The organism is Flavobacterium calami, assembly GCF_038290035.1.
GTDB classification, from domain to species: domain Bacteria; phylum Bacteroidota; class Bacteroidia; order Flavobacteriales; family Flavobacteriaceae; genus Flavobacterium; species Flavobacterium calami.
The window spans coordinates 1-81,923 of record NZ_JBBYHS010000023.1; the positions used below are offsets into that span (position 1 = coordinate 1).

General features: G+C 34.8%; 68 protein-coding genes, 1 pseudogene and 2 riboswitches. Of the genes and pseudogenes, 52 read left to right on the forward strand and 17 right to left on the reverse strand.

Going from position 1 to position 81,923, the window contains the following annotated elements; translation table 11 throughout:
• The 4 genes from AAEO57_RS18410 to AAEO57_RS18425 form a co-directional block, all read left to right on the forward strand.
• On the forward strand, positions 1 to 1,019 hold a 1,019-nt coding region (locus tag AAEO57_RS18410), incomplete at its 5' end, for a phage baseplate assembly protein V (RefSeq protein WP_341694506.1).
• Between the two features lie 12 nt (positions 1,020 to 1,031).
• Positions 1,032 to 1,202 (forward strand): hypothetical protein, encoded by a 171-nt coding sequence (locus AAEO57_RS18415; protein ID WP_341694507.1) that lies wholly within the window; start codon positions 1,032 to 1,034, stop codon positions 1,200 to 1,202.
• A 3-nt stretch (positions 1,203 to 1,205) separates the two neighbouring features.
• Positions 1,206 to 2,603 carry a T6SS phospholipase effector Tle1-like catalytic domain-containing protein gene (locus AAEO57_RS18420; RefSeq protein ID WP_341694508.1) on the forward strand — a complete coding sequence of 466 codons (1,398 nt, stop codon included), beginning with the start codon at positions 1,206 to 1,208 and terminating at the stop codon, positions 2,601 to 2,603.
• 76 nt (positions 2,604 to 2,679) lie between these two features.
• Positions 2,680 to 3,699, forward strand: a complete 1,020-nt coding sequence (locus AAEO57_RS18425) for a DUF2931 family protein (RefSeq protein ID WP_341694509.1) — start codon at positions 2,680 to 2,682, stop codon at positions 3,697 to 3,699.
• 84 nt (positions 3,700 to 3,783) lie between these two features.
• Here AAEO57_RS18425 and AAEO57_RS20895 read toward each other — a convergent pair.
• Positions 3,784 to 3,921: pseudogene (locus AAEO57_RS20895) on the reverse strand (deoxynucleoside kinase); the annotation flags it as partial.
• Between the two features lie 132 nt (positions 3,922 to 4,053).
• Here AAEO57_RS20895 and AAEO57_RS18430 point away from each other — a divergent pair.
• From AAEO57_RS18430 to AAEO57_RS18445, 4 genes are read left to right on the forward strand one after another with little or no spacing between them, the layout of a single operon-like run.
• Positions 4,054 to 5,073 carry a DUF2931 family protein gene (locus AAEO57_RS18430; protein WP_341694510.1) on the forward strand — a complete coding sequence of 340 codons (1,020 nt, stop codon included), beginning with the start codon at positions 4,054 to 4,056 and terminating at the stop codon, positions 5,071 to 5,073.
• Positions 5,074 to 5,113: 40 nt separating this feature from the next.
• On the forward strand, positions 5,114 to 5,692 hold the full coding sequence (locus AAEO57_RS18435; protein ID WP_341694567.1) for a hypothetical protein: 579 nt from the start codon (positions 5,114 to 5,116) through the stop codon (positions 5,690 to 5,692).
• 3 nt (positions 5,693 to 5,695) lie between these two features.
• Positions 5,696 to 6,982 (forward strand): hypothetical protein, encoded by a 1,287-nt coding sequence (locus AAEO57_RS18440; RefSeq protein ID WP_341694511.1) that lies wholly within the window; start codon positions 5,696 to 5,698, stop codon positions 6,980 to 6,982.
• Positions 6,982 to 7,392, forward strand: a complete 411-nt coding sequence (locus AAEO57_RS18445; RefSeq protein ID WP_341694512.1) for a hypothetical protein — start codon at positions 6,982 to 6,984, stop codon at positions 7,390 to 7,392. Before AAEO57_RS18440 ends, AAEO57_RS18445 begins: the two co-directional genes overlap by 1 nt.
• A gap of 133 nt (positions 7,393 to 7,525) precedes the next feature.
• On the opposite strand, the gene AAEO57_RS18450 is transcribed toward AAEO57_RS18445, so the two are convergent.
• Both AAEO57_RS18450 and AAEO57_RS18455 read right to left on the reverse strand, forming a co-directional pair.
• The gene (locus AAEO57_RS18450) at positions 7,526 to 8,140 is read right to left on the reverse strand and encodes a deoxynucleoside kinase (protein ID WP_341694513.1); all 615 of its coding nucleotides are present in this window, start codon (positions 8,138 to 8,140) and stop codon (positions 7,526 to 7,528) included.
• Positions 8,140 to 8,955: a hypothetical protein gene (locus tag AAEO57_RS18455; protein WP_341694514.1), complete on the reverse strand. Its 816-nt coding sequence runs from the start codon at positions 8,953 to 8,955 to the stop codon at positions 8,140 to 8,142. The genes AAEO57_RS18450 and AAEO57_RS18455 overlap by 1 nt, the downstream gene beginning before the upstream one ends.
• A gap of 221 nt (positions 8,956 to 9,176) precedes the next feature.
• On the opposite strand from AAEO57_RS18455, the gene AAEO57_RS18460 reads away from it, so the two are divergent.
• The 3 genes from AAEO57_RS18460 (at position 9,177) to AAEO57_RS18470 (ending at position 14,512) form a co-directional block, all read left to right on the forward strand.
• The gene (locus tag AAEO57_RS18460; RefSeq protein WP_341694515.1) at positions 9,177 to 10,064 is read left to right on the forward strand and encodes a GLPGLI family protein; all 888 of its coding nucleotides are present in this window, start codon (positions 9,177 to 9,179) and stop codon (positions 10,062 to 10,064) included.
• Between the two features lie 72 nt (positions 10,065 to 10,136).
• Complete coding sequence (locus AAEO57_RS18465; protein ID WP_341694516.1) at positions 10,137 to 12,821, forward strand: carboxypeptidase-like regulatory domain-containing protein; 2,685 nt, start codon at positions 10,137 to 10,139, stop codon at positions 12,819 to 12,821.
• Positions 12,822 to 13,039: 218 nt separating this feature from the next.
• Positions 13,040 to 14,512, forward strand: coding sequence for a M28 family metallopeptidase (locus tag AAEO57_RS18470; protein ID WP_341694517.1), 1,473 nt, complete (start codon positions 13,040 to 13,042; stop codon positions 14,510 to 14,512).
• 117 nt (positions 14,513 to 14,629) lie between these two features.
• Here AAEO57_RS18470 and metK read toward each other — a convergent pair whose 3' ends face one another.
• Positions 14,630 to 15,880, reverse strand: a complete 1,251-nt coding sequence (gene metK, locus AAEO57_RS18475) for a methionine adenosyltransferase (protein WP_341694518.1) — start codon at positions 15,878 to 15,880, stop codon at positions 14,630 to 14,632.
• A gap of 746 nt (positions 15,881 to 16,626) precedes the next feature.
• Between metK and AAEO57_RS18480 the strand changes: the two genes are divergently transcribed.
• The 10 genes from AAEO57_RS18480 to AAEO57_RS18525 all read left to right on the forward strand — a co-directional run bounded on the left by AAEO57_RS18480 (position 16,627) and on the right by AAEO57_RS18525 (position 26,549).
• Complete coding sequence (locus tag AAEO57_RS18480; protein WP_341694519.1) at positions 16,627 to 16,797, forward strand: hypothetical protein; 171 nt, start codon at positions 16,627 to 16,629, stop codon at positions 16,795 to 16,797.
• A 63-nt stretch (positions 16,798 to 16,860) separates the two neighbouring features.
• On the forward strand, positions 16,861 to 18,168 hold the full coding sequence (locus AAEO57_RS18485) for an O-acetylhomoserine aminocarboxypropyltransferase/cysteine synthase family protein (RefSeq protein WP_341694520.1): 1,308 nt from the start codon (positions 16,861 to 16,863) through the stop codon (positions 18,166 to 18,168).
• A gap of 718 nt (positions 18,169 to 18,886) precedes the next feature.
• Positions 18,887 to 19,084 (forward strand): hypothetical protein, encoded by a 198-nt coding sequence (locus AAEO57_RS18490; RefSeq protein ID WP_341694521.1) that lies wholly within the window; start codon positions 18,887 to 18,889, stop codon positions 19,082 to 19,084.
• A 187-nt stretch (positions 19,085 to 19,271) separates the two neighbouring features.
• A riboswitch (SAM riboswitch) is annotated at positions 19,272 to 19,379 on the forward strand.
• 76 nt (positions 19,380 to 19,455) lie between these two features.
• Positions 19,456 to 20,418: an alpha/beta fold hydrolase gene (locus AAEO57_RS18495; RefSeq protein ID WP_341694522.1), complete on the forward strand. Its 963-nt coding sequence runs from the start codon at positions 19,456 to 19,458 to the stop codon at positions 20,416 to 20,418.
• 21 nt (positions 20,419 to 20,439) lie between these two features.
• A complete protein-coding gene (thrA, locus tag AAEO57_RS18500; protein WP_341694523.1) occupies positions 20,440 to 22,854 on the forward strand; it encodes a bifunctional aspartate kinase/homoserine dehydrogenase I in 2,415 nt (804 codons plus the stop codon).
• 122 nt (positions 22,855 to 22,976) lie between these two features.
• Positions 22,977 to 23,408, forward strand: coding sequence for an OsmC family protein (locus tag AAEO57_RS18505; protein WP_341694524.1), 432 nt, complete (start codon positions 22,977 to 22,979; stop codon positions 23,406 to 23,408).
• Between the two features lie 148 nt (positions 23,409 to 23,556).
• Complete coding sequence (locus AAEO57_RS18510) at positions 23,557 to 24,729, forward strand: trans-sulfuration enzyme family protein (RefSeq protein ID WP_341694525.1); 1,173 nt, start codon at positions 23,557 to 23,559, stop codon at positions 24,727 to 24,729.
• Between the two features lie 152 nt (positions 24,730 to 24,881).
• Entirely contained in the window at positions 24,882 to 25,394 is a 513-nt protein-coding gene (locus AAEO57_RS18515) for an RDD family protein (protein WP_341694526.1), read from the forward strand.
• Between the two features lie 20 nt (positions 25,395 to 25,414).
• On the forward strand, positions 25,415 to 25,930 hold the full coding sequence (locus AAEO57_RS18520; protein WP_341694527.1) for an alpha/beta hydrolase: 516 nt from the start codon (positions 25,415 to 25,417) through the stop codon (positions 25,928 to 25,930).
• A gap of 208 nt (positions 25,931 to 26,138) precedes the next feature.
• Complete coding sequence (locus tag AAEO57_RS18525; RefSeq protein ID WP_163392203.1) at positions 26,139 to 26,549, forward strand: RrF2 family transcriptional regulator; 411 nt, start codon at positions 26,139 to 26,141, stop codon at positions 26,547 to 26,549.
• A gap of 94 nt (positions 26,550 to 26,643) precedes the next feature.
• Here the strand turns inward: AAEO57_RS18525 and AAEO57_RS18530 are convergent, their stop codons facing one another.
• A complete protein-coding gene (locus tag AAEO57_RS18530; RefSeq protein ID WP_341694528.1) occupies positions 26,644 to 27,426 on the reverse strand; it encodes a sulfite exporter TauE/SafE family protein in 783 nt (260 codons plus the stop codon).
• 309 nt (positions 27,427 to 27,735) lie between these two features.
• Between AAEO57_RS18530 and AAEO57_RS18535 the strand changes: the two genes are divergently transcribed.
• The 17 genes from AAEO57_RS18535 (at position 27,736) to AAEO57_RS18615 (ending at position 47,764) form a co-directional block, all read left to right on the forward strand.
• Positions 27,736 to 28,638, forward strand: coding sequence for a sulfite exporter TauE/SafE family protein (locus AAEO57_RS18535; protein WP_341694529.1), 903 nt, complete (start codon positions 27,736 to 27,738; stop codon positions 28,636 to 28,638).
• A 24-nt stretch (positions 28,639 to 28,662) separates the two neighbouring features.
• Positions 28,663 to 29,373: a phosphoadenylyl-sulfate reductase gene (locus AAEO57_RS18540; protein ID WP_341694530.1), complete on the forward strand. Its 711-nt coding sequence runs from the start codon at positions 28,663 to 28,665 to the stop codon at positions 29,371 to 29,373.
• Positions 29,374 to 29,511: 138 nt separating this feature from the next.
• Entirely contained in the window at positions 29,512 to 30,411 is a 900-nt protein-coding gene (gene cysD, locus AAEO57_RS18545; protein ID WP_078227138.1) for a sulfate adenylyltransferase subunit CysD, read from the forward strand.
• Positions 30,412 to 30,552: 141 nt separating this feature from the next.
• Entirely contained in the window at positions 30,553 to 31,797 is a 1,245-nt protein-coding gene (locus tag AAEO57_RS18550; protein WP_341694531.1) for a sulfate adenylyltransferase subunit 1, read from the forward strand.
• A 138-nt stretch (positions 31,798 to 31,935) separates the two neighbouring features.
• Positions 31,936 to 34,026: a HEPN domain-containing protein gene (locus AAEO57_RS18555; protein ID WP_341694532.1), complete on the forward strand. Its 2,091-nt coding sequence runs from the start codon at positions 31,936 to 31,938 to the stop codon at positions 34,024 to 34,026.
• Positions 34,019 to 34,792 carry a uroporphyrinogen-III C-methyltransferase gene (gene cobA, locus AAEO57_RS18560; RefSeq protein ID WP_341694533.1) on the forward strand — a complete coding sequence of 258 codons (774 nt, stop codon included), beginning with the start codon at positions 34,019 to 34,021 and terminating at the stop codon, positions 34,790 to 34,792. The genes AAEO57_RS18555 and cobA overlap by 8 nt, the downstream gene beginning before the upstream one ends.
• A gap of 42 nt (positions 34,793 to 34,834) precedes the next feature.
• Positions 34,835 to 35,416 (forward strand): precorrin-2 dehydrogenase/sirohydrochlorin ferrochelatase family protein, encoded by a 582-nt coding sequence (locus AAEO57_RS18565; protein ID WP_341694534.1) that lies wholly within the window; start codon positions 34,835 to 34,837, stop codon positions 35,414 to 35,416.
• Positions 35,417 to 35,512: 96 nt separating this feature from the next.
• The gene (locus AAEO57_RS18570; protein WP_163392219.1) at positions 35,513 to 36,565 is read left to right on the forward strand and encodes an NAD(P)/FAD-dependent oxidoreductase; all 1,053 of its coding nucleotides are present in this window, start codon (positions 35,513 to 35,515) and stop codon (positions 36,563 to 36,565) included.
• 190 nt (positions 36,566 to 36,755) lie between these two features.
• Positions 36,756 to 36,890 carry a hypothetical protein gene (locus tag AAEO57_RS18575; RefSeq protein WP_341694535.1) on the forward strand — a complete coding sequence of 45 codons (135 nt, stop codon included), beginning with the start codon at positions 36,756 to 36,758 and terminating at the stop codon, positions 36,888 to 36,890.
• Positions 36,891 to 37,096: 206 nt separating this feature from the next.
• Positions 37,097 to 37,208, forward strand: a riboswitch (SAM riboswitch).
• Between the two features lie 331 nt (positions 37,209 to 37,539).
• Positions 37,540 to 38,544, forward strand: coding sequence for a homocysteine S-methyltransferase family protein (locus AAEO57_RS18580; RefSeq protein ID WP_341694536.1), 1,005 nt, complete (start codon positions 37,540 to 37,542; stop codon positions 38,542 to 38,544).
• Positions 38,545 to 38,552: 8 nt separating this feature from the next.
• The gene (locus AAEO57_RS18585; protein WP_341694537.1) at positions 38,553 to 38,975 is read left to right on the forward strand and encodes a hypothetical protein; all 423 of its coding nucleotides are present in this window, start codon (positions 38,553 to 38,555) and stop codon (positions 38,973 to 38,975) included.
• Between the two features lie 192 nt (positions 38,976 to 39,167).
• A complete protein-coding gene (locus AAEO57_RS18590; protein ID WP_341694538.1) occupies positions 39,168 to 40,166 on the forward strand; it encodes a PDDEXK nuclease domain-containing protein in 999 nt (332 codons plus the stop codon).
• A gap of 237 nt (positions 40,167 to 40,403) precedes the next feature.
• Positions 40,404 to 43,505 (forward strand): vitamin B12 dependent-methionine synthase activation domain-containing protein, encoded by a 3,102-nt coding sequence (locus tag AAEO57_RS18595; protein ID WP_341694539.1) that lies wholly within the window; start codon positions 40,404 to 40,406, stop codon positions 43,503 to 43,505.
• A 79-nt stretch (positions 43,506 to 43,584) separates the two neighbouring features.
• A complete protein-coding gene (metF, locus tag AAEO57_RS18600) occupies positions 43,585 to 44,541 on the forward strand; it encodes a methylenetetrahydrofolate reductase [NAD(P)H] (RefSeq protein WP_341694540.1) in 957 nt (318 codons plus the stop codon).
• Between the two features lie 209 nt (positions 44,542 to 44,750).
• Positions 44,751 to 45,404 carry a class I SAM-dependent methyltransferase gene (locus AAEO57_RS18605; RefSeq protein ID WP_341694541.1) on the forward strand — a complete coding sequence of 218 codons (654 nt, stop codon included), beginning with the start codon at positions 44,751 to 44,753 and terminating at the stop codon, positions 45,402 to 45,404.
• Between the two features lie 75 nt (positions 45,405 to 45,479).
• On the forward strand, positions 45,480 to 46,889 hold the full coding sequence (locus AAEO57_RS18610) for a pyridoxal phosphate-dependent decarboxylase family protein (RefSeq protein WP_341694542.1): 1,410 nt from the start codon (positions 45,480 to 45,482) through the stop codon (positions 46,887 to 46,889).
• Positions 46,890 to 46,909: 20 nt separating this feature from the next.
• Positions 46,910 to 47,764 (forward strand): alpha/beta hydrolase, encoded by an 855-nt coding sequence (locus AAEO57_RS18615; protein WP_341694543.1) that lies wholly within the window; start codon positions 46,910 to 46,912, stop codon positions 47,762 to 47,764.
• A gap of 67 nt (positions 47,765 to 47,831) precedes the next feature.
• Here AAEO57_RS18615 and gldA read toward each other — a convergent pair whose 3' ends face one another.
• Positions 47,832 to 48,728 carry a gliding motility-associated ABC transporter ATP-binding subunit GldA gene (gene gldA, locus AAEO57_RS18620; RefSeq protein ID WP_341694544.1) on the reverse strand — a complete coding sequence of 299 codons (897 nt, stop codon included), beginning with the start codon at positions 48,726 to 48,728 and terminating at the stop codon, positions 47,832 to 47,834.
• Between the two features lie 135 nt (positions 48,729 to 48,863).
• Between gldA and AAEO57_RS18625 the strand changes: the two genes are divergently transcribed.
• Positions 48,864 to 49,448, forward strand: a complete 585-nt coding sequence (locus tag AAEO57_RS18625) for an outer membrane beta-barrel protein (protein WP_341694545.1) — start codon at positions 48,864 to 48,866, stop codon at positions 49,446 to 49,448.
• 301 nt (positions 49,449 to 49,749) lie between these two features.
• On the opposite strand, the gene metE is transcribed toward AAEO57_RS18625, so the two are convergent.
• Positions 49,750 to 52,074 carry a 5-methyltetrahydropteroyltriglutamate--homocysteine S-methyltransferase gene (gene metE, locus AAEO57_RS18630; RefSeq protein WP_341694546.1) on the reverse strand — a complete coding sequence of 775 codons (2,325 nt, stop codon included), beginning with the start codon at positions 52,072 to 52,074 and terminating at the stop codon, positions 49,750 to 49,752.
• Between the two features lie 157 nt (positions 52,075 to 52,231).
• Here metE and AAEO57_RS18635 point away from each other — a divergent pair, with 157 nt between their 5' ends.
• From AAEO57_RS18635 to AAEO57_RS18645, 3 genes are all read left to right on the forward strand, one after another.
• Positions 52,232 to 52,693: an Lrp/AsnC family transcriptional regulator gene (locus AAEO57_RS18635; RefSeq protein ID WP_341694547.1), complete on the forward strand. Its 462-nt coding sequence runs from the start codon at positions 52,232 to 52,234 to the stop codon at positions 52,691 to 52,693.
• 133 nt (positions 52,694 to 52,826) lie between these two features.
• Complete coding sequence (locus AAEO57_RS18640) at positions 52,827 to 54,719, forward strand: NHL domain-containing protein (RefSeq protein WP_341694548.1); 1,893 nt, start codon at positions 52,827 to 52,829, stop codon at positions 54,717 to 54,719.
• Between the two features lie 99 nt (positions 54,720 to 54,818).
• Positions 54,819 to 56,165, forward strand: coding sequence for a deoxyguanosinetriphosphate triphosphohydrolase (locus tag AAEO57_RS18645; RefSeq protein ID WP_341694549.1), 1,347 nt, complete (start codon positions 54,819 to 54,821; stop codon positions 56,163 to 56,165).
• A gap of 4 nt (positions 56,166 to 56,169) precedes the next feature.
• On the opposite strand, the gene AAEO57_RS18650 is transcribed toward AAEO57_RS18645, so the two are convergent.
• From AAEO57_RS18650 to AAEO57_RS18660, 3 genes are read right to left on the reverse strand one after another with little or no spacing between them, the layout of a single operon-like run.
• On the reverse strand, positions 56,170 to 57,168 hold the full coding sequence (locus tag AAEO57_RS18650; protein ID WP_341694550.1) for a DUF3078 domain-containing protein: 999 nt from the start codon (positions 57,166 to 57,168) through the stop codon (positions 56,170 to 56,172).
• A gap of 33 nt (positions 57,169 to 57,201) precedes the next feature.
• Complete coding sequence (locus AAEO57_RS18655) at positions 57,202 to 58,992, reverse strand: 1-deoxy-D-xylulose-5-phosphate synthase (protein WP_341694551.1); 1,791 nt, start codon at positions 58,990 to 58,992, stop codon at positions 57,202 to 57,204.
• Positions 58,993 to 59,045: 53 nt separating this feature from the next.
• A complete protein-coding gene (locus AAEO57_RS18660) occupies positions 59,046 to 59,729 on the reverse strand; it encodes a hypothetical protein (protein ID WP_341694552.1) in 684 nt (227 codons plus the stop codon).
• 98 nt (positions 59,730 to 59,827) lie between these two features.
• On the opposite strand from AAEO57_RS18660, the gene AAEO57_RS18665 reads away from it, so the two are divergent.
• A complete protein-coding gene (locus tag AAEO57_RS18665; RefSeq protein WP_341694553.1) occupies positions 59,828 to 60,271 on the forward strand; it encodes a nucleoside deaminase in 444 nt (147 codons plus the stop codon).
• Here AAEO57_RS18665 and AAEO57_RS18670 read toward each other — a convergent pair whose 3' ends face one another.
• Entirely contained in the window at positions 60,272 to 60,805 is a 534-nt protein-coding gene (locus tag AAEO57_RS18670; protein ID WP_341694554.1) for a hypothetical protein, read from the reverse strand.
• A 206-nt stretch (positions 60,806 to 61,011) separates the two neighbouring features.
• Here AAEO57_RS18670 and AAEO57_RS18675 point away from each other — a divergent pair, with 206 nt between their 5' ends.
• Positions 61,012 to 66,696: an alpha-2-macroglobulin family protein gene (locus tag AAEO57_RS18675; RefSeq protein WP_341694555.1), complete on the forward strand. Its 5,685-nt coding sequence runs from the start codon at positions 61,012 to 61,014 to the stop codon at positions 66,694 to 66,696.
• A 222-nt stretch (positions 66,697 to 66,918) separates the two neighbouring features.
• Positions 66,919 to 69,294: a penicillin-binding protein 1C gene (gene pbpC, locus AAEO57_RS18680; RefSeq protein WP_341694556.1), complete on the forward strand. Its 2,376-nt coding sequence runs from the start codon at positions 66,919 to 66,921 to the stop codon at positions 69,292 to 69,294.
• A 112-nt stretch (positions 69,295 to 69,406) separates the two neighbouring features.
• On the opposite strand, the gene AAEO57_RS18685 is transcribed toward pbpC, so the two are convergent.
• Entirely contained in the window at positions 69,407 to 70,951 is a 1,545-nt protein-coding gene (locus tag AAEO57_RS18685; RefSeq protein ID WP_341694557.1) for an Rne/Rng family ribonuclease, read from the reverse strand.
• A 391-nt stretch (positions 70,952 to 71,342) separates the two neighbouring features.
• Positions 71,343 to 71,633 carry an HU family DNA-binding protein gene (locus AAEO57_RS18690; RefSeq protein WP_007805026.1) on the reverse strand — a complete coding sequence of 97 codons (291 nt, stop codon included), beginning with the start codon at positions 71,631 to 71,633 and terminating at the stop codon, positions 71,343 to 71,345.
• 140 nt (positions 71,634 to 71,773) lie between these two features.
• Here AAEO57_RS18690 and mutY point away from each other — a divergent pair, with 140 nt between their 5' ends.
• From mutY to gldD, 4 genes are read left to right on the forward strand one after another with little or no spacing between them, the layout of a single operon-like run.
• Positions 71,774 to 72,820, forward strand: coding sequence for an A/G-specific adenine glycosylase (gene mutY, locus AAEO57_RS18695; RefSeq protein WP_341694558.1), 1,047 nt, complete (start codon positions 71,774 to 71,776; stop codon positions 72,818 to 72,820).
• A 38-nt stretch (positions 72,821 to 72,858) separates the two neighbouring features.
• Positions 72,859 to 73,296 (forward strand): single-stranded DNA-binding protein, encoded by a 438-nt coding sequence (locus tag AAEO57_RS18700; protein WP_341694559.1) that lies wholly within the window; start codon positions 72,859 to 72,861, stop codon positions 73,294 to 73,296.
• 23 nt (positions 73,297 to 73,319) lie between these two features.
• Positions 73,320 to 74,612 (forward strand): gliding motility-associated protein GldE, encoded by a 1,293-nt coding sequence (locus AAEO57_RS18705; RefSeq protein WP_341694560.1) that lies wholly within the window; start codon positions 73,320 to 73,322, stop codon positions 74,610 to 74,612.
• A 1-nt stretch (position 74,613) separates the two neighbouring features.
• On the forward strand, positions 74,614 to 75,174 hold the full coding sequence (gene gldD / locus AAEO57_RS18710) for a gliding motility lipoprotein GldD (protein ID WP_341694561.1): 561 nt from the start codon (positions 74,614 to 74,616) through the stop codon (positions 75,172 to 75,174).
• Positions 75,175 to 75,236: 62 nt separating this feature from the next.
• Here gldD and AAEO57_RS18715 read toward each other — a convergent pair whose 3' ends face one another.
• Entirely contained in the window at positions 75,237 to 75,698 is a 462-nt protein-coding gene (locus tag AAEO57_RS18715) for a VOC family protein (protein WP_341694562.1), read from the reverse strand.
• 143 nt (positions 75,699 to 75,841) lie between these two features.
• Positions 75,842 to 76,222, reverse strand: coding sequence for a heavy-metal-associated domain-containing protein (locus AAEO57_RS18720; protein WP_341694563.1), 381 nt, complete (start codon positions 76,220 to 76,222; stop codon positions 75,842 to 75,844).
• A gap of 100 nt (positions 76,223 to 76,322) precedes the next feature.
• Here AAEO57_RS18720 and AAEO57_RS18725 point away from each other — a divergent pair, with 100 nt between their 5' ends.
• Positions 76,323 to 77,189, forward strand: coding sequence for a DMT family transporter (locus tag AAEO57_RS18725; protein ID WP_341694564.1), 867 nt, complete (start codon positions 76,323 to 76,325; stop codon positions 77,187 to 77,189).
• A 203-nt stretch (positions 77,190 to 77,392) separates the two neighbouring features.
• Here AAEO57_RS18725 and AAEO57_RS18730 read toward each other — a convergent pair whose 3' ends face one another.
• Together AAEO57_RS18730 and AAEO57_RS18735 are read right to left on the reverse strand one after the other, a co-directional pair.
• Positions 77,393 to 79,441: an insulinase family protein gene (locus tag AAEO57_RS18730; RefSeq protein WP_341694565.1), complete on the reverse strand. Its 2,049-nt coding sequence runs from the start codon at positions 79,439 to 79,441 to the stop codon at positions 77,393 to 77,395.
• 12 nt (positions 79,442 to 79,453) lie between these two features.
• Positions 79,454 to 80,776: a M16 family metallopeptidase gene (locus AAEO57_RS18735; RefSeq protein WP_341694566.1), complete on the reverse strand. Its 1,323-nt coding sequence runs from the start codon at positions 80,774 to 80,776 to the stop codon at positions 79,454 to 79,456.
• 274 nt (positions 80,777 to 81,050) lie between these two features.
• Here AAEO57_RS18735 and rplU point away from each other — a divergent pair, with 274 nt between their 5' ends.
• Together rplU and rpmA are read left to right on the forward strand one after the other, a co-directional pair.
• A complete protein-coding gene (gene rplU / locus AAEO57_RS18740) occupies positions 81,051 to 81,494 on the forward strand; it encodes a 50S ribosomal protein L21 (RefSeq protein WP_078227187.1) in 444 nt (147 codons plus the stop codon).
• A 24-nt stretch (positions 81,495 to 81,518) separates the two neighbouring features.
• Positions 81,519 to 81,779 carry a 50S ribosomal protein L27 gene (rpmA, locus tag AAEO57_RS18745; protein ID WP_025539465.1) on the forward strand — a complete coding sequence of 87 codons (261 nt, stop codon included), beginning with the start codon at positions 81,519 to 81,521 and terminating at the stop codon, positions 81,777 to 81,779.
• Positions 81,780 to 81,923: the final 144 nt, after the last annotated feature.

Genomic DNA, 81,923 nt, shown 5'->3' on the forward strand with positions numbered 1-81,923 from the left:
CTTATACCACGAATGCCCAAAGCAGTGAAGAAATCGAAGAAATGGTCAAACTGCAGACTGCAGGAAGTGACGCCAATAGTGTATATTACAGCGGAATGTCCTATTTTCCGTTAGGACTTGGGCAGGTTTTTAGCATCATAAACCAAACAGTTGAACACGAACTCATTGTGACAGAAGTATCACACCTTTCACAGGTACACGGAAATTATACGTGTCATTTCAAAGCGATTCCGGCAGATGTTGCAGCACCTCATTATATAGACGTAAATGTATTTGCCAAAGCAGAAACACAACCAGCGAAGGTAAAAGACAATAACGATCCGGAAGGATTAGGGCGTGTAAAAGTACAGTTCAACTGGGCAGGCGGAAACAATTCAAGTGAATGGCTACGAATGATACAGCCACACTCAGGTTCAGGAAAAGGATTTTACTTTATTCCGGAAATCGGTGAAGAGGTTTTAGTAGGTTTTGAAGGCGACAATGCACAGAATCCGTATGTTTTAGGAACACAATATAATGGAAGCGCTACCAGTGGTTATGCAGATGGTCAAAATAATGTAAAGGCAATTCACACGCGTTCAGGAATCAAATTTATTTTGAATGACGGTGAAGGAAGTATTTTGATTGAAGATCCAAGCGGTAATACCTGGAAAATGGATGGTCAGGGAAATATTGATGTTAATGCGCCAAAGAATTTGACTTTGAACGCTGGAGAAAATGTTAATATTACCGCTGGTAAAAATGTTTCTGTTAGTGCAGGCGAGGATGTTGATGTTGATGCAGGTAAAGATGTTTTACAAAGTGCAGGGAATGATATTACTATGAATGCAGGCGGAGATATTAATGAAAGCGGAGATAATAAAACTGAAATCATAGAAAAAGCATACATTAGAAGTTCACTAGAATCGACAAATCATGCTGAAGAAGTTACCATTTTTAGTACCAAAGAAAATATGCTTTTAGAAAGCACCAGTAAAACGGTAGAAATAAATAGTGTGGAAAAATCAAATTTCTTTTAATAAATAATATTTATGGCAATTAATAAAACAGCAAAGAATTTAAATATAAAAATAAAAAATACTCACACGAGTTTTTCAGGTACTATGCACGAAACCGCGGAAAAAATTGTAATAGTGGCAACAAAAGAAAATTTGACATTCATTTCAGGAAAAAAGATAAATATAAAAGGTAATAAATCTTAATAAATGAGTAATATAATATTTGGAAAACCAAGATTTGAACCACCAAAAGAAGATAATAAAGAAAGGAATGATGTTTATCTAGGTGTTTTCTTTGACGGAACCTCAAACAATAGAGAAAATATAGAAGGAAGGAGAAAGAATCCTGAATTAAAAAATACCTCTGCGTCAAATAAGGATGGGTCAAACACCAGTTATGGAAACGATCATTCTAATGTAGACAGATTGGAAAAAGCATATCCCAAAAATAAAGGAAACCATTATTATTCAGTTTATGTAGAAGGAATTGGAACTAAAAATCCGGATAAAAATGACGATGGTACACTTGATTATTACGGCGATTTTACCCGTGGTCAGGGATATGGTACTGGAGAAACAGGACTTTTTGAAAAAGTAGAAAAAGGATGTCAGGATATTGTAAGAAAATTAAAAAAAGAAAAAGAGAAAAATATAAGCACCTTGTATGTAGATATCTTTGGTTTTAGCCGAGGAGCTACAGCAGCCCGTATTTTTGTTAATGAATTGTATAAGGTAAAAAATCCCAGAGATAAAGACAGTTATAATCTGGGGAATTTAGGCAAAGCATTTAAGGAACTGAGCTATAAAGTAAAACCCTATCGAGTAAAAATACGATTTTTAGGATTATACGATACAGTCTCCTCTTACGGCAGTAATGTTTTTGATGATATTGATACTGACAAAGTACCACTACAAATTCCTATTGTTGGGTTTACCGTACATCTTACCGCAGAAGACGAATACCGTGAGAATTTCCCCCTTACCAATATTGCCAGTGCGGGAGCTAACAGCATTGAGCTTACACTTCCGGGATGTCACTCAGATATTGGAGGAGGATATAAAAATGGAGAAGAAATTGTAATACTTACAGAATCTGCTCCGATAATTGAAGCTGAAAAAAAACATGTGCTGGAGCAAGGATGGTTTCTGCCAGACCAGCTGAAAGAAAGACCTCCACTAGTTCCTTATTATTTAAAAGGCACAAGGACTCTGAGTAATAAATACAGTTTTGTAATTCTACACCTCATGGCAGAATTTGGAAAACGCAAATATAAAATCCCATGGAAATATAAGATTCTCAATGAAGATTATAAGATTCCAAAAGAATTAAATAAAGTTAAAGAGCGAATAGATGAATATGCTTTCGAAGGAAAACCTAAAATGAAATTTTACACAAAAAAACAAATAGAATTGAAACGAAAAAAAGAATGGAAAAACCAACAAGAGATTAATGATTTTAATACAATGGTTACTGACTATTATTTGCTGCCAGGCTTACGTAACAAGTATTTGCACTGTTCTGCCAGTATGGACGGCATAGGAATGGAACCCCAGATGGACAATCTAAGTAACATCATTAGAAAACGAAAAAAAATATCAGGATAATGTTATGAAAAAACCTTTTAAATTATTTATACTAATAACGTTGCTAAATATAACGCTCAACTCTTGCCAAGACAAAATGAAAGAAAAAAAATATTTTTGGGATGCTTCTGTTTGTACTCCAAAAAATTATCCTGCCGAGATTTTTTCAGGACATTTATTATTAAGTGACCAACCCCAAAGCGGTTATGTTTATATACCTTTTGGGGAAATTATAAATAGCTATGATCTTGGAGATAATGATGGTTCTTCGTCCGGAGAAGCTACCGGAATAGTTCCTAAAATACTGGATATAACATGGCTTTCTTATATAGAAAATAAAAGTTATTCGGGGATTTTTAAATTGGATTCTGAAAAAATAAAATCATTAATGATAAATGGGAGCGAGAGTCCCTATTGGGATGTTGAAACTAAAAAAGTTGGTATTGTAAAAGATTTCGATTTTACGATTAATACAGGTTTATTTCCTGGAGGAATGGTGGTGGTATATGTATGGAGTCCAACTAATATGACTATTGTAGGGCGCTATCAGGCACACGTTGATAATAATGTTGATTGGGAAATTGCTCATGAAACAATGAAAGATAAAGAAGGCATTACTAAATATGTCAATTATATGAATGAAGATTTACCACAAGATATATTAGACCAGATTAAAAACGGGACAATTCCCTTTGGGTATTGGGAAACTCTTTTTAAAAAATATCCTATCACGCCAATTGTTAAAAAAGAAGACAAAGTAGAGACTATCGGAATTAATTATATTAATGGAGAGTTTGAATCGATTTTTTTGAGTTTAAACGGCAATGTAATGCCAATAAAAGAACGAGCAGTTCCCCGAAAAATAAATATTGTCTGGCATGATGTTAATAACAGACGCATGGAGAGTGATATTTTCTTTGATGAAAAAAAGTCCAAAGCCATTTTTGAGACTATCAAAACAAAAGAAAAAATCAACTTTATAATCGAAATAGATCGGAATACAAAACCTCGTGAAACAAAAGGAATTTCGATAAAACTAAAAACAGCAACTGCTGAAATAGAAATGAAAGATGCCATTATTTCGCAGGAATCGTTTACTAAACCTACTCCTTATTGATGTTTTTTGAGTTAAAGATTGAAATGCCTCCGAAATTTCAGAGGCATTTTGTTTCATTCTTATAAATATTTTTAAATCAATCCATTCAATTCGGTTAATAATGTTTCCTAAATCTTCAGGATTATCAACAAAATTAATTGGCAAAATCAATAATCAGTAATTTTTTCCTTTGGCGTAAGTCTGAATCCAGGCTTCGTATCTTTCGTTCAGTAGATATAGAAACCCAGATGGATCACTTAAGTAACATTATTAGAAAACGAAAAAAAATTTCAGGATAGTCTTATGAAAAAAACTTTTAAATTATTTATACTAACAGCGTTGCTAAATATAACGCTCATCTCATGTCAAGATAAAATGGAAGAAAAAAAATATAATTGGACAGCTGCTGTCTGTACACCTAAAAACTACCCTACCGAGATTTTTTCAGGACATTTATTATTAAGTGACCAACCGAAAAGCGGTTACGTTTATATGCCTTTTAATAGAATAATAAATAGCGAGGATTTAGGAGATAATGATGGCTCTTCGTCTGGAGAAGCTACAGGAATAGCTCCTAAAATACTGGATATAACATGGCTTTCCTATACAGAAAACAAAAGTTATTCGGGTATTTTTAAACTGGATTCTGAAAAAATCGAAGCATTAATGATAAACGGTAGTGAAAGACCTTATTGGGATGTTGAAACTAAAAAAGTTGGTATTGTAAGAGATTATCATTTTGTTATTAATGCTGGATTGTTCCCTGGAGGAATGGTCGTTTTGTATGTATTTAGTCAATCAAATATGACTATTGTAGGAAGGTATGAGGCGCAAGAGGATAAAACCGTAGATTGGGAAATTGCTCATGAAACAATGAAAGATAAGGAAGGCATTACTAAATATGTCAATTATATGAATGAAGATTTACCACAAGATATATTAGACCAGATTAAAAACGGGACAATTCCCTTTGGGTATTGGGAAACTCTTTTTAAAAAATATCCTATCACGCCAATTGTTAAAAAAGAAGACAAAGTAGAGACTATCGGAATTAATTATATTAATGGAGAGTTCGAATCGATTTTTTTGAGTTTAAACGGCAATGTAATGCCAATAAAAGAACGAGCAGTTCCCCGAAAAATGAATATTGTCTGGCATGATGTTAATGACAGACGCATGGAAAGTGATATTTTCTTTGATGAAAAAAAGTCCAAAGCCATTTTTGAGACTATCAAAACAAAAGAAAAAATCAACTTTATAATCGAAATAGATCGGAATACAAAACCTCGTGAAACAAAAGGGATTTCGATAAAACTAAAAACAGCAACTGCTGAAATAGAAATGAAAGATGCCATTATTTCGCAGGAATCGTTTACTAAACCTACACCTTACTAATGTTTTTTTGCATGAAAAATTGTGAATAATAATTTACTTTATTCCTGAAATTGATGAAGAGGTTTTGGTAGGCTTTGAAGGAAACAATGCACAGAACCCATATGTTTTGGGAACACAATACAATGGAAGCCAATCCAGCGGTTATGCAGACGGTCAGAATAATGTAAAGGCAATTCACACCCGCTCAGGAACCAAAATTATTCTGAACGATGGGGATGGAAGTATTTTGATTGAAGATCCAAGCGGTAATACCTGGAAAATGGATGGTCAGGGGAATATTGATGTGAATGCGCCAAAAACTTTTTCTGTGAATGCTACAGATATTAATTTGTCAGCAAGTAAAAATATTAGTGTGAACGCAGGAATGAATATTTCTGAAAGTGCAGGAGGAGATAAATCTACCACTATTGGAATGATGTATAATACATTTGTGGGTGGAGATAGTCTGACAAATATAACAGGAGAATTACATGAAATAGTTGAAGGGAACAGAAATTCTACATCCAAAAAATCGATTTCTGTTCATGATGATTATCAAATGAATGTTGCAAAAGATAAAAAAATACATTCAGAGGGAGATTTTCATGTAAATAGCGCAGAACAAACTAATATACATTAAATTATGACAATTTACAGAAGTTCCAAAGGTAACTTTGAACAACACGAAGAAGTTGAAATATTTACTAAAAAGTACACATCAAATGTCGGTGGTAAAGCATCATTTACATGTGATGGGCAAAAGTATTTTGGAGAACCAGAAAAAGCGCCTGAGAAAAAAGAAGAAGATAAAACAACACTATTTTATGAAACAGACGGACATTACAGTACAGTGTATTTGGTTTGTTTAATGTTGGGAATGAAAGAAGCTGATGCCGAAGAATTAGCAATTGCTGCTGAAGCTCCAGACACTACAATTCATAGCGAAATGGATTTTGAATTAAATGATACCTGGATAAGTCCAGATTATCAGGGACCAGTGCATTCTCTCACGGGAGGATTTCATGGAATTGAAGAATTTATGACAGCAGTAAAATTCTTATGGCTAAAAATTGACACTAATAACCGTGAAGATTCGATACGTCAATTAGGAGAACTGCTTAATAGATTTGGTGATACTTATGCACATTCTAAATTAGACAATATAAGACCAAAAAAAATATCTGCTTATGATTTACATTCTAGTGACAAAAATTTATCTCTTGCGATTGCCAGTTGGAAAGGCCAGGGAGGGAAATCATTGGCAAAAGATGTAGAACCTTGGATTGTCTTTATTAATTTTTATACTAAAAAATATGGATATTCTTTTTTAACTAATGATGATTATCAACGAGAAGCTTTTAATGGTAAAACCCTAACTGAAGTGCTTAGAGATATCTACCTTATAAAACCTAGTGATAAATTTAAAATGTATGGAGGAGGTTATTTTACAACTGAACATCTAACCATTGATGGTGGTAATCCAGATATGATATACATACGCTCTGATTGGTATCTAAACTATGTAAAAAATTTAGCTTGGTTATTAGCATTAAAATTTGAGTTAGATTTAAATAAATTCAATATAACTGTTTTTGAAAAAATGACAAATTTTGCTACTGAAAACAAATGTTCTTTAAGAGGAATTATAGATTATGAGATCGCTAAAAAAAGAGGTAGAAGAGAGTTTTATATACCTGTTTTTTACAGTAGCCCGACTAGATTAGCTGCCTCGGGAGATGCCCTTGCAAATACAGATTATTTGAAAAGTGCAAAAATGGCAAAAGAATTTACGACTAAATATATGATGTACGAAGGCAATTATCCAATTCCGTTGGAAGGAGAAGAAATAACAAGTTTATTAAACATAAAGTTTAGTTTTGTTACGGATAATTATTTTTATTATACAAATGCTTATAAATTAAAATTTTAATGAAAAAAATAGTATACATAGGTCTTTTAATTTTTCTGGTTCATTTTTTTGTTCTGCTTGGTTTCTTGGCAAGATTAGATAATTATGTTCCAAAACATTATGAAGGAACAGGTCATGCTATATTTACTGCAATTGCAATGTTTATAACATTTGTCATTTATACTTTAACGATCATTCTTGTTATTATCGAAAATCGAATGAAATTTGATTATAAGGGCATAATGATGTTTCTGGTTTTAGGTAATTGTTTACAACAGTTTTATATAAATTCTTTTTATCAATTCAGGCTATTTACGAGACCAGAAAGTTATGATACGATAGGAAAAGTAATCATTTTAACATATTTTCTGTTTGAATTAATTTTAACTTTTTATGTAATCAATAGATTGTATAAATCAGAAAACAATTAAATTCTAATGAATAACGGTTATATAACTTATTAATTTATTTTAACTATTATTCTTTTTATGGGAATCTTTTGCAAAAAAAAACAAAATGCCTCCGAAATCTCAGAGGCATTTTGTTTTTTTATTAAATATGTTTTTAAAACAATCCATTCAATTCGGCATCAATCCTGTTGATGATGTTTCCTAAATCTTCAGGGTTGTCGACAAAATTAATGTTGTCAACATCAATAATCAGTAATTTTCCTTTGGCGTAAGTCTGAATCCAGGCTTCGTATCTTTCGTTGAGGCGGCTCAAATAATCGATCGATATAGAGTTCTCGTATTCGCGCCCGCGTTTGTGGATTTGTCCAACAAGGTTCGGAATAGAACTTCTTAAATAAATCAATAAATCAGGCGGTTTTACCAATAATTCCATTAATTCAAATAAGGAAGTGTAGTTTTCAAAATCACGGGTGGTCATTAAACCCATTGAATATAAATTGGGAGCAAAAATATGTGCATCTTCATAAATCGTTCTGTCCTGAATAATTTTTTTTCCGCTTTCACGAATTTGCTGCACCTGACGGAATCTGCTGTTTAAGAAATAAATTTGCAAATTAAATGACCAGCGTTCCATCTGGTGGTAAAAATCATCCAGATACGGATTATCAACAACATCTTCATAATGGGGTTCCCATTTAAAATGTTTGGCCAGTAATTTGGTCAGAGTGGTTTTTCCTGCGCCTATATTTCCTGCTATTGCTATGTGCATTACGGTATTACGATTTTATAATTGGTAATTTCTTTAGCTGTAAAAATAGATAAAATTTGGTCTTTGTAGTAGAATTTATTTAAGGATTTTTCGGCAACAGCAATTTCAGAAACGGTTTCAGATCCGTCATTATGAATGTCTTTAAAAAACAGCAAATTATCTTTTGTGAAAAGATATTGCTTTGAACTTAAAATCAATATTTTATCGTAATCAGGAATTTTGCCTAATGAGGTTGTCTTACCAAAAATATCGCAGGAAAACCAATTGTTTTTTTCATCGATCCAGTAAAAAGTATTGAAATCTGTCTGATAGAATTTGATGTTTTCTGTTAGAGGGGTAGAAACAGTTTTGTAATCGTTTTTTAAATAATCAAAAAGACCAATTTGCTGGTTAAGGGTGTTGTAGATCCATAATTGATTTTGAGTAGACATGCCAATTGCCGTAACCACAATCGGAACATTATTCTGAGAAAAATTAATTTCGGTAACTTTATTCAATTGATTGTCCAGCAGCACAACACTGTTGAAGTCTTCGTAAAACAACACTATTTTAAGTGGATTCAGGATGTCGGTTTTAGTAATTTTTCCCAATGAAACATTTTTATATTCAAAAGTTTCGCTCCCTTTTATTTTTCTGAAAACATTGTTTTTTATCAGATACGAAAATCCAAAAGAATCATAACCTGAAAATTCATCAGCATCAATGACAACATGGGAATCCGGTACCTGAATTTTCTTTTGGTTTTGCGCAAAAACAGGTGGAAAAGTACAGACTATAAAAAGTAAAAATAAAATTTTGTGCTGTTTTATGCTCATTTGAATTAATTTCTAAAAAGCCAAATTACAAAAAACTGTAGTCAAAATGTTTTTTTAGCCTCAATTTGGTATTTAAACTTTTTAAGATCCTAATAGTCTAAGTAATAAGAGATTTTGTCTATGCTTAACGTGTATTGATATAATTAATTTTTTGCATTTTAAAAATAATAATACATTTGAATGTAGGTTTTATCGGATTTACTCACTTTAAAGGAAAAAAAATGAAAAAGATATTTTTTTATATGACTTTGATGCTTGTCTCTACACAAATTCAGGCGCAAAAAGATTTTCAGGGAATGGCTGTTTACGAGTCAAAAACACAAGCGCCGAAGTTTGAAGGAATGCGAGGAAACAGAGATATCACGCCGGAAATGCAGAAAAATATGGAAGAGCGTATGAAAAAAATGCTCGAAAAAACATTCATTTTAAACTTTGATAAATCTGCATCTATTTATAAGGAAGAAGAAAAACTGGAAACACCTGGCCAACAGCAGGGAGGTTTTCGTATGATGTTTGGTTCGCTTACCGGAGGCGGAGGCACTTTCTATAAAGATGTCAAAACAAAAACCTATACGATTGACAAGGAATTTATGGGTAAGGAATTTCTTGTAGTGGATTCGCTGCCAAAGTTAAACTGGAAATTAGAACAGGAAACCAAATTAATAGGAGGTTACAACTGTTACAAAGCAACTGCGGTAAAAGAAGCCAGTAAAACTGATTTTAGAAATTTCAGGCCTAAAAATAATGATGATAAAAAAGATGAAGTGAAAAAGACTTCCGGAGAGACCAAAACAAATTTTGCAGACAATTTTGAAATACCAAAAGAAATTGTTGTAACGGCATGGTATACACCAGAAATTCCGGTAAATCAGGGGCCAGAGAATTATTGGGGACTTCCGGGTTTAATTTTAGAAATCAACGATGGAACAACAACCATTTTATGTTCAAAAGTTGTCTTGAATGCGAAGGATAAAGTGGAAATAAAACCTTCTAAAAAAGGAAAAGTAATTTCTCAGAAAGAATACGATGAAACGGTTATTAAAAAAATGGAAGAGTTTAGGGAGATGAACCGTGGTCGTGCCGGAGGACCTCCTCCAATGGGAAGATAAAATTTCAAATTCTAAAGCCTAAAAATTGCTTCGCCTGTTTGCTAACACTCGAGTCCAAATCCCAATATTCTGATGAATAAAACACTTTTTATTTTTGCCTTACTTTTTACTTCTATATGCTTTTCTCAAAGTGTCCGTTTTGATGGATTCATTCAGGATGACCAGAAAAATCCCTTGGAAATGGCCAATATTATGGCTGTTAATAATGCTACAAAAGCAATGGATTCGTATGGAATAACCAATGACAAAGGAAAGTTTCAACTAACCTTAAAACCAAATACGGCTTACACCATTAAAGTAAGTTATCTGGGAATGAAATCCAAGGAAATTGCATTGACTACTAAATCTGAAAATATTGCTCAAAATATTGTTTTGGATGGAGCCGGAATCGAATTGGAAGGTGTTGAGATTGTTCGAGAAATGCCGGTTTCTATAAAAGGGGATACCATTGTGTATAATGCAGATTCTTTTAAATCCGGAACCGAAAGAAAACTGGAAGATGTCTTGAAAAAATTGCCTGGCGTTGAGGTAAATGCAGATGGAGAGATTGAAGTTGAAGGGAAAAAAGTCAGCAAACTTATGGTTGAAGGAAAAGACTTTTTTGACGGAGATACCAAATTGGGGGTTAAAAATATTCCGGCTGATGCGATTGATAAAATTCAGGTTCTTAGAAACTATAATGAAGTAAGCGCTTTAAAAGGTCTTGAAAACGATCAGGATAATGTGGCGATGAACATCAAATTAAAAGAAGGAAAAAAGAATTTTTGGTTTGGAGATGTTACCGCAGGAGTTGGGGTGGCAGAACTCGACAGTCGTTATATCATCAATCCGAAATTATTTTATTACAGCCCAAAATACAGTATCAATCTAATCACGAATTTTAATAATATCGGAGAATTACCAATTACGGCTCAGGATTATTTTAAGTTCACAGGAGGATTTAAAAATATGATGAAAAAGGGAGGAAGCAATTTTAATGTTTCTTCGAATGATTTGGGAATTTCACTTTTAAGGAATAACCGCGCTAAGGAAATCGAAACCAAATTTGGTGCTACAAATTTCGCGTATTCGGTTAATAAAGCATGGAATATTAGCGGTTTCGGAATTCTTTCAGCTTCCAAAACAGATTTAGAAACCAAATCTCAGACTACGTATTTAGGTTCTGGGGATCAGGAAAAGCGTGATGAAAATACAAATCAGAAGAATAATTTGGGACTTTTTAAACTGAGTTCAACTTATAAACCGAACGATAAATTTCAGTTTGATTATGATATCTTAACCAAATTGACAAAGCAAGAAGAATATTCAGATTTACTGCGTGAATCGGTTGTAACAAATGTGGCTACTTCAGAAACTATTTTAACTACAAAAAAACAAGATCCGACGTCAATAAATCAGAATTTGAATTTGTATTATACACAAAGCACGAAAAATATTTTTGCTTTTGAAATGCAGCATTTATATCAGGATGAAAATCCTTTTTATAATGCCAATCTGCAGTCACTTCCTTTCCCTTTGTCGGGATATGTTGAACAAACGCGAAATGATTACAATCAGAACCGTTTTGTAAAAACTAATAAACTGGATGCCAAACTGGATTATTATTATATGGTAACACCAAAAAGCAATATCAATATTACTTTAGGAAATACGTATTCCTATCAAAATTTTAATTCTCACATTTTTCAAATATTGGATAACGGCGAAAGAAATGATTTGAATAACACTGAAAATAATAATGATGTAGATTACAGATTTAATGATGCCTTTTTAGGGTTTCATTATAAAATCCTAACAGGAAAATTTACTTTGACGCCTGGCGTAAGTCTGCATACTTACCAAATGACAAACGGACAACTGGGCTCTGATTATTCTCAGAGTTTTGTAAAAGTGCTGCCGGATTTCTTTGCGTTATATCAAATCAAAAAATCAGAAACATTAACCTATAATTTTTCTTTGACCAATGATTTTACGGATATTAATCAATTAGCAGAGGGATATGTTTTGTCTAATTACAGCAATTTGTTTCGTGGAAATCGCACTCTGGAAAATGCAACTTCACAAGTGCATTCACTTCGTTATTTTAAATATAATATGTTCAATTTCGAAAATATTTTTGCTAATGCTACTTACACAAGAAAAGTTGATGCGATTAAAACTGAAGCTAAGTTTGATGGAATTAACCAATTTTCAGTTCCTTATAACTCTAATTTAGCCGATGAAACTTTCTCCGGAATGGGAGCTTATGGACGTTCGTTTTTAAAAAATTACAAGGCCTCAGTCAATGCAAGTTTAAACTGGTCAAAGTTTAATAATAAACAAAATGGTGATTTTACAACAACAGAAAGTTTTATTCAGAGTTATACAGTGAGAGCTTCAACAAATTATAAAAATCTTCCGAACATTGAATTCGGATACAATCTCCTTGTTAATAAATACAGTGGCTCTACTTTTTATACAGATAAACCTTTTGTAAAATTAGATTACTATTTTTTAAACAGTTTTTCTTTTGTGTCAGAATATGAATTCTATCATTATTACAACGGAGATAAATCTGTTGATAACGAATATGATTTTTTGAGCGCGAGTTTAATTTATCAAAAGAAGGATAGCAAATGGGAATATAAAGTAGCAGCAACCAATTTGCTAAACACCAGATATCTTAATGATGACAGTTTCTCGCAGTTTTCTACACGGGTTTCTCAATATACAGTCCAGCCGAGATACATCATTTTTTCTATGAAATATAATTTATAAAACACAGGAAAATAAGTGTCAGGCGGAGTCGAAGTTCTTTCGAATAAAGGTCTTTGAATGGTAATTTTTAGAGGCTTTTTTTGTGTCTTATTTTTTGATTTTTATCATCTGGATGAAATGTTAGCTCTGCTTTGATTGTTACATTTTTAGCAGTATTTAGCTTCTAAAGGTGTTTTTCGTTTCTAAATCACTAAGTTTGGGATATTAAATTAAGGAATATGAAAAACAAATTAATCTTGCTTTTAATTGCTTCCGGCAGTGTGATGTTTTCTCAGGCAGTTAAAAAACCATTAGTTTCGGCTATTACAGATAAAGATCTTAGAACCGATATGTACCAAATGGCCGGTGATCATTTTAACGGCCGTGAAGCAGGAACTTTAGATGAACTGAAAGTGTCAATGTGGCTTGCCAACAAAGCTAAAGAGGCTGGAATGGCACCTGCGGGTGATGACGGAACTTATTTTCAGTTTTTTGATTTATACAGGCATCAGGTTACGGCAAACACAAAGTTTAAAATTGGTCAGAAAACCTATAAATTATGGAGTGAGGTTTTAGTAGCTGAAACAACTAATATTAAGGTAGAAGCTCCTTTGCTATATTTGGGAACAGCGACTAAGGCAGAAATAGAAAAAACAGATGTTAAAGGAAAAGCAGTTGTAATTTTGGCTTCGAAAGAAGGTATTTCAGATGAAATTTCTCTTTTTGACAGACGTTATCCGGGTCTGGTAAAACAAAAATATTACGATTTATTGCTTTCAAAAGGAGCTGCGGCACTAATACTCGTAGCGGATGATTTAGGAGAGCAGAGCTGGTCACAAGTAGAACCGCAAATGACAAGAGGCGTTTACGGGATTGAGGGTTTTAGGGATAAAATACCGGTACCTCCTAGAATGCCTGCGTTTTGGCTGCACAAGGATCAGTTAGAATATTTGAAAAATACAAAAGATCTATTGTCGACAGAAGTAGTTTCTGAAACCTATAAATATCCATCTGTAAATGTGGTTGGAAAAATTGAAGGAACAGATGCGAAGCTAAAAAATGAATATGTGCTTTTCAGCGGACATCAGGATCATGATGGTGTGAGACAAAAATACGGTCAGGATTCCATTTATAACGGTGCCGATGATAATGCAAGTACCTGTGTGGCAATGCTGGCAATTGCCAGGGCTTATAAAAAACAACCGGGAAAAAGAACTGCTTTATTTGTTTTTCATGGTTCAGAAGAAAGAGGATTGTTAGGTTCAAGCTGGTATGCATCGCATCCAACCGTTCCTGAAAAAGACATTATCGCAGTATTAAACGGAGATATGATCGGAAGAAACAATGTCAATCAGGCGGCATTATTAGGCTCAAGTTCTCCTCATGAAAATTCATCAGATTTAGTAGCAATTGCAAAAAAAGCCAATGATGAAGGACCAAAATTTGATCTGGATAAACTTTGGGACAGACCGGAACATCCGGAGTATTTTTACTTCCGTTCCGATCATTTGCCTTATGCGCGCAAAGGAATTCCTGCGGTCTTTTTTACAAGTGTTTTACATAGCGAATACCATACGCCAATGGACGAATCAGAAAATATTGATTACGTAAAACTGCGCAAAATGACAGAATGGATGTACCGCACTGGTTGGATATTGTCAAACGATTTAAATCGTCCTAAAACATTACCAAATGTAAAATTGGAAAGATAAAAGGCTATTTGATAAAAAATAAAAAACCCGATTTCTTGTTGAAATCGGGTTTTTGTATGTTTAAGAATAAAGTAGTTGTCAAAAATCTAACAATCTAAGTTAGTCTAATATTCTAAATTAAAGTCCAAAAGCAGTTTTTACCTGATCGACAAAATCAAGTTTTTCCCATGTAAACAATTCAACAGTAACTGTTTTTTCGTTTCCGCCTGGAGCAGAGAAAGTTTTAGTTACAGTTTCCGGTTTACGTCCCATGTGTCCGTAAGCAGCAGTTTCGCTATAGATTGGGTTTCTTAATTTCAAACGTTGTTCGATAAAGTAAGGACGCATATCAAAGATAGCTTCTACTTTTTTAGCGATTTCACCGTTTGTTAAGTTTACTTTAGAAGTTCCGTAAGTTTCAATGAAAATTCCCATTGGTTCAGCAACTCCAATTGCGTAAGAAACCTGAACTAAGATTTCGTCAGCAACACCAGCAGCAACTAAGTTTTTAGCGATATGACGAGTTGCATAAGCAGCACTTCTATCAACTTTACTTGGATCTTTTCCAGAGAATGCACCACCACCGTGAGCACCTTTTCCACCGTAAGTATCAACAATGATTTTTCTTCCTGTTAAACCAGTATCTCCGTGAGGTCCTCCAATAACGAATTTTCCTGTTGGGTTAATGTGGTAGTTGATTTTATCATTAAATAAGTGAGCGTGCTCTGGGTTTTTAGCGATAATTCTTGGAATCAAAATTTCGATGATATCTTTTTTGATTTTAGCCAACATTGCTGCTTCTTCATCAAAATCATCGTGTTGAGTTGAGATTACAATTGCATCGATACGAGTTGGTTTGTTATCGTCGCTGTATTCTAAAGTTACCTGAGATTTAGCATCCGGACGTAAATACGTGATTTCTTTGTTTTCACGTCTTAAAATTGCTAACTCTTGTAATAATTTATGAGATAAATCTAATGCAAGAGGCATGTAGTTTTCAGTTTCGTTTGTAGCGTAACCAAACATCATTCCCTGGTCACCAGCACCTTGCTCTTCTGGCTTAGCTCTGTCAACACCCTGGTTAATATCTGCTGACTGTTCGTGAATTGCTGAAAGAATTCCACAAGAATTCGCTTCAAACATATATTCACTTTTAGTATATCCAATTTTACGGATTACCTCACGTGCAATTTGCTGTACATCAAGATAAGTATTCGATTTTACTTCACCTGCTAAAATAACCTGACCAGTTGTTACTAAAGTTTCGCAAGCTACTTTTGAGTCAGCGTCAAATGCCAAAAAGTTGTCAATTAATGCATCCGAAATTTGATCTGCAACTTTGTCTGGATGCCCTTCACTAACAGATTCTGACGTAAATAAATAAGCCATAATAATGTAATAATAATGTATTAATTTAAAATTGAGCGGGAAAAATTGCTAAAAAGGGCTAAAGAAGAGTTTCTGCTTTAGCATTTTTTACTACTGAAATGAATCTTTCAGCATTCATAACAAATCATTTCATTATGAAGAGGTTGCAATCAGTTCAAATTTTTCCTCTGTATTCGCGTGCAAAGGTATGAAACCATTTTGATTTGCAAATTAAAGTTCACTTTTTTTTATTTTTTGAAGAGAAATTTAACATTATCATACTAAATTGATAGGGTAATAGAAATTAATTTGCTTTTTGTTTGGTGGTTTGAAAAAAAGTTCTCAAATTTGCCAAACAAAAGAAAAACAAAATGAATTTAATTACTAAAAATATGTGTTGCATGATGTCGGAAACTTCCGCAGAGTTCACTATTGTTTAGAATTAAAACTAAAATAACAATAAAACCTCTGCAATTGCAGAGGTTTTTTTTTGAGTATAATCAAACAAAAGATTGACCATATAAGTTTATGAAGGGTAATAAGTTTTTATACGAAGCTTGGATTACTTAATATGATTTAAAAAGTAAAAAAAAATGAATACCAGAGTAGTAAATAAAATGATGATGTGTTGTAAGATGCCAATGTGTATCCCGATTTACTGTTGCCGAAAGTGAAAGATAAAATCTTTGTTATAGTTCCTAACTATAAGCCCTTTTGGTAGCCATCCGAAAGGGCTTTTTTTATTTCATTAATTAAAATTAAAAATCATGAAAACCATATATAGAATCTTAAAAGCAATTTATCCTAAAAATATTTTTGGGATTGTTCAAAATCAAAAATCAAACTTTAATTTACTAAAAGGCAGATTATATTCTGATGAAAAACATTCGTTGTTGACACTTATGTATTCTGCTGAAAACGGAAATCTTTTTATTTAATAATTCATTTTCATAAATAATAAAAAAACAAGAATAGTATTAATACTTTAAAATTAAGAAATCATGAGTACACAAAAATTTGCAACTAATGCACTACATGCTGGACACGACGTAAGTAAAAATTCAGGAACCAGAGCCGTACCAATTTATCAGACAACATCGTATGTTTTTAATAATTCTGACCATGCAGCCAATTTATTTGGTTTAGCCGAACCAGGGTTTATTTATACAAGGTTGAATAATCCGACCAATGATATTCTGGAGCAGCGGCTTGCAGCTCTTGAAGGCGGAATAGGAGCAGTAGTTACCGCTTCCGGAACATCGGCTATTGCTACAGCTTTGCTTACTTTGTTAAAAGCGGGTGATCATATTGTGGCTTCGAACAGTCTGTATGGAGGGACATATAATTTGTTAAAAGTCACCTTGCCAAGATTGGGGATAACAACCACTTTTGTTGATCCTTCTGATCCCGTAAATTTCACCAAAGCGGCCAAAGAGCATACCAGAGCTTTTTTTGTGGAATCTTTAGGCAATCCAAAACTTGATATTTTAGATCTGAAAGCAATTTCAGAAGAAGCAAAAAAATTCAAAGTTCCTTTTATTGTAGATAATACAGTGGCAACTCCTTATTTATTGAAACCAATTGAGTATGGAGCCAATATTGTAATTCATTCGTTAACTAAATATATTTCAGGAAACGGGACTTCATTAGGAGGTGTTATTATTGATGCCGGAACTTTTGACTGGGCTAACGGAAAATTTCCTGAATTTACAGAGCCTTCTGCCGGATATCACGGACTGGTATATCACGAAGCTCTTGGAAACGCTGCCTTTATTGCAAAAGCAAGAATTGAAGGTTTACGTGACTTCGGTGCTGCTTTGAGTCCGTTTAATGCTTTTCAGATCATTCAGGGACTGGAGACTTTGCCAATCCGAATAAAAAAACATAGCGAAAATGCTTTAGCTCTTGCTGAATGGCTTGAAAAGCAAGATCAGGTAATATGGGTAAATTACCCCGGACTGAAATCCAGTAAATTTTATGACTTGGCTAAAGAATATCTGCCAGAAGGTCAAAGTGGTGTGATTACTTTCGGGCTTCAGGGAGGTTATGAAGCGGCTAAAAAGGTAGTTGATGAAACGAAACTGTTTTCGCTTCTTGCTAATATTGGAGATACAAAATCACTTATTATTCATCCGGCCAGTACAACACACCAACAGCTTACAGATGAAGAGCAACTGGAGACAGGTGTTTCAAAAGATTTAATCCGTCTTTCTGTAGGAATAGAGGACATCGAAGATTTGATAGACGATTTAAAAAATGTTTTTGAAAGTGTTGCAAAATCACACCAGACAGTCTTTGATAAAAATTAAATTTTTTTGTTTTTTGTTTGAAAAATTGCCTTTGGTAAAATGAGAATTTGCTAAGGGTAATTTTTTTTTGAATTAAACTTTTCGATTTAATAGATATAAAAAGGTGGTTTATCTATATAAGTTCTTTGAAATACTGATTTGAGTTAAGTGTGAAATTTATCAGCGCCTAAAATCGTAAGTTTTAACTTATTTTTCAAACGTTGTAATTTTTGTAAGATGTTTTTTAATGATAATTGGCATTTTTTATTTCTTTTTATGCTGATTTTGTGGGTTTATATTTGGTAAATAAAAAAAAAGGTTGCATATTTGTTACACCCAAAAGCTACTAAAATATGTTTAATCAATACCAAATGTTTTGCGTCCTTTCGAAAGAAGAAACCGTTGGGTTGTCTATTGCTTAAAATTGTAAGAACAATATCATTATAGCAAAAAGCCTCCCGAAATATTTTGGGAGGCTTTTTAAATTTATACAACAAATGTCAGAATTTTTTAAAATAACAAATAAATCACAGATGAATAAGTCCCTTCAGATGAACAAGATGTTCAATGTCGCATCTATTGGCGTATGCGTCTGTTGATTCCAAAAGTATAATAAGTTAAAACGACTTGACCCTTTTGGTATCTAAATCCAAAAGGGTTTTTTTATTTCGTCAGCCGACTTAACAAAATAGTAAAGAATAATAAAGAAAAATAAATAAACAGACTAAAACTTAATATCATGAGCACTTTAAACTACTTAGCAAAAACATTGACTACATTGAAAAACATAAGGCGCAGAACTAACAATTTGCCAAAAAACGAATTGACTCATCCAAGATTCGGAATCACTGAAACGGATATAAAAACCGAAAAAAAAGATCCGAAATCTTTATTGTTTTTGATGTATTCAAAAGAAAATGAAACGCTTTTTATCTAAATTAAAGGGTTTTTCAAATAGGTAATTACCTGCATAATTTTACTGGGCAATTTTGTTCGGTAATTTTTTGCGTAAAATAGTTTTTGTTTGTGATATAGTTAATAAACGAAAGAATCTCTTCAGATAAATTTGTTTGTTTAAGAAATTAGTAGTTAATTTGCACCTTTAAGTTCAGAAACGTATTGAAATGTTATAAAGAAAGGACGAGGGATTAGACCCGATGAATCCTTAGCAACCCTTCGGTAAAGCGAAGAAGGTGCTGCATTCTACCACACCCAATGTGGAAAGATAACAAAAAGAGTTTTCCCAGTCGTTCCAGACTTTCTTTCTAATATTTCCATATACAAATCAAAAAAATAAAAGATTTGAAATTGGAAAGTATACCAAACCCTATCATATTACAAAATTTCACTACCGAAAGTGGTGCTTTATATCAATCATTGCCCTTAAGTTTTGCACTTTTTGGTCTACCATTACACAGTGCTCCTGTTGTTTTGGTAAATCATGCTTTAACTGGAAATGCACAGGTTACCGGAGAAAATGGCTGGTGGAATGATTTGATTGGTGAGGGAAAAACAATTGACACGAATAAATATTCCGTTTTAGCATTTAATGTTCCGGGTAACGGAAACGATTCTTTTAGTATCGAAAATTATCAGGATTTTACGGCAAGAGATGTGGCCCGAATTTTTTTGAAGGGAATCGAAACTTTAAAGATTGATCAGCTTTATGCGATAATTGGAGGTTCAGTAGGAGGAGGAATTGCCTGGGAAATGCTGGCATTGTCACCAAACATAACCAAACATTTAATTCCTATTGCAACCGACTGGAAATCGACTGACTGGATGATTGCCAACTGTTTTTTACAGGAACAAATCCTGAAAAATTCGGCAAAACCAATTGAAGATGCCAGAATACATGCCATGTTATGTTATCGCTCTCCCGAATCATTTAAAGAGAAATTTCAGCGTACTGTAAATGAAAATCTTTCTGTTTTTAATATAGAAAGCTGGCTGGCGCACCACGGGGATAAATTACAAAAAAGATATCAGCTGGCTTCATATAAACTAATGAACCAACTACTCAAAACAATAGATATTACCCGAAACAGGGAAGATTTTAAAACTTTAATGTTACAAACAAAAGCGGACATTCATATTATCGGAATCGATTCGGATTTGTTTTTTACACCTAAAGAAAATCGTGAAACGTTTCAGGATTTAAAAAAGTTTAAAGACAATGTTTTTTACAGCGAAATAAATTCGGTACACGGACATGACGCTTTTTTAATCGAGTACAAACAATTAGATAATTTACTTGCTGCTATTTTTTAGCAGAAATAATAAAAAGATACAATGAAAATATTAAAATTTGGTGGTAAATCATTATCAAACGGAGAAGGACTTAATAAAGTAGTCTCTATCATTGCCGAGAAAGTAAATCAGGGCGAAAAAATTGCGGTAGTAGTTTCTGCAAGAGGAAATGCTACAGATGAATTAGAATATATTTTAAAAATTGCTGCTAAAAACGGTGATTACAAACGATTATTAGAGAATTTCAAAACCTATCAGGTTTCAGATTATCCTCAGGTTGATTTGTCTGAAGAGTTTACTATTCTGGACAAACTTTACGAAGGGGTAAGCCTGATTGGCGATTACAGCAATAAAATCAAAGATCAGATTTTGTCTAAAGGTGAATTGCTTTCGGCAAAATTATTAACGGCTATTTTGATTGAAAAAGGAATTCCGGCCAATTTTACAGATACTAGAGATTTGCTGAAAACGGATTCTAAATTTGGAGATGCACAACCTTTGGAACAGCTTTCTAAGAAAAATGTGGTCAATTATTTTAAAGAACATAATGGTTCAACGGTTAATGTTATAACTGGTTTTATTGGTTCAAATAACAATAATGACACCACAACTTTAGGAAGAAACGGCAGTAATTATACCGCTTCGTTAATTGCCAACTATCTAAATGCAGAAGAGTTACAAAATTTCACCCACGTTGACGGAATTTACACTGCAAATCCTGATTTAGTGGAAGATGCTAAAAAAATCGAATTCTTATCATTCAATGAAGCGAATGAATTAGCTAATTTCGGAGCAACGATTTTGCATGCCAAAACAATTATTCCTTTGTTGGAAAAAAATATTCCGCTTCGAATTTTAAACACTTTTAATCATGAAAATCGAGGCACATTAATCACTTCAGATTCGACTAAAGAAGGAATCAAAACGCTTTCGGTTCTTGAAAATGTTTCTCTTTTGAATCTTGAAGGACGCGGATTACTAGGAAAAGCAGGAGTTGATGCCCGAATATTCAAGGTAATGGGAGATCACAATATCAGTGTAAGTATTATTTCGCAGGGTTCTTCAGAAAGAGGAATTGGTCTTGTTGTCGCAACAGATAAAGCAACTACGGCAATGGTTGAGCTTGAGAAAGAATTCGAAAATGACTTTTATTCTAAAGATGTAAACCAAATTACGGTAACAGACAATGTTTCGGTTATTTCGATTATTGGTCAGGATTTGAGCACTTTTCATAAACCATACACTGCTTTAATCAAAAATAAAATTGTTCCGATATTGTTTAACAACACTGTTACGGGTAAAAACGTGAGTTTAGTGGTTAAAAAATCGGAACTCAATAAGGCCTTAAACGTAATTCACGGAGAGATTTTTGGGGTTTCCAAGAAAATCAATATCGCTGTTTTTGGTCACGGATTAGTGGGTGGAACTTTAATCAATCAAATTTTGGAGTCAGCTTCAGCGATTGAAAAGCGCAAAGATATTAAGCTGAACGTTTTTGCCATTGCGAATTCTAAAAAACTGATTTTAAATAAAAATGGTGTGACTGCTGACTGGAAAAATGAAATTCAGCACAAAGGACTTGATTACACCATTCAGGATATTATTGATTATGCAGATAAATACCATTTAGAAAATTTAATTGCGATTGACAATACGGCAAGCGCTGCATTCGTGGAGAACTATATTAAACTTGCAGAAAGCAGTTTCGATTTGATTTCTTCGAATAAAGTTGCCAATACACTGAGTTATGGTTTTTATAAAGAACTAAGAAAAGTGCTGGCTGAAAATCAAAAGAATTATTTGTACGAAACCAATGTTGGTGCAGGTTTGCCATTAATTGATACCATAAAATTATTACACCTTTCAGGTGAAAATATCACTAAAATAAAAGGCGTTTTCTCTGGCACCCTGAGTTATTTGTTCAATAATTTCTCTGCTAAAGATGTTCCGTTTAGTGAAATTTTACAGGAAGCAATTGATAATGGTTATACGGAACCAGATCCGCGTGAAGATTTATGCGGAAATGATGTGGGAAGAAAATTATTGATTTTAGCAAGGGAATTAGATTTGCAAAATGAATTTGAAGAAATCTCTATTCAGAATTTAATTCCGGAACATTTACGCGAAGGAAATGTTGCCGATTTCTTAACGAAATTAAAAGAATTCGACCCGATTTACGACAAAATAAAAGCAGATCAAAAGCCAAATCACGTGTTACGATACATAGGTGAATTGTCAGGAGATTTGCAGAATGACAAAGGAAATCTTGAAGTGAAATTAGTTTCAGTACCATCAGATACAGCTCTTGGCGGATTAAAAGGTTCTGATTCTTTCTTCGAAATTTACACGGAATCTTATGGAGACCGACCAATTGTAATTCAGGGAGCCGGTGCAGGTTCTGCTGTAACTGCGAGAGGTGTTTTTGGAGATATTTTGAGATTGTCGGATAAAGGATAGTATAGTTTGTCATTGCGAGGAACGAAGCAATCACATTTGCAAAATCAAGCTTTGTGTAATTGTTAGTGGGCTTGCTTCGTTCCTCGTAATGACAAAAAATAAAAACAAAAAAACAACACACAATGAAAATAACATTAGACAGAGTAAACGAAAACTTCCATTTTCAATTAAAAAACGAGCGTGGACATATTGTAAATGTTGATGCACGTCCTGAGTTTGGAGGAAACGACATGGGACCAAGCCCAATGGAATTAGTATTGATGGGAGTAGCAGGCTGCAGCGGAATTGATATGATTTCGATTCTAAAAAAACAACGTCAGGAAATTACTTCTTTCAAAGCTGAGGTTGAAGGCGAGCGTGTACAGGTAGGAGAAGCCAAACCATTTAAAGATATTTACGTGGTTTTTTCTTTGGAGGGAAATATAAAAGAAGACAAAGCAGCTAAAGCAGCACAATTGTCTTTCGAAAAATATTGCTCGGTTTCTAAAACAGTTGAGCCAACTGCAACGATACATTATAAAGTCGTTTTGAACGGAGTAGAATTAGAAAAATAAAATAATTAGAAAATTAGTCAATTAGAGAATGAGATAATTCAAAATAAACATTGAATTTCAACTCTAAACAGTTTGAGTTTTAAGTGCTGGTTATTGCCGATTGCAAAAAACTTGAAGCTTAAAACTTGAAACAAGAAAAACAAACAAAATGAACGAACAAGAATTTGGTTTTGAAACACAAGCTATCAGAACACATTTAGAAAAGTCACAATTTCAGGAACATTCTACACCTTTATATTTATCTTCAAGTTTTGTATTTGAAGATGCAGAGGACATGAGAGCTTCTTTTACGGAAGAAAAAGTACGTAATATTTATTCCCGTTTCAGCAACCCGAACACCACAGAGTTTGTAGACAAAGTTTGTACTATGGAAGGTGCTGAGGCCGGATATGCCTTTGCAACCGGAATGGCTGCAATTTATTCTACTTTTGCTGCTTTATTGGAATCTGGTGATCATATTGTTTCTGCGGGAAGCGTTTTTGGGTCTACACATGCTTTGTTTATGACTTATTTTCCAAAATGGAATATTGAAACGACCTATTTTGATATCAACAAACCGGAAACGATCGAAAGTTTTATCAAACCAAATACTAAAATTTTATACGCAGAAACACCTACAAATCCTGGTGTAGATGTAATTGATTTAGAGTTATTGGGTCAAATAGCCAAAAAGCACAATCTGATTTTGATTATTGATAACTGTTTTGCAACACCATACATTCAGCAGCCAATTAAATACGGAGCACATATAGTAGTGCATTCTGCTACAAAATTAATGGATGGTCAGGGACGTGTTTTGGGAGGCGTTGCTGTTGGTGATGCAGAATTAATTCGCAAAATATACTTGTTTTCAAGAAATACAGGTCCTGCTATGTCACCATTTAATGCATGGGTATTGTCAAAGAGTTTAGAGACTTTGGCTGTTCGTGTGGACAGACATTGCGAAAATGCGTTAAAAGTTGCCGAGTTTTTAGAAAGCCATCCAAATGTAAACAGTGTGAAATATCCTTTCTTAAAATCACACCCGAAGTATGAAATCGCCAAAAAGCAAATGCTTTTAGGCGGCAATATTATTGCGATTGAAATTAAAGGCGGTCTTGAAGCAGGACGTAAATTTCTGGACAAAATAAAATTATGTTCACTTTCGGCTAATATTGGAGATGTCAAAACTATTGTAACACATCCTGCGTCAACAACTCACAGTAAATTGTCCGTTGAAGAAAAATTAGCAGTTGGAATTACAGAAGGCTTAGTACGTGTTTCTGTAGGTTTGGAAACGGTACAAGATATTATTGCTGATTTAGATCAGGCGCTTTCTTAAATCTTATATTAAAAAATTAAAATTGATGACGATTTTTAACTGTAAACTTATTACGGTTAAAAATCGTTGTTTTTTTAATAATTGTTAATGCAAAAAGTATATTTTTGTTTTAAGTCATAGCCAAAAAAATTAATTTAAAATAAACTTTTTACATGAATGATTCGACTTATATTCTTGATGATGCATTGTTAGCTTCAGGCGGAAAACGCTTTGTAAATTATTTGATAGATTATGCTTTTAATTATGGTTTTGGTTATGTATTCGGACTTTTTTTGGTGGTTATTGCAGACGTTTTAGATTCATTTGGAATTACAGGATTTGGATTCTGGATTTATAATTTAGGACAATTTGCATGGATTATGATTGGAATAGTATTGACTCTAATTTATTATATTTTTGTCGAGGGTTTTTTCGGAATATCTTTAGGTAAATTAGCAACAGGAACCATTGTTGTCGATGAAAACGGAGAAAAGCCAAATTTTAAAGTAATCGTAAAAAGAAGTTTTTGTCGATGTATACCATTTGACGCTTTAACTTTTTTAGGAGGTTCAAGAGGCTGGCATGATTCTTTGTCAGATACTTATGTAGTGGATAAAAAAGCTTTACAGGAAGAAAAGAAAATGTTTTACGAATTTAAGCTAATAGGTATTCCAGAGCAAGAATAATAAAAGAACTTTTCTATATAATGAAACCAAGATTACTCATTTTGTCTGATTTATTTGGAGGCAAGAATCCGGAATGGGTACAATTATATGCTGAAATATTACAATCTAAATTTGATATTCAGTATTATGATGTTCGGGAATTGGCGAATATCAGTTTAGAACGTGTTACCGAATCAGATATTCACAATCAATTTCTAAATGGAGGAATTGAAAAAGCAGTTGAGAGTTTATTGAAACTTGAAAAAGAGAAAGTTACCATTTTAGGTTTTAGTATTGGAGGCACAATTGCATGGAAAGCTGCTCTAAAAGGTTTAAAAGTTTCTCATTTAATAGCGGTTTCATCAACGAGATTACGTTTTGAAAACAAGATTCCGGATTGTAAAATCAATTTGTATTTTGGACAAGAAGATTTGAAAGCACCGGGTTCAGTTTGGTTTTCAGATTTAAAAATATCAAATCACTTTTTTGAAAAACAGGGGCATCAATTGTATTTGGAAAAAGAAAATGCATTGATTATTTGTAATAATTTGCTGTAGTTTTTTGTCAGAAAAGCATATTTTTGTTAGGGATAAACTATCGGAACAACTTAGATAAAGTAAAAAAAATAAACTATACTAAATTAGTAGAATTTAATTTCCTTTCTGTTATTTTTCTCGTATAAAAAGTATATTTTTGTTCCGGAAATTATGTAAAGATTTTCGATGTAATAAATCAGGAAAATATTCTACAATTTAAAAATAAAAAATGCTTTCAAAGAAAACAAAATACGGTATTAAAGCTTTGACTTATCTGGCCAGACGTGAAAACAATGAACCTGTTCAAATTGCTGAGATTGCCAAAAATGAACATATTTCGATTAAATTTCTGGAGAGTATTTTGCTGTTGTTAAGAAATTCAGGTTTTCTTGGAGCTAAAAAAGGAAAAGGAGGAGGTTATTATCTGATAAAAGAACCAAAAGATATTAGTATGGCCAAAGTATATCGTATTTTGGAAGGGCCAATTGCGTTATTACCTTGTGCGAGTCATAACTTTTATGAAAAATGCGATGACTGTGATGATGAATCAACCTGTGCCGCGAGGCGTTTGATGACAGAAGTTCGGGATAATACACTTAAAATACTCGAAAGTAATTCTTTGGCTGATATAGCTTTTTAATTAAATTTGAATTAATAAATGAATAAAAAAATGACCATTTCAAATCCATAAATGGTCATTTTTTATATGACTTATTATGTTTTTTGAAGTTGCTTTAAAAAATTAATTTATATCCTGCCAAGAAAAGCATTACTGCAATTGCATTTCGAAGAAATTGGTCCGGAACTTTTCCACTAAGCATACTTCCTATAAAAATCCCCGGAAGAGATCCTAATAATAATTGTCCCAGTAATACAAAATCCATATTTCCCATTGAGGCATGTCCGATACCGGCAACCAATGTTAATGGAACAGCATGTGCGATTTCAGTTCCAACTAAGCGGGGCGTTGGTAATAAAGGATAAAGAAAAAATAGTGTAACCGTTCCTAATGCACCGGCTCCAATAGAAGTCAAAGTTACTGTTGCACCCAATAAAACACCAATTCCTATGGTTAGCATATTTTGAGTTGTGCTTTCGCTGTGAAATTTATCTCCGGCGTGTTTCTGAGAAAACTTTAATATCTTTTGTTTAAATATAATAGCTACAGAAGTGAAAAGCAATGCCCATCCTAAACTTTTTTTAATCACCTGATTAACAGTTTCGATATCTGTTTTAATATTATTTAGAATCCATAAAGTTACTAAGGCTGCGGGAACACTGCCTAAGGTTAGCCATCCGGTAATAGACCAGTTTATGTTGCTTTTTTTATTATGCACGAATACACCGCCCATTTTGGTAAAAGCTGCATAAAGCAAATCGGTACCCACGGCCTTTGTTGGCGGAATTCCAAAATATAATAAAATAGGTGTCATTAAAGAACCTCCTCCAACGCCTGTCAGACCTACAATAAAACCTACAGCCAAACCTGCTATAACCAAACCTATTTGAAAATCCATAAAAAAAAGTTTGGCGCAAAAATAGAAACAATTTTACAATTATCCTATGGAAATGGTAGGATTTAAAAGTATATCTTTGAAACGGAAAAGTGAATTAAATGTATGTAACTTAAATACAGTTGAATATGGTTTTAGATTTATTGAATTTGTTTCTTAGTATTTTAAAAAATCCTTAAAATTTGATTTTAAGAAGTTTAGAAATGTAAAAAGTTTAAAAATTGTTTTGATATTTAGAAATAAGTAGTAATTTTGCTTTTCAATCTACTAACCCGATAGGGTAATGGATTTTAGCAAGAAAGCCGAGTAATTATGGAGAAAGAACTAAAAATAAATAGTGTTAATGCTAAGTTTTTTGTGACAGTAAAAGAGAAATTATGGATAGGAATACCGGTGGTTTTGCTGGTAGGTTTGCTAAGTACCCTGATATATAACCATCATGCAGAGTTTTCATGGGAGGGATTTATTGGAGGATTTAATCAGGAGTTTTTAGTTTTTTTTGCTATTGGTGTTTTTGCACAATTGGTAGACGGTACTTTGGGAATGGGTTATGGAGCGACTTCGACCTCATTTTTACTGGCTTACGGAGTTCCTCCGGTTGTTAGTAGTACTGGAGTTCACGTAGCAGAGATGTTTACAACGGGAGCATCTGCCATATCGCATCATAAGTTTGGAAACATCAATAAAAAACTGGTAAAACATTTATTGATTCCGGGAGTATTAGGTTCTATTACAGGAGCTTATTTATTATCAGATGTAATTGATGGTGATCTTATTAAGCCATTTATTGCAGTTTATATGATTGTTTTGGCGGTTGTTATTATCAGGAAAGCACTAAAAAAGAGCATCGTAAAAAAGAAAACAAAAAAATTGAGCGCTTTAGCGGTTTTTGGAGGTTTTATGGATTCTGTTGGAGGCGGAGGCTGGGGACCAATTGTAACTTCAACATTGTTAGGGAGAGGAAGAAATCCGAGATATACGATTGGTTCTGTAAACGCAGCTGAGTTTGCGATTTCGTTTGCAAGTGGAATCACTTTTATGCTTTTTGGAGGAATACACGGCTGGCAGGTAATTATCGGGTTGATTTTAGGAGGTGTTCTTTCAGCACCATTGGCCGCTTATCTGGTGAATAAAATTAAAAGAAAACCAATGATGGTGGCAGTTGGAGTTCTAATTATATTATTGAGTTTAAAAACATTATCTAAATTATTGTAAAGATAATTTTAGGAGGGAGAGATTATGAGTGCGAGCATTGTACAAGAATTATTAGAGAAAACTAAAGATTTATCGCTTGACGAAACCTTAGTTTTTTTAGCAAAAGAATTTCCGGGAAAAGTAATTTTCTCTACCTCTTTCGGACAGGAAGATCAGGTAATTACAGATTTGATTGCAAAAAGTAACACAGATATTACAGTGTTTACTTTAGACACAGGAAGATTGTTTCAGGAAACTTATGATGTTTTTCATAAGACATTAAAAAAATACAAAAGACCAATTGAAGTGTTTTTTCCTGAAGCGGCATCGGTTGAAAATTTACTGAAAGAAAAAGGACCAAACAGCTTCTACGATTCGGTTGAAAACAGAAAAGAATGCTGTTTTATTCGAAAAGTGGTTCCGTTGCGAAAAGCTTTGGCAGGAAATGCAGTCTGGATTACAGGTTTAAGAGCCGAACAATCTGAGAACAGACAAGATTTGAGTTTGTTCGAATATGACGGTGGTTTTGATATCATCAAATTCAATCCGCTATTAAAATGGACCTTACAGGAAGTGGAGGATTATTTGCAGGAGAACAATGTGCCTCAGAATGCATTACATAAAAAAGGCTTTGTAAGCATTGGCTGTGCTCCTTGTACGAGAGCTATTTTTCCGGGAGAAGATATCAGAGCAGGAAGATGGTATTGGGAGTCCAGTCATAAAGAATGTGGTTTGCATAGTGCGAAAAAAGAGTAGATTTTTTTAGAAGCAAGAGGCAAGATTTTTTAGAGAATAGAATATAGATTATAGAATAAAGAGTGGAGATTTTTAGAAGAGGTAAAACTTGAAACCTAAAAACTTGAAACAGACAAAATATCAAATAAAATATCAAAAATGAGTTCAGTGTTAAAAACAAATGCTTTAGAAAGTGAAGCGATATACATCTTTAGAGAAGTTGTTTCTCAGTTTGACAAACCGGTTTTGCTTTTCTCAGGCGGAAAAGATTCTATCACATTAGTACGTTTGGCGCAAAAAGCGTTTTTTCCTGCTAAGATTCCGTTTCCTCTATTACACGTTGATACGGGACACAATTTCCCTGAAACAATTGCTTTCAGAGATAAATTGGTAGAAGAATTAGGTTTAGAGTTGATCGTTCGTAATGTTCAGGATGCTATTGATGAAGGAAAAGTGGTTGAGGAAACTGGAAAATATTCAAGCCGTAACAGCTTGCAGACAACAACACTTTTGGATGCAATTGAAGAATTCAAATTTGATGCATGTATTGGTGGTGCGCGTCGTGACGAAGAAAAAGCGAGAGCTAAAGAACGTATTTTCTCTGTTCGTGATGATTTCGGACAGTGGGACGAAAAAAATCAAAGACCTGAGTTATTTGATATTTTGAATGGAAAAATTGAAAATGGACAAAACGTTCGTGTTTTCCCAATTTCAAACTGGACAGAATTAGATGTTTGGAGCTATATCGAAAAAGAACACATCGAAATTCCATCTATCTATTTTTCACATAAAAGAAAAGTTTTTTTGAGAGACGGTTTAATCTGGTCACATTCTCCTTTTGTGTACCAGGAAGAAGACGAACAAATCGAGGAGCGAATTGTTCGTTTCAGAACCGTTGGAGATATGAGCTGTACAGCAGCAGTTGAATCTTATGCAGCAACAATTGCAGAAGTAGTAGGTGAAATTAGAGAATCGACAATTTCTGAAAGAGGAGCCAGAATCGATGACAAACGTTCTGAAGCTGCAATGGAGAAAAGAAAACAACAAGGATACTTTTAATAATTATGAGTTATGAATTGTGAATTATGAATGCAATTCTAGACGAAATTTTAAAAGTGAAAATCAAGAAAACAAAAATATACAGATTATTAGTTTCAACAGAAAACCTGAAACTTTAAACCTGAAACAAAACAATACAGAATGGACGTTTTAAAAATAGCAACAGCAGGAAGTGTAGATGACGGAAAAAGTACTTTGATCGGAAGATTATTGTACGATACAAAATCATTGACTACAGATAAAATTGAAGCAATTGAGAAAAGCAGTAAACAAAAAGGATACGATTACCTTGATTTTTCTTTGGCAACTGACGGATTGGTAGCAGAAAGAGAACAGGGAATTACTATTGATGTTGCTCATATTTATTTTTCGACTGCAAAGAAGAGTTACATTATTGCCGATACTCCGGGTCACATAGAATATACAAGAAACATGGTTACAGGAGCTTCGACTTCTCAGGTTTCAATTATTTTGATTGATGCCAGAAAAGGCGTTATCGAGCAGACATACCGTCACTTTTTTATCAATAATTTATTGAGAGTAAAAGAGGTAATTGTTGCGATTAACAAAATGGATTTAGTTGATTATTCAGAAGAAGTTTTCAATAAAATCAAAGCTGATTTTCAGGCATTAAATGCAAAAAGTACTTTCAAAGAGCAAAACGTAAGTTATATTCCGTTAAGTGCTTTGACAGGAGATAATGTTGTGGATAAATTAGATGGAATGCCTTGGTACAAAGGACAAACCATTTTAGAACATTTAGAAGGATTACATTCTTCAGATGTTTTTGAAAGCGGAAAAGCACGTTTCCCGGTTCAGACGGTTATTCGCCCTAAAACAGAAGAATACCATGATTTTAGAGGGTATGCCGGAAAATTATACGGAAACTCTATTAAAGTAGGAGATGCTGTTACGGTTTTACCTTCTTTAACGGAATCAAAAGTGACAAACATTCATTTTTTCGATAAACAATTTGATGAGGCTGTTGCAGGTTCTTCAATTACAATCGAATTAGAAAATGATATCAATGTAACGAGAGGGGATATGATCGTAAAATCATCAGAGCTTCCAAAAATTGAAAAAGATATTGAAACGACTATTTGTTGGATGGACAGCAAAAAATTGGTTCCCGGAACTAAATATTATGTTCAGCACAATACAAATAGGGTATTAGCAAAAATTGATAGCGTTAAAAACACAATTGCTACAGATTATTCTGGAACCACTCCGGCTTCGCAATTGGCAATTAATGAAATTGGAGAAGTAAATATCAAATTAAGCAAGCCCTTGTATTTTGATTCTTATAATGAAAATAAATCAAACGGAGCTTTTATTTTAATTGATGCCGTAACCAATACAACAGCAGGAGTAGGATTCATTAAATAATTAGGAAGCTTTCAGCTATGGGCTTTGAGCCTGGTGCATTGGTTAAAACCTAATTTTAGAGTAAATCTAAAAAAAATAAGTTTATAGTACAGATAACAGCCCACAGCTCATAGCCCAAGGCTCAAAGCTTAAAATAAAATGGAAAGTTTTAGAACAGAAATAGAAAATCCGATAGTTCAGAAGGAGATTATCGAATTAGAAAAAAAGATTCACTTATTCCGTGGAGGAAAAATTGATGACGAACGTTTTCGTAGTCTTCGTTTAGCGCGTGGTATCTACGGTCAGCGTCAGGAAGGCGTTCAAATGATTCGTATCAAATTGCCGTATGGTAAAGTTACCAGCGAGCAATTGAGAAGAATTACAGAGGTATCAGACAAATATTCTACGGGACGTCTGCACATTACAACACGTCAGGATATTCAGATTCACTATGTGAGTCTGGACAGAACACCTGAACTTTGGGCTGATTTGGCTAAAGATGATATTACATTAAGAGAAGCTTGTGGAAACACAGTTAGAAATATAACAGGAAGCGAATTAGCAGGTGTAGATGTAAACGAGCCGTTTGATGTGACGCCTTATGCACACGGACTTTTTCAATATTTGTTAAGAAATCCAATCTGTCAGGAAATGGGACGTAAATTCAAAATTTCGTTCTCTTCTTCAGACGAAGATACAGCCTTGAGTTATTTACACGATTTAGGATTTATTCCTAAAATCAAAGACGGACAAAAAGGATTTAAAGTTGTTTTTGGAGGAGGTTTAGGATCTCAGCCAGCGCATGCGGAATTACTTTCGGAGTTTATTCCGGTTAACGAAATCATTCCAACTGCAGAAGGAATCATCCGTATTTTCGACAGATACGGAGAACGCGCAAAGAGAATGAAAGCGCGTATGAAATTCTTAATCAAAGAAATGGGGAAAGATGCTTTCCTTGATTTGGTTGAAAAAGAGAAAAAAGCCATCGCTTTTGAAACATACGAAATCGACACAACGGCTTTTGACGGTCCAATTACAGAACCGTTATTAGAAGTTCCGCAAGTTACAATCGAAGATACAGCAGCTTATGAAGCCTGGAAAAAATCGAATGTAATTGCACAGAAACAAGCAGGGTATTACGCAATTGGAATCAAAGTTTTATTAGGGGATTTTTATACTGATAAAGCGAGATTATTAGCAGATTTAATTAAAAATTACGCAGCAAACGAATTACGTTTTTCATTGCGTCAAAATATTGTAATACGTCACGTAAAAGAGGAAAATCTTCCTTTCTTTTATCAGGAATTAGCCAAACTTGACTTTGTTCATCTGGGATATAATTCAGTTGGGGATATTACGGCATGTCCGGGTACTGATACTTGTAATTTGGGGATTGCAAGCAGTACCGGTATTGCAGAAGAATTAGAAAGAGTTTTAAGTGCAGAATACCCTCAGTATCTAAACAACCGCGAAATCGAAATTAAAATTTCGGGTTGTATGAATGCCTGCGGACAACACAATATGTCAGCAATTGGATTCCAGGGAATGTCTATCAACTCAGGAAAACTAGTTGCTCCGGCTTTACAGGTTTTATTGGGTGGAGGAAGATTAGGAAACGGAGAAGGACGTTTTGCAGATAAGGTAATTAAAATTCCAAGCCGTAGAGGACCAGAAGCTTTGCGTACGATCTTAAATGATTTTGATGCTAATGCGAATGGAGAAAAATTCCTAAACTATTATGATGCAAAAGGAGAGAAATACTTCTACGAAATCTTAAAACCATTATCTGATGTAACGAATCTAACAGAAGCTGATTTTGTAGATTGGGGTAACGCAGACAATTACGTAAAAGCAGTTGGAGTTGGAGAATGTGCCGGTGTAGTGATCGATTTAGTAGCAACGTTATTATTTGAAGCTAAAGAGAAATTAATATTGGCTCAGGAATCTTTCGATGAGAAAAAATGGTCAGATGCTATTTATCATGCTTACGCAGGATTTGTAAACGGAGCAAAAGCTTTGTTGTTGTCTGAAAACCAAAAAACGAATCACCACGCAGGAATAATTGATTTGTTTGATACCGTTTTTATCGAAAGCAATAAAATTGAATTGAATTCAACTTTTAAAGACTTGGTTTACCAAATCAATAAAAATGAACCATCAGAAGCTTTCGCTAAAGATTACATTGCTCAGGCAGTAGTTTTCTTTGATAAAATAGAAACATTCAGAGCTCAGGAATTAGCAGATGCTTAATATAAAACCAAAAATAACTTTAGTCGGTGCGGGTCCGGGCGATCCCGATTTACTTACGCTAAAAGCTGTAAAAGCACTGGCTGAAGCAAATGTGGTTTTGTACGACGCGCTTGCCAACGAAGAAAATCTGGATTACGCACCAAAGAATGCAATTCGAATTTTTGTTGGAAAAAGAATAGGAAACCATGCTTACACGCAAGATCAGATTAATCAGTTGATTGTGGATAATGCGCTGACGTATGGAAATGTAGTTCGGTTAAAAGGAGGCGATCCGTTTATTTTTGGAAGAGGAAGCGAAGAAATAGAATTTGCAGAAAGCTTCGGAATTGAAACGATTGTAATTCCGGGAATTTCATCTGTAGTTGCGGTTCCTGCAAATCAGGGAATTTCGATTACAAAAAGAGGTGTTTCAGAAAGTTTTTGGGCGATTACCGGAACAACATCCGACAGACAATTATCTTCAGATGTAGCTTTGGCAGCACAATCTTCTGCAACAGTTGTAATTCTGATGGGAATGCATAAACTGCCTCAGATTATCGATTTGTATCAAAAAGAAAACAAAGGAAATCTGCCGGTTGCCATCATTCAAAACGGAACAACAACAGCAGAAAAAACAGGCGTTGGAACAGTTGATTCGATTTTGGAAATCGTAAAAGAAAAAGAATTAGGTTCTCCGGCCATTATCGTTTTAGGCGAAGTTGTAAAAGAAAGCCAAAAATTAAAAGGATTTTACGAAGAATTTTTATCAAAAGAAGTAGTTCGATAAAATGAAAATCATCTAATTTTGGTTGGATGAAAATAAATTAAAATGGAACAAAACGAATTATATCCGATATTTTTAAAGCTTCACAATTTAAACGTATTAATTGTGGGCGGAGGAAATGTAGGTCTGGAAAAGCTTTCTTTCTTGCTAAAGTCAAGTCCAAATGCAAATGTAGAGGTAGTAGCAAAGGAATTTCATTTAGAAATCAAGGCATTGGCAGAGCAGCATCCTTCTATTAAACTGACGGAAGCTAAGTTCAAAAAGAAAATGCTAAAAAAACGTCACATGGTTATCGCCTGTACGGATAATCTTGAAGTCAATAAAAGAGTTTACGATTTATCAAGAAAGCGTTATTTGATTTGCAATATTGCCGATACCCCAGATTTGTGTGATTATTATTTAGGCGGAATCGTAACAAAAGGAAATGTAAAAATTGCCATTTCAACAAACGGAAAGTCGCCAACAACAGCCAAAAGACTAAGAGAGTTTTTTGAAGAAGTAATTCCGGAGGATATCAATAGTATGGTTGAAAACCTGAATGAATACAGAAAAACTTTAAAAGGGGATTTTGAAGAAAAGGTTAAAAGAATGAACGAAATTACCGCTTCATTAAAAAATAAAGAGTAAAAAATTTCACAAAGAAATGAATGATAAAAATCATTGAAATTAGAATAAATTATTTGTTTCTTTGTATTATTAAGAATGATTATAAACAACACCATAATGATTAAAACAGATATACTTATAATTGGAGCAGGACCAACAGGTTTATTTGCCGTGTTCGAGGCAGGATTGTTAAAATTAAAATGCCATATTTTAGATGCTTTGCCTCAGCCTGGAGGACAGCTTTCAGAATTGTATCCAAAAAAACCTATTTATGATATTCCTGGTTTCCCAGAAGTTTTGGCTGGAGATTTAGTAGACGGTTTAATGGAGCAAATTAAGCAGTTTGAACCAGGGTTTACCTTAGGTGAGCGTGCAGAAACTATCGAAAAACAAGAAGACGGAAGTTTTATCGTAACATCAAACAAAGGAAAAAAATTCCATGCACCTGTAATTGCCATTGCAGGAGGTCTAGGAAGTTTCGAGCCTCGTAAACCTCTTATTGAAGATATCGAGTTTTATGAAGACAAAGGTGTAAAATACTTCATCAAAAATCCTGAGAAATTCAGAGATAAAAGAGTAGTTATTGCCGGTGGTGGAGATTCAGCGTTAGACTGGAGTATTTTCCTTGCCAACGTAGCTTCAGAAGTAACTTTGATTCACCGTAGAAACGAATTCAGAGGAGCTTTAGACTCTGTAGAAAAAGTACAGGAATTAAAATCAGCCGGGAAAATCAAATTAATTACTCCTGCAGAAGTAGTTGGAATTAACGGTGCTGAACATGTAGAATCTTTGGATATCGAAGAAAACGGAGCACACCGTAAAATAGAAACCGATTATTTTATTCCACTTTTCGGATTGACTCCAAAATTAGGACCAATCGCTGACTGGGGATTAGAAATAGAGAAAAATGCAATTAAAGTAAACAATGCATTAGATTACCAGACTAACATTCCAGGAATCTTCGCTATTGGAGACGTAAACACATACCCTGGAAAATTAAAATTAATCCTTTGCGGATTCCACGAAGCGACTTTGATGTGTCAGGCGGCTTATCAAATTGTTAACCCTGGTAAAAAATACGTTTTAAAATACACCACAGTTTCAGGCGTAGACGGTTTTGACGGAACTCGTAAAGAAGCTCCAAAAGCAGTTGTAAAAGCAATAGTATAGTCTGAGTTTCTAAGTTGCTGAGCGGCTAAGATTTCATATAGTAAAGCCCAAACTTTTTAAGTTTGGGCTTTTTTATTGATGTTAACTTAATCTTAGTGGCTTAGAAGCTTAGTAACTTTGTATTTTAAAATAAATTTTGAATAACAAATATAAAATGCTAACTTTAAGAAAGTATTTAAAATTATCTATTATGAACAATTGGAATGAAGAACAACTACCAGAAGAAAATTCAAAAATGGGCAGTGAAATGAAAATGACGGATAATGAATTAACAGATCATCAGGAAGTCATGGATACATTTCTAAAATGGGACAGAAGTTTTTAAAAATCTCTTTTTGACACTAAATAAGTCCGTACTCGGCTTATAGACTAAGATTTAAATCAAAAGCTCAAACAGCTATTAGTTTGAGCTTTTTTTATTTCAGAAAATTTAAGCATAGAACCTCAGAGCCTTAGCGATTTAGAATCTTAAAAAAAACTTGCAAGTCGAAAGGCTATTTTGTACCTTTGCGCCGTTCCTAATTTTATTGAAAGTTATCACGAAAGGCGGAGGGAAAGACCCAATGAAACCTTAGCAACCCTTTGCCATAAAGAAGGTGCTACATTCTACTTAATACTGCAACGTATTCAAGATAGATAACACAAAATACATTACGTATTTCTCAAAAAACTTTTCCTGAAAACTTACAATAATGCTGAAACAGATTCAGTATTTCGAGCGAATCATTGGCGCATTTTTGCAGTCATAGTTCCCGCTTTTCGTTGCAATCTTTTGCTTTTTAAAGAAAAAAGCAAAAGGATTTCCACTTCAATCGGGGCTAATGAGCTGGCAATAGTGAACTTTTGGAATTAATGTAAAAAATATCGAAGCGAACCTAACAGGTTTTTAAAACCTGCTAGGTTTAAACTTCACAATCATAATAAAAACTTAGCATCTTAGAACCTCAGTATCTCAGAAGCTAAAAAAAGAAGCCATGGCAATAACAATTAAAGAAGCAATAAAAAAAAATATCCTGATCCTAGATGGAGCAATGGGAACCATGTTGCAGCGCTATAATTTCTCAGAAGAAGATTTTAGAGGAGAGCGTTTCAAAGATTTCCCGCATCCGTTAAAAGGAAACAACGATTTATTATCCCTGACACAGCCACAGGCAATTCGTGACGTTCACGCTGCGTATTACGAAGCGGGAGCAGATATCGTAGAAACCAATACATTCTCCGGAACAACAATCGGTATGGCCGATTATTTCATGGAAGATCTGGTTTACGAACTCAACTACGAATCAGCAAAAATTGCGAGACAGGTTGCGGATGAATTCACAGCTAAAAATCCAGAAAAGCCACGTTTCGTAGCCGGTTCAATCGGACCGACAAACCGTACGGCAAGTATGTCGCCAGACGTAAACGATCCGGGTTACAGAGCCGTAACTTTTGACGATTTGCGAATTGCATACAAACAACAAGCAGAAGCTTTAATGGACGGAGGCTGCGATTTACTTTTAGTAGAAACAATCTTTGATACGTTAAACGCAAAAGCGGCACTTTTCGCGATCGAAGAAGTAAAAGAAGAACGTAATCTGGATATTCCCATCATGGTTTCAGGAACGATTACCGATGCTTCAGGAAGAACACTTTCTGGACAAACGGTTGAAGCGTTTTTAATTTCAGTTTCACATATTCCGTTATTGAGTGTTGGTTTCAATTGTGCTTTAGGAGCAGATTTATTGAAACCGTATTTGAAAACATTAGCACAACATACACAGTTTAACGTCTCAGCGCATCCAAATGCAGGGTTACCGAATGCTTTCGGACAATACGATGAAACACCAGAACAGACTCAGGCTTTCATTAAAGAATATTTAGAGGATAATTTGATTAATATTATTGGGGGATGTTGTGGTACAACTCCGGATCATATTCGATTAATGGCTGAGGTTGCGAAGGATTATAAGCCGAGAGTGGCGCCAACATTTGAATAGAAATTGCAATGAAGCAATATAATAAACTTAAATATTTCATAGTCACTTTTTTTATTTCCCTTCTTTCAGTTATAGTTTTTACAGAATACAGAGATAAAAGAAATCATGAATATGGAAAAACATTTAAAGGAGAAACAATAGGACTTACTTTGAGAATTAAAAAGTCAGGTAAATCGAGTTTTTTAAGATATTGCTTTTATGTAGACAATAAAAAGATTTTAGGAGGGGCAGCTAAAGCAGATCATAATCTTGTAAATAAGTTTTATAAAGTAAGATATGATTTAAATAATCCAGAAAAAGGACATTTTATTATTTTACGAGAATTAAAACCCGATTCTATGACACTTGTAAAAGCGGGTTTTACAAAAACTAAATATTATGAATATGATGATGTAAAATCTGAGTATTTAGGGAAATGGAAGTGGAAATAAATTAGAAGAGCATAAATCGTCTTATGAAATCAAGTCTGCGTGAGGGATAGAAGTGAAAAGCCCGCAGACCAATGCAGTGATAACGAAATAGGTCGAGGACTTGTAACGGATAGCCCGGCCCTTGGGACACGCCCAAAATAGAATTGTAAAAGCCCAAAATAATAAAACTTTGCAAAATACAGAATAGCAAAAATGAACTTAGAAAAGCAACCCTATAGCGAACTTATCGATAAAATTGGCAGCTTGTTGCAACAAGGCAGGCAGCAGGCGGCGCAATCGGTAAATACTATTTTGGTGCAAACGTATTGGTACATTGGACAGCATATTGTAGAGTTTGAACAAAAAGGAAGTGAAAAGGCAGAGTATGGGAGTCAATTGTTTGAACGTCTTTCAAAGGATTTGGTACAAGCTCATGGAAAAGGGTTCAGTCGATCTAATCTTTTATACATGCGTAAGTTTTATCTATCGTTTCCAATAAGTGAGACACTGTCTCACTTATTGACTTGGAGTCATTATTTTGAAATTTTAAAAGCCGACTCTGAATTGGAAATTAGTTTTTACAGTAAACAATGCCAACACGAACGCTGGAGTGTTCGGGAGCTAAAACGTCAAATGAAAAGTTCTTTGTTCGAAAGACTGGCTTTGAGCAAAGATAAAGAAGGCGTTTTAAAGTTAGCCAAAGAGGGACATATTGTAGAAAATGCCGAGGATTTGATTAAAGATCCTTTTGTATTGGATTTTTTGAATATTCCGGAGCAATATCAGTATTTGGAAAATGAATTGGAGGAGAAAATTATTTCGAATTTACAGCAATTCATCATGGAAATGGGTAAAGGATTTGCATTTATAGGCAGACAATACCGAATGAATATTGGAGGGAAGCATTTTTATCTGGATTTGCTTTTTTACCACCGAATATTAAAATGTTTCGTTTTGGTTGATTTGAAAAGAGGCGAAATTGATCATCAGGATATTGGTCAGATGAATTTGTATCTGAACTATTTCAAAAAGGAAGAAGCAACAGAAGGAGATAATGAACCAATTGGAATTGTTTTAGGGGCTCATAAAAATCATATTTTGGTTGAATATGCGACTGATAGTATTACAAATAAAGTTTTGTTGAGTAAATATCAATTGTATTTGCCGGATAAAAAAACGCTTCAGAATCAATTGGATAAATTGTTAGAATAAGAAAAAATAATTTTGTTTTGAAACCGGGTTTGCGTGAGGGATAGAAGTGAAAAGCCCACAGACCAATGCAGTGAAACGAAATTGGTCGAGGACTTGTAACGAATAGCCCGGCCCTTGGGACACGCCCAAAATAAGAAACATAAATACCTATGAGGTTTTGAAAACCTTGCAGGAAAAGAAATAGAGAATAAAAACTTAGAACCTAAGCACCTCAGAAGCTTAGCAACTTTAAAGAAAATGACTGAAAAAAGAAGAGACCTTGTATTATCAGGATTAGAACCGTTGATTATTACGCCCGAAAGTGTTTTTGTGAATGTTGGTGAGCGTACAAACGTAACAGGTTCAAGAAAATTCCTGAGGTTAATCAAGGAAGAGAAATATGACGAGGCACTTGATATTGCAAGACAACAAGTAGAAGGAGGAGCGCAGATCATCGATATTAATATGGATGAAGGAATGCTTGACGGAGTTACTGCAATGACTAAATTTTTGAATTTAATTGCTGCAGAACCAGACATTTCGAGAGTGCCGATTATGATCGACAGTTCGAAATGGGAAATTATAGAAGCGGGTCTGAAAGTAGTTCAGGGAAAAAGCGTTGTAAACTCGATTTCGTTAAAAGAAGGAGAGGAAAACTTTATTCATCACGCCAAATTAATCAAACGTTACGGAGCGGCGGCCATTATCATGGCTTTTGACGAAGTTGGTCAGGCGGATAATTACGATCGTAGAGTGGAGATTTGTCAGCGTTCGTATGATATTTTGGTAAACAAAGTAGGATTCCCTCCGCAGGATATTATTTTCGATTTGAATATTTTCCCGGTAGCAACCGGAATGGAAGAACATCGCTTAAACGCTTTGGACTTTTTTAGAGGGACAAAATGGGTTCGTGAGAACCTGCCTCATGCACATATCAGCGGCGGTGTGAGTAACGTTTCATTCTCGTTTAGAGGAAACGATACGGTTCGTGAAGCGATGCACTCCGTATTCTTATACCATGCGATTAAAAACGGAATGACGATGGGAATCGTAAACCCTGAAATGTTGACGATTTACGATGATATTCCGAAAGATTTACTAGAATACGTTGAAGACGTAATTCTGGACAGACGTGACGATGCTACAGAACGACTTTTAGATTTTGCTGAAAGTGTAAAAGGCGAGGTAAAAAGCGATGAAAAAACGGTTCAGGAATGGCGTTTTGGAACTGTTCAGGAGCGTATTACGCATTCATTGGTAAAAGGAATTGATGCTTTTATTGAAGAAGATGTTGAAGAAGCACGTTTGGCTGCGACAAAACCAATTGAAGTTATCGAAATCAATTTGATGACGGGAATGAATGTCGTTGGAGATTTATTCGGAAGCGGAAAAATGTTCCTGCCTCAGGTGGTTAAATCGGCACGTGTAATGAAAAAAGCAGTTGCTTATTTATTGCCGTTTATCGAAGCAAGCAAACAAGCCGGAGACAAACAAGGAAACGGAAAAATCCTGATGGCAACTGTAAAAGGTGACGTTCACGATATTGGAAAAAACATTGTTTCAGTTGTTTTGGCCTGTAATAATTATGAAATTGTAGATCTTGGTGTAATGGTTCCTCCAGAGAAAATCATTGCAGCGGCAATCGAACACGAAGTTGATATTATTGGTTTAAGCGGATTAATCACTCCTTCGCTTGACGAAATGGTGTATTTGGCCAAAGAATTGGACAAACAAGATATTAAAATCCCGATCATGATTGGCGGGGCAACAACTTCGCGCGCCCATACAGCCGTGAAAATTGCACCTCAGTACAGAGAAACCGTCATTCACGTAAACGATGCTTCGAGAGCCGTAACGGTTGCAGGAAATCTGTTGGATCATAACCGAAAAATATATGCAGCAGATATTCGTGCAGAATATGATGCTTTTAGAGAAACGTTCTTAAATCGTTCCAGAGATAAAAACTTCCTGACGATTGAAGAGGCCCGTAAAAATAAATTACAACTGGATTGGAGCGAATATACTCCAGTTAAACCAAAAGTAATTGGCGCTCAAACCATCGAAGTAGAATTGGATGTTTTGGTTCCGTATATCGACTGGACACCATTTTTTCAGACTTGGGAATTGTACGGAAAATATCCTGCAATTTTAACGGATGAGGTTGTGGGTGAACAAGCGACTTCTGTTTTCAATGATGCTCAGGCAATGTTGAAAGTAATTTTAGCAGAGAAAAAATTAAAAGCAAAAGGTATTTACGGAATTTTCCCTGCGAATCAGGTAAATGACGATGATATCGAATTGTATGAAGGCCCCCCAACCCCCGAAGGGGGAGTTGCTCAGATTGAAGAGAAACAAACTTGGGAAACTGCAAATCCTGCTTTGTATGGAATTTTAAAAGAACATGCAAAAAACATGAGAAATCAACCAACCGAAGCCGAAAAAATGCTTTGGAATATTTTGTCTAACAAAGGAATAGAAGACTTTAAATTTCGGAGACAACATATTATTGGAGATTATATAGCTGATTTTGTATGCTTAGAAAAAAGGTTAGTTATAGAAGTAGACGGATCTATTCATGATGGTCTTGAACAAATAGGAAAAGATAAAGAACGAACAAGTTGGTTAGAATCAAAAGGGTTTAAAGTTATTCGATATACTAATCAGCAAGTTTTAACTGATTTAGATCAAATTATTGAAAATATTACGAGTGAGTTAAAGTCTAATGTTGGAGTTCCCCCTTCGGGGGTTAGGGGGCGGTTCTTAACGCTTCGTCAGCAGTCACAAAAAACAAAAGGTGCTCCAAACATCGCTTTAGCCGATTTTATTCTGCCAAAAGAAAGCGGAATAGAAGATTATATGGGAGCTTTCTGCGTAACAACTGGTTTTGGTGTTGACGAATGGGCAGCGGAATACGAAAAGAATTTAGACGATTACAATTCGATTATGGTAAAAGCGCTTGCCGATCGTTTTGCTGAGGCTTTCGCAGAATATCTTCACGAGAGAGTACGTAAAGATTTCTGGGGTTATGATGCTGAAGAATCTTTGACCAACGAAGAATTGATTAAAGAAAATTATAAAGGAATCCGTCCGGCTCCGGGTTATCCAGCTTGTCCGGATCACCTGGAAAAACCAACGATCTGGAAACTCTTAGATGTTGAAAAACAGATTGGAGTAACCTTAACAGAAAGCATGGCGATGTGGCCGGCTTCATCTGTTTCAGGATATTATTTCGGAAACCCAAAAAGCAGGTATTTCGGACTCGGAAAAATAAAAGAAGATCAGGTGACAGATTACGCCAAACGCCGAAATGTACCGCTTGATTACGCAATGAAATGGTTAAACCCTAATATAGCAGATTAAAAATAGTCATAAAGTCAAAAGTCATAAAGTCTGAAAGGACTGACTTTCGACTTTGGACTTTACAACTTTAAGACTTAAAATGAAAGTAACAGAACATATAGAAAACGCCAAAGGAAAAACATTATTCTCATTTGAAATTATTCCGCCTCAAAAGGGGAAAAGCATTCAGGAATTGTACGACAATATCGATCCGTTAATGGAATTTAAACCACCGTTTATTGATGTGACCACTTCTCGCGAAGAGTACATTTATATTGACAAGGGCAATGGACTTTTGGATAAAAAACTTACACGTATGCGTCCGGGAACGCTTGGAATCTGCGCTTCTATAAAACATAAATACAATGTGGATACCGTGCCACACTTGCTTTGCGGTGGCTTTACACAGGAAGAAACTGAATATATGCTGGTAGATTGTCATTATCTTGGGATCAATAATGTAATGGCGCTTCGTGGTGATGCTATGAAACACGAGCAGTCATTCGTCCCTAAAGACGGAGGGAATCATTATGCTGTTGACCTGGTTAGGCAAATCAACGATTTAAACTGTGGGAAATATCTTCATGAAGTGATGGATATCGACAACAGAGCCGATTTTTGTATTGGTGTTGCCGGCTATCCTGAGAAACATTTAGAGTCGCCTTCTTTGCAGTCTGATTTGCGAAGACTAAAAGAAAAAGTAGATGCCGGAGCAGATTATGTGGTTACACAAATGTTTTTCGATAATGCTAAATATTTTGCCTTCGTAGAAAAAGCCCGTGAAATGGGCATTACCGTACCAATTATTCCGGGAATTAAGCCAATTGCAGTTCAAAAACACATGCAGATTCTGCCTCAGATTTTCCGTATCGATTTACCGGAAGATTTGATTCACGAAGTGGATAAATGCAAAAACAACGCAGAAATCAAACAGGTCGGAATCGAGTGGGCAATCCAGCAATCAAAAGAATTAAAAGAAGCCGGAGTTCCGTTTTTGCATTATTATTCGATGGGTAAATCTGAAAATATTCGCCAAATCGCGAGTCAGGTTTTTTAATGTCATTGCGAGGAACTTTGTCAAAGTTTTAAACTTTGACAAAGTTTTTTCGCGTCATGTTTGTCATTCCGAGGGACGAGGAATCTCACTCGGGTGTCGACAAAGATTGGCGATCTACTTTGCTGAGTTTCTAGTGTGATTCCTCGTTCCTCGGAATGACAAAAAAGTTGGAATTTGGAATTTTTTAATTGGAATTTAAAATAACCATTATGAAACAAGAAGAATTACAGGAAATTGCCTCTCAGTTAAAACATCCAAAAGGAGAAAAAGGAATAGAAATGGCCAACATGATGAACGAAACGAACATCAATATGACCAGACATTCCATTCAAAATCTCAACATATCAAACGAAAATAAAATTCTTGAACTGGGTCACGGAAACGCGGGTCATCTTGAATTTCTTTTCGAACAGGCAGGAAACCTAAAATACTACGGCCTTGAAATGTCTGAACTTATGTTTCAGGAAGCACGCCGGATCAACCGAAATTTTGTTTCTCAAAAACAGGCTTTCTTTTCGCTTTATGATGGAAATACCATTCCGTTTGAAGATGAATCTTTCAATAAAATATTCACAGTAAATACCATTTATTTTTGGCAGGATCCTCAAAAACTGCTTTCAGAAATCTACAGGGTTTTAAAGCCAAACGGAAATTTCTGTCTGACTTTTGCAGAGGAAAGTTTTATGAAAATACTTCCGTTTACACAATTTGAGTTTGAGCTGTACAGTACCCAAAAAGCGCAGCAATTAATGGAGAAAACCGCTTTCAAAATTATTTACAATGAAACTCATACAGAAAAAGTAAAAAGCAAAACAGGTGAACTTGTTGACAGGGCTTTTACCACTTTTGTTTTAGAGAAATAAAAACCGTATCATTTCTTTATACGGTAATAATTGTTTTTTAGTGTTTAATTTGTCAAACCTTGTTAAAGTGACATTATGAATTCAGCCTTACAACATGATTTAAATAATTTTGAAAATATACTTGAAAAAGCCAGGCAACAGGCAATAGTGTTTTTAAACAACCTTGAAAATATTCCAACTTCAAAAAAAGAAACGATTGATACCAACCGTGAGTTAAACCACACCGGTTTGGGATCTTTGGCAGTCTTAGAAGAATTTAATAACAGACTTGCGCCTCTCATGGTAGCATCTTCAGGCCCAAGGTACTGGGGATTTGTAACCGGAGGGTCAACTCCGGCTTCTGTTGTAGGTGACTGGCTGGCTTCGGTTTACGATCAAAATACACAGGCAGTTACAGCTCAGGGAGGGAATTCTGCATTAATTGAGTTTGAAACAATCCATTTACTTATACAATTGTTAGAGCTGCCAAAATCATTTTTAGGAGGATTTGTGACAGGAGCAACCATGTCAAATTTTACCTGTTTAGGGACTGCAAGGCAATGGTTTGGAAAACAATACGGGAAAGATTTTGCGAAAGACGGAATTTCTGAACGTATTAATATTTTGACCGCTACGCCACATTCTTCTTCCATAAAATCACTTTCGATGTTAGGAATCGGAAGCCAGAATTATACAACAATCAAAACGATACAGGGAAATCGTGAAGCCATTGATAGGGAAGATTTAGAAAGAAATATTCAAAATTTAGAAGGAAAACCTTTTGTCTTAATTTCAAGTGCCGGAACTGTAAATACAGCTGATTTTGATGATTTTGAAGCCATTTTGAAACTAAAAGAACAATATAATTTCTGGTGGCATATTGATGCTGCTTTTGGAGGTTTTGCTGCTGTTTCAGATAAATATAAACATTTTGTAAAAGGCTGGGAAAATGCAGACAGTATTACAATTGATTGCCATAAGTGGCTAAATGTGCCATACGAAAGTGCTTTTTATCTTGTAAAAGAACAACATGCAGCTTTGCAGATTGAAACTTTTCAAAACTCAAATGCACCTTATTTAGGTAATCCGTTGGAGAATTTTAATTATTTTAATGTAGTTCCGGAAAACTCAAGGCGTTTAAGAGCTCTGCCGGTTTGGTTTTCATTATTGGCATACGGAAAAAAAGGTTTTCAGGATATAGTCGAAAACAGTGTCTCTCTGGCTTTGCATTTTGGGAATACTCTTATTGAGGATGAATCTTTTGAGCTTCTGGCGCCAATTCACCTAAATAATGTTTGTTTTACTTTAAAAGGCGATCATAATCAGGAAAAAGTAGCTCAGTTTTTATCTAAACTGAATGATACCGGAAAAGTATTTATGACCCCAACTGTTTACCAAAACAGAAAAGGAATCAGAGCGTCATTTGTTAATTGGAGAACAACGGAGAATGATATTGAAATTGTGATTGATGAAATGAAAGAAACATTGAATATTTTATCTTTATAAATCAGTTTAAATAAATTGGAATGAAATTAAAAATTAAATTTTACCTGTATTTATTTGTTTTGATTTTTTGTAATCAGGGATTCTCACAACAGAAGGAGCTTAAAATTCCGCTTTGGGAAAATGGCGCTCCTGGTTTTGAAAACCTTAAAAATGAACCGGAGCAGGCTCAGGACTGGTGGGTCAGAAATATTCATAATCCTTCGATAACGGCGTATTTTCCGGAGAAACCAAACGGAACAGCGGTGCTTATTTGCCCGGGAGGCGGACACGAAAATCTGGTTTTTAACTCGGAAGGAAAAGATGCTGCTGAGTTTTTAAACAGTATTGGTATAACCGCTTTTGTTCTGAAATATCGTTTAGCAAGAACAAAAGATTCCCCATATAAACTGGAAACTCATGTAAAGCTGGACGCCGAAAGAGCGATGAGACTGATAAGAAGCAGAGCTACTGAATTCAAAATTGATGTTAACCGAATCGGTGCAATGGGATTTTCTGCAGGCGGAGAAGTGGTAGCGATAATTGCTTATAATTCTGATAATGTTTTAAAAAACACTTCAGACCCGATTGATAAAATGGATGCACAACCCAACTTTCAGATATTGATTTACCCAGGGCCATTATTTATTCCAAAAGAAATTAAACCTGATGCACCGTCGGCTTTTTTATTGGCTGCAAACGATGATTCCTGTTGTTCGGCTCCAATAGTAGAATTGCTTAACGGTTACCGAAAAGCAAATGTTCCGGTAGAAATGCATCTGTACTCTAAAGGCGGACATGCTTTCAATATAGGAAAAAGAGCCAAAACAAATTCGCTGAAAACCTGGCCACAGCGATTGGTAGATTGGTTTGAAGATAATAATTATTTTGTGAAGTAAATTTTAAGAAAGAAAGCCCGTTTAAAATTTGGTTTAAACGGGCTTTCTTTATCTTAAATCTAAAATATTATTTAGTGATTTCCCTAAATACAGCTTCCAGATTTTTATTTTTTTGATTAAGCTGTAATGTTTTTAATCCGTTATCGTGTGCGAAATCAAAAACAGCAGGACGCATGTCTTTGTCTGATAAAAAAGTCAGCTCCCATAAACAATCGTGGATGTTTTTGTATGATTTTAAATGCGGGATTGAAGCAATTGCCTGTTCTTCAATTTTATAATCAAATTCAACTTCGATGACCTGTTCTTTGTCTGCCGAAATTAAATTGTCAAGTTTTTTGTCTGCTACAATTTTTCCTTTGTCAATAATGATGACACGATCACAGATAGCTTCGACTTCCTGCATGATATGAGTCGATAAAAAAACAGTTTTATCTTTACCCACATTTTTAATTACATTTCGAATTTCGATTAACTGATTCGGATCCAGTCCTGTAGTGGGTTCATCCAAAATTAAAACATCGGGATTGTGTAATAAGGCATTGGCCAATCCCACACGCTGGCGGTATCCTTTTGACAATTGTCCGATCTTTTTATGGCTTTCCGGTGTCAGTCCTGTCAGTTGAATTACTTCTTCGATTCTTGATTTCTGAACTTTGTAAACATCGGCATTAAAAGCCAAATATTCACGAACATACAAATCTAAATATAGTGGATTATGCTCCGGCAAGTACCCGACTGAACGCTGTACGTCTTTGGTGCTTGTCATGACATCATGGCTATTTACAAGGGCTGAGCCACTATCGGCAAGTAAATAAGTGGTCAAAATTTTCATTAAAGTAGATTTTCCGGCACCGTTTGGTCCCAGAAATCCTACGATTTCTCCTTTCTCAATTTTAAAAGAAATTTCATCTAAAGCTTTTTGCTCTCCGTAACTTTTTGATATGCTGTTTACTTCTATCGACATGACTTTTTATTTGTTACAAAAGTAAACAGAAATAGTCTTGTTTGCTACATTTTGGCTTTCAAAAGAAATTAAAATTGATGTTAACAACGGCATCGTTATTGTTAAAGGAATGCTAAATTAAAATAAACCCAAATTATGAAAAAAATTTTAGTGATGGCTGCATTGGCTATCTGCAGTTTTGCAAATGCTCAAAAAGGAACAATTTTAGTAGGTGGAAACATTTCTTACACGTCTGAGAAATATGAGTATCAGAATGGAGAAGAAAGAACTAATGAATTTAGTTTTTCTCCAAGAGTTGGTTACCAGTTTAATGACAACTGGACTGTTGGAGGTGAATTTACTGTTGGTTCTGCTAAAGAGGATTTTGACGGAGGAGATGAAATTAAAGACAACAACTTTAAATTAGGAGCTTTTTTACGTTACTCAGTACCATTGAATCAGACATTTTCTGCTTTTGCTGATTTCGGTCTTGGTTTTCAAAATCAAAAAACTAAAGAATACGATAATGGAAATCTTACTTCAAAGTATAAAGCAGACGGTATGTACGTAGGTGTAACTCCGGCTCTTTTTATTAACATGAAAAAAGGTTTTGGTTTGAACTTTAATATTGGAGGTTTAGGATACGAAACATTAAGTTACGATAATAATGGTCCTGATTATAGTAAATTCTACTTCAACTTCGGTCAGACTTTTAACATTGGAATTTCTAAAAACTTCTAATCTTAAGTTTTATATTCAATTTCAGAAAGCACTCCAGTTGGGGTGCTTTTTTATTAGTCAAAGTTTTTATGAAAACTAAAATTTGTCGTTTAGCCCTGATAGAAGCAGTATCCTTTTGTGGCAGTGTTTGCCGCAAAAGATATAGCGGATAGCAGGACTTGGGGTGTTTTGAAAACAAAAGATTTCTGCTTCTAAAAACATTAAAAATACGTCACGCAGGTGAAGCCGAAACGAATCATAACTACAAGAATTTTCGACTTCACCAGTTGACATAAAAAAACAAAAATTATCTAAAAAAGTATTATAAACTTACAGGATATTCAACTGCTGCTCTCATTTCCTGAGCCGCTGCAACCATTTCGATCAAAGCTTTTTTGGTCTCGTCCCAATGGCGCGTTTTAAGGCCGCAATCCGGATTTACCCACAACTGATCTACGGGAATTACCGCCGAGGCTTTCTCTAATAATTTTACCATTTCTTCGCTTGACGGAACCCTTGGCGAGTGAATATCGTAAACTCCCGGACCAATTTCGTTTGGATAGTTAAAATCTGCAAAGGCATCTAATAATTCCATTTGCGAACGTGAACATTCAATTGTGATTACATCGGCATCCATATCGGCGATGTTCTGGATAATGTCGTTGAATTCGCTGTAACACATGTGCGTGTGAATTTGCGTATCATCATTTACGCCCGAAGCTGAAATTCTGAACGCTTTTACAGCCCAATCCAGGTAATTTGCCCATTCTTCTTTTCGCAATGGCAGGCCTTCTCGAATGGCAGGTTCATCGATTTGGATAATTTTGATTCCGGCATTTTCTAAATCGACCACTTCATCACGAATCGCCAAAGCAATCTGAGTACAGGTTTCAGAACGCGGCTGATCGTTACGGACAAATGACCATTGCAGGATTGTTACAGGACCAGTAAGCATTCCTTTTACCCATTTTGGAGTTAAAGATTGTGCATATTGCGACCATTTAACCGTCATTGGGTTTGGTCTCGAAACGTCTCCGTAAATCACCGGTGGTTTTACGCATCGGCTTCCGTAGCTCTGAACCCAGCCGTTTTTGGTAAATGTAAATCCGGACAATTGTTCTCCGAAATATTCCACCATATCGTTACGCTCAAATTCTCCGTGAACCAAAACATCGATTCCGGTTTCTTCCTGAAAACGAATAGTAGCTTCGGTCTCTTTTTCGATTAAAGCGTTGTATTCCTGAGTGGTTAATTCTCCTTTTTTGAATTTCGCTCTCCAGCTTCTCACTTCAGCTGTTTGAGGAAAAGATCCAATGGTTGTTGTTGGGAATAAAGGCAGGTTTAAAGCTTCAATCTGGCTTTTTCTTCGAATATCGAAAGTGCTTTTTCGTTTGTCATCAGAAGCTGTAATGTTTGCAACACGGGTTTTTACTTCATTGTTATGAATTAATTTTGAAGTTTTACGGTTTTCGTTTGCCACCACATTTCTTTCGTAATCTGCCGAAAATTTCACGTCAACTTCGTTTGAAGCGAATTGTTTCAATAATACAATTTCGTTGATTTTTTGCTTTGCGAAAGCCAGCCATTGTTTGATTTCCGGAGTTAATGTCTGATCGTTTGTTTCTAAGTCCAAATCGCAAGGACTGTGAATTAAAGAGCAGGATGGAGCAACTAAAACCCTGTTTTCTCCCAATACAGCCGTTGCTTTTTGGATTAACTCTAACGATTTTACGAAATCATTTTTCCAGATATTTCTTCCGTCAACAACTCCCAAAGACAAGTTGACGTTTGAAGCCAGTTTTCCGGATTCTAAAATATCATCTAATTGTAAAGGACATCGAACTAAATCTAAATGAAAAGTATCAACCGGAAGCGCCAAAGCGGTTTCAAGATTTTCTCCAAAACAATCAAAATAATTCGCTAAAACAACTTTAAGTTTTGGAAAACGTTGGTTGATTTCGTTGTACACTTTCGTGAAAGTATTCCTTTCTTTATCAGTTAAATTTAAAGCTAAAAACGGTTCGTCCAACTGAATGTATTCGGCGTTTTCGGCCTGAAGTTTTTCAAGGATTTCGAAGTAAACCGGAAGCAAATTATCGATAAGATCAATTCGGTTAAAACCTTCTTCTTTTTCTTTCCCTAATAATAAATACGAAACAGGTCCGATTAAAACAGGTTTTGTTTTGATTCCGATTGCATTTGCTTCTTTAAACTCGTTGATTATTTTTTCTGAAAACAATTCAAATTTTTGGTTCTTAGTGAATTCAGGAACGATGTAATGGTAGTTGGTGTCAAACCATTTTGTCATTTCCATTGCTACAACATCCTGACCGTTTTTCTGAGATCCGCGTGCCATTGCAAAATACAAATCAAGTGATGAATTGGTTTTTGCCAATTCGTGATAACGCATAGGGATTGCTCCAACAGTCAACGTCAAATCAAGTACCTGATCGTAAAAAGAAAAATCGTTTGACGGAATCAAATCTACTCCGGCTTCAGCTTGTAATTTCCAGTTTTTAAGACGGATTTCTTTTCCGGCATCTATAAGTTCGTCTGCCGAAATTTTTCCTGCCCAGTACAATTCAGAGGCTTTTTTCAATTCTCTGTTGCTGCCAATTCTTGGGTAACCTAAATTATTTGTTTTCATTTTTATTTCAGTATTTTTTACTGAACAAATTTACATTGTTGGTTTTTAAAACTTATATTTGAGAGTTATTTCAGTAAAATGTGTTTTAAAAATGTATTTTAAAAGATTTAATTATTTTGAAATGTTTTGAAATGAACTTTTAGCCGTAAAAAAAACTATGGAAAACTTAGATAAAACCGATTTATTGATTCTGAAACACCTTCAGGAAAACTCCAGTATCAATACAAAAGACCTCGCCAGTAAATTATTTCTAACCGTAACACCTGTTTACGAACGGATAAAAAGATTAGAGCGTGATGGTTACATTACTAAATATGTGGCGCTGCTTGATAAGAAAAAAATGAATCGCGGAATGACCGTTTTTTGTAATGTCCGGTTAAAAGAACATGCCAAAAATGTCGGAAGCAATTTTGTAAAAGATATCGTAGCACTACCTGAAATTATAGAATGTTATAATATTGCCGGCGATTATGATTTTATGCTGAAAATATTAGTGAAGGATATGGAAAGTTATCAGGATTTTGTAATGAATAAATTATCGACCATCGAAAATATTGGAAATACCAACAGTATTTTTGTAATGGGCGAAATCAAACATAGCACGGCGTTGGCGTTTTGATGGTTTTGGAATTTGAAATAAATAATATCAATCCGTTTTTGTATGAATAAATCTATATATTTGATTACTTGATGTAGTTGCTAAAATAGAGAACAATGCTTATTTGTAATTAATTTATGAAGAATCAAACCATATGGACAAAATAAAAAAAATTGGGGCACTTTTAGTTTTTATAATAACTGGCTGTTCTTCAGGTAAAATAGCTGTGAAGGATGAAATCAATAAAAACAACACCAAAAAGGAAACCAAAATCATCGTCTTTTCTGGCGTAATTACTCAAAATGACATTTTTCTAAATTATCCTTCCAGTGTGTTAAAACTTGATAATGATATACAATTAATAGCTGATACAAGAAACAATCGCATTAGACAAGTTAAGGATAATCAAATTTTAAATTTTGCAGGAAATGGGCAGGACGAAAATATTGATGGTAAATATCAATTGGCATCTTTTCAAAATCCCGAAAGTATGGCAATAGACAGCAAAAAGAATGTTTATGTGTCTGTAAATTATCATCAAATCAGAAAAATAGATCCGTTGGGTAATGTGAGCATGTTTGCAGGAAAAAAGTACAGAGGCACAATTGACGGACCAGCCGATGGAGAAATTGAAAGCGCCAAGGAAACGGCTTATTTTCCATTAATTTCTTCTTTAAAAATGGATAAAAAAGATGTTATTTATGTGGCTGCGGGACATTTAATCCGTAAAATAACAACTGATGGATTAGTTACAACCATAGCAGGTCACAATAAGTCGGGAGATAAAATTGGCGATACAGAAAATGCTCTTTTTCATCAAATAAGTGATATAGCCTTAAACGATGAGGGCGATATTTTTGTGGCAGATCAGGTTAATAGAAAAATTAAGTTGGTGAAAAAAGAACATATTGTTTCTGAGTTTATTCCAAAAGGAGTAATCGACTGGCCTGCATCAATAGCAATCAACAGTAAGCAAGAAGTGATTGTGTTTGACAGTGCTAAAAAAAAGCTTTACAAATTTGATACTAAAGGAAAGTTGTTGAATGTCTTTAGCAATGAAAAACTATATAACGAAAATTTTGCTCATCACGTTAAAATAACGATTGATGAAAAGGACAATATAATAATTCCTTCTCAGAATTATATCATTACTATAACTCCAAATAATGAAGTGACACAAATTGGAGAGAAAGATGGAACACATAGAAATGGAAATGCAAATAATGTTACTTATCAAATGCCTTGTGATGGTGTTTTTGACAAAGAAGGAAATCTTTTTGTGGCAGATAAAGGCAATAATTTAATTCGTAAAATTTCTAAAAACGGAGTGGTAAGTACTTACACAGGTTCTGGTTTATATGGAACCAAAGATGGAAAAAACACAGATTGTGAATTTCAATACCCAAATGCAATTACAGCTGATAGCAATGGCAGGCTGTTTGTTTTAGATGGAGATTGGAAAAGTACTAAAATTAGGGTAGTCGATTTAGAGGGTAATACAAACACTTTTCTGGATAATAAAAGAAGTACTATAAATTGGGAAAGACCAGCCGACATAGTATGTGATTCTAATAATAACCTATTGATTTCTGATAGTGTAAAAAATACTATTTATATCATTACGCCTACTGGAAATGTTTCCAATTACTTTGATGTTAAAGATTTTAAACTAAACTCACCTCATGGACTGGCGCTTGACAAAAAGGATAATTTATTTATTTGTGATTCATATAATAATAGAATTGTAAAAATTTCTAAGGACAAATCGGTAAGTTTGATTACACCTAATAACGGAATTTTTTTTAATGAACCAGAGAATATAGTGGTTGATGATTCAGGAAATATGTATGTTACTGATGAAAACAGAACAAGGATAATCAAAATTTCTAATTCAAATGAGTCTGAAATTTATTTGAAAGGAGATATTCTGGGAAAAAATAAAGATCGTAATTTAAGTGAATATTATAATACTCTAAAATTAGAACAATTCAATAATGAAATTTACGTGTTTGATAAATATGACAATCAGGTAATTAAATTGAACTGAAACCTGTTTGTTAAAGTAAGACTTAGGGATTTTAGTATGCTAATAGCCAATAAACATTAAATAAAATGTATTTTTGATTCATCTAAATCTAAAATCATAATGAACTGGGAACAACTTTTATCACTAAAACGTCAAGGAGATACAACCAAAAGACTACGCGTAGAACAAGATGACACACGTTTGGGTTTTGAGGTCGATTATGATCGTATAATCTTTTCGGCTGCGTTTCGGTCTTTACAGGATAAAACTCAGGTAATTCCGCTTTCAAAAACAGATTTTGTCCATACCAGATTAACACACAGTTTGGAAGTTTCGGTTGTAGGACGTTCACTTGGGCGTTTAGTCGGAAAAAAAATCATTGAAAAATATCCTTATTTAAAAGAAGTTCACGGTTATCACATGAATGATTTCGGGGCTATTGTGGCTGCGGCCTCTTTGGCGCATGATATCGGGAATCCGCCTTTTGGACACTCGGGTGAGAAAGCGATTGGGGAGTATTTTTCGAAAGGTAACGGATTAAAATACAAGGACAAACTCACCGCAAAACAATGGCAGGATTTAATTGATTTTGAAGGAAATGCTAATGGTTTTTCTGTTTTAACAGGAAGCCGTCCGGGGATTGAAGGAGGGCTGCGAATTTCGTATGCTACTTTAGGAGCTTTTATGAAATATCCTAAAGAAAGCCTTCCAAAAAAGCCGACAAATAACATTGCGGATAAAAAATACGGTTTTTTTCAGACCGATAAAGTATTCTTTCAGGAGGTTGCAGAAGATATGGGTTTGATTCCGAATAAAGAAGATGGAGATCTCGGTTTTGAAAGGCATCCATTGGCTTATCTGGTTGAAGCAGCCGATGATATCTGCTATACAATAATCGATTTTGAAGATGGAATCAATTTAGGTCTGGTTTCTGAAGATTATGCTTTAGAATATCTGATCAAACTAGTGAAAGATAACATTGGTGTGGCTAAATACAAATTATTAGAAACAAAAGAAGACCGAATCAGTTATCTGCGGGCTTTGGCAATAGGCGCTTTGATTAATGATGCTGTTGATGTTTTTATTGAAAACGAAGAAGCAATTCTGGCCGGAAATTTCCCTTTTGCCTTAACAGACAAAAGCAAATACAAGGCGCAGATGAATGATATTATCAAACTGAGTGTCGAAAAAATTTACCAAAGCCGTGAGGTTATTGAAAAAGAAATTGTGGGTTATCAGATTATTCAAACCTTACTGGATAAATTTATAACCGCTTTTAACAACAAATATGAAGGAACCGCTTCAAATTACGATAAACTGATTCTTAAAATGCTCCCTGAAAAGCATAATTTGGAAAAAGGTAATTTATACGAACGCCTGCTTCATATTTGTCATTATGTTTCTCTTTTAACGGATGGAAATGCGTTAAAGTTATATGAAATGATTAATGGCAGAAAAAACAGTTAAAGCATTAAAAAGCATATACAAGACCAACACCCAGAACTTGTCTTAACTGGGTTTTTGGTCCGTCATCTACTTGTGATTTAGAGCCTGTTGCAGGATCTACAACATCTTTCTTAGTTTTGATATCATCGTCATAAATAATGTGAACCCCAATGTTTGCCTTAACATAAGCGTTAACGACAAGATCTAAACGGGTATCGTAATCTACGTCGACATTTCCAAACTGGTTGAGGTAATCCGTATATAAAGTCAGCCTGTTTTCGTAAAAAATATTTTTGTAAATCTCGTTTTTCATATATCCGGTAAATAAAATACCGAACTCGGCTTTTACTTTCTGACCGTCTTCAACTAAAATTTGATTGTCAGGATCAAGAGGGTCATCCATATAAACTGCTTTTTTAACACCAAAAGCTCCCTGGTTGGCCAAATCCTGATCTAAAACTAAAGTAGTTTTTAATGTGATTGGAGAGAAATAAAAGGTTCTGTTTTTTTTCTTGTTCGAATTTTCAGCCCCGGCTCCCAAAAAGATATAAGCAGGTGCAAAAGGTTTGGAGATAGCTTCATCGCGGTTTGGATATTTGTAACCGTTAGTAAACTGTGTATTAAAATTGAATTTTGCAGAATAAAACCAATTAGAGAGTGTGTCTTTTCTGTAACCGTAAGTGGAGTTAAACTGGATAGCATCGTCTGTTTTTCTCAGTTCAGTACCGTCTTGTTTATTCATTCCGTATTTCACAATCAGCTCGTTAAACAATTTATGATTGTCTTTGTTATATGTTCTGGTAAACTCCCCTTTAAACAATCCAGAGATAGAGCTGGTTCCCCCCGCACTCCAATTGACAAAAGCAATTTCAGAAATGTCAAAGCCAAGTTTGTTTTTTTTTGTCCAGTTAGAAGGGACCGGTGGTGCCTGGCCAGGGTCTAAAGTCGTTCGGATAATCTGTGAAAAACTATTTGAAGTAAATAAAAATAGGAGTAATAAAACGGTCGTTCGTAATAATTTCATCAGGTAAACATTTGATTTTGGCGGTGCAAAATACTATTTTTCGATTTCTGAAAAAAGATTTGCAAGACTTTTAACGTCAATTTTACAGAAATGTTGTTGCTCAATTACTGTGCCATGTTCGATAAAAGTGTCCGGAATACCTAAAATTTCTATTCTTTTTGCAAAATTATTTGCTGCTGCATAATCGGCAACAGCGCTTCCAAAACCACCAATTTTTGCGCCGTCCTCAATAGTAATAATATGGTCGAATAAGGTTAGTATGTTGTTTAACAGGTCGTTGTCTAATGGTTTTATAAAAGGAAAATCGTAATGCGCAATTGTTTCAGGATTACCTGCTTCTTTTAAGGCGGCAATTACATTATTCCCGATAGCCCCAGTAGATAAAACGGCTTTTTTTGTTCCGCTTTTTAAACAATTTGCTTTCCCGATCACTATTTTTTCATAATTTCCGTAATTTTCTGTTTTCCATTTTGGCAAAACGCCACGACCTCTCGGATAACGAATGGCTATTGGATGTTCTAAAATTTCAGATTGTACAGTATACAAAATATTCTGCAGGGCAATTTCGTTGATTGGTGCATAAAGGATCAGGTTTGGAATAGTGTGTAAGTACGCAATATCAAAAACACCGTGATGTGTGGCACCGTCTTCACCAACTAAACCGGCTCTGTCCAAACAAAAAATGACCGGTAAGTTTTGCAGTGCTACATCATGAATAACCTGATCGTAAGCGCGCTGTAAAAAAGTCGAATAAATATTGCAATACACAATCATACCCTGAGTAGCCATTCCTGCGGCGAGTGTTACGGCATGCTGCTCTGCAATTCCAACATCAAAAGCACGTTCAGGGAATTCGTCCATCATGAATTTTAACGAACTTCCGGATGGCATTGCAGGAGTTATTCCAATAATTTTTTCGTTTTTTCGGGCTAAATCCAAAAGGGTCAGCCCAAAAACATCCTGAAACTTTGGAGGAAGATTTTCTTCCGATTTTAGATGAATTTCTCCGGTTGAAGCATCGAATTTTCCCGGAGCATGATATTTTACCTGATTTTCCTCTGCTTGTTGCAGACCTTTTCCTTTTGTGGTTACAATGTGAAGGAATTTCGGACCCTTGATCTTTTTTAAACGATTTAGTTCTTTGATTAAAGTTGGAATATCATGTCCGTCAATTGGACCAGAATAATCAAAATTTAAAGATTTAATGATATTATTCTGCTTCGGATTTTTTCCGTTTTTAACTGCTGTCAAATATTTTTTTAAAGCTCCTACACTTGGGTCAATTCCGATGGCATTGTCGTTTAAAATAACTAAGATGTTAGCATCAGTTACTCCGGCATGGTTTAAGCCTTCAAAAGCCATTCCGCTTGCGATTGAAGCATCTCCAATTACGGCGATATGTTCTTTGTCAAAATCCCCTTTTAGTTTAGAAGCAATTGCCATTCCGAGTGCTGCAGAGATTGAGGTTGAAGAGTGCCCGACACCAAAAGTATCGTAAACACTTTCGGCTCTTTTTGGGAAACCTGAAACGCCTCCAAGTTGTCTGTTAGTATGAAAATTTTCTCTTCTTTCAGTCAGGATTTTATGACCGTAGGCCTGATGACCTACATCCCAAACTAATAAATCCTGAGGAGTATTGAAGACATAATGCAAAGCAATTGTAAGTTCTACAACTCCCAGACTTGCGCCCAAATGCCCTTCTTTTACCGAAACCACATCAATAATAAACTGACGCAGTTCCAGAGCAACCTGAATAAGCTGTTCTTCTTTTAAAAGACGTAAATCGGCGGGATTGTATATATTTGAAAGTAAATTGCTTTTCATTGTAAGGTAAAAAGCAAATTTACGGTTTTAAATTTAATTTTTTTGGCAGAGTGTTATTTCAATAAAATAGGAACAGAATATTGCATCCTGATTTTTTTACCGTTTGATTCGCCAGGTTGCCATTTAGGACATAAATTCAAAACCCTGATAATTTCTTTTTCAAGAGGCTCTTCAACTGTAGGAGAACATTCAAGAAAAGATACAGTGCCATTTTTTTCTACTGCAAATGCAAGTGTGAAACTGAGTTTCCAATAACTTACGCCTTCCGGTTTTTTATATTCTTTCATAAAAAAACTATGGAATTGATCAATACCGCCCGGAAACTCTGCATTTTTGTTAAGAGGAACTTCTGGTTTGAGTACAGTTTCCTTTTTTGAAGCACTGGTTTTTTTGTCTGTTTCAGGATTAGGAATCTTCTCCTTTGCTTTTGTAGATTTTGCCTGATTTACATTTGCGGGTGATGAAATAACCTCTTCGCTAGTGATTTCAATATTTTTTTCAGGATGTTCCGGGAAATCTTCTTTTGATAGCTGAGAAGAATCAGAAATCTGTTCTGATTTGTTGATTTCGTCCTTTTCTGCATCAACAACTTCAACTTCGCTATTTTGTTTTTTGTTGTCTTTATCGGAACAGCTAAATAATGCTGTTCCAATGAAAAGAATAAAAAGCATTAAAAATGTTTTATACTTGTATGCCTGTAGATGTAAAATGTGATTTGGAGTTTGAATTATAATCATTACAGTTTTTTTAGTATCTAATTTTGTGGTTTTTCACACTTCAAATTTCAGGATTTAAATGTAATAAAAATAATGTGGAAAGTTCTATTTTTGCAACTATGATAAATCCTTTCACCGACGAATATTTTATGAAAAAAGCTTTGCAGGAAGCTGAAATGGCTTTTGATAAAGGGGAGATTCCTGTTGGAGCTGTTATTGTTGTGGCCGATAAGGTGATTGCAAGCAGTCATAATTTAACCGAATTGTTAAACGACGTTACGGCCCATGCAGAGATGCAGTCTATAACCGCAGCAGCTAATTTTCTGGGCGGAAAATACTTAAAAGATTGTACACTGTATGTTACTTTAGAACCTTGTCAGATGTGTGCCGGTGCGTTGTACTGGAGTCAGATTTCAAAAATTGTTTTTGGAGCCAGAGATGAACAAAGAGGGTTTATGACCATGGGAACAAAACTGCATCCTAAAACTACGGTTGTTTCTGGTATAATGGCTAATGAAGCAGCTGATTTAATGAAGCGTTTTTTTCTGGAAAGACGTAAGTAGTTAAAACAAATATCCGCCCATGTAAATACATATAAATATCATAAAGGAATTAAAACAAACAATGTTGTAAAACGTGTTTTCAGAAAAACCTTTTTTCGAAAGCATTATTTTTATACTTATTCCTAGTGAAAAAAGCAGGATGAGGCAAGTATAGAATTGAATTCCATTGATACTTAAACCGCTAGAAAGGATATTAGTATAATTTTTTTTCTCAGACTTTACAGTTGTTACAAATTTAAATACTAAAGAAGTTTCAACTAGAATATTGTTTTCTTCAATGAATTCTTTTGCTGTAGAAAAAGTATGTCCTTTTTGTGTAAAATAATGATATGAAACTTTTTGTCTGGATTTTCCAGAAGTTCGAACTCCGTAATGAGTAATTATATCATTAGTTTTTGAAAAAGGTAAAATATAATAATCTGCAAAAGTTATTAAAACAATAAAAGTTATTACCCCCAAAAGATAAATAATTACATTTTTATTTTTTATAATAAATTCATTTTCAAAAGAGTATCTGTTTAAATTTTCAGGCATTTTTTTTTAATTTAAAAGCATGAAGATAACACTTTAATAATCTGTTTTTTTGTGAAAACTTCAACAAAAGTTAAATTAACGGGTTACAGAAATTTCTTCTTAAAAATATTCTACTTTTAACATAATTTAATTGCGTTTTTACTGTTATGGACGTAACGGGTAATTCGTGTTAATTTTAAATTGTAAACCATTAACTCCAGATAAAAGTGAAAGCAAAAGGATTAGTTCTCGCACTTTGTGTTTTTTTTATTTTTCAATCCTGCGGACGTAAATCAGCTGCAGATTTCAACTCCGATTTTTCGTTATTCAAAGATTACATTACCAGTTTTACGGGCGGAATTGTTTCTTCCGATTCTGATATACGGGTGGTTTTGGCTTTTGATAAAAACGACTGGAAACCCAATCAGGAACTGGATGACGATTTGTTTGATATTTCGCCAAGTGTGAGCGGAAAAGTCGTAGCGCTTTCCACCAATACTCTGGCTTTTATTCCGGAGAAAAAATTAAAACCAGGAACAGAATATCAGGTGACTTTAAACTTAGATAAACTAACTGCTATTCCGAAAGAAAAAGAAAGCGAACTTTCTAAATTCAATTTTACAGTTAAAACACTTAAGCAGGATTTTACAATCAATACGGCAGATATTCAGTCGTACAGCAAAGAATATCAGTATTTAAACTGTGTTCTGAAAACAGCAGACAATATTGATTTAGAGACAGCAATCAAATTAGTCAAAGCCAAACATAATGGAAACGATCTTTCGATTAAGTTTGATAAAAGTGTGTCTTCGGGAAAAGAATTTCATTTTATAATTGATAGTATTCAGCGTCAGTCAGAAGCTTCAAATCTGGAAATTATCTATGATGGAAATGATTTTGATATCGATCAGAAAGGGCAAATCGATTTTCCGATTACAGGTATTAATGAGTTTAAAGTTATAAAAGTTGAAGTCCCTGATGGGAATAATCAGTCGGTTGTAATCAATTTTTCCGAACCTCTGGAAAAAGGGCAGGATTTTGCAGGATTGGTTTCGATTCAGAATACCAATAACCTAAAGTTTTCTACACAAGGAAATTTACTTAAAGTATATTTTACGAATCAGGCGGCAGTTAAAGAAGAAGAACCGGTTGTGGTTGCGGTTGAAGAACCAGTATATGCTGAGACTGATTCTGCAGCTGTTGTAGTCGATTCCGCAGCAGCAATTGTGGACAGTGCAGTTGTTGCAGTTGAAGAAGATGTAGTTGAAGTTGTTCCGGAGGAAGAGCCGGCACAGGTTATTACGGGGGAATTATTACTGGAAGTTTTTCAGGGGATCGAAAGTCAGTTTGGTAAAAAACTCGAAGCCAATTACTCAGAAAAAATCTCTTTTGATCAGATAAAGCCCAATGTTCGGTTAATCAAAAACGGAACGATTTTACCAAGTTCAAATAATTTAAAACTCAATTTTGAAGCTGTAAACCTTAGCGCAGTTGACGTAAAAGTGTATAAAATTTACAAGAATAATATTCTGCAGTTTCTTCATTACAATGAACTAAACGGATCGAGCAATCTGAAGAGAGTAGCTCAGCCGATTGCAAAAACTACGCTCAATTTAAAAGAAAGCACACTGGTAAATTTAACCAAATGGAATACGTATGCCTTAGACTTGTCTAAAATAATAAAACCGGAACCGGGAGCGATATACAGAGTAGAACTTGTGTTTAAAAGGAAATATTCTTTATACAAATGCGAAACTTCAGACGATTCAAATGAAGAAGAGGAAGAAGAGGTTGATGAAAATGATGTAAACTACAGCGAAAATCCTTATGACGATTATTATTACGACAATTATGACTGGAGAGAAAGTCAGGATCCCTGTACAGCTTCGTACTATTATAATGCTCGGGTTGCGACTAATATTTTAGCGTCTGATTTAGGAGTCATTGCCAAAAGAGGAGAAAACAAATCGTACTTTTTTGCCGTAAATAATATCGTTACAACTGAACCGGTTTCGAATGCCAAAGTAGAATTGTATAGTTTTCAGCAGCAAAAACTTGCGACAGGAGCGACAAGCAGCGAAGGTATTGCCTCTTTCCAATTAGACAAATTTGCTTATTTTGCTATTGTAACTTTAGGAGATCAATCGACGTACGTGAAGCTTGACGATGGACTTTCATTATCGGTAAGTAATTTTGATGTTGCCGGAGAGACTTTACAAAAAGGGCTAAAAGGATTTATTTATGGAGAAAGAGGTGTCTGGCGTCCGGGAGATAATTTGTACTTATCATTTATTTTGAATGATGCGGCGAATAAATTGCCAAAGTCACATCCAATTAAATTTAGATTAAACGATCCAAATGGTAAAACGGTTTATCAAACGGTTCAAAAAATGAACGATTTAAATCATTATGCCTTTATTGTGCCAACAAATCAGGATGCGCCAACCGGAAACTGGGAAGCAATGGTAAGTGTGGGCGGTGCGAAATTTTATAAGAGCATCAAGATTGAAACAATAAAACCGAATCGTTTAAAAATTAAAAACACATTTAGCAGAAAAACACTTTCGGCTTCGTATCCAAATACAGATAATCTTGAAGTGACGTGGCTTCACGGTGCTATTGCTAAGAATTTGAATGTAGAAATGCAGGCGAAATTCTCTCAGCAGGCTACCACTTTTAAAGGTTATGAAAAATATACTTTTGATGATTTGTCACGTCAATTCAGTACAGAAGAAATTAATGTTTTCTCTGGGAAATTAAATGAAAGCGGAAAAGCTTCAGTACACATTCAGCCAAGATTACAAGGTCAGGCTCCTGGAATGCTTCGCGCTTCATTCATCACAAAAGTATATGAAGAAGGAGGAGATTTTAGTACAGATGTAATGTCAACAAGTTATTCTCCATACAAAACTTATGTTGGACTTAAAACTCCGGAACTGAACAAGTACAACATGCTTGAAACGAGAACAAACAATCGTTTTGATGTGGTTACACTTGATGAAAACGGAAGACCAAGATCAGTTCGTAATCTCGAAGTAAGGGTTTACAAAGTAGACTGGAGATGGTGGTGGGATTCTTCGAGTGATAATTTATCAAATTATAATTCATCGAATGCAACAACTTCATACAAAACTTTTGTTATCAATACGGATTCAAGCGGAAAAGGAAGTTTCCAATTTGCTTTAACAGATGAAGAATGGGGACGTTACTTAATTCGTGTTGCCGATCAGGAAGACGGTCATGCAACTTCTTTAACCGTAAATATCGACTGGCCAATCTGGTCCGGAAAAACACGCAACAGAGATGCATCAACAGCCAATATGTTAGTTTTTTCTACAGATAAAAAGAATTATGCTGTTGGAGAAAAAGCACAAATTTCTTTCCCTTCTAGTGAAGGCGGACGTGCTTTAATTTCTGTAGAAAATGGATCAAGAGTGGTGCAAACTATTTGGGCTGAAACTAAAAAAGGAGAAACCAAAGTTGAGGTTCCAATTACAGGAGCAATGGCGCCAAATGTATATTTCAATATCACATTATTACAGCCGCATGCGTCGACCAAAAACGATTCTCCGATTCGTATGTACGGAATTGTGCCAATAGAAGTGGTGGATAAAAACACCATTTTGGCACCAACTCTTAATATGCCCGATGTTTTAAGACCAGAACAACCGTTTACAGTAAAAGTAGGCGAGAAATCAGGTAAAGAAATGACGTATACCATCGCAGTTGTAGATGAAGGTCTTTTGGATTTAACTCGTTTTAAAACACCAAATGCCTGGGACAGTTTTTACGTTCGTGAAGCTTTGGGAGTAAAAACCTGGGACGTTTATGATGATGTTATTGGTGCTTATGGCGGAAAAATAAACCAGATTTTCAGTATTGGTGGTGACCAGGATTTAGGCGGAGGAAAAGCTAAAAAAGCCAACCGTTTTAAACCAGTTGTATTATACTACGGACCATTTAAATTAGTAAAAGGAGAAACGAAATCACACCAGTTAAAATTGCCGAAATACATTGGTTCAGTTCGAACAATGATTGTGGCGGGAGATGCGAAGACAAGCGCTTACGGAAGTGTTGAAAAAGCAACACAAGTTAAAAGTCCGTTGATGGTTTTGGCTTCGTTACCAAGAAAGATCTCACCATCAGAAAAAGTAACGCTTCCAGTAACTGTTTTTGCTACAGAAAACAAAATCAAAAATGTTTCGATTCAGGTAAAAACCAGCAACGGTTTGAAAGTTGTCGGAAGCGCAGTTCAGAGATTAAACTTTAAACAGCCGGATGAAAAAATGGCTTATTTTAATTTGGTTGTAGGATCTGCAACTGGGATTGCAAAAGTTCAGGTAATTGCGACTTCAGGAAGCGAGAAATCGGTTTATGATGTTGAAATTGATATGACAAATCCAAACCCGGTTACGAGCACTTTTACAGATGTTGTTTTAACACCAAATAGTACGAAGACAATTTCATGGAAAACATTTGGAATTGCAGGAAGTAACAAAGCAAGACTAGAAGTTTCATCAATGCCGTCTATGAATTTGAATGGAAGATTACAATTCTTAATTCAATATCCTCACGGTTGTGTAGAACAGACCACTTCATCAGTTTTTCCACAATTATATTTAGGAGATGTGGCAGATATTGATGTGAAACGTAAAGATTTGATTCAGAAAAATATTGCAGCCGGAATTGTAAGATTGGGTAATTTTCAATTGTCAAATGGCGGTCTGCCGTACTGGCAAGGAAATGCAATTGCAGACGACTGGGGAACTTCTTACGCCGGACATTTCTTAATTGAAGCAGAGAAAAAAGGATATGTATTGCCAATTAATTTCAAATCAAAATGGATTTCATACCAGCAACGCGAAGCAAAACAATGGCGTTTTGAGCCTAAATACGGAAATGATTTAGCTCAGGCGTATCGTCTATATACTTTGGCTTTAGCCGGAAATGCCGATTTATCAGCAATGAACAGATTAAGAGAGACAAAAGGCATTTCGAATGAAAGTATGCTTCGTTTGGCAGCTGCTTATGTTTTAGCAGGCCAAAAATCAGCAGGACAAAGTTTATTCTTGAAAACAAGTATCGACGGAAGTTCAGATGGTTACAGCTATTACTACTATGGTTCAAGCGAAAGAAACAGGGCAATGGCTCTGGAAACGATGCTTCTTTTAGGTCAAAAACAAAAAGCTTTTGCAACAGCGACAAAATTAGCCAAAGAAATGTCGGCTAATCAATGGATGAGTACGCAAACAACGGCTTACTGCCTATATGCAATGTCGAAATTTGCAGTTAGCAACGGTCCAAAAGGAATCAATATTCAGTTTAGTAAAAACGGAAAAGGCGAGACGATAAACACAGGTAAATCAGTAGCAGATCGTAGTTTGTCTGTTGCTTCTGGCACAAACAGTATTACGTTGAAAAACAATAAAAGAAATACCGTTTATGTTCGTGTGCTGAATACTGGAATTCTACCAATCGGACAAGAAAATGAAGTTCAAAGTGATGTTACAGCTTCTATTGTTTTCAAAAACAGAAAAGGAAGCGTAATCAATGTTTCCAAAATTAATCAGGGAACCGAATTTGTTGCCGAAGTAACCATTAAAAATCAAAGAGGAGAAAGTGTTCAAAATGTGGCGTTATCTCAAATTCTGCCTTCGGGATTTGAAATTGTAAACACCCGTTTCACAGATTATGGGGATGCCGTAAATAACATCGCCGATTATATTGACATTCGCGATGATAGGACTAATTTCTATTTCGGAATGAAATCCAGAGAAACCAAAGTTTTCAGAATTCTGTTAAACGCATCGTATTTAGGGGATTATTACCTGCCAGGATTGCAATGTGAAGCCATGTACGATAATACATTCTTAGCCAGAACAAAAGGATTCTGGGTTGAGGTGGTAAAATAAAATTATCAGCCACAAATTACACGTATTAAAAAGGATTTTTGAAACTGTGAATTTTGTGGTAAATAAAGTTTCTCGCAGATTTTGCAGATCAGGCAGATAAAAATAAAATCTTCTACCCGAGCGAAAGCGAACAGGCGAAGCAAATCTGCGGAATCTGCGAGCAAAAAAACTTTGCGAACTTTGCGAATAACTTTGCGCCTTTGCGGTTAAATAATTACTACGTTGAAAAATAAACTAATAGCGTTCTCAAAACGCATTATAAACTGGATCAAAAAAAACAAAATCAAATCAGCAATTGCATTTGTGCTTTTGCTGATTTACTATTTTTCCCTTCCCCGAACTTTATTCAAAGAACCATATTCAACCGTAATAGAAAGTAAAGAAGGAGAATTACTCGGCGCTAAAATTGCCCGAGACGGACAATGGCGTTTTCCAGCGCAAGATAGTGTTCCCGACAAGTTCAAGAAATGCATTGTTTATTTTGAAGACGAGTATTTCTATAAACATCCGGGATTTAATCCGGGAGCGATGATTAATGCTTTTAAACAAAATAGAAAAGCAGGAAAAGTAGTCCGAGGTGGAAGTACGCTGACACAACAAGTTATTCGGCTATCCCGAAAAGGAAAAAAAAGAACCTATTTCGAAAAAATAATAGAAATTATTTTGGCAACCCGATTAGAATTAGGTTATTCTAAAAATGAAATTCTCGAGATGTACGCAGCTCACGCACCATTTGGAGGAAATGTTGTGGGATTAGAAATGGCTTCGTGGCGTTATTTTGGAGTGCAGTCGAATCAATTGTCATGGGCAGAAAATGCAGTTTTGGCTGTTTTACCGAATGCACCAAGTTTGATTTATCCAGGAAAAAATCAGATAAAATTATTAAATAAACGAAACCGACTTTTGTTAAAATTGCATCAGGAAGGCATAATCGACAAGCAGACGTACGAGCTTTCGGTAGAAGAGCCATTGCCTCAAAAACCCTATGATTTGCCTCAAATCGCTCCGCATTTGCTTCAAAGAGTAGCTAAAAACGAAGAAGGAACAAGAGTTAAAACCACAATTGATTATGCTTTGCAAAATCGTGTCAATCAAATTGCGAGATATTATTACAATCAGTACAAACAGAATGAAGTTCATAATCTGGCTATTTTGGTAATTGATGTTCAGAGTAGAAATGTGATGAGTTATGTTGGAAATTCTCCCGCCGATGTAGACCATCAAAAAGATGTGGATATTATTGATGCGCCAAGAAGTACTGGAAGTATCTTGAAACCACTTTTGTATGGCGCTATGCTCGATGATGGCGAATTGCTTCCGAATACTTTAATTGCAGATGTTCCAACACAGATTTCAGGTTATACACCGCAAAATTTTAATCTTACTTTTGATGGAGCAGTTCCGGCACATCGTGCTTTGTCACGTTCGTTAAATATTCCGGCGGTTTTGATGTTGCAGGATTTTGGAGTAAATAAATTTTATGAAGAATTGCAGAAATTCAAATTAAAGAATATTAATAAAACGCCCGATCATTATGGCTTATCGCTTATTCTAGGAGGTGCTGAAAGTAATTTGTGGGATTTGTGCCGAACGTATGCAAATCTTTCTTCCACGGTCAATTATTACACTAAAAATAATAACAAATATAGAACTAATGAATTTGCTGAACTGAATTATAAAAATGATTTTAAGTCCGATTTTGGTTCAGAAACCAATCAGAAAAATATCCTGGGTGCAGGAGCAATCTGGCTGACTTACAACGCAATGGAAGAGGTAAACAGGCCGGAAGGAGACGAAGCCTGGAAGTTTTACGACAGTTCGCTCAAAATTGCCTGGAAAACCGGGACAAGTTTCGGAAATCGGGATGCCTGGGCCATTGGAACTAATTCAAAATATGTAGTAGGAATCTGGGTGGGAAATGCAACTGGAGAAGGTCGTCCGACTTTAACCGGAGTTGCCAGCGCTGCGCCAATTTTGTTTGATGTTTTTAATTTTTTACCGAGACAAAGATGGTTTGATACACCGTATAATGATTTAGCCGAAGTTGAGGTTTGCCGCCTGAGCGGTTATCTGGCAAAGGATAATTGTCCGAAAATCAAACAATGGGTTTCTAAAAAAGGAAAATCGACTAAAGTTTGTCCGTATCATAAGACCATTCATTTAGATAAAACAGAACAGTTTCAGGTAAACAGCAGTTGCGAAAGCGTAGATAATATTGTGACAAAAAACTGGTTTGTACTGCCTCCGGTTATGGCGTGGTACTATAAAAGTCAGCATATTGAATATTTACCGTTGCCGCCATTTAAAGAAGGCTGCGAAGGAACACAAACTACAACAATGGATTTTATTTATCCGAAAGCAAATAGTAAAATTTACTTGACAAAAGATTTTAACAGCAACGTACAGCCTGTAATTTTGAAAGTAGCTTATTCAGAAAGAGATAAGGAATTATTCTGGTACGTTGACGATGTGTATAAAGCTACAACCAAGACATTTCATGAATTGCCAATTACGCCAACAACAGGAGCACATTACATTACAGTTGTTGATGCTTCTGGGAATGAAATTAGAAGAAAAATTGAAATAATTCGAGAATAATTTTTCCGCCACGAATTCACGAATTGATTTATAATAATTTGTGAATTCGTGGCGGAAAAAACAAAAAAAAAGCCATAAAAAAACCGCCAGTCTTTCGAAAGGCGGTTTTGTTTTATTCTGAAATAACATTTCCTTTATTGTCGTAGAAATGATATTCTAAGTACGTGTAAGCGTCACGAGGTATGATTTTCACCCATTTCTTATGTTCAAAAAACCATTTTGAACGTAAGGATGGAAAACCTTTACTGAGGTATGCAGCCACAAACGGATGTACGTTAAGTACAACTTTTTTGTGGGTTTTTAGAAGTCGGTCTAAATCAGAAGAGATTTTATCGATAATTAAGATAGGTGCTTCAATTTCACCATTTACTTTATTAGGATCTTCTTCTCTGGTTTTGATGTTAACTTCCGGTCTTACTCTTTGCCTTGTAATCTGGACTAAGCCAAATTTACTTGGCGGTAATATTTTATGTTTTGCTTTATCGTCGCTCATTTCTTCTCGCAAGAAGTCGAACAGGACTTTCCTGTTTTCAGGATTAGACATATCGATAAAATCAACAACTATGATTCCGCCCATATCCCGCAGACGAAGTTGTCTTGCGATTTCTGCTGCTGCAATCATATTAACTTCCATGGCAGTGTCTTCCTGATTGGTCGCCTTATTAGAACGGTTTCCACTGTTTACATCTATAACATGGAGTGCTTCAGTGTGTTCTATGATAAGATAAGCGCCTTTGCTCATCGAAACCGTTCTTCCGAAAGAAGTTTTGATTTGTCTCTCTATATTGTATTTCTCAAAAATCGGAGTGTCGTTTGATTGATAAAACTTCACAATTGATTGTTTTGAAGGTGCAATTTCCTGCAGATAATCCTTCGTTTGATGGTACAACTCTTCATCATCTATCTGAATACCGCTGAAGGTATCATTGAATACATCTCTTAATATCGAAGAAGCTCTGTTAAGCTCTCCTAATACTTTGGACGGATGATGAGCAGTTGGTAATTTTTTACACATTGCAGTCCATCTGCCAAGCAGGTTCTGCAAATCTTTTTCTAATTCGGCTGTATTTTTGCCTTCGGCTACTGTACGAACAATAACACCAAATCCTTTAGGTTTGATCGATAGAACAAGTTTTTTTAAACGGTCCTTTTCTTTTTTGTCTTCTATTTTTTGCGAAATAGAAACACGGTCAGAAAACGGAACCAGAACTATAAATCTTCCTGCCAGTGAAAGCTCAGCGCTTATCCTTGGACCTTTGGTCGATATAGGTTCTTTTACAACTTGGACTAAGACAGATTGATTGGCACTTAAAATATCAGTAATGATGCCATCTTTGTCAATCTCTTTTTCAAACTGAAAGGTTTTTAGGGAGAAATCTTTTATTTTACCTGCGCTTACAAGTTTTATGAATTTCAGTTGGGAAGCTAAGTTTGGACCCAGATCGTGATAATGTAAAAAGGCATCTTTTTCGAAGCCTACATTTACAAAAGCAGCATTAAGTCCGGCAACTGGTTTTCGTATTTTGGCAATAAAAATATCACCAACCTGAAAGTTGCTTGTCTCTTGTTCTTTGTGTAATTCAATTAGTTTTCCATCTTTTAATAAGGCAAAATCTACGGCTTCAGAACTAGATCTAATGATCAATTCTTTATTCACTCTGTAAATTTTTATCCGAACTTTCCAGCAATAGGCAATAGGCAATAGGCAATAGGCAACGTAAATTGCTTAAAGCTTATAGCGTAAAGCTTAAGGCCTAATTGTAAGGATGGATTAAACAATATTTTTAACAGGTATTAACCCGGTGGAGTTAGTTATCAGTTTTCGGTGGCAGTAAGCAGTTTTAGGCTGCAAACTGTAATCCGTGACTGAGTCTGTCAAACTCCAATTTCAATGAACGTTTAAAAAGAAAAAAGTAGTTTAAAACTACTTTTTCTTTTTGTGACGGTTAGCTCTCGCTCTTTTCTTACGTTTGTGAGTCGCTACCTTATGTCTCTTTCTTTTTTTACCACTTGGCATATCGTGTCAGATTTTATGTTAATTAATAGTATTATTTTGCTTCGTTGTTTGTTTTAACTCCTTCTACAAAAACTTTTGCAGGTTTAAAAGCAGGAATATTGTGTGCAGGAATTTTGATTGTGGTATTTTTAGAAATGTTTCTTCCCGTTTTCTCAGCTCTGGTTTTCACGATGAAACTTCCGAATCCTCTTAGGTAAACATTGTCACCAGTTTCTAATGAAGTTTTAACTTCTTCCATAAAAGTTTCAACTGTTGCCTGAACATCTCCTTTTTCAAGACCTAATTTCTCTGAAATTTTCGCTACGATATCTGCTTTCGTCATTTTCTTTCCTATTTTATTTTATAAATGATGTACTATTTTTTTGAGTTTGCAAATATAGGAATTAAAAAAATAATTAATCAAGCTAATTCGTTAAATTTTAATTACATAAACATTTACTTTTGTTTTCTAAGTATTTTTAAATGGATTTTCATAACACGCTGATAAAATGGTATTTACAAAACAAACGCGATTTGCCTTGGCGAAAAACAACCGATCCTTACCAAATTTGGCTGTCAGAAATTATGCTTCAACAGACAAGAGTAGCTCAGGGAATGCCTTATTTTTTTTCTTTTACAAAGGAATTTCCTACTGTTTTTGAATTAGCAAATGCCGATGAAGAGAAAGTCTTAAAACTCTGGCAGGGATTAGGATATTATTCAAGGGCGAGAAACCTGCATAAAACCGCCCAGTTTATAGCTAATGATTTAAAAGGTGTTTTTCCTCCCACATATAAGGAGTTGCTGAAATTAAAAGGAGTCGGGGAATATACCGCTGCCGCAATTGCTTCTTTTTCTTATAATGAAGCTGTTCCTGTGGTTGACGGAAATGTATTCAGGGTGCTTTCACGTTATTTTGATATTGAGTCAGATATAGCTTTACCGCCAACAAAAAAAGAATTTGCTCAACTTGCCTATGAATTGATGCCAAAGGAGGAACCTGCAATTTTTAATCAGGCTATAATGGAGTTTGGCGCTTTGCAATGCGTTCCTAAAAGTCCGGATTGTTCTGTTTGTGTTTTTAATGGGAGCTGTCTGGCTTTGAAAAAAAAGAAAGTGGATGTGCTGCCGGTAAAATCTAAAAAACTAAAAATCACAAACCGTTTCTTTAATTATCTGGTATTAGAAGATGTTTTGGGGAATACTTTAATTCAAAAGCGTACTTCTAAAGGTATCTGGCACAACTTATATGAATTTCCGTTACTGGAAACGAATGGAATTGTCGATTTTAATTTTGTTGCTAAAACAATTCGCGAGGGAATTTTGTCTTCTTACACTATTACCGCACTAGAAGAGTGTTCTCATGCGACGGTTATTCATAAGCTTTCACATCAGCATTTACACATACAGTTCTGGAAAGTAAAAGTAGATGAAAATGTGGTTAATGGTTTGAATTATAATGAATTAAAATCTTTTCCTTTCCCAATTGTTATTTATAATTTTATTGAAAACGAAGAAAAAAGTCGTTAAAAAAAAGTATCTTTGAGTAGAAACATAAATCTTATATTATGAATGGAACATTAAATAAGGTGATGCTGATAGGTCATTTGGGGGACGATGTTAAAATGCATTATTTTGACGGGGGCAACTGTATTGGCCGTTTTCAACTGGCAACAAATGAGGTGTATATCAATAAAACTACAAACGAAAAAATTACCTCGACAGAGTGGCATAATTTGGTTGTACGAAATAAAGCGGCCGAGATTTGCGAAAAATATTTGTCAAAAGGAGATAAAATATATGTTGAAGGCCGCATAAAATCAAGGCAATGGCAGGCTGAAGACGGAACCACAAAATATACTACTGAAATTCAGGTAACTGAATTTACCTTTTTGACAACAAAAAAAGAGACAGAGCACAAACAACATCAGGCCTCTGAATCGACAAAAAACACTAACTTTGAAAATCCTACAGAAGGCTTGCCGGTCAACGATTTGCCTTTTTGATTGTTTAACTAATCCTTTTTAATTTGGACCCGGAGCCCAGTTTACTTTTTACGCTTTCTGACAACAATTTAATTATTGGTTTTGTCGGAATTTTTATTTTGCTTTTTTTATCAGCGATTGTTTCAGGTGCTGAAGTTGCCTTTTTTTCTTTGTCTCAAAAGGATATTGAAGACGCATTACAGGAAAACAATCCAAAAGGGAAAATAATTTCGAACCTTTTAGAGAAACCCAAAAAACTTTTAGCGACATTATTAGTTGCTAACAATTTCTTTAATATTGGAGTGGTTATTCTGTTCTCTTTTATCGGAAGTACTATTTTTGAAGAGATTAGTTCCGCTTTATTAAAGTTTATTTTAGAAGTAATTGTGGTTACTTTTTTGATCCTGCTTTTTGGGGAAGTCCTTCCTAAGATATATGCCGGGCGTAATACTATAAAATTTGCCAAACGTGTAGCTTATCCCATTGCTTTTTTAGATAAATTACTTTCTCCTGTAAGTTTGCCAATGCGTGCCGTTACGCTATATTTGCACAATAAATTAGGGAAACAAAAAACAAATTTCTCGGTTGATCAGCTTTCGCAGGCTTTGGAATTGACAGATTCTGAAGGAACATCAACAGAAGAACAAAAAATTTTAGAAGGAATTGTTTCTTTTGGAAATACAGATACCAAACAGGTAATGAGCCCGAGGATTGATATTTTTGCATTGGAGATATCAGAAACATTTGCCGGGATTTATCCTAAAATAATTGAAACAGGTTTTTCCAGAATTCCGGTTTATCGTGATAATATTGACCAGATTGAAGGCGTTTTGTTTGTTAAAGATTTATTGCCTCATATAGATAAAACCGAATTTGACTGGACAACTTTAATTAGAGATGCTTTTTTTGTTCCTGAGAATAAAAAATTAGACAACCTGCTCAAAGATTTCCAAAGCATGAAAAGTCATTTGGCGATTGTGGTTGATGAATACGGAGGAACGTCAGGCTTGGTTTCTTTAGAAGATGTAATTGAAGAAATCGTCGGGGATATCAGTGATGAGTTTGATGACGAACATTTGAATTTTTCTCAAATAGATGAAAAGAATTTTCTTTTTGAAGGGAAAATTAACCTGAAGGATTTTTACAGGATTATCGATGTTGATGAAGATCTTTTTGAATCACAGAAAGGAGAGGCAGAAACATTAGCCGGTTTTATACTTGAAATTTTAGGCAATTTCCCTAAAAAAGATCAAAAAATAACTTTTGAAAATTGTGTCTTTGCCATAGAAGCAGTTGATAAAAAACGTGTTAAACAAATAAAAGTAACAATAGAATAAGATGTTGAAAAAAACAATTTGGATAGCAGTAATTTTACTGAGCCTCACTGTTATAAGCTGTAAAGATGATGTATTGCCAAAACCGGCTGCTTTTTTGCGTTTAGATTATCCAATGGCTAAATATGTAAACTTTGAAAATACATGTCCGTTTTCGTTTCAAATGAATGAGGATGCTCAGATTAAAGGGGAAAAAGAATGCAGCTTTGCAATTACATATCCAAAAATGAAAGCTACTATTTACCTGACTTATAAACCTGTAAATAATAATATCGATAAACTGCTGAGAGATGCTCAAAAACTAACTTACGAGCATGTTATTAAAGCCGATGATATATTAGAGCAGCCTTATTTAAACCCTGAAAAAAAAGTATACGGAATGTTCTATCAGGTAAACGGAAATGCGGCAACCAACTCACAATTTTATGTGACCGATAGTACGAAGCATTTCATCACTGGATCGGTTTATTTTTATAGTAAACCCAATTTTGATTCAGTGATGCCGGCGGCAAGTTATATCAAAAATGATATGCAAAGGCTTATGGAGACTTTGAAATGGAAATAAAATTAAAAAACAAAGGCGTTCAATTTTGAGCGCCTTTTGTTTGAAATATCAGCTATTGATGCTTATTTTGCTGAAAATGCTTCTGTCATAAATTGTTGAAGTCCTGCTTCTTCAAGAATTTCAATTGAGAATTCTCCAAAACGCTTTGGAAGCCAAATAATTCTGACCCCACTGGGAGAATTGAGGCTTTTCCGTGATAAAGGCTTTCCGTTTTCGTCTTCTGGCTGAACTCCGGAGGCTGTCAATTCATCAAAAGCAGCTTCAATGTCTGGAGTAGAATAGCAGTGGCGATATATCGTTCCTTCGCCTTTGGTGTCTAGCAGATTTTTTAAATTTCCTGAAAAAGGTTCTACAAGCATAAATCGTTCCTGACCAATTTTTACGACAGCATATGTAACATGAAGTTCTTCTCTTTTCCAGGTGAATTTTTTTGAAATCTCAGCGCCAAGTGTTTCTTTGTAATAACTGCAGGCTGATTCGAGGTCTTTAACTAAAATATCTATGTGGCTAAACTTAAGATTCATTCTTTTATTGTTGAGTGTAAATTGAAATATAATTCTGAAAGCAATTTAGAAAAAAAAGACAGTAGTAAACCTGAGTTTAATACTGTCTAAAATGTGTTGTTACTAATCCTTGTGTTTTCAGTCAGGATTTGATAATCGTTTTGTTACGATTTCATATTTGAAACCTTATATGTTTTTCCGTCTCCGGTTTCCTGAACAACTTTTGTCAAAGATTCAGGATTTTGAACTGTTTTATCGAATGTTACGGTTGCAGTTTTTTTGTCGAAATCTACTGCGGCTTTTTCAACTCCATCGAGATTTGCTAATTCTTCTTCGATAGTTTTGGCGCATCCAACAGCACATGTCATTCCGTCGATTGTAAAACTTGCTGTTTGTACATTTTCTGCAGCGATTGGTTTGTGTTCTTTTGGAGTTTCTGTTTTTTCGCCTTTTGCGATTGCTAAACTTTTATCTTCTTCTTTTTTACAGCTTACCAGTACCAAACCAGCAATGGCTAACGATGCTATTATTTTTGTAAATTTCATTATATGTAATTTTAGTTTGTCAATATGTTTGTTGCAAAATTAATAAAAATCAGAAGGTCAGTTCCTAAAATTATTACAAATTTGCAGTAAAATACGATTTATGGATGCAAAACAATTAAAATGGTTTTATTTATTGCTGCTTTCACTAATTTGGGGAAGTTCATTTATTCTAATCAAAAGGGGATTAGTGGGGTTAACGGCAATTCAGGTGGGTTCGCTCCGAATCATTTTTGCCGGTTTGTTTCTGCTTGTAGTCGGATTTTCAAGTTTAAAGAAAATTTCCCTGCGCCAATGGAAATTTGTTGCCCTGACTTCATTCTTCGGGACATTTATCCCCGCTTTCTTTTTTGCGATTGCCGAAACTCAGGTCGATAGTTCGATTGTGGCTATTTTAAATTCGCTTACGCCTTTAAATACATTGGTTTTAGGAATCATATTTTTTGGAATCCAGTTTCAAAAGCGTCAGGTTTTAGGCGTTTTTATCGGATTGATTGGTTGTTTATTATTGGTTTTGAATGGTTCTTCAAGTCAGTCAGGTCAAAACTATTATTATCTGATTTTAGTTGTAATTGCAACGCTGTGTTATGCTATTAACGTCAATCTGATTAAGAAATATTTATCCGATTTGAATTCACTGAGTATTACAACAGGGAATTTTGCAGTTTTATTTTTACCTGCCTTACTTATTTTGAGCACTACAGATTTTACACAAAAGATAGATCTGGAAACAACGCAATATTCTGTTTTGTTTGTAATGATTTTAGGTGTTTTAGGTACGGGAATCGCAAATGTTTTGTTCTTTAAACTGATACAAATGTCTTCGCCGGTATTTGCAACTTCTGTAACGTATTTAATTCCGATAGTAGCTTTTTTCTGGGGATTGCTGGATAACGAAATGCTGACTCCAATTCAGTTTTTTGGAGCATTTGTTATTTTGATTGGGGTTTATTTGTCGGCGAAGAAGTAATTTTTGGTTGTGAAATGGTTTTTGTGAGATGTGAAATGTTGTCGTCGTGTCACCCTGAGCGGAGTCGAAGGGCGTACCAATTGGAATGCGGCTTCGACTCCGTTCAGCCTGACAAAATACAAATAACAAAGGCTGTCGTAGTTGACAGCCTTTGTGTTAAAAAGAATCTTAGAATCTCAGTGCCTTAGCAACTCAGAAACTTTTTAAAGAAAATCTTTTTCAGTAACTCCTTCATTGATTTTGATATCAGACATTTTAATATCCAATTCAAAACCTGCGTTTTGTATTAAGTTAAAAGGAACTTTTACGCCTTTTACTTCTTTGTAATCATTAAAATAAGTTGTTTGTGTAGTCGATTGTCCGCTTTGTTCTTTTACTTTGGTTTCGGCTACTTTTAATCCTGATTTCACATCATAAAAGTAAATCGTTTTGCCGTCTTTTATGGAGTAAGTATCATTACCGTTTATTTGCTCAATTCCACTTACGGTTAAATCTGTTCTTTTACTCAATTGTAATTCTTCAAAAGGAGCTGCATTCGCTTTCATTTCGGCTAAATCAGCACCTTCAAGATTTTTGCGCTGTCCTTGTTGTTCAACATAAGCACCTTTGTCGTTTACAACTTGTTTCATCAAAGCCATACTTCCCATAGAAAGGGAAACCATCATTTTTCCTTTAGAATCTAATTTCGAAACAAAAGTCAAAGGTGCAGGAGCTTGCGGAATTGTTGTTGCTCCGTTCATGAACAATGTTTTTACAGCAGAAACAGCTTTTTCTCCGCCAATTGCTTTAATGTAATTGTCAAAAATGCTTTTTGCAGTAATTCCTGCCGGAGCTTCTTTTTTGGTAACTGGCTTTTCAACAGGGTTTCCGTATTTGTCGTAATAAGAAATCGGAATCTGTAGTTTTTCCAGACCAGGAAGTACTTCAGATCCTTTTCCGACAATTACAATTCTCATGTTGTCGATTTGAAAATACTTGTTCGAAACACGATAAATATCGTCAATTGTAACATTATTAATGGTCTGAATGTATTTTTCGTAGAAATCAGCCGGAAGTTTTTCTGTTTCAATGTTTAAAGCATAACGAGCAACTGACTGAGGTTTTTCAACCTGCATTACAAAACGCCCGATGTATCCGGCTTTTACATTTTTCAGAACATCTTCAGAAACTTTCTCGGTTCTGATTCTTTTGATTTCTTTTATAAACTGAACCACGGCGCTATCTGTAACAGCGTTTCGGACAGCAGATGAAGCTTTGAATTTAGTTACATATTTTCCGCTTCCAATGTTTGAGCTTGCACCGTACGTCCAGGCGTGTTTTTCGCGTAAATTCATGTTCAGGTAGCTGTTAAAATCGCCTCCTAAAATTTGATTTGCAATTACTGCAGGAAAAAAATCAGGGTCGCTCATTTTCAGATTTACAGTATTTACCAATGAAATTTCGGACTGAACCGCATTTGGAACATCTACGAAATCAATTTCAAGTTTAGAAACGTTCTCAGGATTTGGGTAACTGCTTTTTGGAGCAGCCTGTTTTTTCCATCCGTTAAAAAGCTTTTCTACAGCCGCTTTTGTTTCTTTAAATTTAATGTCGCCAACTATAACTAAATAAGCATTTTCAGGAACGAAATAAGTGTTGTAATTGGCTTTAACATCATCAAGCGTAACATTTTGGAGCGTTTGTTCAGAAACAAATTCGCCTGAAGGATGATTTTTTCCAAAAGTTAAAACATCTACAATACGATTCGCAATGGCAGGAACGCTTTTTTCATCGGCTTTAAGGCCTTCCAGCATTTTTGCTTTTTCTTTATCAAATTCATCCTGTGTGAAATTTGGCTGTAAAGCACCTTCTGCTAAAAGTTCCAAAACCCGTCCGGAATATTTAGAAAGGGCAGTTGCTGATGCTCCCTGAGACGTGAAGTTGATGTTGGCTCCGTAAAAGTCAATCTCTTCATTAAACGCTTCTTTTGTGGTTTTTTTTGTGCCGTTTCCAATCAGACTGCTGGTTAATTCGTCAACACCTTTTTTATTTCCTTCGGTAAAAGGAGCGTTATCCAGCGTAAGATTAAAACTTACTCTTGGTAATTTATGATTTTCAACAACTAAAACTTTCATACCGTTTGCCAATACAAAAGTTTGCGGTTTTTTGATGTTGACAACAGGTGATTTTCCTGGTTTTGGCTGTGGTCGGTCTTGTGCTTGCATAATTCCGGTAAGGAATAAAAGGATTAAAACTGTATGTAATTTTTTCATGATTCGATATTCTTAGTTTTGAACTTTTTTTGAAGGAACATAATCTAAAATTAAACGCTGATTAGGGTTTAAATACTTTTTAGCTACTTCCCTGATCTCTTCTCTAGTAATAGAATGGTAAATGTCGATTTCGGTATTAATAAGATTTATGTCTCCATAAAGCAAATAATAAGAGGCTAAATTTTCTGCAATTCCTTCAACGCTTGCATTTGCATTGACAAAATTATTATCGAATTTATTTTGTAATTTTTGATAGTCTTTCTCAGAAATTAAATCGGTTTGGATTTTTACTATTTCTTCGTCCATTTCTTTTAAAATGTCTGCCGTAGTATATTTACCCATTGGCAGGCCATATAAAATGTACATTCCGTAATCTTCCTGGCTAAAACCTACTGCACCAATTTGAAGGGCCATTTTTTTATCATCGACTATTTTTTTGTATAGTTTAGAGCTTTTTCCATCACTTAAGTAAGAAGAAATTAAATCTAAAACTCTTGCATCCCTTGTTTTCATCGAAGGTGTCCTGTACGTAGCAACTACCATTGGAATCTGGATATTCGGGTCTTCATAAGTTGCGGTTATGGTCTGAGAGATTGGTTCTTCGGTGTAAGTTTGCTTTTTCAAAACTTCTCCTTTCGGAATTGGTCCGAAATATTTCTGAATCCATTCTTTGGCTTTGTTTTTGTCGAAATCCCCGGCTACAACCAAAACAGCATTATTCGGTGTGTAGAATTTTTTGTTGAATGCCTGAAATTCTTCCAGAGTAGCAGCGTCAAGATCTTTCATAGAACCAATGGTTGTCCATCGGTATGGGTGATTTTTGAACATGTATTTTTTTACCTCCGGCAAAATATTTCCGTAAGGCTGATTGTCGTAACGCATTCTTTTTTCTTCCTTAACTACTTCATTCTGTGTTTCGACACCTATTTTATTAATGATTGGGTGCATTAATCTTTCAGATTCCATCCATAGACCTAATTCTAAATTATTTGATGGAAAAACTTCATAATAATAAGTCCTGTCATCAGAAGTATTGGCATTATTGACTCCGCCATTCGCAGTAACGATTTTCATCCATTCACCACGTTTTATGTTTTGGGTTCCTTCAAATAATAAATGTTCAAAGAAATGTGCAAAACCGGTACGGTCAGGGCGTTCGTCTTTTGATCCTACGTGATACATTACAGAAGTAACAACAACAGGTGCAGAAGGATCGTTGTGCAAAATAACATGCATGCCGTTGTCTAAATTGTATTCTTCGAAAGCTACTTTTTGAGCATTAGCTACTCCGCCGAGCATTAGTGCAGCACTTAACATCATTATTGAATTTTTCATAAAGATTAATAATTTATAATTATCTAAGTAGATTAGATATCCTGGGGTTGATTATGTTACATCAAAAATAAGTTTTTTTAGTTATTATTTGAAAAAATGATATCTGTTTTGGAAGATTTTTACTAATCTTCTACTTCAAAACCGTTTGTAAAAAGATAATAAAAGCCTTGAAAAACAGGAATTAAAGCAATGAAAATATTTTTGAAACAAGGGATTGCATACTAAAATTTTAATTGTATATTTGCAACCTTAAAAATCAATAAATCAATTTGGTATGTATGCAATCGTAGAGATAGCAGGGCAACAATTTAAAGTAAGCAAAGACTTAAAGGTTTATGTTCACCGTTTAGCTAACGAAGAAGGTTCAAAAGTTTCTTTTGACAAAGTTCTTTTATTAGATGATAACGGAAATGTAACTTTAGGCGCCCCAGCTATAGAAGGTGCTTCAGTAGAAGCTAAAGTGTTACAACACTTAAAAGGTGATAAAGTTATCGTTTTCAAAAAGAAAAGAAGAAAAGGATACAAAAAGAGAAATGGTCACAGACAATATCTTACACAAATTGTAATTGAAGGTATTACTGCAGCAGGTGGAACTAAAAAAGCAGCAGCTAAAAAAGCAGTTGTAGCAGAAGAAGCTCCGGCTACTGAAGCTGAAGCAGCTCCAAAAGCAAAAAAAGCAGCAGCTCCAAAAGCAAAAAAAGAAGCTAAAGAAGAATAATAACAATATTTAAACTCATACGTCATGGCTCACAAGAAAGGTGTCGGTAGTTCGAAGAATGGTAGAGAATCAGAATCAAAACGTCTAGGCGTTAAGATTTTTGGTGGACAAGCTGCTATTGCTGGGAACATCATCGTTAGACAAAGAGGTTCAAAACATAATCCAGGTGAAAACGTTTACATCAGTAAAGATCACACTTTACATGCTAAAGTTGATGGAGTTGTTAAGTTCCAAAAGAAAAGAGATAACAAATCTTATGTATCTATCCTTCCATTCGAAGCATAATCATTAGATAAATTATTATAGAAGAGGCTGTCCTAAAAGTAAGGACAGCCTTTTTTTTGCTGTTTTTAATCTAAAATAGTATCTTAGAGTTGCACAAAAAACGAGCAATGGCTAAAGTAATATTTAAATCGCAATCAATCAATA

Coding starts and splice junctions, on each gene's coding strand:
- AAEO57_RS18635 (WP_341694547.1), top strand. CDS start 52,232: ATGGAAAACTTAGATAAAACCGATTTATTGATTCTGAAACACCTTCAG.
- AAEO57_RS18730 (WP_341694565.1), bottom strand. CDS start 79,441: ATGAAAAAATTACATACAGTTTTAATCCTTTTATTCCTTACCGGAATT.
- AAEO57_RS18520 (WP_341694527.1), top strand. CDS start 25,415: ATGAAACCAAGATTACTCATTTTGTCTGATTTATTTGGAGGCAAGAAT.
- AAEO57_RS18690 (WP_007805026.1), bottom strand. CDS start 71,633: ATGACGAAAGCAGATATCGTAGCGAAAATTTCAGAGAAATTAGGTCTT.
- AAEO57_RS18455 (WP_341694514.1), bottom strand. CDS start 8,955: ATGAGCATAAAACAGCACAAAATTTTATTTTTACTTTTTATAGTCTGT.
- cobA (WP_341694533.1), top strand. CDS start 34,019: ATGCTTAATATAAAACCAAAAATAACTTTAGTCGGTGCGGGTCCGGGC.
- rplU (WP_078227187.1), top strand. CDS start 81,051: ATGTATGCAATCGTAGAGATAGCAGGGCAACAATTTAAAGTAAGCAAA.
- AAEO57_RS18540 (WP_341694530.1), top strand. CDS start 28,663: ATGAGTGCGAGCATTGTACAAGAATTATTAGAGAAAACTAAAGATTTA.
- AAEO57_RS18595 (WP_341694539.1), top strand. CDS start 40,404: ATGACTGAAAAAAGAAGAGACCTTGTATTATCAGGATTAGAACCGTTG.
- AAEO57_RS18440 (WP_341694511.1), top strand. CDS start 5,696: ATGACAATTTACAGAAGTTCCAAAGGTAACTTTGAACAACACGAAGAA.
- AAEO57_RS18660 (WP_341694552.1), bottom strand. CDS start 59,729: ATGATTATAATTCAAACTCCAAATCACATTTTACATCTACAGGCATAC.
- AAEO57_RS18655 (WP_341694551.1), bottom strand. CDS start 58,992: ATGAAAAGCAATTTACTTTCAAATATATACAATCCCGCCGATTTACGT.
- AAEO57_RS18715 (WP_341694562.1), bottom strand. CDS start 75,698: ATGAATCTTAAGTTTAGCCACATAGATATTTTAGTTAAAGACCTCGAA.
- AAEO57_RS18555 (WP_341694532.1), top strand. CDS start 31,936: ATGGAAAGTTTTAGAACAGAAATAGAAAATCCGATAGTTCAGAAGGAG.
- AAEO57_RS18670 (WP_341694554.1), bottom strand. CDS start 60,805: ATGCCTGAAAATTTAAACAGATACTCTTTTGAAAATGAATTTATTATA.
- AAEO57_RS18515 (WP_341694526.1), top strand. CDS start 24,882: ATGAATGATTCGACTTATATTCTTGATGATGCATTGTTAGCTTCAGGC.
- AAEO57_RS18720 (WP_341694563.1), bottom strand. CDS start 76,222: ATGAAATTTACAAAAATAATAGCATCGTTAGCCATTGCTGGTTTGGTA.
- AAEO57_RS18460 (WP_341694515.1), top strand. CDS start 9,177: ATGAAAAAGATATTTTTTTATATGACTTTGATGCTTGTCTCTACACAA.
- AAEO57_RS18490 (WP_341694521.1), top strand. CDS start 18,887: ATGAGCACTTTAAACTACTTAGCAAAAACATTGACTACATTGAAAAAC.
- AAEO57_RS18430 (WP_341694510.1), top strand. CDS start 4,054: ATGGAAGAAAAAAAATATAATTGGACAGCTGCTGTCTGTACACCTAAA.
- AAEO57_RS18505 (WP_341694524.1), top strand. CDS start 22,977: ATGAAAATAACATTAGACAGAGTAAACGAAAACTTCCATTTTCAATTA.
- AAEO57_RS18580 (WP_341694536.1), top strand. CDS start 37,540: ATGGCAATAACAATTAAAGAAGCAATAAAAAAAAATATCCTGATCCTA.
- AAEO57_RS18425 (WP_341694509.1), top strand. CDS start 2,680: ATGAAAGAAAAAAAATATTTTTGGGATGCTTCTGTTTGTACTCCAAAA.
- AAEO57_RS18415 (WP_341694507.1), top strand. CDS start 1,032: ATGGCAATTAATAAAACAGCAAAGAATTTAAATATAAAAATAAAAAAT.
- AAEO57_RS18650 (WP_341694550.1), bottom strand. CDS start 57,168: ATGAAATTATTACGAACGACCGTTTTATTACTCCTATTTTTATTTACT.
- AAEO57_RS18700 (WP_341694559.1), top strand. CDS start 72,859: ATGAATGGAACATTAAATAAGGTGATGCTGATAGGTCATTTGGGGGAC.
- AAEO57_RS18645 (WP_341694549.1), top strand. CDS start 54,819: ATGAACTGGGAACAACTTTTATCACTAAAACGTCAAGGAGATACAACC.
- AAEO57_RS18625 (WP_341694545.1), top strand. CDS start 48,864: ATGAAAAAAATTTTAGTGATGGCTGCATTGGCTATCTGCAGTTTTGCA.
- AAEO57_RS18640 (WP_341694548.1), top strand. CDS start 52,827: ATGGACAAAATAAAAAAAATTGGGGCACTTTTAGTTTTTATAATAACT.
- AAEO57_RS18725 (WP_341694564.1), top strand. CDS start 76,323: ATGGATGCAAAACAATTAAAATGGTTTTATTTATTGCTGCTTTCACTA.
- AAEO57_RS18615 (WP_341694543.1), top strand. CDS start 46,910: ATGAAATTAAAAATTAAATTTTACCTGTATTTATTTGTTTTGATTTTT.
- metF (WP_341694540.1), top strand. CDS start 43,585: ATGAAAGTAACAGAACATATAGAAAACGCCAAAGGAAAAACATTATTC.
- AAEO57_RS18465 (WP_341694516.1), top strand. CDS start 10,137: ATGAATAAAACACTTTTTATTTTTGCCTTACTTTTTACTTCTATATGC.
- AAEO57_RS18470 (WP_341694517.1), top strand. CDS start 13,040: ATGAAAAACAAATTAATCTTGCTTTTAATTGCTTCCGGCAGTGTGATG.
- rpmA (WP_025539465.1), top strand. CDS start 81,519: ATGGCTCACAAGAAAGGTGTCGGTAGTTCGAAGAATGGTAGAGAATCA.
- metE (WP_341694546.1), bottom strand. CDS start 52,074: ATGAAAACAAATAATTTAGGTTACCCAAGAATTGGCAGCAACAGAGAA.
- metK (WP_341694518.1), bottom strand. CDS start 15,880: ATGGCTTATTTATTTACGTCAGAATCTGTTAGTGAAGGGCATCCAGAC.
- AAEO57_RS18450 (WP_341694513.1), bottom strand. CDS start 8,140: ATGCACATAGCAATAGCAGGAAATATAGGCGCAGGAAAAACCACTCTG.
- gldA (WP_341694544.1), bottom strand. CDS start 48,728: ATGTCGATAGAAGTAAACAGCATATCAAAAAGTTACGGAGAGCAAAAA.
- AAEO57_RS18570 (WP_163392219.1), top strand. CDS start 35,513: ATGATTAAAACAGATATACTTATAATTGGAGCAGGACCAACAGGTTTA.
- AAEO57_RS18665 (WP_341694553.1), top strand. CDS start 59,828: ATGATAAATCCTTTCACCGACGAATATTTTATGAAAAAAGCTTTGCAG.
- AAEO57_RS18445 (WP_341694512.1), top strand. CDS start 6,982: ATGAAAAAAATAGTATACATAGGTCTTTTAATTTTTCTGGTTCATTTT.
- AAEO57_RS18590 (WP_341694538.1), top strand. CDS start 39,168: ATGAACTTAGAAAAGCAACCCTATAGCGAACTTATCGATAAAATTGGC.
- AAEO57_RS18550 (WP_341694531.1), top strand. CDS start 30,553: ATGGACGTTTTAAAAATAGCAACAGCAGGAAGTGTAGATGACGGAAAA.
- gldD (WP_341694561.1), top strand. CDS start 74,614: ATGTTGAAAAAAACAATTTGGATAGCAGTAATTTTACTGAGCCTCACT.
- AAEO57_RS18610 (WP_341694542.1), top strand. CDS start 45,480: ATGAATTCAGCCTTACAACATGATTTAAATAATTTTGAAAATATACTT.
- AAEO57_RS18565 (WP_341694534.1), top strand. CDS start 34,835: ATGGAACAAAACGAATTATATCCGATATTTTTAAAGCTTCACAATTTA.
- AAEO57_RS18530 (WP_341694528.1), bottom strand. CDS start 27,426: ATGGATTTTCAAATAGGTTTGGTTATAGCAGGTTTGGCTGTAGGTTTT.
- AAEO57_RS18605 (WP_341694541.1), top strand. CDS start 44,751: ATGAAACAAGAAGAATTACAGGAAATTGCCTCTCAGTTAAAACATCCA.
- AAEO57_RS18480 (WP_341694519.1), top strand. CDS start 16,627: ATGAAAACCATATATAGAATCTTAAAAGCAATTTATCCTAAAAATATT.
- thrA (WP_341694523.1), top strand. CDS start 20,440: ATGAAAATATTAAAATTTGGTGGTAAATCATTATCAAACGGAGAAGGA.
- AAEO57_RS18420 (WP_341694508.1), top strand. CDS start 1,206: ATGAGTAATATAATATTTGGAAAACCAAGATTTGAACCACCAAAAGAA.
- AAEO57_RS18485 (WP_341694520.1), top strand. CDS start 16,861: ATGAGTACACAAAAATTTGCAACTAATGCACTACATGCTGGACACGAC.
- cysD (WP_078227138.1), top strand. CDS start 29,512: ATGAGTTCAGTGTTAAAAACAAATGCTTTAGAAAGTGAAGCGATATAC.
- AAEO57_RS18525 (WP_163392203.1), top strand. CDS start 26,139: ATGCTTTCAAAGAAAACAAAATACGGTATTAAAGCTTTGACTTATCTG.
- AAEO57_RS18535 (WP_341694529.1), top strand. CDS start 27,736: ATGGAGAAAGAACTAAAAATAAATAGTGTTAATGCTAAGTTTTTTGTG.
- AAEO57_RS18510 (WP_341694525.1), top strand. CDS start 23,557: ATGAACGAACAAGAATTTGGTTTTGAAACACAAGCTATCAGAACACAT.
- AAEO57_RS18575 (WP_341694535.1), top strand. CDS start 36,756: ATGAACAATTGGAATGAAGAACAACTACCAGAAGAAAATTCAAAAATG.
- AAEO57_RS18735 (WP_341694566.1), bottom strand. CDS start 80,776: ATGAAAAATTCAATAATGATGTTAAGTGCTGCACTAATGCTCGGCGGA.
- mutY (WP_341694558.1), top strand. CDS start 71,774: ATGGATTTTCATAACACGCTGATAAAATGGTATTTACAAAACAAACGC.
- AAEO57_RS18585 (WP_341694537.1), top strand. CDS start 38,553: ATGAAGCAATATAATAAACTTAAATATTTCATAGTCACTTTTTTTATT.